Origin of the sequence: Aquabacterium sp. (assembly GCF_030652515.1) — a bacterium.
Taxonomy (GTDB): domain Bacteria; phylum Pseudomonadota; class Gammaproteobacteria; order Burkholderiales; family Burkholderiaceae_C; genus Aquabacterium.
In genome coordinates, this window is the sequence record NZ_JAUSAR010000217.1 from 1 (window position 1) to 101,669 (window position 101,669).

Consider the following 101,669-nt stretch of genomic DNA (forward strand, 5'->3'; position numbering starts at 1 on the left):
CTTTGGCATCGTCCACCAGGTCAACCTGGAATACCTGGCGCGCGGCATTCACAAAACCAAGGATGGCGTGGCCTACCCCGACACCCTGGTCGGCACCGACAGCCACACCACCATGATCAACGGCATTGGCGTGGTCGGTTGGGGCGTGGGCGGCATTGAGGCCGAGGCCGGCATGCTGGGCCAGCCCGTGTACTTCCTGACGCCCGACGTCGTCGGCTTCGAGCTGACCGGCCAACTGCGCGAAGGCGTGACCGCCACCGCCCTGGTGCTGACCGTGACCGAACTCCTGCGCAAGGCCAAGGTCGTGGGCAAGTTCGTCGAGTTCTTCGGCGCGGGCACCCCCACCCTGGCCCTGCCCGACCGGGCCACCATTGCCAACATGGCCCCGGAGTACGGCGCCACCATGGGCTTCTTCCCGGTCGATGAGAAAACCATCGACTACTTCAAGGGCACCGGCCGCACCAAAGCCGAGATCGAAGCGTTCGAGGCGTATTTCAAGGCGCAGAAGCTGTTCGGCATCCCCCAGGCTGGAGAGATCGACTACTCCAGCGTCGTCCAACTGGACCTGGGCACCGTCACACCCTCGCTGTCCGGCCCCAAGCGCCCGCAAGACCGGATCGAGCTGGGCAATGTGAAAAGCCAGTTCATCAACCTCTACAGCAAGAGCGCGGCGGACAACGGGTTCAACCAGCCCGCCGACAAGCTGAACCACCGCTACAGCCTGGGTGGCAGCGAACTGGCCCCGCCTGCCACGCCCACGCCCGCTGGCGCGCCACGCCAGGTGGCCGAGATGGAGGCCAACCGACCAACCTTGGAATCGGCCCAGGGCAAGCCGGTCAAGAACGTCGATGTCGTCAGCATCGGCAATGGCGACGTGCTGATCGCGGCCATCACTTCCTGCACCAACACCTCCAACCCCAGCGTGTTGCTGGCCGCTGGCTTGTTGGCCAAGAAGGCGGTCGAGGCCGGATTGAAGGTCAAGCCGCACGTCAAGACCTCGCTGGCGCCCGGCTCACGCATCGTCACCGAGTACCTGGAGAAAGCGGGCCTGCTGCCCTACCTTGAAAAGCTGGGCTTCACCCTGGCCGCCTACGGCTGCACCACCTGCATCGGCAACGCGGGCGACCTCACGCCAGAGATCAACGAAGTCATCACCAAAAACGACCTGGTGTGCGCCGCCGTGCTGTCGGGCAACCGCAATTTCGAGGCCCGCATCCACCCCAACCTGAAGGCCAACTTCCTGGCTTCGCCGCCGCTGGTGGTGGCTTATGCCATCGCGGGCAACGTCACCAAGGATTTGATGACCGAGCCGGTGGGCCAGGGCAAAGGTGGCAAAGACATCTACCTGGGCGACATCTGGCCCAGCAGCGACGAGATCTACAAGCTGCTCAAATACGCGCTCAACGGCAAGGCTTACCGCGAGAACTACGACAAGGTCACCAGCGACCCGGGCAAGCTCTGGAACAAGATCAACGGCGTCAAGGGCAATGTGTACTCTTGGCCCCAGAGCACCTACATCGCCGAGCCGCCCTTCTTCAAGGACTTCACGCAGGAACCCGTCTTTTCGGCCCCCGGCGTGACCGGGGCCCGCGTCATGGCCCTGTTCGGCGACTCGATCACCACCGACCACATCTCGCCCGCTGGCTCGTTCAAGGAAACCACGCCCGCTGGCCAATACCTGCTGGCCCACGGCGTGCAGAAGGCCGACTTCAACAGCTATGGCTCACGCCGCGGCAACCACGAAGTGATGATGCGCGGCACCTTCGCCAACGTGCGCATCAAGAACCTGATGCTGCCGCCCAAGCTTGACGGCTCGCGCGAAGAAGGCGGCTACACCCTGTACCAACTGGAGGGCGAAGACAAAGGCACCAAGCTGCCCATCTACGACGCGGCCATGAAGTACCAGGCTGCCAAAGTGCCCACCATCATCCTGGCAGGCGAAGAGTACGGCACTGGCTCCAGCCGCGACTGGGCGGCCAAGGGCACGCAATTGCTGGGCATCAAGGCCGTGGTGGCACGCAGCTTCGAGCGCATCCACCGCTCCAACCTGGTCGGCATGGGCGTGCTGCCCCTGCAGTTCAAGGGCACCGACACCTGGGAAACACTGGGCCTGAAGGGCGACGAGACCATCGACGTGCAACTGGGTGATGAGATCAAGCCGCAGGCCGATGCCAAGCTGATCATCCGCCGACTGGATGGCAGCATGCACGAGGTCGTCGTGACCCTGCGCATCGACACGCCGATCGAGGTGGACTACTACCAGCACGGCGGCATCCTGCCTTTCGTGTTGAGGCAGTTGCTGGCGGCCTGACCGAGCTGAATCAAAGGCTCAAGGCCGCTGATCCAACAGGGCAGCGGCCTTTTTCTCGTCAAAACCGACCAACTTCACCTTCCCATCCTGCTCGATCACCGGCCGCTTGATCACACTGGCTTGCGCCAACATCAGGGCCTTGGCCGTGGCCGCGTCCACCACGCCAGCCTTGGTCGCGTCGTCCAGCTTGCGCCAGGTGGTGCCCTGCCGGTTGACCAGCACCTCCCAACCCACCGCCTTGATCCAGGCATCCAGCCGGTCTGCTGGCACGCCCTGCTTCTTGTAATCGTGGAAGACGTAGGCCACGCCCTGCTCATCCAGCCAGGTGCGGGCCTTCTTGACGGTGTTGCAATTGGGAATGCCAAAAACCAAGGTGTTCATGTTCGGGAGGCGCAGCGCGCTTGCAAGACAAAACCGCACTGTGGCACAACGTCCCTTCACCCATCAGAAAAAGCCCAGTTTGTTGGGGTCGTAGCTGACCAGCAGGTTCTTCGTCTGCTGATAGTGGTCCAGCATGACCTTGTGGGTCTCGCGACCAATGCCCGATTCCTTGTAGCCGCCAAAGGCAGCGTGGGCCGGGTAGGCGTGATAGCAGTTGGTCCACACGCGGCCAGCCTGGATGTGGCGGCCAAACTGGTAAGCCCGGTTGCCATTGCGGGTCCACACACCGGCGCCCAGGCCATAAGGCGTGTCATTGGCAATTTGCAAAGCTTCAGCTTCGGTCTTGAAGGTCGTCACCGCCAGCACGGGGCCAAAGATTTCTTCCTGGAAGATGCGCATCTTGTTGTGGCCCTTGAACAAGGTTGGCTGGATGTAATAGCCGCCCGCCAGGGCGCCACCAAGCTTAGCCGCGCCGCCACCGATCAACACCTCGGCCCCCTCTTCCTTGCCCACCGCCATGTAGGACATGATCTTGTCCATCTGCATGCTGGAGGCTTGTGCGCCCATCATCGAGTCGGTGTCCAGGGGATCGCCTTGCTTGATGGCGGCCACGCGCTTGAGCACACGCGCCATGAACTTGTCGTAGATCGACTCCTGGATCAGCGCACGCGAGGGGCAGGTGCAGACCTCCCCCTGGTTGAAAGCGAACAGCACCATGCCTTCGATGGCCTTGTCCAGGAAAGCATCATCGGCATCCATCACGTCTTCAAAGAAGATGTTGGGGCTCTTGCCCCCCAGCTCCAGCGTGGCGGGAATCAGGTTGGTGGCCGCCGCTTGCGCAATGACACGCCCCGTGGCGGTCGAGCCGGTGAAGGCGATCTTGGCGATGCGCTTGCTCGATGCCAGGGGCATGCCCGCCTCGCGCCCCATGCCGTTGACGATGTTGAGCACACCGGGCGGCAACAGGTCGGCGATCATCTCGGCCAGCACCAGGATGCTGATGGGGGTCGATTCAGCGGGCTTGAGCACCACGCAGTTGCCTGCGCCCAAGGCGGGTGCCAGCTTCCAGGCGGCCATCAGGATGGGAAAGTTCCAGGGGATGATCTGACCGACCACGCCCAAGGGCTCATGGAAGTGATAGGCGATGGTGTTGCCGTCAATCTCTGACAGCGAGCCCTCTTGCGCACGCAAGCAGCCTGCAAAGTAGCGGAAGTGATCGACCGTGAGCGGGATGTCGGCGTTCAGCGTTTCACGGATGGCCTTGCCGTTGTCCACGGTTTCAGCGTAAGCCAGCTTTTCCAGGTTCTGCTCGATGCGATCGGCGATCTTGAGCAGGATGTTGGCGCGCTCGCCTGCCGAGGTAGCGCCCCATTTGTCTTTGGCCGCATGCGCGGCATCCAGGGCCAGCTCGATGTCAGCGGCACCTGAGCGGGCGGCTTTCGTGAAAACCTCGCCGTTGATGGGCGAGATCACATCGAAATACTGACCTTCAACAGGTGCCACAAACTGGCCATTGATGAAGTTGTCGTACTGCTTCTTGAATATCACGGGAGCGCCAGCGGCGCCGGGTGCAGCGTAGATCATCTTGAGTCTCCTGACAGGGTCATCGAATCCCATGGGCTTGCCATGGCGTGCCACCCCTTGAGCGCACGGCGCGTGCCAATGCGGGTTCCCCCGGAGCCAGCCGCTGCGGCCATCCCACACCCACCCTGGGCAGAAGCCACCCGACCACTGTCACCTCGCAAAAACCCGTGCGTGCCAATTAAGGCCAACTGTCCCGATCTGACACAGGGTCGACCCGCGTGTGTGACAGGAGGCTGCGCGCCATACTCAAACCATGACACCGGCTCACTCCCCATCGGCCTCGGCCCTCAGTCAGGCTCGCCGCAGCTTGGCGGAGTCGGGCGAAGTGCCCCATGGCCTGGTCAACGACGCCCTGCTGCGCTCATGGTTGCGCTGCCAGCGGGCGGGCCTCAGCCCCGTCGACCACTACAACGAGCCCCCGCTGTCGGGCGTTCAGGAGCTCAAAGTTGCGCTGGCCTGCGAACACGATTTCCTGGCACACGCCCGACCGGTGATGGACTTCGTGGCCGAACAGGTGCGGGGATCGGGCAGCCTGGTGGTCTTGTCCGATGTGCGCGGTCTGCTGCTGCACAGCTTGGGCGACCTGGACTTTGTCTCGCGTGCCGACCGCGTCTCGCTGCGTCCTGGCGCGCTGTGGCTGGAGGCCGACCGAGGCACCAACGCCATTGGCACCGCCCTGGCCGAACGCCGTGCGGTGGTGATCCACGGCGCAGAACACTACCTGGAGCGCAACAGCTTCCTGACATGCGCCGCCGCCCCCGTGCGGGCCCCCAATGGCCAGCTCAAAGGCGTGCTGGACATCTCCGGCGACCACCGAGGACAACACCCGCACACCTTTGCCCTGGTGCGATCCGCCGCACGCATGATCGAAGACCGGCTCTTTCACGCACGCCACCACCGCGACCTCATCGTGCGCCTGCACCCGCAGGCCGAAGGCTTGGGCGGCATCGGAGAAGGCTTGGTGGCCCTGTCCACTGACGGCTGGATCGTGGGCGTGAACAGCCAAGCCCAGCAATGGCTGGACCTGGATGACGCCCTGATCGGGGCCTGCACCCTTGAACAGGCCACCGGCACCCGCCTGGGGCTGTGGCCTCCAAGCAAAGTGATGCAGCTGCGATTGCCCGCCGTGGGAATGTTGCACGCCCGGCTGGACAGCCACCGCCAGGAAACCGTGACGCTGCGCTACAGGGCTGAGACAGCCAGCCCCATCGCACCGGTCAGCGCCCAAACAATTCCGAGCCGCCCAGCGGCTCAGGCCATCCCTGATCTCGAGCACGCGCTCGACCCCCGCGTCAACCAGGCTTTGCAGCGAGCCCGACGCGTGCAGGCCCAAGGCATTTCGGTGCTGATCCAAGGGGAGTCGGGCACCGGCAAAGAGGTCTTTGCCCGCCACCTGCACACCGAAGGCCCACGAAGCCACAAACCCTTCGTGGCCGTGAACTGCGCCGCCCTGCCTGAAGCCCTGATCGAGGCCGAACTCTTCGGCTATGTGGGAGGTGCATTCACCGGGGCCCGTCGTGAAGGCTCGCCAGGCCGCATCCGCGAAGCCGATGGCGGCACCTTGTTCCTGGACGAAATCGGCGACATGCCCCTGCCTCTGCAAGCCCGCCTGCTGCGGGTCTTGCAAGACAAGGTGATCGTGCCTTTGGGCGGCAGCAAACCCGTGCCCGTGGACTTTGTGCTGGTCAGCGCCACCCACCGACAACTCAAAGAGGCCATCGCCGAAGGCCACTTCCGAGAAGACCTTTACTACCGCCTCAATGGCCTGAGCATCGCCCTGCCGTCCCTGCGAGATCGGCAGGATTTCAAAGCCTTGGTCAGTGAGGTGCTCACCCAGATCACCCAGGACATGGGCCGTCCCCAGGTCGAACGCATCCACCCCGGCCTGATGCAGGCCCTGGCACATCACCCTTGGCCGGGCAACATCCGGCAACTCTACAGCCTGCTGCGCACAGCTTGCGCTCTGCTTGATCCCGACGCCCATGCGCTCGACTGGTCTCACCTGCCAGATGACATGGTCGAGGAATTGCAACACCCCCCCCAGAACACGGCCCTGACTGGCCAAGCGCCCCCGGCCCGACATGGCTCGCTCGCCGAGCTCGGGACGCCCCCGGTACCTGGCCCTCTCACCCTGGCCGAACCCAATCTGCGCAAACTGTCAGCCCAAACCATCCGGCAGGTCATCGCCGCCAGCGAAGGCAACCTGTCCCTGGCCGCCCGCCAACTCGGCATCAGCCGCAACACCCTGTATCGCAAGCTCAAGCAAATCCAAGCTTGAAGGCCGCGACGCAAGAAATGCATCAAAGAGACGCGAGAACGCCAGCGCATTGGTTAGCATCTCACCCATGACGAACGCCGACCCCCAAGAACTGGCTAAATTCAGCGACCTGGCCCACCGCTGGTGGGACCCCGAAAGCGAGTTCCGCCCCCTGCACCAGATCAACCCTCTGCGGCTGGACTGGATCGACCAGCAAGCCAATATCGCCGGCAAACGCGTGGTGGATGTGGGCTGCGGCGGCGGCATCCTGGCTGAATCAATGGCCCGCCGTGGCGCCAATGTGCTGGGCATCGACCTGGCCGACCGCCCCCTGAAGGTCGCCCAGTTGCACGCCATGGAAAGCGGCGTGGCCAACCTGGACTACCGCAGCGTGTCCGCCGAAGACCTGGCCGCCGAACAGCCCGGCCAATTCGACGTGGTCACTTGCATGGAAATGCTGGAGCACGTGCCCGACCCATCGTCGGTGGTGCGGGCTTGCGCGCAGATGGCCAAGCCGGGCGGCTGGATCTTTTTTTCCACGCTCAACCGCAACCCCAAGTCCTTCCTCTTCGCCATCGTGGGCGCCGAATACCTGCTCAAGCTGCTGCCCAAGGGCACACACGAGTTCGCCCGCTTCATCCGCCCGGCCGAACTCACCCGCTGGGCGCGCGAGGCCGATTTGTCGACCACGCAGATGAAGGGCCTGGAGTACAACCCCATCACCCGCCGCTACTGGTTGTCGGGTGACACCAGCGTCAACTACATGATCGCTTGCCGTAAGCCCGCCAGCGCATGAGCAGCGGCACGTTGAACTGGACCACGCCGCCCCAGGCGGTACTGTTCGATCTGGACGGTACCCTGGCCGACACGGCGGGCGACCTGGGGGGTGCACTCAACCGCTTGCGTGTCCAGCGCGGCCTGGCACCCATGCCTTTGGATTTGCTCCGTCCGCATGCTTCTGCTGGCGCGCGCGGCCTCATCGGCGTCGGCTTGGACATCCACCCCGGCCATGCCGAATACGACGATCTGCGGCTGGCCTTTCTGGACGCCTACACACAATGCCTGAGCGACACCACCGTGTTGTTCGACGGCGTGGCTGAGCTGCTGGATCAGTTGGAACAGGCGGGCCTGAAATGGGGCGTGGTCACCAACAAGCCCCACCGCTTCACCATCCCGGTGATGCAGGGGCTGGGCCTGGAAAACCGGAGCTTGACCACCATCAGCGGCGACAGCACGGCCCACGCCAAGCCTCACCCCCTGCCCTTGCTGACCGCCTGCGAACAGATCGAATCAGACCCGGCGGCCACGCTGTATGTCGGCGATGACCTTCGCGACATCCAAGCCGCCCAAGCCGCGGGCATGCCAAGTGCGGCCGCAGCCTGGGGTTACCTGGGCCACAGCCACGACATCCGCGACTGGGGTGCCAGCGTGATCACCGAGCGGCCACTGGATTTGCTGGCCGTGCTCGGTTTGAATCACCGCTGAGCGAGTGGGCCTTTAAGCCGACCGGCCGTAGTTGTCCTGGAAGCGGACGATGTCGTCCTCACCCAGGTAACTGCCAGACTGCACTTCGATGATCTCCAAAGGGATCGTGCCGGGATTGACCAGGCGGTGCACCGTCCCCAGGGGGATGTAGGTCGACTGGTTCTCGGACAGCATCAAGACCTTGTCGCCATTGGTGACCTCGGCCGTGCCGCTCACCACGATCCAGTGCTCGGCGCGGTGGTGGTGCATCTGCAAGCTCAGGCTGGCCTTGGGCTTGACCATGATGCGCTTGACCTGGAAGCGCGGCCCGAAATCGATCGAGTCGTACCAGCCCCACGGCCGGTGCACACGACGGTGCACGGTGCCTTCGCTGCGCTCCTGAACCGCCAGCGCATTGACGATCTGTTTCACATCCTGGCTGCAACTGCGGTCAGCCACCAGCACGGCATCGGGTGTCTCCACCACGACGATGTTGTCCAGGCCCACCGTGGCCACCAGGCGGCTGGTGGCATGGACCAAAGTATTGCGGCTGTTGTGCAGCAGGGCATCGCCCTGGCTCGCATTGCCTTGGGCATCCTGAGGGCTGACCTGCCAGACGGCATCCCAGGCACCCAGGTCGGACCAACCCGCGTCCAGCGGCACCATGCGCACCACGAAACCACTGGCTGGCTTGCCAGGGCACTGCTCCATCACCGCATAGTCGACCGACTCGGACGGCACTTGCGCAAACTCGGCCTTGCCAGGACGCACAAAACTGGCATCGGTGGTGCGCACATCGAAGGACTTGCGCGTGGCCTGGAGGATGTCCGGGCGGAAATGCTCCAGCGCGGCCAACCAGCGTGAGGCGCGCATCACGAACATGCCGCTGTTCCAGAAGTAGCCGCCCTCGGCCAGGTAGCCTTTGGCGGTCTCCAGATTGGGTTTTTCAACGAAAGCGACCACGCCGCGCGCGCCATCGGCCTGCGCTTGCTCGGTGCGGATGTAGCCGAAACCGGTTTCGGGGCGATCGGGCGTGATGCCCAGGATCACGATGTCGCCCTTGGCGGCACAGCGCACCGCTGTTTGCAGCGCCTTGGTGTAAGCCGCCTCGTCGGTCACGGTCTGATCGGCGGGCGTCACCACCAGGATCGGGTCGTCCCCCTGCGCCACGGCCTGCAAAGCGGCCAGCGCCACCGCAGGGGCGGTGTTGCGGCCCACGGGCTCCAACAGCAAAGAAGAAGGCTCACCCTTGAGTTCACGCAACTGGTCCAGCACGAGGAAGCGGTGCTCCTCATTGCCCACCACGCAGGGCTTGCCGACCTCGATGTCGTCAGCACCCAATGACTGCAAACGCAGGTGCGCTTGCTGGAACAGGCTTTGATTGCCTTGCAGTACCAGGAACTGCTTGGGGTACAAGGCACGAGACAGCGGCCAAAGGCGGGTGCCCGAGCCACCGGCCATGATCACGGGAAGCAAATTGAGTTTCATACGAATTTATTCAGCAAATTTCAGGCCTGTTATCCAGCAAAGCCCTGGGGGTTGTTGAACTGCCAGCGCCAGGAATCCGCACACATGTCGTCCAGACCGCGCTGAGCCTTCCAACCCATGGTGTTGAGTGCATGCGCCGGGTCAGCGTAGCAGGCATCGATGTCACCGGGGCGTCGCGGGGCGAAAACCACCGGAATATCGCGTCCAGAAGCTTTGCCATACGCCTGCGCCAACTCCAGCACGCTGTAGCCCTGGCCCGTTCCGAGGTTCACCGTCAGGGAGCGGTTCTGCTCGGCCAGGTAGCGCAGCGCAGCCACATGCCCATCGGCCAGATCGCAGACGTGGATGTAATCGCGCACGCCGGTGCCGTCAGGGGTGTCGTAGTCATTGCCATAGACATTGAGGTGCTCGCGCTTGCCCGCCGCCACTTGTGCCACGTAAGGCATCAGGTTGTTGGGAATGCCGCGCGGGTCTTCGCCAATCTGGCCACTCTCATGCGCCCCCACGGGGTTGAAATAGCGCAGGTAAGCCACGTGCCAACTGCTGTCGCAACGCTCCAGCTCGCGCAGGATTTCTTCGCCCATCAGCTTGGTCTGACCATAGGGATTGGTCACCCGCAAAGCGGCATCCTCCGTGATTGGCAACTGGTCAGGCTTGCCGTACACCGTGGCCGACGAACTGAACACCAGCTTGAACACACCATGGCGTTTCATGGCCTGGCTCACAGACAGCAGGCCGCCCAGGTTGTTCTCGAAGTAATCCAGGGGCTTTTCAACCGATTCACCCACGGCCTTCAATGCCGCGAAATGCACCACCGCCGAAATGCCGCCAAACTCGGATTGGCCCAAGGCAAAACACCGGTCCAGCACTGCCGCATCCCGAACATCACCCTCGACAAACCGAGGCTTGACCTTTCCAAGGTGTTCCAGCCGTTGCAGCACTTTGGGCGAGCTGTTGACGAAGTTATCGACCCCGACCACGTCAAACCCGGCGCTTTGCAGCGCCAACCACGTGTGGGAGCCGATGTAGCCGGTGGCGCCGGTCAGGAGGATGCAAGGCATGGGTCAACTCTCAGTCAATGGTGAAACTGGCGTTGCAACTGAACTGGCGGCCATCATGGCCCACGCGTTGCGTGTTGGTGGACACCTGGGGATTGCTTTCAGCCGACTGCTTGTATTGCTGGATCGTGCAGCCCACGGCGATGGCGCGAGAGAAGTTGTAGTCGGAGGACAGCGATACTACGGTGTAGTCGCTTGAGGTCTTGCCAGACGGACCAAACGTAGCAACCGTGCGGGACGTGGTCACGTCATACCGGTCCCATCCCAAGCCAGCCGTGAATCCCAGCTTCGCCGTGGGCGCCCACCGCATCCGGCCGTCCACCGAAGTGGTGACGCTGTTGATGGTGGTATCAATATTCCGACCGATCATCTGTTCATAATCACCCAAGTTATTGCGCAAGCCTGTACCACTGCCATCGTTGTTAGTACTGCGCGCTGCCGACAAAGAATACGTCGTCAACCCTGTCGGTTTGTAATCCCAATTCAGGCGCCCAGTAAACCCCTTGAAATCCGCATTCGAGTCTGATTTGTATTTATTCTTGGCATAGCTCAAAATCGCATCCAAACGACTGAAGCCCGTCACCTGCCAATTGGTTGTAAAGTCAAGGCTTCGTTGCTTGATTTCTTCAGGCACGCCCGCGATAATGTTATTAGGATATTTACTGCTGGCCGTAGACACCCCCACGCCAAAACTCAGCAAATCACTGGTGTTGTAAACCAACCGAAGCCCACCAGAATTTTGCTCCCGGTTCTGGTATTCATATGATGCCAGCGAGTAGGAATTGCGCGCCATGCCCAGTGAGCCCAACAGCGACCAGCGGCCCGCCACGCCGTATTGCACATTCGCGCCGACATTGTGCGAGGTCGCTATGTTCTTTGCCAAGCGATTACTCAAGGAATTGTTTTCAACCGAGTTCAACCTTTCACTGGTGGAGCCATTGAGCGCCACAGCCCAATTGGAGGCGATGCCAGACGTGAACCCCGCACTCAGGTCATAATTATTATTATCCTGATTCTTGAAGTTTTTATGCTTGTCAATGCCAAAACGGCCAGAAATCTCGTAGTTTTGGCGGCCGTAACTTTTATCCAAACCCAGGGTAACCGCGGTGCTTGAAACAACTTCGGCCTGATCTTCGGTATTTCTCGCGTAATTGGTGTCATAAGTCACCGTTTCGCTCAACTTCAACGAAAAAGGCGTGTCATCGTCTCCTGCGGCATGGCCTGGCAAGTGGCAGAAGGCCAGCAAAGCAGCCGCAGACACCGAACTCAGCGTGGATTGATTCATTTTTAGTTTCACGGCCAACCTCTTTCAGTAAGCGTTGCGGTCAAAGATCATCAGACGGATGGTGCGGATGATGATTTGCAAATCCAGCCCCAACGACCAGTTCCGCAAATACTCCAGGTCAAACTCCACCCGCGCCTGCATCTTGTCAATGGTTTCGGTTTCACCGCGGTAACCGTTCACCTGCGCCCAACCCGTGATGCCAGGACGCACCTTGTGGCGCACCATGTAAGCCTTGATCAAGCGGCGGTACTCTTCGTTGTGCGCCACGGCATGGGGGCGTGGACCCACGATGCTCATGCGCCCCTGCAAAACATTGATGAACTGCGGCAATTCGTCAAGCGAGGTTCTGCGGATGAAGGCGCCAAAAGGCGTGATGCGGGAATCGCCCTTGGTGGCCTGCTTGACCACCGTGCCGTTGTCCTGCGAACGCATGGACCGGAATTTGTAGACGATGATTTCCTCGCCATCCAGGCCATTGCGCTTTTGCCTGAAGATGGCCGGCCCGGGCGAACTCAGCTTCACCCCGATGGCCAAGCCCAGCAAGATGGGCGAGATCAACACCACGATGATGCTGCCCAGGATGATGTCGGACACCCGCTTGACCAGTTCGTTGGTCCCGGTGAAGGGGGTTTCGCAAATGCCCACCACCGGCACGCCATTCATGTCTTGCAGACGGCCCTGGATGATGCTGATCCCGAACACGTCGGGCACGAAGTACAGCGATGCCGTCGTGCCCTGCACTGCTTCCAGCAATTCCACAATGCGGGGCTGGGAGCCCAGCGGCAAGGTGATGTAGACCTCGTGAATGCTGTGGGCGTAGACGTAATTGGCCACGTCACGCAGGCCGCCAAGGCGCATGCTGACGGCCTCGGACAGCACACGACTGTCGGTGCGGTCGTCAAAATAGCCGACGAACTCGGTGCCTTGGTCAAGATTGCTTTGCAGGGCGCGGGCGACCTTGCCGCCCAGGGGCCCCGCCCCCACCACGATGGCGCGCCGACGGGCATTGGGCTGAGAGGCTCGGTGCTTGAGGATGGCTTTGCCAATCAGCACCGCGATCCATTGCAGCACCGGCGTGACCAACGCCCACGACAGCATCACCGTGAAGTCGAAAAACATCAGGCTGTTGGTGGCATACCCGCAAAGCCACAGGATCAGCAACATGGACACCCACGAACTGGCAATGTCCACGCCGGCTTCAAGGCGGGAATCGTTGAAGCGATTGCGCCCCGGGAAGGTCAGCGCGAACACAAGCAAGCACAGCGCCATCGATGCACGCAGGACTGGCTCGTCGTAGTACGCCATGGTGCCCAGCAGAGAAACCACCGTGATCAGCGGTTCCAGGAATGCTGCGATGAAAGACGTGACCGACTGCGGTGCGTTGAAAAACGTTCGGTTGTAGTTGCGGTTATTGAACATGTGCACCAGGGGCAGACCCCAAGGCCCCGGAAATCGTTGAACTCTGCCCACGTATGGTCGGCGTAGACAGCCCATGACCACAGCTGGCCCAGGGTCGGGCGCCATGCATAAAGTCTGCCAACGATTGTGGCTCAAAAAACATGACAAATGGAACGGTGCGCACCCCAATTGGTAGCCGTCCGTTTCAACTGTCGGCCCACACCTACAATTAGTTCATGGCAATTAACCCCCTCTCCTGGATTGGCCCGCTGGCATTGCCGCGGCTTGCACTGCTGCTCAACCACGTGGTGGCCAGCGAACCTGTGGCCATGGCCAAGCTCAAGGCGCACGTGGGCCGCACGGTGGACATCCGCTGGACTTCCTCGTTCGTGCCGCCTTTTGCAGCGTGGCTGGCACCGGGCAGCACCAGCGCCGATTGGGCGCCCCAGCCCGTGCGGCTGACCATCACCCCGGCCGGCCTGTTTGAGGTGGCCGCCGCCGATGGCGCAGCCAACCCTCCGGTGGGTCTGACGCTGACCGTCCACCTGACCGCCCCCTGGACCATGGCGCGGCGAGCGCTGCAAGGCGAGCGCCCCGAGGTCAGCATCGACGGTGATGCTGCACTGGCTGAAACGGCATCCTGGCTGATGAAAAATCTGCGCTGGGACATCGAGGATGACCTGGCCCGCTGGTTGGGCAACACCCCCAGCCAGGTGCTGCGCTCCGTGGGCGAGAGCTTGAAAGAGGCCATGCTGCGCTGGCGCCCCGATGCGGGCCGTCGCCGACCGGGCTTCCACGATGCCAAGCGCTGACAGGCCGCAGGAACCCTGATGCGCGCCCTGTTCATTGGCTTGATCTTTTTGCGGTACGGACTGGATGCGCTGGCGCTGGACAGCCTGCGCCGCCCGAGTCTGCGCCTGCTGTCCCGCATCATCTCGACGGGCCGTCGCCTGCACGCACCGCGCGGCGAGCGTTTGCGCCAGGCCCTGGAGCACCTGGGGCCCGTGTTCGTGAAGTTCGGTCAGATGCTGTCCACGCGCCGCGATCTGCTGCCCCCTGATGTGGCCGACGAACTTGCCAAGCTGCAGGATCGTGTCCCCCCCTTCCCGGGCGAAGAATCGATGAAGCTGGTGGAAAAAGCGCTGGGCAAGCCCATTGCCGCCATCTTCAAGCAGTTCGACACCGAACCAGTGGCCAGTGCCTCCATCGCACAAGTGCACTTTGCCGTGCTGCACGACGGGCGCGAGGTGGCCGTCAAGGTGCTGCGCCCCCGCATGCTGCGCGTGATCGACGATGACCTGGCCTTGATGCGCAAGCTGGCCGGCTGGGTGGAGTTTTTGTGGGCCGATGGCCGTCGACTCAAGCCGCGATTGGTGGTGGCCGAGTTCGACAAATACCTGCACGATGAGCTGGACCTGGTGCGCGAGGCCGCCAACGCCGCGCAACTGCGCCGCAACATGAAGAACCTGGACCTGGTCCTGGTGCCCGAGATGATCTGGGACTACTGCACCGCCACCGTGATGGTGATGGAGCGGATGAAGGGCGTGCCGATCAGCCACCTGGCCCGCCTGCGCGATGCGGGCGTCGACATCAAGAAACTGGCGCGCGATGGCGTCACCATTTTCTTCACCCAGGTGTTCCGCGATGGCTTCTTCCACGCCGACATGCACCCGGGCAACATCCAGGTCAGCCTGGCGCCTGAAACCTTTGGGCGCTACATCGCGCTCGATTTCGGCATCATCGGCACGCTCACCGAGGTCGACAAAGAGTACCTGTCGCAGAACTTCATCGCCTTCTTCCGCCGCGACTACAAACGCGTGGCCGAACTGCACATCGAAAGTGGTTGGGTGCCGCCGAACACCCGGGTTGACGAGCTGGAAGGCGCGGTGCGAACCGTGTGCGAGCCTTACTTCGACCGGCCTTTGAAGGATCTTTCGCTGGGATTGGTCTTGTTGCGTCTGTTTCAAATCTCCCGGCGCTTCAATGTGGAGATCCAGCCACAACTGGTGCTGCTGCAGAAGACTTTGCTCAATGTGGAAGGCTTGGGGCGGCAACTCGACCCCGACCTGGACCTGTGGAGCACCGCCAAGCCTTTCCTGGAGCGCTGGATGAATGAGCAAGTGGGCTGGCGCGGCCTGCTGGAACGGCTGAAGCAGGAAGCCCCCCGGTATGCCAAGCTGCTGCCCGAGTTGCCCCGCCTGGTGCACCAGAACCTGGAGCGAGGTGATGTTGGATTGCGGCGCGACCTGGCCGCCATTCTGAAAGAACAACGCAAGACCAACCGGACCATGACGGCCGCCCTGTGGGTGGGCATGGGCTTCGTGATGGGGCTGCTGGTGGCGCAACTCTTGCTGAAGCTGCACCTGGCCGGCATGATTTAGGCGAGCAAGGCCTTACACTGCGCGCCGATCCTTCGGCCCGACGTGAAAGGTTTTTGGCGACATGAACACCACTTTGCTCTGGTTTGTGATCCTGTACCTGGTGGGAACCATGGGCATCGGGGTCTACGCCGGTACACGCATCAAGAACACGACCGACTTTGCCGTGGCGGGCCGCAGCCTGCCCTTGGCCATGGTGATCACCACCACCTTCGCGACCTGGTTTGGCGCCGAAACGGTGATGGGCATCCCCGCCAAGTTCGCGGAAGGGGGCTTGAACGCGGTGATCGAAGACCCCTTTGGCGCCTCCATGTGCCTGGTGCTGGTGGGCGCCTTCTTCGCCACCAAACTCTACAAGATGAAGCTGCTGACCATCGGCGACTTCTACCGCGCCCGTTTTGGCGAAGGCGTGGAAATCTTCTGCTCGATCGCCATCATCCTGAGCTACCTGGGCTGGGTGGCCGCGCAGATCACAGCGCTGGGCCTGGTGTTTTCAGTGCTGTCGGGCGGCGAAATCGAACCTTGGGTGGGCATGGTCCTCGGCACCAGCCTGGTGCTGGTCTATGTGCTGATCGGCGGCATGCTGGCCGTGGCCTGGACCGACTTCATCCAGATGATCGTGCTGGTCGTGGGCCTGTCGGTGATCGCGGTGATGGCCAGCGAGCAAGCCGGTGGCGCGGACAAGGTCTTTGCGCTGGCCGAAGCCAAAGACTGGTTCAAGATCCTGCCGGAGCCCACCAGCACGGGCTGGATTGCGTTCATCGCCGCGGCCATCACCATGATGTTTGGCTCCATCCCGCAACAAGACGTTTTCCAGCGCGTGATGTCGGCCAAAGACAGCAAGACCGCCAGCCGAGGTGCCGTGATTGGTGGCTTCAGCTATCTGGCGTTTGCCTTTGTGCCGATGTTCATCGTGGCCGCGTCCATGATCATCATGCCGGCCGAGTCGCAGGCCCTGCTGGCCAATGATCCGCAAAAAGTGCTGCCTACCCTGATCCTGACGCACATGCCCCTGGTGGCGCAGATCTTCTTCTTTGGCGCCCTGGTGTCGGCCATCAAGTCGACCTCTTCGGCCACCCTGCTGGCGCCTTCGACCAGCTTCGTGGAAAACATCCTCAAGAACATCAAGCCCGGCATGAGCGACAAGCAGGTGCTGCTGGCCCTGCGGATCACGATTTTCGTGTTCACCGCGCTGGTGCTGGCCTACGCCATCGCCATGGAAGGCACCCCGATCTATGACCTGGTGTCATCGGCTTACCAGGTGCCTTTGGTGGCGGCGTTCATCCCCCTGACGATGGGCCTGTACTGGTCGCGCGCCACCACACAAGGCGCGGTGCTGTCCATCGCCCTGGGCATTGGGGTGTGGGGGGCTTTCCTGCTTCACGCGCCCTGGGGCGAAGCGTTTCCCGGCCAGTTGGCGGGATTGATCGCGGCGTTCGTGGGCATGGTGATGGGGTCATTGACGCCGCAGTTCATCACGGACCACCGCCACCGAAAGCACCACCAAGCATGAACGGGGCACGTAGAATACTGGTCTTACTGGAAAACCCGAGGGTTTGAGATGCCGATTTACGCCTACCGCTGTGAGTCTTGCGGTCATGCCAAAGACGTTTTGCAAAAAATGTCCGATCCCGTCCTGTCCACCTGCCCGGCCTGCGGGGCCGAAAGCTTCAAGAAGCAACTGACGGCAGCGGGCTTTCAATTGAAGGGTTCGGGCTGGTACGTGACCGATTTCCGTGGTGGTGCCAGCACAGGCGCCGCCCCGGAATCGAAAGACAAAGGCCCAGCCGCCAGCGCCGACTCAGCTGCGGCCGCCCCAGCGGCAGCGGCGACACCGGCCCCCGCCAGCACCACGCCATCATCGGGCGGCAGCTCGCCAGCCGGCACGGCCTGAACCACGGCTCACCCCTGGTCGCACCCACTGCGATCCCCCGGCCTTTGCGGCCTCTTCTTGAAACGCCTTTGTGAAGAAATACATCCTGACCGGCCTGCTCGTGTGGTTGCCCTTGACCATCACCATCTGGGTGATGATGCAGGTGCTGGGCGTGCTGGATGGCGTCTTCGCCGGCTTGATCGTCGCCGCGCAAACGGTGCTGCCGGAAAGCCTGCGCCCCGGGCTGGAATCCCTGCGGCACGTTCCCGGCCTGAGCGCCATCGTGATGGTGTCGGTGCTGTTGCTGACCGGCCTGGCCGTCACCAATTTCGCCGGCCAGTGGATCCTTGACCAATCCAACCGGGTGTTTTCCAACATCCCGATCGTCAAATCCATCTACACCTCGGTCAAGCAGGTGTCCGATACGCTGTTATCCAGCAGCGGCCAGGCGTTTCGCCATGCGGTGCTGGTGCAATACCCCCGTGCCGGGTCATGGACCATCGGCTTCGTCACGGGCAAGCCCAGTGGCGAAGTGGCCGCACACCTTAGCGATGACCACCTCACCCTCTACGTGCCCACCACCCCCAACCCCACCTCCGGCTTCATGCTGATCGTGCCGCGCAGCGACGTGATCGAACTGCAGATGTCGGTGGACGAAGCCCTGAAGTACATCATTTCCATGGGCGTGGTGGCCCCGCCGACTCACGCGGCTGCCCCTCACCACGTCAACCAGGCCCGCACGGGCTGAGAACCTCAATCCTGAGGGACAATCGAGGGTTCCGGGCGGACGCTTTTTTTCAAAGCGTCGCCAGCCCCACGACGATCACGATATTCGGAGAACAACGATGCGAACCACTTACTGCGGACTGGTCAGCGAAGCGCTGATGGGCCAGACCGTGACGCTGATGGGCTGGGCCCACCGTCGCCGCGACCACGGCGGCGTGATCTTCATTGACCTGCGCGACCGAGAAGGCCTGGTCCAGGTCGTCTGCGACCCCGACCGCGTCGACACCTTCAAGGTGGCCGAAGGCGTGCGCAACGAGTTCTGCCTGAAGCTGACCGGCCTGGTGCGCGCCCGCCCTGCTGGTACCGAGAACACCGCCCTGACCAGCGGCAAGATCGAGATCCTGGCCCACACGCTGGAAGTGCTGAACCCCAGCGTGACGCCGCCCTTCCCGCTGGACGACGAGAACCTGTCCGAGACCACGCGCCTGACGCACCGCGTGCTGGACCTGCGCCGCCCCTACATGCAGAAGAACCTGCGCCTGCGCTACCGCGTGGCCATGGAAGCGCGCAAGTTCCTGGACGAACACGGCTTCATCGACATCGAAACGCCGATGCTGACCAAGTCCACGCCCGAAGGCGCGCGCGACTACCTCGTGCCCTCGCGCGTGAACGACGGCCAGTTCTTCGCCCTCCCCCAGTCGCCCCAGTTGTTCAAGCAGTTGCTGATGGTGGCGGGTTTCGACCGCTACTACCAGATCACCAAGTGCTTCCGCGACGAAGACCTGCGCGCTGACCGCCAACCTGAATTCACCCAGATCGACATCGAGACGTCCTTCCTGGGCGAGCAAGAGATCCGCGACATGTTCGAGGGCATGATCCGCCACGTCTTCAAGACGGCGCTGGACGTGGACCTGGGCGACTACCCGGTCATGAAGTACGCCGATGCGATGCACCTGTACGGCTCGGACAAGCCCGACCTGCGCGTCAAACTGGAGTTCACCGAGCTGACCGACATCATGGCCTCGGTCGATTTCAAGGTGTTCTCGACGCCCGCCACGACCAAGGGTGGCCGGGTGGCCGCACTGCGTGTGCCCGGCGGCGGCGGCATGTCGCGCGGCGAGATCGACGCCTACACCGAGTTCGTCAAGATCTACGGCGCCAAGGGCCTGGCTTGGATCAAGGTCAACGAGGTCGAGAAAGGCCGTGACGGCCTTCAGTCGCCCATCGTCAAGAACATCCACGACGAAGCGCTGAACGAAATCCTCAAGCGCACCGGCGCCCAAAACGGCGATCTGATCTTCTTCGGCGCCGACAAGGCCAAGGTGGTCAACGATGGCCTGGGCGCCCTGCGCGTCAAGATTGGCCACAGCGATTTCGGCAAGAAATCCGGCCTGTTCGAGAACAAGTGGGCCCCGCTGTGGGTGGTCGACTTCCCGATGTTCGAGCACGATGAAGAAGGCGACCGCTGGAACGCGGTGCACCACCCCTTCACGGCGCCCAAGGATGGCCATGAAAACCTCATGGACACCGACCCCGAGAAGTGCATCGCCAAGGCCTATGACATGGTCTTGAACGGCTGGGAACTGGGTGGCGGCTCGATCCGCATCCACCGCGCCGAAGTGCAGAGCAAGGTGTTCAGCGCCTTGAAGATCGGGCCGGAAGAAGCGCAACTGAAGTTCGGCTTCCTGCTGGACGCCTTGCAGTACGGCGCGCCACCACACGGTGGCCTGGCCTTCGGCCTGGACCGCCTGGTCACGCTGATGACCGGCGCCGAGTCGATCCGCGACGTGATCGCCTTCCCCAAGACGCAACGCGCCCAGTGCTTGCTGACGCACGCGCCGAGCCCGGTCGATGAAAAGCAGCTGAAAGAGCTGCACATCCGCTTGCGCAACCCGCAGGCTGGCACGGCCACGGCCTGACCTCACTAAGAGGGATCGCCCCCAGGCGACATCCTCAGTACACTGCGCGGGCCGCCCTTGTGGGTGGCCCTTTTTTTGTCCATTTTTTGAACACTCACGGAGTCGGCCATGTCGCCAGCAAGCACACCTCATCGCACCCTGATCGCGGCTTCGGCCCTGATCGTTGGCCTGGGCATGGCGGGCTGTGGCGAGCAAACCACCCAGCAGGCCAAAACCGAGTTGGGCCAGGGCGGCTCGGTGGTGGCGGGCTCCGCCGGGCCCAAAGGCGCCCAAGGCTCGGACAGTGGCTTGGTCACGTGCAACGCACCCGTGGCCACGCTGGCGCTGGCCGAGAACCCCAATGGCTACACCATGACCTCGCACTATCAGTTGCCAGCCTCGCCCGTGCCGCTGCTCAAGCTGATCGCGCAGCAAAGCGGTTGCTTCCGCGTGGTGGACCGCGCAGCCGGCCTGCGCAGCACCATCCAGGAGAACGAGCTGAAGGAAGCGGGCATCGTGCGCGCCAACAGCACCGTGGCCAAAGGCAAGGGCTTTGAGGCTCAATACACGCTGGTGCCCAGCCTGACTTTCAGTGAGCAAGACGCTGGCCGAGGCATCAGTGGCATCATCGCGGCCATTCCGGTGTTGCGTGACATCGCCGGGCTGGCGGGCCTGGTGGACCAGGTCAAGATCAAGGAAGCGCAGGTGGCCTTGCTGCTGACCGACAACGAGACCACGGAGCAACTGGCGGCCTCCACAGGCTCGGTCAAGGTCACCGACCTGGGCGTGGGCGGTTTCGTGGCGGGCAAGCTGGGTGGGGCCGGTGGTCTGGGCTGGAGCAACTCCAACGAAGGCAAGGTGATTGCTGCGGCGTTTTTCGATGCGCACAACAAGCTGGTCAGCCAGGTGCGGGAGCTTCAGGCCAAGCCATTGCCACCATCCGTGGCCGTGCTGGGCAAACCGTGAGCGTGGGCTCTCCAGCGAACGCCAAGGCTCGCCCGCCCAAGATCCCACTGTCGGTGCTGGTGGTGATCCACACGCCCGAGCTGGACGTGCTGGTGATCGAGCGGGCCCAGCAACCGGGTTTCTGGCAGAGCGTGACCGGGTCGAAAGACCTTGAGAACGAGCCCTGGGACGTCACGGCCGCGCGGGAAGTGGCCGAAGAAACCGGCATCGTCATCGGCAGCCATGCCGTGCCGCTGGACGCCTTGCAGGATTGGGCCATCGAGAACATCTACGAGATTTATCCGGTCTGGCGGCACCGCTACGCCCCGGGCGTGACCCACAACACCGAACGGGTTTTTGGCCTGTGCGTGCCACGCGACACCCCCATCACCCTGGCGCCGCGCGAGCACACCGCCTGGGCCTGGCTGCCCTGGCAAGAAGCGGCCGACCGGTGCTTTTCGCCCTCGAACGCCGAGGCGATTTTGCAACTCCCTCGATTTAGCGGGAAAGCCGGCCCTTCAACCGTCTGAACGACGGGGCCAGTTGCGGCTATGGTGTGGGGGTGAACACTTTCGTTCGCGCCGCTGTTGGAATGATCCGCCGTGCTGAACCCACTCCAGTCTTCACTGTTGCCGCCTTCAACGCAGTCGTCCACGCACCTGCGGGTGGCCACCTACAACATCCACAAGGGCGTGCGGGGCATGGGCCCCACCAAGCGCCTGGAAATCCACAACCTGGGCCTGGCCGTCGAGGCCTTTGACGCCGACATCGTCTGCCTTCAGGAGGTGCGCCATTTCCACAAGGCCGAGGCCAAGCGCTTTTCGCGCACCGATTACGGGCCCATGTGCTGGCCGCAACAGCCCCAAGCCGATTTTCTGGCGCCCGAAGGCTATGAGGTGGCCTACCGCACCAACGCCACCACCAAGGATGGCGAGCATGGCAACGCCCTGCTGAGCCGCTGGCCCATGGGCAACATCGGCCACCATGATGTGTCGGACCACCGCTTCGAACAGCGCGGCCTGCTGCACGTGCCAGTGTTCTGGCGCGGCATCGAGATCCACGTGATCGTGGTGCACCTGGGCCTGATCCACGCCAGCCGTGTGCGGCAGGCCGAGCACCTGGCTGCCCTGGTGATCAGGGATTTGCCGCCCGATGCGCTGGTGGTGGTGGCGGGCGACTTCAACGACTGGAACGAAAAGCTCGACCCGGTGTTGCAGGCTGCCAAGCTCAAGCGCGCGGGTTTGCCCAAGGCCCCGAACACGCCCACCTTCCCCTCGCGCATCCCGGTGCTGGCTTTGGACCGGGTCTACACACGGGGTTTGACCTGCCAGTCGGTGATGGTGCCGCGTGGTGGCGCCTGGCCGCGCATGTCAGACCACCTGCCCCTGGTCGTTGAACTGGACATCGACAACGCCTGATGAACCCCTTGCCCGAACAGAACTCGGCGCATGCCTTGCGTGGCCTGGCCTGGTATGGCCAGCGCAAGCCCATGTTCACCGGGGGCAACCAGGTCACCTTGCTGAAGGGCGCAGCAGAACAGTTCCCGGCCTTGTGCGCCAGCATCAACACGGCCAAACGGTCGGTGTGGATGGCCACCTACATGGTGTCACCGATCGGGCAAAGCCAGTCGGTGCTTCAAGCCTTGATGAAGGCGGCTCAGCGGGGCATTGACGTGCACTTCGTGGTGGATGGCGTGGGCTCGCGCGATGCCCCGGGCTCGCTGTGGCGAGACTTGGAAGAAGCGGGCATCAAGCTGGTGGTGTATCGGCCCGTGCGTGGCTTGCTGAACTTGCTGGATTCATCGCAATGGCGGCGCATGCACATGAAGCTGTGTGTGATCGACGACAAGGAAGGCTTCGTGGGGGGCATCAACCTGATCGATGACCGATACGATCTGGCGCTGGGTTGGTCCTCCAACCCACGGCTGGACTATGCTTTGCAGGTGAAGGGCCCCGCCGTGATGCCCATGGCGCACACGGTCAAGGCCATGTGGACACGGGCCGCCGTGGGCCGGGATTGGCGCGATGACATCGTTCACTGGATGGCGGATCACCGCAGCATGAAACGGCTGCGTGCCTTGTGGGAAAAGGCCCGGCTGCGGCTGCCACCCAGAGCGCAGCGGCACCTGTCGGCTGCCTCGGCCACCAACCTGCCCATGCGCTGCGCTTTTGTGTTGCGCGACAACCTGCTGCAGCGGCGCACCATCGAGCGCGCGGCCTTGCAAGCGATCCAGCATGCGCGCACACGGGTGGACATCGTCACGCCTTATTTCTACCCCGCCCGGGCCTTGCGACATGCGCTGCGCAACGCCGCCAAGCGCGGGGTGGTGGTCAGGCTGTTGCTGCAGGGCAAGGCGGACTACAAGATCGCGGCGATCGCGGCCCAGGTGCTGTACCACGACCTGCAGTTGCATGGGGTCCGCATTTTTGAGTACCAGCCCGCGCTGCTGCACGCCAAGGTGCTGTGCGTGGACGACGAATGGGCCACGATTGGTTCGTCCAACCTCGATCCTTTGTCGCTGGTGTTGAACCTGGAGGCCAACCTGATCGTGCGTGACCGGGGCTTTGTGCGCACGCTGTCGACCGCCTTGTTGCACGATTTTGAACAAAGCGTGGAGATCCCGGCGCCACTGGTTCGGCAGCGCAGTTGGGTGACGAGGGTACGGCGTTCAACGATCGCCTGGATGGCCAAGACTTACCTGCGACTGGCGGGGGTCACCGGGCGGTATTGAAGAAACGGGAGTGCCTGGATCAAGGCAAACGCCACAAGGCCCCGTAAGGCGGCGAGGCAGGCCACTGAGCAGCCTGCTGCGGTGGCTGTTGAGGATGGTCGTGGACCCAACGCCGCGCCAGCATCCAGCCTGCGTGCCCGACCACCACGGTGTGTTGGCCAATGGGTGACCAGGCCGCCGCCCTGGTCAGCAAGGACTGCAAGGCTTCGCCATCCCCCGGCGCATGGATTGCGAAAGCCTCACACCATTGATCGATGTGCTCTTGTGGGATGTCTCGCCAGGGCAATCCATCCCAGGTGCCGAAGTCCAGTTCCATCAGGGCGGGATCCCGCACATGGGTCCAGCCCCAGCGCCGCAGATAGCGGCCCACCAAGGCGCAACGCTGCAGGGGCGAGGTGTGCACGACCTGTGCCAAGCCGTGTCGGCGCGCTACCTTCTGGATGCGCCGGGCCAGTCGCTTGGCGCGGCGGGCGGGCACGACCACATCGGTGCGGCCGATGCAGCGGCCCACCACCTTCTCAGGTTTGGGATGGCGCCAGGCCCACACAGTGCCTGGCTTTGCCTGATCACTCATGAGAGGCAGGAGGCCACGGCGGCCCCATGATTGACCGCCGCCAACCACGCGAGCAAAGCCGCAACTTCGCTGAACTGCTGTGCGGCACCCAGCGTGTCGCCGGTGTAGCCGCCCAGGCGCTGTCGATACCAGCGGGTGCACACCAGGGCCACCACACCGCAGGCCAGACCGGCCGACAACATGGCAGGCAGGAGGACCGCGAAGGGATCCTTGAAAGGCGAAACGAAGACCAGGCCCACGGTGGCCAGCAGCACCCAGCACCAGGCCACCACCACTGCACCGGAGCGCACACTCAGGGCCAGCGGCTTGGCCTTGGCATGCTCGATGTCACCCGCGTAGGGCAGCCAGCGCATCAAGGTCACGGCCACGGCACGCGAGGCGGCGTGGGCCCAGATCAAGGCCAAGGCCGGCCACCACAGGCCATGCTGGGCCAGGCCGCTCAAGGTGGCGGCCTTCAGTCCGAGCATCAGGACCAGGCTGATGGCGCCGTAGGCCCCGATGCGCGAATCCTTCATGATCATCAGGGCTTTGTCGCGGCTGACGGTGCCGCCCAAGGCATCGCAGGTGTCGCTCAGACCATCTTCGTGAAAACCACCGGTCAGCCACACCGTGGCTGCCATGCTCAACACCACCGCGACGGTGGGTGGCCAAACTTGCACCGCCAAGCCCCAGACCAGCGCGCCAAATGCGCCGATGCCCAAGCCCACCAGGGGCAGGTGGCGCGCGCATTCATTCAGCCATGTCGCCTCGAAGCCCACCCAGCGCGGCACGGGCACGCGGGTGAGGAACTGCACGGCCACGAGCAGCAGCCGCAGTTCATGCACGAGGCGCGGGCCAATCATCAGGCGCCCTGCCCTGGGCTGATGTCGCCATCGGCGGTGCTGACCCCGGCCGACTCAAAGCTGGCCATCTCGGCCAGGATGCGGCAGCTGGATTCCAAAAGCGGCCAAGCCAAAGCCGCCCCGGAACCCTCGCCCAAACGCAGGCCCAGGTTGAGCAGAGGTTGGGCCTTCAGGTGGGACAGCATTCGAGCATGGCCTTGTTCATCGGACTGATGAGCGAACACGCAGCGTTGCAGGACCAGTGGTTGCAGCGCCTGCGCCACCAGGACCGCGCTGCTGGCGATGAAGCCATCGACCACGATGACCCGGTTCTGCGCGGCAGCTTCCAGCACGGCCCCGGCCATCATGGCGATTTCGAAACCACCCATCGCGGCGAGTGCTTGCAGAGGCTCGATGGCTTGTTCGTGGCGAGCCAGCACCTGGCGCAGCACAGCCAGCTTGCGCTGCACGCCAGCGTCGTCCAGGCCGGTGCCACGCCCCACGCATTGCTCGATGGGCAGGCCGGTCAGACGCGCCATCAGCAAGGCCGCGCTGGAGGTGTTGCCGATGCCCATCTCGCCCAGCAGCACGGCGTTGCCCGGCAAGCTGCGCACGACCTCGGCACCTTGGTCCAGCGCGGCCTGGCATTGGGCGGGCGTCATCGCGGGGCCTTGGCTGGCGTCCGCCGTGCCGGGGGCGATCTTGCGCAGTTGCAGGCCAGGGCGTGGCGCGAGATCATGGGCCACGCCCGCGTCCACCACGGTCAAAGCCAGGCCATGCTGGCGGGCCAGTACGCTGACCGCAGCACCACCGGCGAGGAAGTTTTCCACCATCTGCCAGGTCACATCACTGGGAAACAGGGAGATGCCTTGTGCGGTCAGGCCATGATCGCCCGCAAAGACCACCATCTGAGGCTGCGTCAGCTGCGGTGCTTCCGTGCCCAGGATCAAACCCAGTTGCAGGGCCAGGGTTTCCAGGCGTCCCAGTGATCCCAGGGGTTTGGTCTTGTGGTCCAACAGGTGCTGCAGGCGCAGGGCACGGGCAGGACTGTGCAGGTCGGTGATGGCGTTCAACTTGGTCATGATTGGGGTGCTCCCGTGTCGAAGCCCAGGGCTTGTGGGGTGGTGCCCGCGCAGCGGGCAATGGCGTCAAAGATGTGGACCAGGCCGCGCTCGATGGCGGCCGGTCCGGGTGACAGGATGTCGGAGGAAGGGATGTCCTGCATCATGGCGTTCAGGGCTGGGAAGCCTTCGCGGGCCAGGACTTTCTCGGGCTCGAAACGCTGGCCACACCAGGCGCCCATGATGAGCTGCGGCTCGGCGGCCAGGACCTGCTCGGGCGTCACGGCGCGCTCACGCGATGGAAAGCGTTGGGCGGTGTCGGCGAACACGTCGATGCCGCCGGCCAATTGGATGATTTCGCTGATCCAGGCGATGCCACAGATCAGGGGCGAGTGCCATTCTTCAAAGTAAACGCGGGGCTTGAAGGGCAGATGCTGGGCGGCTTGGGCCACCTTGGCCTGGATGGCTTCCAGTTCGCTCACCAGTTGCGCTGCCGCTCCGGTGCTCTGCACGACCTCGCCCAGTTGGCGGACCATGTCGGACACACCGGCCAGGTTGCGGTGGTTGAACCACAAGACTTCCACACCCGCCTCTGCACAAGCGTCCAGCAGGGGGCGCTGCACTTCGGAAAAGCCGATCACCAGGTCGGGCTTGACGTCGAGGATGCGTTCCAGCTTGCCGGTCTTGAAGCCGCTGATCTTGGGCTTGTCTTCTCGGGCCTGGGGTGGGTAGACGGTGAAGCCCGAGATGCCGACGATGCGGTCTTGCGCGCCCAGGCGGTAGAGCACATCGACCGATTCGGTCGACAGGCAGGCGATGCGTTGGGGGCCTTGCAATGTTGTGTTCATGCGGTGGGCGCGTTGAGGAGGTTCAGAAGTGTGCCGGGCGAGAAGTGCTGGTCGATGAAGTCGGCCAGGCCGTCGAACACCGCGTCCAGCGATGGGGCCTCGATGCCGAACAGGGCGCGCATGGCGGTGGGTGATTCGAACAGGCCGTGAAGGTAGAGGCCCATCACATTGCCTTGCTGCCAACCCAGGGAGTCGCCTTGGTCGTTGTGAAGGATTTCCAACAACCCGGCTTGGGCAGATCGCGCGGCGGTGCGACCGTGGTGAATCTCGTAGCCTTGGACATGGGTGCCGCTCAGGCTAGACCACGCGCCTGTTGTGGGGCCAAAAGCCGCCTGGGTCTCCAGCAACAGCTTGTCGCGTTCGAAGGTGGTCACCAAGGGCAGCAGGTTCAGGCCCGGGGTTGAGGTCAAGGCGTCGACGCTTGCGGAGTCTGATTCAACGCCCTCGGCATCGATCAAGGTCTGGCCCAGCATCTGCAAGCCACCACACACGCCCAGCACGGCACCGCCAGCGGCCGCATGGCGCTGAATCGCCGCGTCCAGGCCCTGGCTTCGCAACCAGGCCAGGTCGGAGGTCGTGTGCTTGGACCCGGGCAAGATCACCCAATCGGCGCCCTCCAGATCGGCGGGATGCCGCGCCCAGACCAGGCGCACGCCGGGTGCTGACCGCAATGGCTGGAATTCGTCGAGATTGCTGATGCGCGGATAGGCCACGATGGCGATGCGCTTGAGGGCCTGGGACGTGCCAGGGCCAGTGGCGCTGTCATCGAACACACCATCTTCTTCGGGCAGGCCGTGGCCACGCCACATGGGCAGGACGGCCACGGTGGGCACGCCCGTCAGGGCCTGTAGCTGCTCGGGGCCCGGGGCCAGCAAGGCAGCGTCCCCCCTGAAGCGGTTCAGGACATAGCCGCGAATCAGGGCGCGTTCATGCTCGGGCAACAGCTGGTGGGTGCCAAAGAGGTGGGCAAAGGCCCCGCCCCGGTCAATGTCGGTGATCAGCAGGCAAGCGGCTTGTGCTGCCAAGGCGGTGCGCATGTTGACGTAGTCGCTGTGGTGCAGGTTGATCTCGGCGGGCGAGCCCGCGCCTTCGATCACGACCACGTCGTTTTCGGCCATCAAGGCCAGCAGGGCATCGCGCGCGAAGGGCCACAGCTGCTCGCTGCGCTGGCGCCAGGGCACCTGGTGCAGGTCGGGGCGCACCTCGCCCAGCACCACCACCTGGCTGGCGGTGTCGCGCTCAGGCTTGAGCAGGACCGGGTTCATGCGCACTTCCGGACGGGTGCGAGCGGCCAGGGCCTGGAAGTATTGCGCGCTGCCGATCTCACCCAGGCGGCCGTTCAAGCCGGGCACCACGCGGGCGTTGTTGCTCATGTTCTGGGCTTTGAAAGGGGCCACCTTCAAGCCCTGGTGGGCGTACCAACGGCACAGCGCCGTGGTCAACCAGCTTTTGCCAGCGCCACTGGTGGTGCCCAGCACCATCACGGCTTTGGCGCTCATCGGGCGATCTCCATCTGGGCCAATGCCTGGAACAAGGCTTGTTGCGCGTGGGGCGCTTGCGCACTTAAGCGCACCCAGCCTGGCAGGCCAAAGCTGGTGGCATCCCTGAGCTTGATGCCGTGGCTTCGCAGCGAGTTGACGGGTTGCGACGGCCGGGCCAGCATGAAGGGCACCACCGACGGCAGGCAATGCCAGCCCAGGCGGGTGAGGGCCGTTTGCTGGGCCGACATCCACAGCGCGAGCATCTCGCGTGACCGGGCCAGCCAGGCTTGCGTGCCGGGCTGATGCCAGGCCTGCAGCATGGCCACGCCTTCGGCGGACAAGACCCAGCTGGGGGCCAAAGCCTGGACGCTCACCCCATCAATCCTCACATCATCCACAGGGGCGATCACATACCCGGCGCGCACGCCTGTGAGGCCCAGCGCCTTGTTGGGTGAGCACAGTTGCCAGCACTGATGGGCCAGGGTGGTCGGCACGGGATCCTGTCCCAGCAAGCGCAAGGGCTCGTAGGCGCGGTCCAGCACCAGGATCACGTCACCTTGATGACGGATATCGGCCAGCGCGGCCCAGAACGACGGCGGCAGGCTTTGACCGGTGGGGTTACAGGGCTCGCACAACCAGACCAACGATGGGCCCAGCTGCCCGGTCAATGCACTGAGCAAGGCCTCGCCACTGGCATAGCCTTGCACGTCCATGCCCAAGGCCAGCGCGGCGGCTCGGTAGTCGCCGTAGCCGGGTTGCGGCACCCACACCTGGCGCACACCGCGCAGTGATGCGGCCAGGGTCAATCGGCGAATGGCCTCGCTGCTGCCCGCCGTGGGCAACACGCGTGCAGGCTGGATGCCCAGCACCTGAGCCAGGCCTTCGCGCAAAGCCCGGTAATCGGGATCAGGGTAGTGCTGGCGATTCGCCGCCTGGATAGCGCGCATGACCTCATCGGGCGCGCCCAGCGGATTCGCATTGCTGGAAAAGTCATGCGTGATGGGCGGGCCGCTGTCAGGGCCGCCATGTTCGTTCAAGGGCAAAATCATCAATGCACTCCCAATGCCCAAGGGGCCGACACCACGATCAACATGGCACTCAAGGCCGCCCCCCACCACACCGCCCGTTGCGCCAGGGCCAAGGCTTGCGCGGTGTGTCGCGACTCGGGCAACTGAGCGGACTCGTTCAACGCATACACCCCAGGCTTGCTCAAGCGCACCGTCAACAACAGCGCCATGACACCCATGGGCCAGCCGCCATTGGGCGATGGCGTGGCGCGGGCCTGCCTTGCGATTTCCGACCAGGCAGGCATGGCACCCGCCGACAAGCACAGCAGCCCAGCCGTGACGCGAGCGGGTATCCACGACAGCACATCATCCGCGCGGGCCGCCCATTTGCCCGCCCATTCGTAGCGGCCGCGATAACCCCACATCGCGTCGGCGGTGTTGGCAAAACGGTAGAGCGCCGCAGCGCCCAGGCCTCCCACGGCAAACCACAACAACGGCGCCACCAGGGAGTCGTTCAGGTTCTCGGCCAGCGACTCGATGGCGCTTTCACGCACGGCCACCTCGTCAAGCTGGCTCACGTCGCGACTGACCAGGCGTTGCAGTTGTGTTCGCCCGGCTTCCAGTGACTCGCCCAAGGCTCGCTCCACCGAGGACACCTCATCGCGCAGCATGCGCCAAGCCAACAGCGGCTTGAGCAGCACGCCCAGCAAGACCACCTGGACATACCAAGGACACGCTGACAGCCCCCTCTGCGCGCACCAGGCCAGCATCACCACCAGCAGGCCGCCCACCCACCAGGCCAGCGCACCGCCGAAGAAAGCAAGCCCGGGACGCCAGGCACTCAGGCGCGGCCCCAGCCACCCCAGGTAACGCCCCATCGCGACCACCGGGTGCGCCCACGCCGGCGGCTCTCCCCAACGTCGGTCGATCAGCAGCGCCACGGTCATGGCCAACAGGGTCACCCAGGGCAACATCGCTTCTGCTTCAGTCTTCGATGCCGCGTTGCGCGGGCACGCCGGCCTTGTAGTGGTGCTTGACTGCGGCCATCTCGGTCACGGTGTCCGCGATGTCGATCAGTTCTTGCGGGCATCCACGGCCCGTCAACATCACGTGCACATGGCTGGGGCGATCACGCAGGGCCGCGAGCACGGGCTCCAGCGGGATCCAGCCGTAGCGCAAGGGGTACATGATCTCGTCCAACACCACCAGGAAATGCTCGCCCGCCTGGATGGTGGCGTTGGCGCGCTCCCAGCCATCGCGGGCCAGTTGGGCCGAATGCTCCAGGTCGCGGCTCTTCCAGCTGAAGCCATCGCCCAGGCCTTCGATTGGCACGCCCAGTTGTTCGAACACGCGGTGCTCGCCAAAGCGGGCACTGGGCACTTTCATGAACTGGTAGATCTTGACGGCCTTGCCACGGCCATGGGCGCGCAGTGCCAGGCCAAAGGCCGAGGTGCTTTTGCCCTTGCCATCGCCGGTGTTGACCAGCAGCAGGCCACGGCGCTCGCCATCGGGTTTTTCAACCTGGCGGTCTACGGGGGGGGATTCGATTTCCATGAGGGTTTCTCCAATCTTGGATGCAAGGATCAGGTGGCAACCACGGGCCGCCGCAGCGCTTGCCACGACGCGCCGCCCACCACCAGCAAAGTCATCAACACAGCGGCCAGGGCACGTGACAACTCGCGGCCAAGGTCCAGCTCAGGTGGGGGATTGTCAGGCTGACGCTCCAACAACACGCCTTGAAGGCTGGGGGTGGGTGTCGGCTCGACAGCTTGGGTCTCTGGCTTGTGGGGTGGCGGTTGGGCGGAACGAGGTGCTTCCGGCTGAGTGGGCTCGTTCAGCTGCCGCGCCACCCAATGGCGCACTGCACCCATCTCACCTGGCAAAGGCGCCTCGCGGGTCAGGTCTTTGTACAACTGGGCCACTTGCTGCTGCGTGGCCGCATCGGGTAGCCAATAGCCCATGCGCTGGGCCTGCACCAGTCGTTCCAACGATTGTGCATAGGCCTGAGGGTGCGTGCGCAACCACTGCGGCAGCCCCAGCTTGTGCTTGTCCTGCACCAGCACTTCGTAGAAGTTTTGCCAGTGGTCAGGGCGCACGGTGTCGGGCGCAGTCACCTGCCAGCCCCAGGCAAACTGCAGCGCCTTGAGCACTTGCAACGTACCTGAATAGCCCTCGGCTTTTTGAGCCTCCAGCCAACCGGGGTGCAAGTAACGCGACTGCATTTCCAACGCAATGCTGGTGGCGGCCGATTGGGTTTGGACCTCGCTGGCATCTTGCAACTGGTTCACGTAGAGCCCCAAGGCCTCGGTCTTGCCAGCACTGCGCGCCGCTGCCGCCAAACCGCCCAGGTATTGAAAGGGATCATCGGAGGTGACCATGGCGTACAGGTGTGAAGTGCGTGACAGCACTGCCGCCTGCGTGTGCCTCAAATGCGAGCCCAATGCCTTGGCGGCCACGCCCTCGGGCAAGCCCTCCAGCGCCTGTCCATCGACATAAGGCTGGCTCATGCGTTTCAGGAACATCTCGCCCAGGCGGCTGTCATCGCGCTGAACGCCTTCGGATTGCACAGCTTCCGACAGACCGGTGCCGTAGTCTCCACTCACGTTGCCGAACACACGAGCCCGGGCCAGCACTTGCGCCTGCGCGCGCGGCACGCCTTCCTTGAGCAACTCGGCCGCGACCACGGCGGTGTTGCTGGACACGGCATTGACCGGCTCTGCCGTGGACGCCGCCGCCACCGCCTGGTCCACCAAGGCCATCAAGGCCGGGAACTGGTCGCGGTACGAACCGGTGATGCTGAGCAGCACGTCCACACGTGGACGCTGCAAGGTAGACGCTGGGATGACGCGCACACCCGTGGGGCGACCTGAGTCATCCCACACCGGCTCAACCCCCAAGGCCACCAGGGCCTGTGCTTCCATGATGCCCTGGTGGCGCAAGGTCTCGCCCGCCCACAGCGACAAAGCCAGGCGGGTGGGCGTTTGTCCGCCATGCTCGGCACGCCAGGTTTTGAGCCAATCGTTGAACAAGCCCTTGGCCACCTCATGAGCCTGCCGCGTGGGCAAGCGGCTCGGGTCCAGGCCAGTCAAGTTGCGGCCGGTGGGCAGGCTGTCGGGGTTGCGGATGGGGTCGCCGCCATAGGCCGCGGTGATGAAGCGCCCGGACAAGGCCGTGAGCAAACCGGGCATCTCACCCTCGGTGGACAGCAGGGCCTCCAGAGCCTGGGCCCGCTCGGCCAGCTTGAACAAGGCGGCCGAATCAATGGGCTGGCGTGCTGCTCGGTTGGGCACCGGGCCACTGGGCAAGGCGGGCCGCAAGTCCAGCATGCTGGCCCTCTTCGCATCAAGCAAGGCTACGTCCAGCCAACGCGAGGGACGTGCCGTTGCGACGGCCTCGTGGTTGATCAAAAAGGCTTCGTCGATGTCTTCGCCCAATGCATCAATCAAAGGTTTGCGCAAGGCCTGCAAGATGGTCTGATGACGTTGCGCAGCCTCGGGCACGCGGCCGAACGTCGCCAAGCCCTTTGGCTGCGAGCTTTGCGCCAAGGCGTCCAAGTAGGGGTGCAACAACTCCAGGAAGCCGGAAAAATCGGCCGCGATGCGTTCGGCCGTCCAGCCCAGGTCGCGGTGCAACTGGTGCTCGACAAAGTTGCCGACCAATTGGCGCTCCAAAGCTTGCTTGGTGGGTCCAGCGTCCACGGTCTCCCACTCGTGCATCAACTCGTGCATGTGCGCCATCTTGGCCTCGAAGCCTGCTGGCGAGAACACTGGCGTCTTGTGGCTGACCAGCACCGCACGACCCCGCCTCTTGGCCGTCAGGGCCTCACCCAGGTTGTCAACGATGTAGGGGTAGACCACCGGCACATCGCCCAGCGGCAGCAAGGCATCGTCAAAGACGTCAAGGCTGCGCGCTTTGCCCGGGGCCCACTCCTGCGTGCCGTGGGTGCCGAAGTGGATCAAGGCATCGGCCTGCCGCGCCCACAAGTACACCGCCAGATAGTGGTGGGACAAGGGCGTCTTGCTGCGGTGCATGAAGGGGTTCTGGCCCAGGTGCAAAGTTTCTTCACGCGGTGGCTGCGGCAGCACCGACAACTGCCCCACCTGCATGCGAGGGATCACAAAGACCCGTTGGCCTTGGTAAGAGACCACATAACGGCTGCTGCCTGGCGCGCCCCATTGCGCTTCGATGCGCCGACGCACCTTGGCGGGCAGCGTGGCCCACCAGGCTTCGTAGTCTTTCAAAGGCAAGGCGGCGGCCTGGTTGCTGGCCAGCAAGGCCTGCAGGTCAGAGCCGGGATAGTAGGCGGCCAGCATGGGCTTGAGGCCATCGATCCATTGCGCCTCAGGCACGGCATGGGTGGCGTAACCCGCCTGGGCCAGGCTTCCAGAGACCTGCTCCAGGCTGCGCGGCACATTCAGGAACGACGCCCCGAAATTGCTGCCCCCTGGCGGGTAGTTGTAGACCATGGCCACCAGGCGCTTGTCGGGCGCAGGCTTGATCTGCAGGGTGATCAGGCGGCGTGCCTTGGCCACCACGGCCTGGGCCTGGCGTTCGATCAGCTCGGGTCGTCGGCCTTGGTCAGCGTGGGCCACCACCATGATGGGGTCCATGGCGCCCGCGCCTTCCGGCTGGGCCAGGTAGAAAGGCACATCGCTTTGCGACAGGCCGCCCTCGTCCTGCTCCCAGGCAGCCGTGTCGGCAGAACGGTAGGGCTGGGTCAACAACACGGGCGCGCCCCAGCGCGCAAACAGCGGCTGCAAGGCAGCGCTTTGCGGCAACAGCTGGTGGATGACGACGACCTGCGCGTGCAGACGGCGATCTGGCCCATTCTGACCAGGCACCTCCAACAGGCCGGACAGACCAGACGCGTCCACCTGCTGGCCAAAAGCCGCGTAAGCAAACATGCCTTGTTTGGCGAACATCCGCAGCCAGGCGTCGATCCACTGGGTGGCGCCATTCACGAAGTGATAGCGGTGGACCAGCAACACCACCGCAGGTCGGCCCCGCAACACACCTTGCGCCTGCTGCCATTGCGACAAGGCCTGTGCATCCGCGAACAAACCGGGTGCATCCGGGTGGTACAGGCCACGACTGGGCCAGGCCTGGGGGGCTGGCAACTCAGGCGCCGGCAAGCCCTTGATCAGGGCCTGGGAGAGGGTCAGGGCATGCTCGGTGTTGCGCTCGCCACCGGCTTGCAAGTAAGCCGCGATGCGGTTGGCACCGGCCTCTGGCGTCACCCACACCAGGTTGCGGGCTTTCAACAAAGGCTGGTTCAGCAAACGCTCCAACCGAGTTTGCGCCGTGATGTGGGGCGCATCGACCCACACCATCGCCGACTCTTTCAAGGCGGACTCCAGTGCAGCAGACTCGGCCACCGCGAGTGTGCTGCTGCCCCGCAAGGGGTATTCCAGGTGCTGCACGCTCAGGCCCTGCTGGCGAGCCAGGCGCTCGATCATGGCGGTGCGCGGTGCGGGTGTGACATCCGTGGTCAACCACAGCACCACGGGCGATGCCGCCTGTGCGCTCACGCACCAGCCCAACACCAGCCAGGCCATCAGCCACCGCACACCCGACATGATCACACTCACCGAGCCCCCTGCCCTGCGTTGGCACCTTGCGGTGCGGAGGCGCCAGACTCGGGCACGTACACGATGTTGCCGTCCTTGAGCTTGTAGGCCACGCCAGCGCGCTGGCCTTCACCCGCGCCCGCGCTGCCCGCGCCCTTGAACTTGATCTCCTTGCCGTTCTCGCGCACCACCACCTCCATGTTGGGCTGGCCCGGGTTGCGGATGATGGTGACGTTGTCTTGCGCATTGCTCTGGCTTTGCGCGGCCACCGCCGTCAACAAGGCCACCACCAGCACCAGGAAGACGTCGACCAGGTTGACGGCCGACAGCATCGGGTCGTCGTCGTCCTCGGCCATCACGTGGATGTGCTTGAAGCTCATGCCGCCACCTCGCGTGCCTTGCGCACGTTCAGCAATTCGGCCAGCAACCAGCGACGGCGCACCGAGTACACGGTCAGGCCGATGGACGCGGCCGCCAAGGCCAGCACCACACCGGCGAACGCGCCGCTGAACACCGACAGGGCCTGCTGACCCTGGCCCGCGGCCACGCTTTGAAGGGCCGGGCCCAAGGGAATCATCGTGGCAATCAGGCCCAGCATCGGGCTCAGGCGGCTGAGCAAACGCACCGGTTCGATCTGCCGAACCACGGACAGCTCCAGCTCTTCCATCGACAGGTCGGGCGTGACGCGCAAGGCCGTGTAGCGCGGATTGCGCCAACGCTGCCAGGCCTCCATCATGGTCATGCCGCCAGTCCACAAGGCGTAGACGAAGCCCAGGGCCACCAGCGTGAGCACAGGCCACAGCAGCGATTGCGCCACCTGAGTAAAACCAGTTTCAATCATCATGTGGGGGCTCCAGGAGCAAACAGGGCGGAGACGGCCGCCGGATTGGAAGGAAAGTACAAATGCAGGAATGAGGCGTGCAGGCGGCCAGCGCGGTAGACGCCTTCGGCCTTGCCCAACTGGCGTTGGGGCAGCGTCGACGCCACCGGGCTCATCGGGCTGTCCATGCTGGCGTGGTGGAAGGTGTGGCCACGCATCGCCCCCTCAGGCAAGCTCACGCCGTGCATGCCCAGGTTGACGAAGCGCTTTTGCAGCACCGCTTTGCCGGGCATCAAGCCCAGCATCGGCGCCGTTTGCCCCTGCACATCGCTCAGCGAATCCAGCAGGTACAGCATGCCGCCGCACTCGGCCACCAAGGGCTTGCCTTGCGCATGGTGGGCCTGGATGGCGGCCTTCATGGCGCTGTTGTGCGCCAACTGGTTCAAGTGCAACTCGGGGTAGCCACCGGGCAGGTACACGCTGTCGGCCTCGGGCAAGGCGGCGTCGTTCAAGGGCGAGAAAAAAATCAACTCAGCGCCCAGATCGCGCAAGGTGTCCAGGTTGGCCGGGTACAGGAAAGAGAACGCAGCATCTCGCGCCACGGCGATGCGCACCCCTTGCAGCCTGCGCGCATGGACCACAGCCTGATCAGGCTCTGGCGGCTCAAAACTCACGGGCAAGGGCAAGGTTAGTGACAAGCGCCCCAGTGCCTGCGCGGCCTGGTCAATTCGTTGCTCCAGATCCGCGATCTCCTCAGCCTGAACCAGGCCCAGGTGCCGTGATGGCATGCCATAGGCTTCGTTGCGCGGCAGTGCGCCAAACCAGGCCATGCCCTCGGGCAGGCTTTCACGCAACATCTGCGCGTGCGACTCGCTGCCCACCCGGTTGGCCAACACACCGGCCATCGTCAAATCCGGGCGGTAGGTTGCCAGGCCCAGCGCGATGGCGCCAAAGGTCTGAGCCATGGCCGAACCATCGATGACGGCCAGCACCGGCAAGCCGAAACGCATGGCCAAGCCAGCACTGGAAGCTTCGCCATCGTGCAGGCCCATCACGCCTTCCACCAGGATCAGGTCAGACTCGCACGCCGCCCGGTAGAGCATCTCGCGGCAATGCGCCTCGCCACCCATCCACAGGTCCAGCTGGTACACGGGCTGGCCGCTGGCGCGCTCCAAAATCATCGGGTCCAGAAAATCAGGCCCGGTCTTGAAGACACGCACGCGCAAGCCTTGCTGGCGGTGCCAACGGGCCAAGGCCGCCGTGGCCGTGGTTTTGCCCTGGCCCGAAGCCGGGGCGCTGATCAACACGGCAGGGCATTGCACAGAAGACTTCCTCATGCGGTGTAAGGCATGGCCAACCATTGCCCCTCCACGTTGAACAACTTGAGCCGGTGGTCGAACACCTCTTGCAGCGCGGCATGTGCCAACGAAGAATCGACCGGCCCATGGTGTCGCACCTGTCCCTTGGCCATCACCACCAGGTCGTCGGCCTGCAAGGCCATGTTCAGCTCGTGCAACACGCTGACCACGGTCACGCCTTGCTTCACCAGCTCGCGCACGATGCAGAGCCAATCGGCCTGATGCGGTGGATCCAGGTGGGCCAAAGGCTCGTCCATCAACACGATGGGCGCCTGCACGGCCAGGGCCCGCGCCAGCAACACGCGCTGGCGCTCGCCGCCCGACAGGTGGGCCAGTGTGCGTTCCTTCCACGCCCAGCAATGGGTTTGCGTCATGGCCAGTTGCACAGCGGCATGGTCGGCCTGGCTGGCAGGCGCCAACCAGGCTTGGTGCGGCAGTCGGCCCAGCATGACCACGTCGAGCGCGCTCAGGTCATCGGCACCAGCTTCACTCTGTCCCAACCAGGCCAGGGCCCGGGCGCGCTCCTTGGCGGGCCATTCGTTCAAGGGACGGCCTTGCAAGCCGATCTGACCATCGCACAGCTGCAGGCCTGCCAGGGTGCGCAACAGCGTGGACTTGCCTGCGCCATTGGGCCCGACGATGGCCGTCCAGCGGCCGGCTGGCAGCTTCAAGGAAATGGGGTGCAGCACCAGTTGCTTTGACAAGCGCACGGCCTGGATGTCCGCGCTCAGGGCGGTGGCGTGGTGAGGTGTGTTCATGTCATCCACCCCGGTTCATGCGCCACAGCAAATAGCCGCCACCCAGCACGGCGGTGAGCACGCCCACCGGCAGTTCTTGCGGCGCCCACACCCAACGGGCGACGATGTCTGCGCCCAGCAGCAGCACGCCGCCAAACAAGGCCGACAGCACCAGCACGGGCCCATTGGTGGCATTGACCCGGCTGCGCACCAGGTGCGGCGCCACCAGGCCCACAAATGAAATCAACCCAGCCTGCGCCACGGCCGCGCCGGTGGCCAGGGCCATGGCCGCGATCAACAACATGCGCACCCCCGCCAGCCGCACGCCCAGGCTGACGGCGGCCGAGTCGCCCAAGGTCAAAGCATCGAGCGCTCGGCTGCAGCCAAAGGCCACCAGCACACTCACCACCAAGGTGCTGGCCAGGATCGTCACGCTGTTCCAGCCCAGAAAACCCGTCGTGCCCATCATGAAGGCCTGCATGGCCCGCATGATGTCGGGCACCATGAGCATGGTCAGCGCGCTCAAGGCACCCAGCACCACGCCCACGACCACGCCGGCCAGCAAGAGGCGCAAGGTGTGCTGCACACCTCGCGCCAGGATCAAGGTCAGCGAGACGGCCCCCACCGCGCCCGCGAAAGCCGCCCCGGTCAGACCCAGGCGCAAGCTCCACGCCGACGCCACGGGCGACACGCCCAGCAAAGCCAACAGCACGGCCACGCCCAGGGCCGCACCAGATGAACTGCCCAACAGGTAAGGATCGGCCAAGGGATTGCGGAACAGACCCTGCGCGATCGCCCCGCCCAAGCCCAGCAAGGCACCCGCCAACCAAGCACCAGCACAACGCGGCGCGCGGATGTCCCACACGATCTGCATCGCGGTGGGATCACCCCAAGGCGGCGACCAGCCCGTGCTGCCCACCGCCAGCCCCAAGACCAGCAAACCCAGCGTGATGGACACTAGCAAGAGCAACAAAGTGATCGGCCTCACCGCGCAACTCCCGAAGCAGCAGCAGCGGCGGTGACCGCGTCGCGTAGGCAACGCGCCATGATTTGCGCCGCCTCGCCCATGCGTGGACCGGGGCGCGACAAGACATCGCCTTGCTCGGAGGTGAAGGCGCACACGCGCTTGTCACGCACCGCGCGGATGCGGTCCCAACCCGGACGCGCGCCCACAGCCGCCGAATGGCGCTGCGAAATCATGATCACATGGGGATCGGCCCGCACCACGTACTCGGGGTTCAGTTTGGGAAACGGCCCAAGGCTGGTGGGCACGATGTTTCTGGCGCCCAGGCGGGTCAAGGTTTCGCCAATGAAAGACGACTCGCCAGCGGCATAGGGCGCGCTGTCCACTTCGTAATAGACGCTCAGGCCACGCGAGCTGGCGGGCACCATCTTCGCCGCCGCGTCCACCTGGGCCTCCAGCCGTTGCCACAAACGCAAGCCGCCATCGGCACTGCCCAGGATTTGAGCCACCTTGGTCGCCACGCGCTGCACGTCCTTGTAGGTGCGGGGCTCCAGGGCCACCACCTTGATGCCCAGGGATTCCAGCCGATCGGTCACGCGCGATGACAAGGCCAGCAGCACCACATCAGGTTTGAGCGAGGCGATCAACTCGATGTTGGCATCGTCCAGGCCCCCGGTCTTGGGCAGGCTGCGCACCGAGGCCGGATGGTTGGAGTAGCGGTCCGTGCCCACCAGCCGCGAGCAGCCACCCAGCTCGCACACCGTCTCGGTCAGCGAAGGCAGCAAGGTCACGATGCGGGCAGGTGACGCATCCAGACGCACGGTCACCCCGCGGTCGTCGACCAGGGTCACGCCAGGCGCGGCATGGGCAAGCTGCATCGCCATCAAGGCGGGCAAGGCCCAACACCAGATCATCTTCATGTTCATGTCATTCCTCGTGCGGGGTCACGGGCCTCGTCCAGGCCTGCCCTGCCACCATCAAAGTCACCTGCCCGCAACGCTGCGCCACCGCCTGGTTGAGCCAGCCCAATTCATCAACAAAGGCCCGCACCTCGCGCGACATGGGCACGATGCCCCAGCCGACCTCGTTGGTCACGAACACCACGGGCGATGGCAAATCAGACAGCACCGCCAACAGCGCTTCGCGCTCGGCGCGCCATGCAGTCAGATCGGCCTCGCCTTCAGCGGGCATCAACCAGTTGGTCAACCACAAGGTCAGGCAGTCGACCAGCAGCAAACGCCCGGGCGCCGCCTGGGCATGCAAGGCCTCGGCCAGCCGCAAGGGTGACTCCACCGTGGCCATGCCCGCTGGCCGCTCCTGCTGATGGCGCCGGATGCGTTCGCGCATCTCGTCGTCAAAAGCCAGCGCCGTGGCCACCACCGTCACGTTGTTTGCGTCCGATTGCCGCAGCCAGGCCTGCGCCAGCCGTTCGGCCTGACGCGACTTGCCGCTGCGTTGGCCGCCAACGATGAGGTGGTGCTTCGACATCACAACTCCGGTGTCCAGCGCAGGCCAATGATGGCCGTGCGAGGTGTGGTTCCATAGGTCTGCGCGTTCTCGTACTTCTTGTCGCCCACGTTGTCGATGCGTGCGAGCACGCGCCATCGGGCGTTGATTCGGTACAAAGCGTCCACATTCACCACGGTGTAGCCTCCCAGGGGTTTGGTGTTGGCTGCATCGTCAAAACGCTTGCCCACCGACAACAACTGCGCACCCAGGGTCCATTGATTCAAGTCGGTGTCCAGCCGCAGTGATGCATGACGGCGTGCGCGGCGTTGAAGATCGGCATCGTTGATCGCGTTCTTGGAAGCGTCGAAATCGACTGCCCCTGACAAGCGCACCGGCCCCAACGGTACAGCCCCATTCACACTGACCCCCTGCAGGTGGGCCAAGGCCGTGTTCTTGTAGCAGTAGGCCGGATCTTGCACACAGGTTCTGGTGCTCCCGGGAGGCCCCGTGATCAGGTCAGTCACCCAGTTGTTGTAGACCGTCAAACCCAATTGGGCCCCGTCCTTTTGATACCGTACCCCAAACTCGGCATTGCGCGAGGATTCCGGCTTGAGTGTCAGGTTGCCGTATTTGCTGAAACGTTGGTACAAGGTCGGCCCCCGATAGCCCGTGCCCCACGATGCATGAACGTTCCAATGATCTGCAAAATCCTGGCCCGCCGCCACGGAGCCCGTGCTGTGTGTTCCAAACTCGCTGTCCCAATCCGTGCGCGCATTGAGCTGGATGGCCGTGCCATGAGCACGCCACGCGTAGCCCAGCCCCAGGCCATCGTCACTGCGCTGGCCTTCGCCAGAGGTGCCCGACAACACCACATCGCTGTTCTTCAAAGTGTCCTCGCGGCGCTCCAGCAAAGCGGTCACCGAATGACTGCCCCACTTGAATGCGTTCAGCCACGATGCCGTCTCCACATGGGTTTGCGTGAGATAGCTGACCAATGGCGTGGCATACCGGTCCGCCGACTGGGCCACCGCGACCTGGCTTGACCAGCTGTCCAGCCACTGCGCACTCCATTGCAGCTTCAGGTCATGCAAATCGCGCACGCCATAGTCGTCGCGCGTCACCACCGTGGAGTCATAACGGCTGACCAGATGCTGCTGGGACGCGATCGCTTCGATCCGGTGAGCCGCCAATGGCGTGAACCCCAAGCGCAGGCTGGCACCTTCCGTGGTGTAGCCATCGCGGTCAGCAGCCCGAGTGCCGGGCCTGGCATTGCTCCTTGCGCTGAAGCCATCGCTGCGCTCCCTGAACGCCGACACCGCATAGTCAAACAGGCCTGCGGACCCGCTCAAGCCAGTATCGGCCTTCAAGAAGCCCCACTCGCCCACCGCCACACCCACGTCGAGCGCAGCGGGCCCTTTGCCCTTCTTCGTGAAGATCTGGACCACGCCCGAGATCGCATCCGAGCCGTACAAAGCGCTGACCGGTCCCCGCACGATTTCGACGCGCTCGATCTGCGACAGATTCAACATCTGCCAGGAAGCGCCCCCGCTGGCGTTCTGCGTGTCGATTCGAACGCCATCGATCAGCACCGCGATGTGCCGCGTTTCACCGCCGCGCAGGTAGACATTGCCATCCGCGCCCGGCCCACCATTGCGAGCGACCTGGAAGCCAGGGACCTGGCTCAGCAAATCCACCATGGTGCCTGCGGCCTGCCGCTCGATGTCGCCCCTTGAGATCACCGTGACGTCAGCCAAGACTTGGGACAAAGGCACCGGCGTGCGCGTCGCCGTGACAACCAGAGGCTCCAGTGCAACCTTGCCCACCGATTGGGCCCAAGCCGAAAACTCGACGCAAAGCAAGGCTGCGCCGACCAACAAAGGTTTGGAAATTCCCATGATGCCGCCCCTCAAAACTGGCGAGCCAGCGTCAGTTTGAAGGCCCGGCCGGGTTCGGGATACAGCCCACCGGTGGCGCACTTATAGGCATAGTTGTAGCTATCCTGATCAGCCAGGTTGGTGCCTGACACCGCCACGGTCCATGTCTTGTCAGACCAGGCATAGCGCGCGTCCAGCAAGGCCGATTCCGGTATCTTGCGGTCACATTGATTGGCCACGTCATCGCCAAAGCGCATCGAACCCAGGTACTGAATACCGGCGTCAATCGTCTGACGCTCGCTGATCCGATAGGCCAGCCGCACCGTGGCAGTCTGGGGCGCCACCAGCACCTGCTCCCTTCCAGCATTGGGTCCAGAGCGGTACTTGGCAGACAGCCTCTGCCAGCTCAAACGCCACTCCAAGGCCGAAGACATGCTCCAACGCCCTTCCACCTCGACCCCTTGGCGGCGCGTCGGATCCACGTTCTCATTGAAGAAGGTGAAAGGCACAAACATGATCTCGTCCACGTTGTCCTGCCGGAAATAGCGCGCAGAGAAAGCATTCGCCCCTGCAGACCACCGCAGCCCCAATTCCTGGTCGCGCCCACGTTGTGGCCGCAATGGCTGGCCGCCAGGGGTGCTGCCGTTCTCGTCGAAATTGGGCAGACGGTAGGACTGCGCCCAGCGGCCATAAACCGCCCAGTCCTTGGCCAACTCCTGGCTCACCCCAAGCTCAGCCGCCTTGAGCGAATCTCGGCGGTCATACGCGGTGGAGTCAGCGCGCTGTTTCTTGTTCACCCGCTCGGTGCGCCATCCAAAGGCCAGCCGAGTCAGGGTGTCAAACGCCCAATCGCTGTGGGCAAAAAAAGCTTTGTTCGATTGCCACCCGTGGTCATCCCAACCCGGGCTGTGCGCGTCCAAGGTCCAGCGTTGCAGGTCAAATCCCACGATCGTGTTGGTGGTCAAGCCCGACCACTTCACCTCGTGGCTGAGCTTGGGCGTGGCCTGTTGACTCAACACCGACCGTTCATAGGTGGCGCCTGAATAGGTGGAATCGGTATCGCGTGAACGCGAACTCAAGTCCAGTTGCGCGGTCCAGGCCTTGAACCTGAACTCGGTGTGGCTGCTCAAACGGGTTTCATCCGTCCCGCCAAAGTCGCTGGGTTTGCCCGCCTGGCGTGGGTTGCTCCGCCATTGTGCAAACGTCAAGGTTCCCGGCAATTGGGCAAACTGGCTCTCTTGCTGCACCCTCAATCGCTGCGACCAGGCCTCGGTCGTCCACTGCAGCCCAAAGCCGCGCACATCCTGCTCGAAACGATTGCGGTCACGGTAGCCGTCCGAGCGGATGCTCTTGGCAGCGCCGTCCACCACCAGAATGCCGGACTGGTGCGCTGCGCTGGCCACCACCTCCTTGCCCCGAAAACTCGCCACCGAGCCTTCCAACCGCGCGCGGTTCCCTGCCGACGCCTGACGTTTCCGAATCACGTTGATGACCCCACCCGTCGCGCCCTCTCCCCACATGACGCTGGCACCACCGCGCACGATTTCAATGCGGTCAATCTCGTCAACAGGGATCGAGGACAGCCTTGCTGTCACCAGTTCGTTCTCGCTGACCCGGATGCCATCCACCATGACCACAGTGTTGGCGCTGGCGGTGTCGCCGTACCCCCGCAAGTCCAGGGTGTACTCGCGGCCCCCCGCCAAATCGGTTTTGCCAGGCACGCCCCCCAAGCGGCGAATGGCTTCATTGGCATCAGACACGCCCGAGCGGGCAATCTGCTCCGAGGTGATCACAGAGGCGCCAATGGGCGCCGATTTCAGCAACTGTGGCATCCGGCTCGCGGACACGAACACCGTCTGCAGTTCAGGCAACGCCGGCACTTCGGCAGCGTGAACCTCAGCACCTGGCAGCAAAACCCAAGACACCGCGACGGCCACGGCCGAACGCACCCCAGGTGCCAGGCGCACCGAATTCAAAGACAACATGATGGATACAACAGATAAAGGCTCGCGCCAGCGTCCCCGCAGGCAATGAGCGACATGGTGCAAAGCACCCCTTGTTGGCCGGTATCCGGGCTAGGCGGTACAACCCATGCAGCCTTCCCAGACGCGTGAGCATCCAGTGGCAAGAGAGCACGGGCCGAAGATCTGGAAAATGAACCGGATCTCGACCGCCGACCGTTGCGGGGGCAGCGCAGGTGGGGCACGGCATGTGTGAATGCCTGAACCGTCCTGCTTCCCGTTTAACTGCACCAGGGAGAACCCTGGCACGAGCACCAACATGGCGATTGTAAGGGAGCCGGGAAGCCAGCCTACAATGGCCGCCATGTCACGAATCGATGATCTCACCGAGCGCGTTGAGCGGTTGCTGCTGCGTCACGAAGAGCTTCAGCGCACCCACGACCTGTTGCAACAGCAACTGGACGTGACCACGCACGAGCGTGATTCGCTCAAGGCCCGGCTGGCCGCCGCCCGCGCCCGCATCGATGCCCTGATCGACAAGCTTCCTGCGTCGTCGCCAGCCGACGCCTCCTCGACCCACACGCCCGACGCATGAAACAAATCGAAGTCTCGATCATGGGCCAGAGCTACTTGCTGGGCTGCCCCGAAGGCGGTGAAGCGCGCCTGAAAGAAGCCGTCTCGCACGTGGACCGCGAAATGTGCGCCATCCGTGACAGTGGCAAGCTCAAGGCACGCGAGCGCATCGCCGTGTTGTCTGCCCTGAACCTGGCTTACGAGCTGACCGAACGGCCTGCTGCGGCCGCGCCTGTTGTGGCGCCATCGGCTGACTCGGCCGACGTGCCCTCGCCTGAACATGTGGACAAGCTCATCGCCCGCATCGACCAGGTGCTGGGCCAAGATGGTCACCTGATTTAAACCCCTTCGCAACGGGGTATTTCCACACCCGCCGAGGCGCGGCGCAAGTAGAATGAAATCGTTCGTTGCGTTCGTGGAAGCTTTTAATTCCTTGAACCGATGCTCTTAGAGCCAGGGCTTGGAACATTGCCCAGCGGGTGTGATCGTCTCGCGTCAGATGAACCCGAAGCTGTGCTGACCTCGCCCACCTGAATCCCCTGGGTTCAGGAACGCGGCAACCAGTGCGCAACGAACACCTTTATGTGTGGACGCTCATGTGTGGACGAATTGGATGCTGGCCAAGGCCACACGGTTCCCACCGGTGTCTCGGGCACTGGCCATGGCGCGATCGGCGCTGCGCATCATCTCTTCGACCGAGCCCGCCGTGTGCGGAAAGCTCGCCACCCCCATGCTCACCGAAAACGGAATCTGCTGGCCATTGTGCGGCACGATATGCCCCGCGCATTGACGGCGCAGTTGCTCCATCCTGGAATGGGCCGTGGCCAAGCCCACGCCTGACAACAGCACCACGAAGCGATCACCACCCAGGCGGCACGGGGAGTCCATGGCGCGGGTGTTGGCGCGCAGCAAGCGGCCCAAGGCTTCGACCACGCGCTCGCCACCTTCAGGGCCGTGCAGGCGCAGGATCTCTTCCAGCCCGTCGATCGACACCGAGACCAGCGCGAACTCGCGTTGCTCGCGGCTGGACAGATCGGCCTCGCGGCGCAGTTGCTCTTCAAAGTGGGCGCGGTGGTACAGGCCGGAGGCGCTGTCGCGCACCTGGTTGTCCTGCATGTCGCGGCGCAGATCGTCGTTGGCTTTTTGCTGGGCTTCCAGCTGTTCCAGCGCGGAATGCAATTGGGTTTCGCGGCGCTTTTGTTCGGTCACGTCTTTCCAGACGGACAGCAGCTTGTGTGCACCTTCTTGCGCGGGCGCTTGCCGCCAAACGGTGAAGTCACGCCGCTCGCCAGAGCGCTCCAGGCGGTGCTCGGTCAGAAAGCCTTGCGTCAAAGACAGCGCCTGTTGATCGGCCGCACGCAAGGCCACGGCCTGCACGGCATCGAAAAGATCCGCGTCCTGCGCGCCCACCACCGTGGTGCGTGGGCCAGCCAGCAAACTGGAAGCGGCCTCGTTGGCCCACTCGTAACGTCCACTGGCCACATCCTTGATCAGCAAGGCCACCCCCAATTGGTCAAGGGCATGCACCAGGGCGTCTGACAACACGCCTCCGGACAGTGTCTCCACAGCGTTTGAATCGGCCATAACGTTGTTTGGTGTGGTCATGAGTTCTTGGAACAACCCGGTGCATTCGAGCGTGCATCGGGCCGAAGGCCTTCAAGGCCAAATCTTGGCTTAAATTAACGCGGCTGGCTGCCCTTCAAACATGGGATGTGAGCCACCTTTACAGTACTTGTGTGCGCTTTACCACGGTGCATTGACCTCAATTCCCCCCTCTTGGTGCCAGTCATGACCCAGCTCACTGTTTTAGGTTGCGGCCTGATGGGCGCGCCGACGACGCGCCGCCTGCTCGCCGCCGGATTTTCGGTCACTGTTTGGAACCGCACGCGGGCCAAGGCCGATGCCCTTCAGTCCGCAGGGGCACTGGTGGCCGACTCGCCAGCACAAGCCGTGGCGCAGGCCGACATCGTGATCGCCATGCTGGAGCACGGCCAGGTGGTGGAAGAAGTCCTGTTTGGCCTGGCCGCGGACAGCGCCGTGGCAGGGCTGAAACCCGGCACCTTGGTGATCGACATGAGCTCCATCCTGCCCGAGCAGGCCCGGGATCATGCCCAACGCCTGGCCTTGGTGGGCGCGGCCAGCCTGGACGCCCCGGTTTCGGGGGGCACGGTCGGCGCCGAGGCGGGCACCCTGGCCATCATGGCTGGTGGCCTGGCCGAAGACTTCGAGCGCGCCCGGCCGGTGTTCGCGGCACTGGGGCGACCCGTGCATGTGGGGCCGACGGGCAGCGGGCAATTGGCCAAGCTGGCCAACCAGATGATCGTGGGCATCACCTTGGGCGCGGTGGCCGAGGCCCTGCTGCTGGCCGAGCGCGGCGGCGCCGATCCCGCCCGGGTGCGAGAGGCCCTGCGCGGTGGTTTTGCCGAAAGCCGGATCCTGGAAGTGCATGGCCAGCGCATGGTCGATCGTGATTTCGCCAAACGCGGCTCGCTGGCCATCCAGCTCAAGGATTTGAACAACGCACTTCACACCGCCACCGGGATGGATTTTGACGCGCCCATCACGCAGCGGCTGGCAGCGCTGTACTTTGACGCGGCCAGCCATGGCTTCGACCAGTTGGACCAATCAGGGGTGTTCTGCGAGTTGCAGCGCCGACAAAAGCCACCTACACTGATTTTGAAGGGCCGGTAGCTCAGTTGGGAGAGCGCTGCGTTCGCAATGCAGAGGTCGTCAGTTCGATCCTGATTCGGTCCACCAGATCGCTAGGATTCATGCGGGGTTGCGGGCAGTTAGCAGAAAAACCCACCATCAAACCCACCGTTGTGAAAACGCTTGGTTTTGAGTTTAGGTAGTTAGAAAAAAACCGACTGCAGGGAGGCAGGATGGCTAGAGACAGCAGCATTACGCTGACGCATCTGTACGGAATAGCCGGTGTTGTGGCCGGCGCAATCAGCATCTATTACCTGATAAGCCCCGAGTCAACCTGGCGCGAATACGCATTGGTTGCCTCTGGTTGGTTAGCCGCTTTCAGCTTTGCAGTTCTGCTCACAAAAGCGCACGCCGAAGCCAGAAGTGATAGCCAGCAGATTGGCCAATTAACCAAGCAAGTTGAACATTTACAGCAAAACCTCGAACGTCAAATTCAAGGCCTTCAGGCAGAGCTAGAACGACGCTCAGCAACCTCCGACTACTTGGCAGGTCTTCTGACTGGGCGCAGCGCCACACCAAGAGCCGCGATTCGAGAAAAACCAGGAGAGGACCCGATCCATGATTAAAGACCTGTCATTCGAAAAGTACTGCTACTTTCCCACCCTACGTACAAGGCACGCAGAACTAAAAGGGCTAGGCGAATTAGATGCGGCTCGCAAATCTAGAATCCTTCCCCTCCTCACCCTTGGTAAATGGCCGCAAGCTACTGACTTTCTTCGCGCTGCGGACAAAGTCAAAGAGGCCATGGGCGACCTTCCATATTTCTTGGATCTAACCGCAGATGGCCGTCATCTGGTAGACCACTTAAAAGCGTTGCGCGACCCTTCGGGGTACTTTTCTCAATGGAGGGCATTTGTCTCAGCCTATCCGTATGCCATACCAGTTGTACAGCTACCTAGCGATGCTCGAAGCAGGGACATCATCCGTCAGGCAGTGGAGATCGAACGTTCAGTGGGCAAAGTGGCTTTTCGCATAAGGGACTTCGCAAAAGACACTCCACTCGTGGTCAGCGCCCTTAGCGCGATGGACGATGCGAGAAACGCTCTTGTTTTCATTGATTGCGGATACATAAGGGCAGCCATTGCTGCCTACGTCGCCGCTACCATCACAACCATCAATCAACTACGTGCGGAATTTCCTGAAGCATTTATCACCGCACTGTCCACAAGTTTCCCATCATCAACGAAGCCCTTTGCCGATAGCTCCCAACTTAGAGGCTCTATAAACATCCTTGAGCGCGACCTGCATGAAAGGATCGGGGGGCACTCTGTGGCGGCATATGGCGACCACGGCTCTGTCCACTCTGTTGTCTATGATGACGCGCCGATCATGCGATGGGCTGCACGTATCGATTACCCAAGGGAGTTCGATTGGTACTTTGAACGCCGGCCAAAAGATCAATCGGCCGAAGGCTATATATCGGCCGCTAAGGAGATCGTCAAAGTTGATCCCGACATCGGCAGCAGGAAAATTTGGGGCGAACAAATGATTGTTGATGCAGCGAACGGCATCCCACATGCCAAGGCTCCCGCCTCGTGGATTGCCGTTAGAGTCAACATCCATCTGGCACGACAACTTGAGCTATCCGAAAGCCTATCGCAGGGCGACTCGAATGATACCGATGATGATGATTTTTAAGGGAGTACCAAACGAGGTATTGCCTTGGTGGCGCCTAGAGCTTCACCATAGCGCACTAGCTCCGCCAATCGGCGCTGCTGTCGATCAATGCTCTGGACAGTAGATAAGCGCAAACTCTGCCGCTTATCTTGGATAGCCTGAATCCTCAGCTCTCGACGTTTCAAATAGTCCAGCACGTATGCCCTGGCAACACGTGTCGGCATAGCTTGAAGTGCCTTTACTATTTCCGGCCTACCGCCCGTCACTTTGACCTTCTGAAGCTTAGCCAGAGCTCGCAGTTCATCAACAGGCAAGAAGCTCATCCAACTGGCATTGTCCGGCACCGTTCTGACCTTAGCCTTACGAACAACCGTGATTGCACCATCGTCTGAAATCGACCAAATTCCAACGTCACCGGGACACTGCGCTTGGGCACCACGAAGATGCTTGACTGCGCAAACAACTGTCACCTGTTCGAAGAAACGAAGGTAAGACTCTAGTTGCCCATCGAGACGCTCCAAAGAGTCGCGACTGCTTTTTATTTCAAAGGCACTCAGCTTCCCATTAGCCATGATCAAGTCTGCCCGCCTAGCAAAGCTATCGACGAACATTTCAGCAATGAATGCCGCCCCCTGCCCCGAAGGCGAGGAAGACAACTTGGCAATCAAAGCCCTACGGATGTCCGATTCAGTCATGGCTGATCTCGCATGGAGCACTCGCTAAGGACGGCAACATGACAGCTAAAAAACCTGCAAGTCTAGCCTCTCTTGGCGCTTCGAAGCTCTTAATCAACAAGTGCATTTTGCCACCGGCAATAGCTTACGCCGAAGCGAGGAAATCGACTTATGCCTAGCTTCTTTTGCGAACGCACTGCGGAGTACGCATTGGTGCCAGCATTGCAAAGCCACCTCCAATCGGTGTTCAAATTTGCCACTCCAATTTTCTTTTGGAAGACGAGGGAAGGCAACAGGGTTTCTGAGAACCAACATCTCCACGGCCATGTTCACCTTCTGGCGGTTTTTGCTCGACGCCCGAAGCTGCAAAGTGATACGGGGAAGGTTTACGGAAAAATCAACCAAGACTTGGTGACATACGCTGAGAAATCAAGTCTTGCTGGTGTGCCCGCCATCGCGGGCTTTCCTGTGGTGGAATCATTGTTTGATTTGCATTCCCAGGCATCCATGCTTTGGTTCTCCCTTCATGGTCTTCCTCGAAAAGACATCGAGTTCAGCGTAGCTTTGCAGGCCCGGCCACACCTAACAGAAGATCTAGACGGCGCACTTTTGCAGCCGCTAGAGTTAACGGACATCGCTGCGAACATCACAAGGTCACGCGTCTTTTCTTGGCAAGATGCAATGACTCAGCTGTCCGAACTACGAATAGATCAAGCAGATGGATATAGGTCCCGCGTCAACTGGTTTGGCAGCAGCTACAAGCCTGTTTACTTTCTCGTTTCACCACATATGCGATAGATCGACCCACATCATGACAAGCAAGCTTCCATCCGTCATCGCAAGCCTCAGCATCCACAAGATCGATTCCGGCCTGTACGATTTCACGGTCTCTTGCAGCGGCCAGCCCTTGTACGAGGATGCCGGTTTCTCATCGGTTACTGAGGCCATTGTGGCAGCCATTCAGCAAGAAGGGCCCATCCGAGGATTTGAACTGTCCTACGGGTCAATCGTGATCGGCACATATCTCTGCGAAGAGCTAAAAGCCGACGCAGCAGGAATCGCTGACCATGCCATGGAGCGGCGCGCCGTGCTTAGGGAAAACTGAAAGGGCAGCTGAGTGAATGATCCCGTCAACTGGCAAGCTATTGCAATCGAGTACAGGCGCCGCCTTCACACCGTTTGCTTTCTGACAGCTTTTGCACTGTTTGCAGCGCTTGGCTTTGGGTGCGCGAAGGTTGTGGAATGGATGCATGTGGACGCCGTCACAATGGAGACCATCGCTATGTTTGCCTGGCTTCCCATGGGCGCTATCGCTTGGTACTGCAAAGGTCGCCTTGAAGACTGGGCAGATCGAGGGCTCCCAAATCTATAGAACATCTGAAGCGGTTGGCTATGCCCATGAATCCATTGGCCAACTAACCTCGTGAGCGCGAGCATCAACCTCAAGCGGTGCTTCGTCGTAGCCGAAGCTGTCGATCTCTGCGAGGTACCGAGGCATGAACCCTTCGATTCCACCCAATGCCTCGTATTGATGAACATGGCGAAGTTCATGTGAGACCAGGCGAGAATCCCCTTCTCCGTGAACGATCATGATGCTGTGACCCAGCGTTAGCCCTGCCCTGCCTTCAAACAGCTTTTCCTCAAGGATCATCTGTCGCAGTGCCAACTGCTTGACCGGGACTGGAAGCTGATCCACGTACAGAAGCCGCACAAGCTCGGGGTTTTTCACACCCACCTGGCGTGCCAGTGCAAGGCCCCGCTCGGTTAGAGGCTTCCCGCTTCTTGCTACGTATAGTGCTTGGGCCTTTGCCCAACCAATGGCCTCAAGCACCAACTGCGGCAGTAACCCCTGAAGATTCATGCACAACTCCGCGAAAACTGAATGCTAGCTGCTGGCAAGGCGCCTCGCGCGCGCGGAACGCTCCATGTCGGCAGCAAGATGGATTGCGTGATCAAGGACATCCGCGGCAAGGCCCAGGCCTTGGTAGCTTTCAAACGTCGATTCAGGGTGCTTAGGCACGTCTCCGTTCAACGACAATCCTAGCAACCTGCCAGCTGATATCGTCTCGCATGATTACCACTCGCACTATTGGACCACTGCACTTCGAAGACCTTGACCCAAAGAGGTTCGAAGACCTCGTACGACAGCTTGCGTACGAGTTCAAGCCCTGGCGGCGACTTGAGGCCACGGGACGCTCCGGCAGCGACAATGGATTTGACGCACGAGGCTACGAAATCGTAGCCAGGAGGGATCAGCTCTTGGCTTCGGCGGAGGAAGACGAGACAGTCGAGGAGCGATCGACCCTCAACGAAGGCATTGATGACAGGCTCTGGCTCATCCAATGCAAGCGTGAGCGGGCCATTGGGCCGAAGGCTTTGGTCAAGTACTTGGACGACACCGTGCTCGGCCCGGATGAGAAGCTCCACGGACTTGTGTTTACAGCGGCCTGTGATTTTTCCAAGAAGGCCCGCGACGACTTCGCCAAGAAGTGTCGCGAGATGGAGTTGGAGGAGTGGCACCTCTGGGGCAAAGCTGAGCTCGAGGACCGGCTCTTCCGCCCCGAGAACGACCACCTCTTATTCGCCTACTTCGGCTTTTCGCTGACCATCCGCCAGCGCTCACAACGAGCCGACCTGCGGGCCCGGTTGGTTATGAAGAGGAAGGCGAACCGCATACTGAGAGACCACGCCCACGCCTCGTTATTGCTGCGCTCGCCTGATGCCACGGAGTACCCGTACACGGGCGACCTCGCTGATTTCAAGAAGAACCCGCCGTGGATGGTGCAACCGTACCGGGGCATGTCCCACGAGGGGCTTAAGTTCTGTGTGCAACGCTACTTCGCATACCTCTCTGACGACGGCAAATCGTGGGACGCCGCAATGGTTGTGAACGACGCAAGAGGACATACACACGAAGACCCTTGGTTGGGCGAAGACCGGAACGGCGAGACGCGGCAGACTATCTACGAGTTCTGGAGCACGATTCCGGAAGTGAATCGAGCTTGGCTCGAAGTTGTCGGACTGGTTCCGTTCGACGATATCGTGGACATTGATGACCTCGGCGACGAGTACGTGCAAGTCCCTCACATTTACGCTCAGTTTGTCACTGGAAGGCGTGGGCCTTTCAAGAGCTTCATCGCCGAGGTCGAAACCATCAGTCGATGGGAGCCGCGCTCCTTTAACCCTGGTGAGATGACGGACGGTCGTATCGAGTACTTCCCCGTTGAGTTGCGCAAACTTAACGACGGCAGTGAATGAACACTGGCCCGATGTGTGGGTGCGTTCAGGCGCCTCGTTTCGCCATGCTGTCGAAACCTCCCCAGCCCCGGGAAGGCGGTCGCCTAAAAACCGCGCGAGGTTTCCTCCCAGGGGGCGTCCGCTACCATTAGCTTGATTCACAGGGGAGGCGTTGATGACGGATGCTACAAGTGCGGTGTTAGCACAATGGGAAGGAGACTTATTGGGGCGCAAGGCCTCAGCCGATTTCCTTCATAGACTTGTACTGCAAAAGATGACGAGTAAAGGGGGCGAGGTTGCACAGTCAGCAGCACTTTGCTTTGCTTTGGATTCTGCTTGGGGCACAGGGAAGACCTTCTTCCTCAAACATTGGGCTGAAGACCTACGCAACTGCGACCATCCAGTAATTGAATTCGACGCTTGGCAAAACGACCTTGCAGAAGAACCGCTTGTAGGCTTTCTCGCCGAGCTTCGAAATGGCCTTGATCCATGGGTCCAGAAGGTTCCAGTGGCGAAGAAGGCTAGAGCGGAAGCAAAGAAGAAGTTCGGCGAATTGCTGCAGCGCGGGCGCAAGGCAATTCTTCCTGCCGCTGGCATCGCTGTGAAAAGCTATCTGTCAAGCAAGATCGACCTGGATGGAGTGGTTGGTGCGTTTAAGTCTGGCGGTCTTGATCAACCCGAAATGGACATAGAGGCTGCAAAAGATGCTGTTGGAAAGGGTCTGGATCGATTATTTGAGCAGGCCTTGGATTCGCATGATGAGACAAAGCAAGCTGTCAAGGATTTCAAAGGCTCATTGGACACTTTGCTACATCATCTAGAAGCACACGCGGAAGCTTCACTTCCCTTATTCATTTTGATTGACGAACTTGACCGATGCAGGCCCGACTATGCAGTAAGACTGCTTGAAGGCATAAAGCATCTGTTTGACGCTCCCGGCGTTTGCTTCGTTGTGTCCACCAATCTTCCGCAGATGGCGGAATCAGTCCGTGCTGTTTATGGCAACGGGTTCGATGGGTATCAATACCTAAAGCGGTTCTTCGCGTTCGAGTATCAGTTGCCGAAGCCCTCACGATCCGCCTATTGTGAAGCGCTGGCACGAGAGTACCCAGCGCTCAGCGCGAGAAGCATCGCCACCGGACTACCTTCGCCCCTTACAGCCAGTCAAAACCGAATGGAGATCGTAGCTACACACCTTGACGTCATAGGGTCAGCCTTCGGTCTGTCCTTACGTTCGTTGAGGCAAGTCGCATTTATAGCTGAAGCGGCCGTGGCAGGGATTGACACGGCGAGAAAGGTTTTCCTTCTTCACTTGCTAATGCTTGCTGCTGTGCTGCATCGATCCCCGAAGGTATTCACTCAGATCACGCAATCCAAAGTCGTACGGGACAAGTACAAACCTCTTCTAGACGAGGCGGGATTCGAAAACCTGATACTTGAGTTTCAGACTGCGCGGCAAGGATACTTAGAGCGCGAAAAGGTTTCAATCTCATCGGCGTTTACGCTATACCACGAGTGGTCATTTGAGGACCTTAAGACGCTAAGGGGAGTTGGAGTCAACAACTCCGCAAATTCGCGGAGCTACCCAAGCACCCTTCTCACTGAAATAGTGGAAGAAATGCCCAATCCACATAGCCCGGAGGCTACCTACCTCCCATCAATTCGCATCTATCCTGACTTGCTACGTGCCGCCGGTTACCTATCTTCTTGACCGAGGCAAAAGCCCTTCGAGCTCGGGCCAATTCGGTATCCAAAACCTGCGGTGCTGTGAAGACCGTTTTCTAGGAACCCAACGCCTAGGGGTTACGGCGGTCATAGCCCTGCTTGACGTAGTAGCGCCGCTTGGCCTCGTACATGTGCTGGTCGGCCCGGTGCACCAAAGCCTCCATGCGCTCGCCGTCCACACTGGTCGCCGAACCAATGGCCAGGCTGATCTGTGTGCTGCCCGCGTTGAACTGGTTGTTCAGTGCCAGCAACTCGTGGATCTGCTCGACCCGTTTTTCGCACCCACGCGCATCAGTGTTGGGCAGCAGCACCGCAAACTCGTCCCCACCAATGCGTGACGCCGTGCAAGGCCGATCGACCGCCTTGCGCAGGATCTCGCCCACGCGGCGCAGCAGGGCGTCGCCGCCCGCATGACCCAGCTCGTCGTTGACGCCCTTGAGGTTGTTCAGGTCCACCACCACCACGCTGACCGGCCAGGGGCCGTGGCGCTCCAGCCGGTTGATCTCATCGGTGAAGAAGGAGCGGTTGCGCAGGCCGGTCAAGGCATCGTGCATGCCCAGGTACTCCAGGTAGGCCTCGGCCTTCTTGCGCGCGCTGATGTCGGTCAGGGACACCAGCACCTTGTCCCAACGCTCCTCATGGCCGGGCAACACCGAGAACTGCAGGTACACGTGCACCTTCTCGCCGTCCAGCGCGTAGTTCACCACCTCGCGTTGCTGGAACAGCTTCCCACTCCACAGATCGACCAGTTGCTCGGCAAAATGCGGGCGCATGTCGTCGCGGAAGACCTTGTCGGTCTGCGCCAGCAAAGACACCTTGTCGGCCGCGCGGAACATGTGCACAGTCTGCTGGTTGATGTCCAGCACCCGGATCTCTTGCAGGCAGCGGGTGACGAACTCGGGGTGAACATCCAGGAAGACCCGAAAGTCGGCAATGCCCTGGCCACGGACCTCTTCAATCAACTGCTTGATGCCCGTGAAGTCTTCCAGCCACAAAGATACCGGCGAATGTTCAAACAAGCCTTTGGCTTCCAGCTCGCTGGTCCGCAAGGCGCGCTCGGTTCGCGAACGCTCGGTGGTGTCCTCGATCGCCAGCAGCACGCGTGACCATGTGTCTTCGTGGCCTGGCAAGATGTTGGCCTTCAGCGAAATCGACAGGCGCTCGCCGTGCAAGGTGTAGTTCACGGTCTGGCTGGAAAACTGGGTGCGGCCCGCCCACAACTGCGCCAGCTCTTCAATGTGCTGCTCGAACATGTCGTCGCGGAACACCTGGTGCAAGCTGGACGACAGCTCGTCAAGATCACGTGCGCCATAGAGCGACAAGGTGCGCTGGTTCACCCGCAGGATGCGCAGGCACTTGGAGCAATCGGCCACGCGCTCAGGGTATTGGTGCAAAAAGGCGCGCAGGTCGGTCACCCCCTCCTCGCGCCATTGCGTGAACAGCGTTTTCAAAGCGCTGTAGTCCTCCAGCCAAAGCGACACCGGTGCCAGCTCAAACATGTCGGCATAGAGATCGTCCATCGAGGGGTCTTTCCAGAGGGCTCAGTCAGGGTGACCAATACGGTAGCAGATGCAAGGCAGGCATGATGGCGTTTTTTCGCTTCTTTGCGCTGCCCTCATGACCTCCAGCTTCATGCGCACGGCCCTGGTACTGGGCCTGCTGACCGCCATTGGGCCCTTCGCCATCGACATGTACCTGCCCGCCTTGCCAGCCATCGGGCAAAGCCTGCACGCGGACACGGGCGAGGTGCAGTGGAGCCTGATGGCCTTCTTCCTGTCGCTGGGCTTGTGCCAACTGATCTACGGGCCTTGGTCGGACATGGTCGGGCGCAAGACGCCGCTGTACGTGGGGCTGGTGCTGTTCGCGGTGACCAGCGTGGCCTGCGGCCTGGCACAAGACATCCACACTTTGACGGTGTGGCGCTTCATCCAGGGCATCGGCGCCTGTGCCACCATGGCCATCCCGCGCGCCATCGTGCGCGACCTGCACACGGGCGCCGATGCCGCCCGGTTGATGTCACTGCTCATGCTGGTGTTCAGTGTGTCACCCGTGCTGGCGCCCTTGGCGGGCAGCATCGCCATCGAACTGGCCAGCTGGCGCGCCGTGTTCTGGGCAGTCACGGTGGCGGCTGTGCTGGGCCTGGTGCTCACGGCCACCATGCTCCCGGAAACCCGCCCAGCGGCCGACCGCATCGGCAGCAACCTGGCCAGCGCCTGGGCGGGCTACGTCACCTTGATGAAAGACCGGCACTTTCTGGGGCTGACCTTCATTGGTGGCTTTGGCATGGCCAGCTTTTTTGTCTACCTGGCCAACTCATCGTTCGTGCTGATCCAGGGTTATGGGCTGACGCCGACGGTGTACAGCTTCTTCTTTTCGATCAATGCCGTGGCCTTCATCGGCACGGCGCAGCTCACCGGCTGGCTCACCAAGCGGTTTGGTTTGCAGGGCGTCGTCAAGGTGGCGGCCATGGGCTATGTGCTGCCCTTGATCGCGCTGGTGGTGGTATTCGCGATGGGCGTGCAGCGGCTGGACGTGCTGGCCATCCTGCTGTTCATCGGCTATGGCTTCCTGGGCCTGATCATCCCCACCACCTCGGTACTGGCGCTGGACAACCATGGTGAGATCGCGGGCACCGCGTCGGCCTTGCTGGGCACATTGCAAATGGTGACCGCTGCGGTGGTGGTGGCGCTCATGGGGCTGTTCATGGATGGCTCGGCGCTGGCCATGGTGTCGGGCATCGCGGCCTGCGCACTGATCACCTGGGCCTTGACCTTCATGACCCTGCGCTCGCAGGGGCGCACTGAACCTGAACGGTCTACCTGAACACACTCAACGCCTCAACCAGGCGTGCCGCCTGCTCTTTCAGGCCTTCAGATGCAGCAGCACTCTGCTCCACCAACGCCGCATTCTGCTGGGTGATCTGGTCCAGGTGGCTCACCGCCTGGCCCACCTGGGTGATGCCGCTGCTCTGTTCACGGGTCGCTGAGCTGATCTCCGCGATCAGGTCGGACACGCGCTGAACCTGGGTCACCACCTCGTCCATGGTCCTGCCCGCGTCGTCCACTTGCTTGGAGCCCGACTCCACTTTCTCGACGCTGGCGTTGATCAGGTTTTTGATCTCCTTGGCGGCTTCCGCGCTGCGCTGAGCCAGGCTGCGCACCTCGCCCGCCACCACCGCAAAACCACGCCCTTGCTCGCCCGCCCGCGCGGCCTCCACCGCCGCGTTCAAGGCCAGGATGTTGGTCTGGAAGGCGATGCCGTCGATGACCCCGATGATGTCGGCAATCTTTTTGGAGCTGTGGGTGATCTCGTTCATGGTGTGCACCACGTCAGACACAGCCTTGCCGCCTTTGCCCGCCGCCACGCTGGCGGTGCCGGACAACTCATTGGCCTGCGTGGCCGTGTCGGCACTGCTCTTCACCGTGGCCGTCATCTGCGTCATGGTCGATGCCGTTTGCTGAACGCTGGAGGCGGCAGCCTCGGTGCGTGAAGCCAGGTCATTGTTGCCTTGTGCGATTTCGTTGATGGCCGTCTGCACATTGACCACCTGCTCGCTGACATCGTCGATCAACCAGCGGAACATCAAACCCAGTTGGCTGATGGTGCGCAAAGTCATGCCGACCTCATCGACACGGTTCATGTGGACAGCGTTCTGCGTTTCGCCCGAGGCCACACGCAAGGCCTGCTGGCACATCTGCTCCACCGGCGTGGAGACCTGCGCCTGCAGCCACCAGGCCGCCAGCAAGGACAACACCGTCATGACACCGGCGAAACCCGCCACGGCCAGCCCGCCCAAGCCCAAAGCCCAAGCGCCGATCACGCTGGCAGGCAGCATGGCCAACAAGGGCAAGCGAATGCGCCAGCGAACCGGCATGGTCTGCAACAGCGAGGTCCAGCCCATCAGGCCGGTGCGCACCACCAGCCCCTTGTGGAACTGGCGCCCCTCGGTCTGGCCATCCTGGAATTTTTTATACAGAGTTTGCGCTGCGTCAATTTCTTCGCGAGAAGCCTTGGTGCGCACCGACATGTAGCCCGTGGGTCGACCCTGGCGGACCACAGGCATGGCGCTGGCGCGCACCCAATAGTGATCGCCAGTTTTGCGGCGATTTTTCACGATTCCCGTCCACGGCTCGCCTGCTTTGAGCGTGGCCCACATGTCGGCGAACGCCTCCTTGGGCATGTCAGGGTGTCGGACCACATTGTGGGCTTGCCCCTGCAGCTCTTCGCGGCTGTAGCCGCTGATCGCCACGAACGCCGCGTTGGCGTAGGTGATGTGGCTTTGCGTGTCTGTCGTCGACATCAAAGTCGCATCAGCGGGGAAATCAAACTCTTGTTGGGTGACAGGCTGGTTGTTGCGCATAGGGTCGGGACAGTGATCGAGAAGAGAAAGCCCTCTGTTATCGGCAGAAAAACCGCCGACTTCACCTCGCCATTTCGGTCAGATTCGGGTGTTCAGCCGCCCGCGCGCTTGACCGTCCAGCCCTGCTTCTGCAGAAAAACCATGACCGTGTCGACGTGGTCGCCCTGCACTTCCACCACGCCATCCTTGACCGTGCCACCACAGCCGCAGGCTGCTTTGAGCTGCTTGCCCAACTGGTGGAGCGCCACCTCGTCCAGCGGCACGCCCTTGACCAGGGTCACGCCTTTGCCCTTTCGGCCTTTGGTTTCGCGCGACACGCGCACGATGCCATCGGACGGCGGCAGGTTCGCCTTTTTGCCGCACACGCATTGCGCCACGGCCTGGCGGCACTCGGGGCAGGTGCGGCCCAGTTCGGTGGAGTAAACCAGCCCACCGCTGGATTTTTGAGATTTCATGGCCTTGAGGCAAGGGGCTGTCACAAGGTTGACACGATACAGCGATACCGTCCACGCCATGAGCCCGACCGATGATGACCTGATCCGCCGAATCCACCGCGACCTGCAAGACAGCTACGACGAAGAGTTGGAACTTGAACTGGACGACGGCGATGACGCCGAGAAGGAAACCCGCAAGCAGTACTTCAACGAACTGTTCCGCCTGCAGGGCGAGCTCGTCAAGCTGCAGGACTGGGTCGTCAGCTCCGGCCACAAGGTCGTGATCCTGTTCGAAGGCCGTGATGCCGCAGGCAAAGGTGGCGTGATCAAGCGCATCACGCAACGCCTGAACCCGCGCGTGGCCCGCGTGGCCGCCCTGCCCGCGCCCAATGACCGCGAACGCACACAGTGGTACTTCCAGCGCTACGCCTCGCACTTGCCCGCTGCGGGCGAGATGGTGCTGTTCGACCGCAGCTGGTACAACCGCGCCGGTGTCGAACGCGTGATGGGCTTTTGCACCGACGACCAGTACGAAGAGTTTTTCCGCTCAGCACCCGAGTTCGAACGCATGCTGGTGCGCTCGGGCATCCAGCTGATCAAATACTGGTTCTCGATCTCGGACGAAGAGCAGCAACTGCGCTTCATGGGCCGCATCCACGACCCGCTCAAGCAATGGAAGCTCAGCCCGATGGACCTGGAGTCGCGCCGCCGCTGGGAGGACTACACCCGGGCCAAGGAAGTCATGCTGGAGCGCACCCACATCGCCGAGGCGCCGTGGTGGGTGGTGCAGGCCGACGACAAGAAGAAGGCCCGCCTGAACTGCATCCACCATCTACTGCAGCAGATGCCGTACCGTGAAATCGAGCGCCCCGCCATCGTGCTGCCACCGCGTGAACGCCACCAGGACTACGCCCGCCAGCCGGTGCCGCCCGACATCGTCGTGCCTGAAATCTACTGAAGCCGCCCAGGCTTGACCCTCGGGGCAGACAGGCGCAAAGTGATGGGTGTCTTGGCAATGAGGACCCATCATGAAAACCTTCATGCTTGAACCGCGCATGCTGACCATGGGCGGTGTGTTCTATCCCACGGGCTATGTCTTCGCCATGTTCCCCAACCTGGAGGATGCCGACAAGGTCGGTGAAGCCTTGCAGGGGGCAGGCTTTCACAGCGACGACATCATGCTGCTGAAGCCCGAAGCCATCCTGGACCAGGTCAGCCCCACCGCACCTGCCGTCGCTGGCCCCATGCCTTCGGTCGGCAGTGAAGCGGCCACCGTGCGCCAGTACACCCAGCTGGCGCGCCAGGGGCATTGCGCGCTGTTGGTTCACGCGGCGTCTGAACGCAGCACCCAGCGCCTGATGGAGGTCGTGCACACGGTGCCCTTTTCAATGGCCGAGAAGTACCACTTCCTGGCCATGGAGCGGCTGCACTGAGGCAGGCACCGGCGGGCGGTGCAGGTCAGCCCGCTGATAAGGATGCTGCCGCTGAGACAGCGCCAAGGCCACCTTGATGACCGTTTGGTGCGTGTTGAAAGGCAGGCTGACAAAAGGCATGGCCGCCAACCAGGCGGCAGCAGTCAGCCATGCCCACCTTGGGATGCGCAGATGGGCCGGGGCCCTGAACCCCATGGCGCAGGCGCTGGCCAGGCATCCCAACCCAAAGCCCAACACCGATTCAGACACGGAGTGCGCGTGGGTCGTGACGCGCGACACCGCGATCAATGCGGCCAGGCCCAAGCCCATGGCCGCGCCCCACCAGGCGGTCGAGGCCTGGCGCCGCCGGGCAAAGGCGTGCCCCAGCACCGGGTAGACGGCGGCTGACACCATGGCGTGCCCCGAAAACCCCGTGAAATCCAGCGCGGCGATGCCCCAGCCCCAACCCATGAAAGCGATCTTGGAGGCCGAGGTCACCACGATGGCCAGGCCCAAGGCCAACGCCCAGGAGCGCACCACGCGGTGGGCATCAAACGCCATGAACACCAGCACCAAGGCCATGGCGATGGGCAAGACGATGGGCGACTCGCCCAGGCGTGAAATCCAGATCCAGAAGGTATAGCTGCTCAACATGTGCACCATTGCCGCGTGAATGGATGTGAGCACCGTGGGCAGCTTTGGTTCCCATCCCCGCGTGATAAAGTGCTCGGGTCATTGGGGAGTAGCCGCCCTGTTTCCCTCAGGGGCATGCGTCAACACACTTGGTCTTTCGGCCATGGCGCTTGCAGCTTCATGCCTGGCAAGACCTTTGACCACATCGCCTCCGCTCGGGCCGGGGATGCGTGTGGTCATCGGTATTCGTTTTGCCGGCCCTGGAGAACCTCATGCAAGCTTTCCTCGTGTCCGCCGGTGTCGTGGCCCTGGCCGAAATCGGTGACAAAACCCAACTCCTGTCATTGCTGCTGGCCGCCAAGTTCAAGCGGCCGGTGCCCATCATCCTGGGCATCTTTGTGGCCACCCTGCTGAACCATGGCATGGCCGGCCTGGTGGGCGGCTGGGTGTCCGAGCACATCGGCCCTGATGTGCTGCGTTGGGTACTGGGCGTGTCCTTCCTGGCCATGGCGGTCTGGACATTGATCCCCGACAAGCTGGACGACGGTGAATCCACCTCACTGCAGCGATTTGGCGTGTTTGGCACCACCGTGCTGGCCTTCTTCCTGGCCGAGATGGGCGACAAGACCCAAGTGGCCACGGTGGCCCTGGCGGCCCGCTACAACGACTTGATCTCGGTGGTCATCGGCACCACCATCGGCATGATGCTGGCCAATGTGCCCGCCGTGCTGCTGGGCGACATCGTGGTCAAGAAGGTGTCAATGCGGCTGGTGCATGGCATCGCCGCCTTGATGTTCGCGGTCTTGGGCTTACTGGCCTTGCTGGACGTGGGCAGCTTCTTCTGAGCCCACGCAGGTGATGCTGCGGCACCACTCGATGTCGCGCAGTGGCGTGCGCACTTCGGCCTGATCGATGCGCAGGTCAAACGGCGCCTGCAAACCCACCAGGTTGAAATCGGCACGGTTCAGGACATCGGCCTGCAGCTTGGTGTGAACCGGCACCGACAAGTGCATGGTGGTGCGCACCGGCACCTTGATGGGATCGCTCACCTGGCCGGTCACCCTCACATTCAAGGCCAACGGCAGTTGCACCTTGATCGGCACCGTCAGGTGCACCGGCACCTTGAAGGTGACCGGCACCATGACGTTCATGGCGGGCAGCCACGACACCACCGGGATCTTCATCTCCACCTCGGTCGACACGGGGATGTCCTGGTCAAAACTGACGCTGGTGTCCACCGGCACGGTGGTGTTGATGACGGCCTGGGCGCTCAGCTTGTTCAACAACTGCACGCTGACCAACTGATCGATGGGCACGGCCACCTTGGACTGGGTGTCCAGCCGCAGGAACAAAGGCGTGTGCACCTCAGCCCGCGCGGGCATGCCCGTGGGCAGGCGCAAGGTGACCGTTTGATCGCGCAGGGCCACGACCGACTGCCAATGCTCGCGAACGTGCCAGGCTGCAGCGGCCAGCAGGGCCACCCAGATCAGCGCAGCGCTGGTCATCACCAAAGCCACATCGCGCCGACGCACCGGTCGGTGCCAGCCGCGCCGCGCAGGCAACGCCGTCGTCGTCAAGGTTGGCGCTCCGGCCGACGCTCAAGCTGCACGGCCTCCAGCGGCAGCTTGATGTCCATGTGGGTCAGGCCAGCCTTCACGTTCTGGCTCGGGAAGCTCAAAGTGGCGTTCACCGGCGCGGTCACGGGCAGGCTGAAGGACTCGCGGATGGGCACCACCGTGTCCATCACCGTGTCGATGCGGGCACTCAGGGGCTCGGCCAGGCGGATCAGCGCGGGCGTGTTCAGGGACACCGGCACTTGTTTGCGCACGGGGATCACCAGGCTGATCGGCACGTCGGCCTTGAGCGGCACTTTGCCCTGGATCGGCAAGGTGACGGCAAACCCCAGGATGCGCGTCTTGACCTTGGTGTCCAGATCAATCACCTGATCCACGTGCAAGGTGTGCTCGATGGGCACGTCGAAGTTGATCGGGACCGAGGTTTCCACGCTGACGGTGAGCGGAATGGCATCGGTGATCGGGATGCTGAGCGTTTCGCGAACGGGCACCTTCAAGCGCAGGCTCTGGTCAATGCGCACCTCGATCTTGTTGCTGACCGAGGCCCGCACCGCCAACTCGGACGGCATGCTGATGCTGGCGACCTGATCGCGCAACACCAGGTGGGCGGCCAGGTTTTGCCAAGCCCAGTGGGCCCCGAAACCGGCCACGGCCGTCATCACGAGCAGCAAAACCAGGGTGCTCAGGAGCAGCGTGCGCCAAGTGAGGGGTGAGGACGGAGGCTCGTGCATATGCACCCCACTCTACCGCACACCCGCGTGGTCAGATGCTCACATGAACCACATGAGGTCTGGGCAAGCACCGGATCTGCACGGTGGCACGCAGCGCGCCCGCCGCCAGAACGACCTGGTAATCCGACGAAAACCCGCCTTCGGCGACGAGGGCTTTGATCGTCCACGGCCCCACGCTCAGGCGTGACAACAGTCGCGTGGCCCCGTCCCGGGCTGGCGAGACGATGGCTCGGCCCTCGGCCGCCTGGATCAACAGCGCCTCGATGTCCTGGGGCGCAGGCTTGCGGTGCGAAACCAGGCGGTGGTGAGCGCCCGGGGCATGGCCGCCCAGGTCCAGCGCCTTGGCGGCCACACTGGCGGTTGCATGGGTGTCTTGCGGATTGCTCATCATTGCACCTTGAATTTGAACTTGCCATCCTTGCCCGCGCTGACCTTGATCCTGCTAATGGCCTGGCCCTCGGCCATGCGCGCCAGCACGCTGTCGGCGATCTCGGGCAGCAAGGTGCCATTCAGGATGTGGTCGACCGCGCGGGCACCCGTGTCCACCTCGGTGCAGCGGGCCAGCACTGCCTCCATCAAGGCTTCGTCGTAATCCAGCACGGCCTGGTGATTGGCGGCCACGCGCTGCGCGATGCGGTCCAGCTTGAGCCGGATCACGTTGAGCAGCACGTCATCGCTCAAGGGGTAGTAAGGAACCACCTTGGTGCGGCCAATGAATGCCGGCTTGAAAGCCTTGTACAGGGTGGGCCGCAGCGCCTCGGCCAGGGCCTCGGCATCGGGCAACTCGTCTGACGCCTTCATCACCGTGCCACCAGCCGCTTCGTCGTGCTTGAAGCAGGCCTGCATGATGCCCTGCGAGCCCACGTTGGAGGTCAGGATGATGACCGTGTTGCGGAAGTCGATCTCACGCCCCTCGGCATCGTCCATCAGGCCCTTGTCAAACACCTGGAAGAACATTTCCAGCACATCGGGGTGCGCCTTCTCCAACTCGTCCAGCAGTACGACGCTGTAGGGCTTGCGGCGCACGGCTTCGGTCAGCACGCCGCCCTCGCCGTAACCCACGTAGCCCGGGGGCGAGCCCTTCAGGCCGCTGACGCTGTGCGCCTCCTGGTACTCGCTCATGTTGATGGTGATGAGGTTGCGCTCACCGCCATACAGGATGTCGGCCAGGGCCAGCGCGGTTTCGGTCTTGCCCACGCCGCTGGGGCCCACGAACAGGAACACGCCCTTGGGCTTGTTGGGATCTTCCAGGCCGGCACGGGCGGTGCGCACGCGCTGGGCGATGGCGGCCAGGGCGTGGTCTTGGCCAATCACTCGCTCTTGCAAGGTGGTGTGCAACAAGCGCACGGTCTTGATCTCGTCCTTGACCATCTTGCCCAGCGGGATGCCGGTCCAGGCCGCCACGATCTCGGCGACCACGTGGCCATCAACCTGCATGGGCACCAGTGGCGCCTCGCCTTGCAAGGCGGCCAGTTCAGCCTGCTTGAGCGACAAGAGTTCGTGTTCAGGGCTGGCGTGGGTGATGGCAGCTTTCTTGCGCCCCTTGGTGGCCGCTTTGGCGCTGTCGTCCTGAGCCAATTCGACAGCGTCGGGTTCGATGTGGCTGGCGCGGGTTTCCAGCTTGGCACGCAGATCTCGGATGTCGTTGACCAGTTGCTGCTCGAAGGTCCAACGCGCTTCGTCGGCGGCCAGCACGGCCTGGGTGGCCACGCGCTCTGCCTGCAACTCGTCCAGGCGGGCACCATGGTGGCTGGCGCCGCTGGCCACCTCGCGCTTCAAGGCACCGGATTCGGCGTCCAGGCGCTCCAGGCGTTTGCGGGCGTCTTCGATGCGGGCTGGCGTGGCGCTTTGACCGAGCGCCACCTTGGCACAGGCCGTGTCCAGCACGCTGATGGCCTTGTCGGGCAACTGGCGACCACTGATGTAGCGGGCGGACAGGCGCACCGCCTCCAGGATGGCCTCGTCGAACAAGCGCACGCCAAAATGCTTCTCCATCAAGGGTGCCATGCCACGCAGCATGGCGCAGGCCAGCTCTTCGCTGGGCTCTTCCACCTTGACGACCTGAAAGCGCCGGGCCAGGGCCGCGTCCTTTTCAAAGTACTTTTTGTACTCGCCCCAGGTCGTGGCGGCGATGGTGCGCAGCTCGCCCCGGGCCAGCGCAGGCTTGAGCAGGTTGGCCGCGTCGTTCTGGCCGGCTTGCCCCCCCGCGCCAATCATGGTGTGGGCCTCGTCGATGAACAGGATGATGGGATGGGGGCTCTTCTTGACCTCGTCGATCACATTCTTGAGGCGGTTCTCGAACTCGCCTTTCACCGAAGCACCGGCTTGCAGCAGGCCCATGTCCAGCACGTGGATGGCCACGCCTTGCAGTGATGTGGGCACGTCGCCCAGCGCCACTCGCAGCGCCAGTCCCTCCACCACAGCCGTCTTGCCCACACCCGCCTCGCCGGTCAGGATGGGGTTGTTCTGCCGACGGCGCATCAGGATGTCGATGGCTTGGCGGATCTCGGCATCGCGGCCAATCACCGGATCAACCTTGCCGTCCAGCGCGCGTTGCGTGAGGTTGGTCGTGAACTGGTCCAGTGCCGGGGTCTTGCCGGCCAGGGTGTCGCCCGCTTGAGCATCATCGCCCTCGGTGGGCGCGCGGTCCGCATGCATGGCTCTCGCGGCCTCTTGTGAACCCTGAGTCACCTCGGCCAGTTTGTGCTTGAGCTCATCGAGCTTGAACTGGGCAAACAGCTTGGACCCACGGTAGGCCAACTGGCTGAGCGAGGGCTCGGTGAGCAAAGCCAGCAGCAGGTGACCACTGCGGATGCCCAAGGCCTGCGATTCCAGCGAGGCGATCAACCAACCGTGTTCGAGCAGCACGGGCAAGTGGTTGGAGAACACGGGCGTGCGGCTGTTGCCGGTTTTGAAACCGCCCAACTCGGATTCCAGGTCGCGCTGCAATTCAGTGGTCGAAACACCAAAGCGGCGGCACAGCACCACCAGATCGCTTTGGGGCTGCTCCAGCAGGGCCAGGAACAGGTGCTCCAGGTCCACCTCGTAGTGACCCCGCCCCATGCACAGGCTGGCGGCCCGCTCGGCCGCGCGGCGGGTGGTGTCATTGAGTTTGGAGATCAGGGTCTTGAGGTTCTGGCTCATGGTGATGACAGCGCTCGGTGAATGTTATTTTGATGACGTGAAGTCAGGCCGCCGCGTGGATGTCGTAACGCACATCGGCGCGGTCTTCGTTGGCGGGCCGTGTTTGCAGGAAGGTGTCCCAGCCCAGGCGCGCTTCGGTGGGGGCGCGATGGGAGTCCAGCGAACTGCCCCGGACCTCGTCCTGGCGCAGGCGCAGATTGACCTCGAATTCCAGGCTCACCCCGTTCAACAGGGTCAGCAACTCGCGCAAGGCCAAGGCACCCGGCGCACCGGGCAGGAAGCGCCTGAACCGAACATGGTCCAGCGGGCCCAGCACGATGCGCATGCGCAGGTCGCGCTGCCACACCCGCTCGCCCAGCATGGCCGACTGGCCCAAGCCGCCATTGCCAGATCGACCCAGGCAGTGGCGCCCGGCTTCGGGCAAGGTGTACCAACGGCCCACGAACTGTTCCAGCGCCACCGGCACGTCCAGGTAGCCTTGCAGCACCTGCTGCAGTTGGCGCGCCGACAGGGTGCGCTGCTGCAGGGTGCCCGAGTAAAAAGCCAGCGCCTCGTCGGCCACGCCCGTTCGCTCAGCGTCCAGGCGACCGCGCAACGACTTCTGTCCGATACCCGCCAAGGCCAGCGCCATGGGCAGAAAGCGCTGGCGCCGATCGCCTTCGTACTGGATGTGCAGGCGGTGCTTCTTCCAGGCCTGGTAGAACAGCATCACCGCGCGGTGGCTGAACACGTCCATGAAGGCGCGCGCGGCATGGTCCTTCTGATACAGCTCGCGCTGGGCCAGGGACTCGGTGTAGAACAGCGGCAAGGTGCCGGTGACGCCCAGCAGGCCCATGAAGGCGGGCGTCAGGTCGATGCGTTCGACATCTGCAGGACCTTCGGGATGCTCGGCCACGCTGACATCGGCGTGCCGGTGCACCAGCAGCGATTCGATCTCGCTGGCAGGAAAGGCCAGCGAGATCGAATTGCGGAAGTTCAGCTTGGCCAAACCTTCGGGCGTGACCAGCCAGCGCTCCAGCAGGCGCACCGCCTGGAAGAAGCCAAACCGCTGCGGTTCGCGCAGCAGTTGCTCGATCACACCAGCGGTTTGTCGCCGTTGCGGGGCGGGCATGTCAGCACCTCTTCCTGTGTGCGCGCCGACACGATGGTCAACTGCGTGAAACTGTTGACGTGAACGTACAGGCCAAAGAAATGGTCCATCACCGAAGCCAGCAGGCCCAGGCCGGTGCCCACGAAGCTGTCTTCGTCCACGGTCAGGCGCACCTGGGTGCCGCGCACGAAGGTCGCGAAAGGCTCACCCGGCAACCAGGCTGTGGTCGGGCGAAACTCGACTGCGACCAAGCCGTCCACCTGCCGACGGTTGGAAGCGCTGCGCGGCAGGTCGTAAAGGCGCAGCATTTCCTTCAGGGCATCGATGCCACCTGAGGACAAGGACAAATGGTTCAAGGACAGGTGCGAGATCAGGCGCCACAAAGTGCCACGTCCGCGTTCAAAGCGTTGGCTCGCCGTGGGCTTGCGCAACATCCTGATCTCGCGGGCCAGGCTGCCGCCCTCCAGGGTCAGGTCACCACCCGGCGCACCAAAGGCCAACAAGCTGGGCAGATCGCGGTTGGTCGCCGTGACAGTCAGGGACAAGGTTTCGGTCTGCGGCAGCGCGGGCTCGAAATCCACGTCGACGATGGAGATCTCGGTTTCGTAACCCGGGCTTTGCTCGGCCAGGTCGTCATCCCGCCGGGCATGCCAATAGCGACCCGGGGCCCGGCCATCGCCTTGCAGCTTGGATCGTTGCCTGCGCAAGGCCGCCAGATTGGGCGCCGAGGCACTGAGGTCGGCATCGTCAAACGGCAGCAGATCGTCGTGCTTCAATGAAAAGAAGGGCCGAAACTCATCAACCGACTCGCCATGCGGCGTTTGCAGCACGCGGTAGACCCGGTCGATGGAATAGACCTCATGGCCAAATGCGCGGCGGCTGTCGGGCAAGACCGGGTAGCTCGACGCGGTGTGGGTGATGCGGATCGGATCGGCCGGCTGGCTGAACAGGTTGACCACGGGCGTGCAACCCAGCACGAAACTGCGCGCCTGGATGGTTTCCAGCAAGCGCGACTCGTCCGAATCGGTGCGGATGCCCGACATGAGGAGGTGCAGGGTCAATGCCCGCAAACTGCGCGACTCACCATCGCCACCGTCTGCGGGTGCATGGCGCAAGTTGCGAGGCACGGGCACCGTCAGGTCGATGAAGTTGAACTTGTCGGGGAAGGCGAAGTACTCGGTCAACAGGCGGTAGGCCGCGTGCGATCGGGCATCGAAATCAATCAGCGCTTCATCGTCGGCAAAGCCCGCCAACTGGGGCATGGCTTTGTCGATTCCGATGGACGCGGCCGACAGCCAAGGCTGGTGCGGCGCCACCTGGGTCATCACGCCCACCACCTTCTGGCACAGCGCCTCACGCAAGACGCTGACCTGCGAAGATTCGCCATCCAGGTACACGCGCAAAGGCTGGTCGGCCAGGACACCCCATGAGGCCTGGGGTGACAACAGCTCCAGGGTGATGGACAGCACCGACGTCGCGCCGGTGGGCAGGCGCGTGCCTTCGGGCGCCAACACTGAATTGCGGAACGCAGCGTTGGCAATGCGCACCGGCCGCAGCGTGACCGATTGGGTTGTGCGGAACTTGCAGGCCACGCCCTTGACAGGGCGAGAATTGAGCATCGTGCCGCGAGCCACCTCGGCGGCCTTGCTCATCTGGCCCGCAGCAGCCCCCAGATCGAACTGGGCGATTGAGCATGCGGGAAAAGGCCGAAGGTAGTGCGGGTACAGCACCTCCAGCATGGACTCGGTGAACAGCGGAAAATCGTCGTCCAGTCGCTTGTGAACGCGCGCCGCCAACAAGGCGAAGGACTCGATCATCCGCTCGACATGAGGGTCCTGAGACACATCATTGGCCAGTTGCAAGCGTCCCGCGATCTTGGGATAGCGCTCGGCAAAGCTCATCGACGATTGCCGCAGCAAGGCCAGCTCGCGTTCGTAGTGAGGCAGCAGATTTTCCATGGCTAAGCGTTGCGTCCGCGAGAAACTTGATAGCGTTGACTGACCGGCTGCAAGACGGCGTCGAAGCTGACGATCTCATTGGCTTCATGGGCAATCAACAAGGCCTGAATGGCAAAGTGCAAACGCTGTCCGGGCCCAGCCGTGCTGTTCACTTGCACCACCGGGTTTTGCAGGCGCGGCTCATGCACCAGCAAGGCTGAGCGGATGTCTTCGCAGATCAAGGCGCGGTCACCCTGGTTGGCCAGCGACAGCGAAACAAAATCCTTCAACCCAAAAGACAGCAAGGACTGCTGGCAATTCGTGAAACCGCCCAACATGCCTTCGGGCAGGCCACAACGCGAGTTCAACAGCGATTCGACATCGCGCGCCACGCTGTCCTTGAGTTGATCGATCGATGTGTGCCCCCGTTCGTCACGGTGGTCATCGGTCAATTTCTCCAGCAGATTCAGTCCAAACAAAGTCATCATGAAAAAAGCGGCGGCACGAGGCCGCCGCTTGTCCGTTCAGTCGATCAAGCGAAGGTCGACGTGTTGGTGGCCAGGTTCCAGGCACCAGTGCCGGTGACCGAACCTTGGCTGCCGTCCAGCTTGGACGCCGAGTAAGCCCAATCCACGGCCGAATACTTCAGGCCGAAGGTTTCCTTGGGGATGCCTTCTTCCGAGACCGTGGGGGCCACAGACGAGATCAGCACGTTCTTCAACTTGATGACCAGGTACTTGACGCGGTCGTTCTTGGTGCCGCTGTTGAACGAACCCGTCTGGCCGCTGGAGCGGTAGAACGTGATTTCGACTTCAGGGGTGACCAGGCCTTGCGAGGCGGCTTGCCACAGCTTGGGGCTGGACGAATCGATGTCCTTGACGAACACCATCTCGTCGTGCTCGCAACGCTCGGAGGTGTGGCCACCAGCGGTCGAAGCCGAAGCCGACTTGGGTTGGCGGATCAGGTGGGCCCAGGAGTCCACTTCGATCGTGGGCTTGGCGTTCTGGCCAGTCGCGGCATTGCTGCCGTGAACGGAGTCACGCACGTCGCCCTTGATGGCCGAGTTCTTGAACTCGATGTAAATGTCTTTCATTATTTTTCCTTCCGTGATGTTTTTAAAGAAATGGATGCGCCTTAGGCCCCGCTGGGCAGTTCTGCAACCAGGCGCAGCGACACCGACAACTCATCCAGCTGGAAATGCGGGCGCACGAAAGCGACCGCACGGTACACCCCAGGTCGTCCGGGGACTTCCTGCACCTCGATGGATGCCTCCCTGAGGGGGTATTTGGCTTTGGCTTCTTGCGACGCACTGTCGTCGGCCAAAACATACTGAGCAATCCAAGCATTGAGGAAGCTCTCGACATTGCCCGCCGAGGCAAAGCTGCCGATCTTGTCGCGCATCATCGCCTTGAGGTAGTGCGCGATGCGGCATACCGAGAAGATGTACTGCAGTTGCGATGCCAAGGTGGCGTTGGCCGTGGCGGCAGGGTTGTCATACTTCTTGTGCTTTTGCACCGATTGCGCACCAAAGAAGGCGGCGTAGTCGGTGTTCTTGCAATGGACCAGGGGGATGAAGCCCAGGTCGCTGAGCTCTTTCTCGCGGCGGTCGGTGATCGAGATTTCGGTGGGGCACTTCAAGGCCACTTCGCCATCGTCGGTCTTGAAGGTGTGGGTGGGCAGGTCTTCGACCAGGCCGCCACCCTCCACGCCACGGATGGCCGCGCACCAGCCGTACATTTCGAACGCCGAAGTCAAGCGGGCACCAAAGGCGTAGGCGGCATTCACCCACAGGTACTTGCTGTGGTCGGTGCCGTCGATGTCTTCGACAAAGTTGAAGCCTTCGGTGGTGTTGCCATCCTTGGGGTCAAAAGGCAGACGGCCCAGGAAGCGCGGCAAGGTCAAAGCCACATAGCGTGAATCTTCCGACTCGCGGAAGGACTTCCACTTGGCGTATTCCACGGTGTCGAACACCTTGGCCATGTCGCGTGGCTTGCCCAGGTCGGTGAAGGTGTCCAGACCCATCAGCTCGGGCGAGGCCGCCGAGATGAATGGCGCATGAGCGGCGGCCGCCACATGCGACATCTGGTCCAAGAAGTACATGTCTTCAGCGCCGCGGCCCGCTTCGAAGTCGCCGATCAGGGCCGCGAAAGGGGCGCCACCAAAGGTTCCGAACTCTTCTTCGTAGACCTTCTTGAACAAAGCTGACTGGTCGAAGTCGATGGCGGTTTTGAAGTCTTTGACGAGCTCTTTCTTGGTGGCATTGAACACCTTGATCTTGAGCTTCTCGCCGGTGGAGGTCTGCTTGCACAGGTAGTGCAGGCCGGTCCACGAGGACTCCAGTTTCTGGAACTCGGCGGCGTGCATCACTTCGCTAAGCTGGTCGGAAATCAGGCGGTCAATCTCGGCGATGCGGGCGTCCAGCGTGGCCGACAGGTTGTCGGAGACCACCACCGTGCCTTGCAGCACTTCCTTGACCAACTCGCCAATGATGTCCTTGGCGCGGGCGTGCTCGGTGTCGGTCTTGGCGACCTTGCTTTTGGCGACGATGTCGTCCAGCAGGCTGAAGGCGTCGGCGGCCACGGGCTGGCCATTGGATTGCAGTTGTGCGCTCATGGTGTCACTCCTCGGCTTGGTGTGTTTCTGCGCCCAGCTGCTTGAGCTGTTCGGTGTTGCTCAGGACATCGCCCAGGACGTCTTCCAGCTTTTCGTTGCCGGCCATCTTGTTGCGCAAATCGGAAAGCTTGGTGCGGGCTTCCAGCAATTTGCGCAGGGGCTCGACCTGCTCGACCACCGACTCCGGGCGGAAGTCGTCGATCTTCTTGAAATCGAGGTTGACGGCGAACTCGCCGCCATCAGCGCTGAGCTTGTTCTTGACGCGGTAGCTGGCGCGGGGCGCCATGCCCGACAGCACTTCGTCGAAGTTGTCCAGGTCCACGTTGACGAACTTGCGGTCTTTCAAGCGGACGACCGGCTTGTCAGGATCAGGCTGGCCGGTGAAATCACCCATCACGCCCATCACAAAAGGCAATTCCTTTTGCTCGATCGCATCGCCGATCTCGACGTCATACGTCAATTGAACACGTGGGGGGCGAACACGCTCCAGACGCTTTTGAACACTGTCGTTTTTGGCCATGACAAAACTCCTCTCTGTGGAAACTGATTACTTCAAAGCACCAAAGGGGTTGTTGCGCCCTCCGGCCGCCGGCGGCGCGGCATTGAGCGCGCTCACCGGATTGGTGGCTGGGGTTCTGGCTGCAGAGGCCACCACCGGTGCGGGAGCGGTGGCCACGGGACGAAGGGGCGAGGTCACACGGCGCTTGGCACGCACAGGCTTGACCTCAGGCCCGGAAGCCGCCGCGATTGGCGGCACGAGGATGGGCTCACCCAAGGCCTCGCGGATCAGCTTGGCCACGCTTTCGGCTTCTGTGCGTGCTGAGCCATTGACTTCATTGGCCTTGCGCAATTGCTCCAGCGCCTGGGCGCTGACACGCAAGCCGCTGACGGCCAGGATGCTTTTGGCGGTGAGGTCGGTGGTATCGCGCTGCAAGGTCTCTTGCGCCGCCGTGATGGCCTGGCCATACTGGCGCGCATCGAAATAAATCTGGGCTTTGCGCAGCCAGGGCGTCTTGCTGGCCGGATCGACCTTGATGGCCGTGTCCAACTCCACCAAAGCGTCTTCGGTCTTGCCCAGCTTCTGGGCTTTGTCGGCGGCATCAAGGCGCTCGGTCAGCTTCTCGGCGGTGGCGGCACTGGCCGCAGCAGCATCACCTTGTTTGGGCGCAATGCTGCAAGCCGTCAAGGCGCAAAGAAGAGAAGCCATCACCGCGCTCAACAGGCCGCGGCGCACATGGGTATACAGCAATTTGGGAACTCCCTGAACAGTTTATGTTGACCTCGGCATCACGCTCTCGCTGTGGCCGACAGGTCGAATTAAAGCCGAAAACATCTGGCCGACTTCTCCCCCTTTGGGGTGCGTTACAGACTCTTGCATTCGGTTGCAACTGGTCTACCCCCTTGATGGGGGATGCCTCCAAATCAGGGCATCGGCGTTCTTACACTAGCGGCATGAACACAGGGATGGAGACACGGTTGGGCGCGCTGTTGAGCGCATGGATGCTGATGGGCCTATGCGCCTGCACATCAACGCCACCCGTCAAAGTGCCCCCCACCGAACTTGAGCGGCTGAGCATGCCGAAAGAGGCGCCCAGTGGCTCGGTGATGGAAACGATTGGCGGCTACAAGGACAAGGCGCTGGAGGCGATTGGCTTGAAGAAGCCCGAGTTGCCGCCAGTGCCCGAAGTGCAGTTGCCGAACCGCAAGATCACTTGGCGCATTCATGCCAGCGATTCACTCAACGTCGCACCGTCCGGCGAATCAGTGGCACTGCTCACGCGCATCTACAAGCTGCGCAGCCCCAACGCTTTCCTGCAAGCACCCTACGAGGTGTTTGGCGATCCCGCCAAAGAGAAAGCACACATGGGCGATGACGTGATCGAAACGCGTGATGTCCAGATGATCCCGGGCCAGCACGATGAGGTGCTCGACAAGGTCGCCCGCGAAGTCCGCTACGTCGGCATCGTCGCCTTGTTTCGCAAGCCGTCCCCCCAACGCTGGCGCCATGCCTTTCGCAGCGAATCCGCCGAGAAGAGCGGCCTGTCCATCGGGCTGCACGCCTGTGCCATGAGTGTGCAAGTGGGCGAGCCCATCGGCCAGCCCTTGAACCTGGCGCGCTCTGTGGCCGTGCCCTGCCCTTAAAAAAACATTCAGCGAGCCAACCTTGATCCAGTCACCCAAGATCCTTTGGGGCGAAGGCTTGTTCCTTCGCCCGCAGCACTTCCAGCAACAAGACGCTTATCACGAATGGCGCCTGTCGCAGATGTCGCGCCTGTTGCACCCTTATGCCTGGGGTGTGCGCCACATCAAGGTCGATCCCGATGCCTTGCAGACCGGCCTGTTGCGGGTGCTTGAGCTTCAAGTGGTGTTCCCCGATGGCGAGTTGTTCAACGCACCCGCCGAAGACGAGTTGCCACCGCCCGTGGCCCTGGATTCACTTCAGGCCTCGAACGTGAATGGCGCCAGCGGCCAGGAGCTGGTGTTCCACCTGGCCCTGGCGCCTGTGCGCAGCAGCGGCACCAACTTCGCCACCTCACGCGAAGAGGCGGACACCGCCGTGCGCTACTACCGCAGCCACACGCAAGCGGCCGATGCCTACACCGATGCCGTGACCGCCGAGGTCACCGTGCTGCGCAAGTCCGCCAAGCTGCTGTCGGACAGCGAGCCCCGCGCGCATCTGGTGTCCCTGCCCTTGCTACGCATCAAGCGCACCGCCACCGGCAGCTTCGAGCACGATGGGCGCTTCATCCCACCGAGCCTGAATGTGCAAGCCTCAGCCGCACTGGTGCTGCACCTGCGTCGTTTGCTGGACGTCTTGCAAGCCAAGGTCGATGCCCTCTATGGCCTGCACCGCGAGCCCAGCAAGAACATCATCGAGTTCAGGTCGGGCGACGTCGCTTCATTCTGGTTGCTGCACACAGCCAGCTCGGCCTTCGCGGGCCTGTCGCACCTGGCCAGGCACCCCGGCCTGCACCCCGAGCGGCTGTTCGAGAAGCTGCTGGAGTTGGCGGGCGCCTTGCTGACCTTCTCCAAAACCTTCACCCTGGCCGACCTGCCCGCCTACGATCATCAGAACTCGGGCCCCGCCTTCGTTCGCCTGGACCACATCGTGCGCGAGTTGCTGGAGACGGTTATCTCGACCCGCTACTTCTCGATCGCCTTGACCGAGCATCAGCCGTCGTTCCACCTGGGTCGCCTGGACTCCGAGCAGATCAAGCCGAGTACGCAGCTCTATTTGGGCGTGTCGGCCAGCATGTCGCCCTCGGAGTTGGTGGATGTGGTGCCCATGCGTTTCAAGCTTGGCGCGCCCGAAGACGTCGACAAGTTGGTCCTGTCGGCCATGCCCGGGGTCAAGCTGGTGCACGCGCCTCAGGTGCCCGCGGCCATACCCGTCCGGCCTGGCTGTTATTACTTCACGCTGGAGCCTCGCGGATCGCTCTACGAACGCATGCTGCAAGCGCAGGCCCTCACGGTCTATGCACCGTCAGGCCTGAATGAACTCAAGCTGGAACTCATCGCGGTCAACCCGTGATGCAGCCCATGACTGCCCACAAGGTGATTTGATGTCCACCGCCACCATCCCCCCAACGAGCGCCGTTCGCGCCAAGGAAGCCAGCAGCCTGCTGGACCTGATGTACGACGGCTTCTACCTGCTGTTCCTGCTCAAGGCCAAGCACGCCCCCCTTGAGGCCGAGGTGTTTCGCGAGCGGGTCAAGCAGTTCCTGACCGCTTTTGAGCGGGGAGCCACCCGCATGCACGCCTCGTCTGAAGACATCTACGCTTGCAAGTACGCGTTCTGCGCCACGGTGGATGAGGCCATGCTGATGTCTTCGTTCAAAGCGCGCGAATCCTGGCAGCGGCTGCCTTTGCAACTGCAGTTCTTCGGCGAGCAACTGGCGGGCGAGCAATTCTTCACCAAGCTGGAGGACCTGCGCTCGCAAGGCGTGGCGCGCGTGAGCACGCTGGAAGTCTTCCACATGTGCCTGCTGCTGGGCTTTCAAGGCAAGTACCTGATCGAAGGCACCGAGAAGCTGGGCTATTTGACCTCACGCCTGGGTGATGAGATCTCGCGCCTGAAAGGCAAACGCGCGGCCTTTGCGCCCAGTTGGGCTGCACCCGACCAGGTGTCGCACCAGCTCAAGCATGAGGTGCCGCTGTGGGTCATCGCCTCGGTGTTCGGATTGCTGTCCTTGCTGGCCTTCGTGGGCTTGCGCTGGAACCTGAATCACTTCACGCAGCAGTCATTGGCTGAGCACCATGACATCGTGCAACTGGCACCGCAGGTGGCCAACATCACCATCACGCTGCCTTGAGGCAACCGATCCAGGCAAACGTTAGCCTTTGGCACCGCGCTTGCCAGCCAGTTCGCGCAATTGCGTCAGGCGCTCACCAATCTTGATCTCCAGGCCGCGGGGCACAGGCTGGTAGAACTCCTGCGGCGTCATGCCGTCAGGGAAATAGTTTTCACCAGCGGCCACGGCATCAGGCTCGTCGTGGGCATAGCGGTAGTCCTGACCAAAGCCCAGGTTCTTCATCAGCTTGGTCGGCGCATTGCGCAGGTGCAGCGGCACGGGGCGCGTCGTGTCCTGCTTGACCCAGGCACGCACCGCTTTGTAGGCCTTGTAGGCCGCATTGCTCTTGGGGGCCATGGCCAGGTAGATCACACATTGGGCCAAGGTCAGCTCACCTTCCGGCGTGCCGAGGCGTTCATACGTATCGGCCGCATCCAGAGCCATGCGCAGCGCGCGCGGGTCGGCCAGGCCAATGTCTTCGCTGGCCATGCGGATCAGGCGCCGTGTGATGTAGCGTGGATCGACACCGCCATCGACCATGCGCACGAACCAATACAAGGCCGCATCGGGGTCTGAGCCACGCACGGACTTGTGCAGGGCGGAGATCGTGTCGTAGAACTGATCGCCCCCCTTGTCGTACCGACGCAGTTGTTCGCCCAGGGATTTTTCAAGCGCGGCCTCATCGATGAGCGGACGCCCCTTGAGCATGCCAGTCAAGGTCTCGTAGGTGTTGAGCAAGCGCCGGGCATCGCCGTCTGCATAGGCAATCAAGCGCGTGGAAGCCTCTGGCGTCAGGGCCGCCCCTTGCAAGGCTTCTTGCCCACGCGCCAGCAATTGCGCCATGGCTTCATCGTCCATGGACCGCAAGACATGCACCGTGGCCCGCGACAGCAAGGCCGCGTTGACCTCGAACGAGGGATTTTCGGTGGTGGCGCCAATGAAGGTGAACAGGCCCGACTCCACGTGCGGCAGGAAGGCATCCTGCTGGGCCTTGTTGAAGCGGTGCACTTCGTCCACGAAAACGATGGTGCGCAGGCCATTGCGCTGGGCCAGCAGTGCCTTGTCCACCGCTTCGCGGATGTCCTTGACGCCGCCCAGCACGGCCGAAATGCTGAGGAATTGGGCGTCAAAAGCCTGGGCCATCAGGCGCGCCAGGGTGGTCTTGCCCACACCGGGCGGACCCCACAAAATCATGGAGTGGGGCTGGCCAGACTCAAAAGCGACTCGCAAAGGTTGGCCCGCGCCCAGCAGGTGATCCTGCCCCACCACCTCATCCAGGGTCTTGGGCCGCAGGCGTTCGGCGAGGGGCGCGGCCAAAGCCGCCTTGCTCGCCGCCGCATCGCGAGACATCTCCGGGGGATCCAATGGCAAAGACAGGCTTTCTTGCATGGAAGCATTGTCGCCGCAGCCAGCCATGGCCCTTGCATTGAGGGGTGTTCAAGCATTGATCTGCGATCATGACTAGACAAGCCGCCCAGCCAATGACATAATGCGGGTTGACCCGATAACTGCTCGCCTGGTTTTCCAGACAAAACAGAAACCCGAGTTTTCGTTCATCCCCTCTGACCTTTTCAAGCCGAGTTGCACCGTCGGGTGCCAACTGATAGTCGTGTCTTGAGTCTCGGTTGGCGGCGATGCCGTCGCTTTCCAAACCGGCTCACCGTGACGCCTTGCGCTTTGGCTTTTCAGCCATCCGCCCTGTCACGCGATTCGGACACGAATCCACAGCGACCTCACCTGTTCCAGGTTGACCAACCCTTCCGTTGGCACCTGGTCGCAGCGCTTTTGCCTTCTGGTTGCGCCGGAAGCGGCAGCGCTTTGTCCTGGCTTGAAAGAATAATCATGAATCAAGAATTTAATCCCTCCACCGAGCCGTCGAAGATCGACGCCTTGGCCCGCGAACTCGACGTGGCCACCGACGACGTCGGCGCTGAAGAAGACACCGCGGTCGACACCTCCGGTGGCGTGCGTTTTTCGGACCTGGGTCTGGACGCTGTCCTGATCAAGGCCCTGACCGACTCCGGCTACACCCAGCCCACCACGGTCCAGATCCAATCGATCCCCGTGGCCATGAACGGCGCCGACATCAAGGTTGCCGCCAGCACCGGCAGCGGCAAGACCGCCGCTTTCATGCTGCCCGCCCTGCAACGCCTCATCAGCGCCCGCAACGATGGCAAGCGCCGTGAAAAGGGCACCGTCCATGGTCCCCGCATCCTGGTGCTGGCTCCCACCCGTGAACTGGCCATGCAAGTGGCCAAGGCCGCTTCGACCTATGGTCGCCACATGCAAGGTCTGCGCGTTGCCACCGTCGTCGGTGGTGTGCCTTACGCCGCCCAGCTCAAGGCCCTGCGTGGCCCGTTGGATGTGCTGATCGCCACCCCTGGCCGTTTGATCGACCACCTGGGCACCGGCGTCTGCGTGCTGTCCAACCTGGAAGTGCTGGTCCTGGACGAAGCCGACCGCATGCTGGACATGGGCTTCATCGAAGACATCGAGCACATCGCTTCGCAAACGCCCGCCGATCGTCAGACCCTGATGTTCAGCGCGACCTTCGCCGGTCACGTGGGCAAGCTGGCTGCGCGCCTGACCCGTCCTGATGCCCAAAGCATCGACGTGGCTTCGCACACCGACAGCCACGACAACATCGAACAACGTCTGCACTATGCCGACCACTTCGCGCACAAGAACGACCTGCTGGACAGCCTGCTGACCCAGCGTGACGTTGACCAAGCCGTGATCTTCACCAGCACCCAGCGCGACGCCGACATCTTGGCCGACCGTTTGGCCGACATGGGCCATGAAGTTGCTGCCCTGCACGGCGGCATGCCCCAAGGCCGCCGCACCCGCGTGCTGCAAGCCTTGCGTCAGCGTCAATTGAAGATCCTGGTTGCCACCGATGTGGCCGCCCGCGGCATCGACGTGCCCACGATCACCCACGTGATCAACTACGGCATGCCCATGAAGCCAGAAGATTACGTTCACCGCATTGGCCGCACGGGCCGTGCTGGTCGCAGTGGCCTGGCCGTGACGATCGCCGAACGCCGTGACATCCCCATGTTGCGCCGCATTGAGCGTTACACCACGCAGAACATCCCCGTGGCGACCATCGCCGGCCTGGAACCCAAGGCGCCCTCGCCTTCCAACGGCCCGATGCGCCATGGCAAGCCCATGCCTGGTCAACGTGGCCCCCGTGAAGGTGGCTTTGGTGGTGGTGGCCGTTCGTACGGCGCCCCGCGTGAAGGCGGCTTCGGCGGCGGTCAGCGCGAAGGTGGTTTCGGCGGCGGCAATGGCGGCGGTTATCAGAACCGTGGCCCGCGTCGTGATGGCCCTGCTGAAGGTGGCTACAACAGCCGCCCCAGCTTTGGCAATGATCAACCGCGTGGCGATTTCCGCCCTGCCGGTGGTGACGACCGTCCTGCGTTTGGTGGCGGCCCCCGTGGCGACAGCAAGCCTTCGTTCGGTGGCAAGCCCTCTTTCGGCGCCAACAAGCCTTCGTTTGGCGGCAAGCCTTCTTTCGGCGGCCCCAAGCCCTCGTTCGGTGGCAAGCCTTCCTTCGGCGGCCCGAAGCGCCAAGGTGGCGGCTTCAAGCGCGAAGACTGATTGATCAATCAGTCAGACTGGATTGGCCTCAGGGCTGGTCCAGCACATCCGCCCCTGCCGGGGGCGTGAACTGAAAGCGGGTGGCTGGCAAAGCCACCCGTGATTCAAACTGGGCAAAATCCAGCCTTGATCGTTGGCCAAAGCCGTCTTCGATCACCAGCGCGGCCAACACGCCCGCTTTGAACCCGACCCGCACCGAACGGAACTGTCCGTCCTTGTCGCGGGGCACCGCTTCCACCCATTCCAGATTTGAATCCGCGCCTGCTGCGGATGGCTTCGGCACATCCTTCAGCGTGAAGTCCTTGTCCAGCGACGCACCTGACAGCAGCGCCGCGGGCGAAGCGCCCAGCGCATTGCTCATGGGCCTCACGGTGACCTGGTTGAGGTCGGCATCCCACAGCCACACCTTTTGCCCATCGCCCACGATCAATTGTTCGGTGGGTGTGCTGTAGGCAAAGCGAAAGCGGTTGGGCCTTTGGAACTCGAGGCTGCCAGCGGACTTGCGGGTCTTCTTGCCATCGGGCGAGGTCACCAGCTGGGTGAAGTTGCCCCGGCCTGTGTTCACGTCCTTCACGAAGGCGCGCAGCGTGGCCACGCCATCGGCGTGCGCCGTGTTCGCCAAAGAGGCGCTCAGCGCCAAGGCCAATGCCCCGGGCTTCCAGGTGAATCTGTTTCGCATCGTCGGTGTCATTGAATTTGTCGCTTTCAGGCGTCCCAGGGGGCGGCGGTTGCGCCACCATCGCCAGTGCGGTTGGGCACCAGCAGTTCACGGTTGCCATTGGTGGCCATGTTGGACACCAGGCCGGATTTCTCCATCTGCTCCAGCAAACGGGCGGCCCGGTTGTAGCCAATCCGCAGGTGGCGCTGCACCAGCGAGATCGAAGCCTTGCGGTGCTGAAGCACGATGGCCACGGCCTGGTCGTACATGGGGTCGGATTCTGAGTCGCCACCAGCAGGCACACCATCGCTGCCAGCATCCCCATCCAGCACGCCGCCTTCCAGGATGCCTTCGATGTAGTTGGGCTCGCCCTGCGACTTCAGGTATTCAACGACACGGTGAACTTCATCGTCGCTGACAAAAGCGCCGTGCACGCGCACCGGCAGGCCGCTGCCCGAAGACAGGTACAGCATGTCGCCCTGCCCCAGCAAGGCTTCGGCGCCCATCTGGTCGAGGATGGTGCGACTGTCAATCTTGCTGCTGACCTGGAAAGAAATGCGCGTGGGAATGTTCGCCTTGATCAGACCCGTGATCACGTCCACGCTGGGGCGCTGCGTGGCCAAAATCAAATGCACGCCCGAAGCACGGGCCTTCTGCGCCAGCCGCGCGATCAGCTCTTCGATCTTCTTGCCCACCACCATCATCAGGTCGGCCAATTCGTCGATGATGATGACGATGAAAGGCATGCGCTCTTGCGGCTCGGGCGACTCTGGTGTCAGGCTGAACGGGTTGGGCAGGAACTCGCCACGCGAGGCAGCCTCGTCGATCTTCTTGTTGTACCCAGCCAGGTTGCGCACGCCCATCTTGCTCATGAGCTTGTAGCGGCGCTCCATCTCGCCCACCGCCCAATTCAGCGCGTTGGACGCCTGCTTCATGTCGGTCACGACTGGGCACAGCAGGTGCGGGATGCCTTCGTAGACGCTCATTTCCAGCATCTTCGGGTCGATCAGGATCAGGCGCACATCGCGCGCCTCGGCCTTGTAAAGCAGGCTCAAGATCGTGGCGTTGATGCCCACCGACTTACCGGAACCAGTGGTGCCCGCCACCAGGCAGTGCGGCATCTTGGTCAGGTCGGCCACCACGGGCGCGCCGATGATGTCCTTGCCCAAACCCACGGTGAGCATGGATTGCGCATCGTTGTAGACCTGCGAGCCCAGGATCTCGGCCAAGCGGATCATCTGGCGCTTGGCGTTGGGCAGCTCCAGCGCCATCAGGTTCTTGCCGGGAATCGTTTCAACCACACGAATCGAGACCAGCGACAGCGAGCGCGCCAAGTCCTTGGCCAGGTTGACGATCTGCGAGCCCTTCACGCCCGTGGCCGGTTCGATCTCGTAGCGGGTGATGACCGGGCCGGGCGAAGCCGCGACCACGCGCACTTCCACGCCGAAGTCCTTGAGCTTCTTCTCGATCATCCGGGACGTCATCTCCAGCGTCTCGGGCGTGACGGTTTCCATGCGGCCCTGCGCCGCATCCAGCAACGCGATCTGCGGCAGCTTGGTGTCGGCCATGTCGGAGAAGAGCGGCTTTTGCTGCTCTTTGATGATGCGGTCGGACTTGGGCACCTCGACCATCGGCTTTTCAATCACCAAGGGGATGGGCTCAAAGGGCTGTTCGTGGCGGATCTCTTCGGCCACGCGTTCGCGCTCAATGGTGGCTTTTTCGCCGATACGCAAATCCACGGCTTCTTCGCGCTTGGCCTCGCGGCGTTCGCGCAAGCGGTCGAACAAACCGCCGATGCGCTCGGCGATGTCCAGCCACGAGAAACGCAGCGCCAGCGACAACCCGGCGATCAGCAAGGCGATCCAGACCACGCCCGAGCCATTGAAGCCCAGCCATTTATGGCTGAACAGGCCCAAGCTCATGCCCAGGATGCCACCGGCGTGCTCGCCAGCCAAAGTGGCCTCGTGCCGGTAAAGTCGGGACCACTCGAGCGCGCAACTGGCCGACATCAGCAGGACAACGCCCAGCCAGAACAACCAGCGCGAGCGAGGCACGGCATCGGTCGCCTGCGAGGCCAGCGGCACCGCGCCAGAAGGAATGAGGGAAACAGCAGTGTCACGGCGCAACCATCGCGCCAGCGCACTGAGCCAGACCCGCGCACCCACAATCAACCCCCACCAGGCCGATTGGCCGAACAGGAACAAGGCAACATCAGAGGCATAAGCGCCCAGGTGCCCGCCCCAATTGGCGGCCTCCTGGTTCAAGCCGGAGGTGGTGAAAGCGGCATCGAGCCGACTGTGGCTGGCCAGAGACAGCAAGGCCAGCACCAGCAGCACGCCGCCGATCAGCAAGCCCGCCTGGAAGCGGAAAGTGTTTTCAAGCGGGGGGCCGGGTGGCTCGGGCGCCACCACAACCGGGCTGCGGTGCAGTCGCCCAGTCACGCGCGGGGACGCGGAGGCGTCCGGACGCCGGTCGGATTTGGCGTCCGCAGACGCCTCATGGCGGAGTGAGCCCAACGGAAAAGTCATGCCCGCATTGTGCGGGCATTTTCAAAGCGATGAAGCCGGTGGAATGGGCGTCAGGCCGTGGCGACCAGGCGCTCCTTGAGCACCACGCTGCCGGTGTCCTGGGTTTCGATCAGGCCACGCTCTTCCAGGTCCTTCATGACGCGGCTGACCATTTCGCGCGAAGCACCCACGTGTTTGGCCAGATCCTGGCGCGACACCTTGCCGCGGATCACCCTGGCGCCATCGTCATCGTCGGCCATGTCCAGGAGGGCGCGGGCCACACGGCCGTAGACGTCCAGCAGGGCCAGGGACTCGATCTGGCGGTCGGCATTGCGCAGGCGTTGCACCAAGCCGCGCAAAATTGCGTAGGACAAGCTGGAGTTTTCGGGCAAGCAGCGGGCAAAATCTGCACGTCCCAGCACCAGCACATCGGTCTGCACTTCGGCGCGGACCGTGGCCGAATGCGGATCGTTGTCGATCAGGCTCATCTCACCCAGGTAGTCGCCTGCTTCGAGCACCGCCAGGATGACTTCACGGCCGCGCTCGTCCGAGGCCACCACGCGGGCGCGGCCCGTCAGGAGGATGAACAAGGAATTGGTCTTGCGACCCCGCTCGACGATGAGCTCGCCACGGCGATAGCGGCGTTTGACGACGCCCTCTGCGATGGCCTCGGCCTGTGCTGCCGTGAGCATCGAGAACAGCGGTACGCGCCGGATCAGATCGAGATTGGACAGCATGGCCATGGAAAGCTCCTCATTGGATGAATTCGAGGTGAAACATTCACCTTATCTGGTGTGAGACAAATCACCAGTCCCTACAATTTTCGGCAGGACTCCAGGAATTTGTAGGCACTTTATCGATTGCAAACCCTAAGCCAAGCCCAAATATGAGGCTGGAAACCCGCACAGTTTGAACACCACAAGGAAAAACGATGTCCACCGCCCAACATAGCAACGTCCTGATCCTGGGATCGGGCCCCGCTGGCTACAGCGCCGCCATTTACGCCGCGCGCGCCAATTTGCACCCCACCCTGGTCACGGGCATGGCCCAGGGCGGACAACTCATGACCACCACCGAAGTCGACAACTGGCCAGCCGACGTCCATGGCGTGCAAGGCCCGGAACTGATGCAGCGCTTTCAGGAGCACGCCGAGCGCTTTCACACCAAGATGCTGTACGACCACATCAACGAGGTCGACCTGTCCAAGCGCCCCTTCACGCTCAAAGGCGACTCCGGCACCTACACCACCAAAGCCTTGATCATTGCCACTGGCGCCTCGGCCCAGTACCTGGGGCTGCCCTCTGAAGAAGCCTTCATGGGCCGCGGCGTGAGTGGCTGCGCCACCTGCGATGGCTTCTTTTACCGAGATGCCGTGGTTTGCGTGGTCGGTGGCGGCAACACCGCCGTTGAAGAGGCCCTATACCTGTCGAACATTGCCTCCAAGGTACACCTGATACACCGCCGCGACAAGTTCCGCGCCGAGGCCATCCTGATCGACAAGGTTTATGAGAAGGTGGCGGCCGGCAAGATCGAGCTGCACCTGTTCAAGACCCTGGACGAAGTGCTGGGTGACCAGAGTGGCGTAACAGGCGTGCGCCTGAAAAGCACCCTGGACGAAAGCACCACCGAGCTGGAGCTCAAGGGCTGCTTCATCGCCATCGGCCACAAGCCCAACACCGACATCTTCAAGGGCCAGCTGGAGATGAAAGACGGCTACATCCTGACCAAGGGTGGCAGCAACGGCATGGCCACCATGACCAGCATTCCGGGCGTTTTTGCGGCTGGCGACGTGCAGGATCACATCTACCGCCAGGCCATCACCAGCGCCGGAACGGGGTGCATGGCGGCCCTGGATGCGCAGCGCTTCCTGGAGCAAGAGGGCGCTTGATGCACTTTGATTGGCAAGCCTCGAGTTTTTGGTTATAATCTCAGTCTTTGCAAAATTCGTCCCGGTGTTCGGTGCTTTGACTCCATGAGTTTTCATGGGTTGGGCGCTGTCACCGGAAGGGTGATGACCCAAGGGTTCAGTTTTTGGATCCTTGTTCTGATCACTGCTTCGTCACACAAAGCGCAGCGGCAACAAGCGCAATCACAGCGAACGGAGAAGCGTCATGGCACGCGTCTGTCAAGTCACGGGTAAGGGCCCGATGGTGGGAAACAATGTTTCTCACGCGAACAACAAAACCAAGCGTCGTTTTCTGCCTAACCTGCAGTACCGTCGTTTCTGGGTCGAGAGCGAAAACCGTTGGGTGCGCCTGCGCATCAGCACATCGGCTTTGCGCTTGATCGACAAAGTGGGCATCGACCAGGTCCTGACGGATCTGCGTGCCCGTGGCCAACTGTGATCCGGGAGCTGAATCATGGCATCTAAAGGCGGACGCGAAAAGATCAAGCTGGAATCCACTGCGGGTACCGGCCACTTTTACACCACGACCAAGAACAAGAAGACCACGCCCAACAAGCTGGAATTCATGAAGTTCGACCCTAAGGCTCGCAAGCATGTGGCCTACAAGGAAATCAAGCTAAAGTAATTCAGACTGGTTTTCTTGTCGCAAAAACCCGCTCGGCGCAAGCTCAGCGGGTTTTTTCATGGTCGACTGATGTCGGATGGATGGATGAGTGGATTGCCCAAGAAAAAGCCCCGCAGTGCGGGGCTTTGAACATGTGCGGGGCAAAAGCCCCTGGGCACGACGCTGCGTGATGGGTATCAGGCGTGCGCAGCGCGCAGCTTGCGGGAGAAGTCTTCCAGGGCGGCGACGCCACTGGCTTCGGCGCGCTGGCACCAGCCCTGCAGATCGACCACCAATTGCTCGGCAGACACATTGGTGCGCGTCCACAGGGCACGCAACTCTTCACGCATCACGATCAGCTTGTCCAGCTTGGGATGGGCCTCGCGGGCTTGTGAAATCTCGTTGCGCAGCCCCTGCGGTACCTTGTCGTCATCGCGGTGCAGCCAGTGGCGAACGCGCTGCAGCTTGTCGGCTGCAGCTTCCTGCCCACCGGCCTTCAGCCTGGCCAACTCGGCCGAGCACGCAGCGCTGACCTCACGGGCATACCCGGCCATCAGCTCGTAACGGTGGGCCACGATGGCCTCCAGCGTCTTGGCGTCGGCCACCGGACGGATGTCGCCCAGCATCAAGCGCGGCGCGGTCTTGCGGACCTTGGCCAGGCGCATCACTTCCAGGGCCCGGATGTAGCCCCAGCCAATGTCGAACTCGTAGGGCTTGACCGACAGCTTGGCTGAAGTCGGGTAGGTGTGGTGGTTGTTGTGAAGCTCTTCGCCACCAATGATGATGCCCCAGGGCGAAATGTTGGTGGACGCGTCGGGCGCCTCGAAATTGCGGTAACCCCACCAGTGGCCCAGGCCATTGATGATGCCGGCGGCCGTCACGGGGATCCACAGCATTTGCACAGCCCAGACGGTGATGCCGATGGCGCCGAACAGGAACAGGTCGAGCAGCAGCATCAGGATGACGCCCCAATTGGCTTTGCCGGTGTAGACGACCTTTTCCACCCAGTCGTTGGGCGTGTTGTGGCCGTATTTTTTCAGGGTTTCCTGATTTTCAGCTTCGGCGGCATACAACTCACGGCCACGCAGCAGCACGGTTTTGATGCCGTGGGCGACCGGGCTGTGGGGGTCTTCTTCGGTTTCGCACTTGGCGTGGTGCTTGCGGTGAATGGCCACCCATTCTTTCGTGACGATGCTGGTGGTCAGCCACAGCCAGAAACGGAAGAAATGAGAAGGAATGGGATGCAAATCCAGAGAGCGGTGCGCTTGCGAACGATGCAGGAAGATCGTGACAGAAGCGATGGTGATGTGCGTCAATACCAGCGTGGCAAGCAACACTTGCCACCAGCTGGCGTTCAGAACACCTTGTATCGACCATTGCACGAGCGTGTCGTGGACCGCACCCATGGACAGAAAATCAAACATTCAAAAACCTTTCGAGCGGAACCAGCCATTGTAGGTGGCTCACGGTAGATGGGTGCGCCCTCGTGTCAAAACAATAGGGGTTGCGGCGCCCACGAAGCAGCGTGACAACCCTTTGTGCGAACCCGAGCCTTGCGGCTTTTTCCACACCTGCCCAGTTTGTTTCCAAGGCTGGGGGCTGTAGGCCCGGAAAAACTGGCGCCGAAACGCTCAATTCCGCTCAAGACAGTCAGCAATTTGCGTGCTGAGCAGTTCCGCCAGGGCGCGGCGATCGGCATGGTCCACCGCCTGCAGGGGCATCACCGTCACCTGCACGGTCAATTGCCGGGCGGTGATCACGCCCCACAGTGATTGCCACAAAGTGGTGTCGCCCACGAAAGCGGCGGCGGGACTGATGTCGTGCGCCTCGTCGCTGTAGCGCAGAGCCAGGGGCTGCACCGGTTCTTTGGCATCGATCGCCGATTGCAGCATGTTGGCGTGGAAATGCAGGAGTTGGTGGCCATCGCCAGTGGTGCCTTCCGGAAAAACCGCCACGGTGTAGCCCTCGCGCAGGGCATCGGACATCAAACCCAGCACGCGCATGGCGTCGCGGCGGCGCTCGCGCTGCAGGTACAAAGTACCGGCGGCGGTCACCATGTAACCGACCACCGGCCACGCGGCCACTTCGGCTTTGGAAACAAAGCGTGAAGGCACGACCGAGTTGATCGCCACGATGTCCAGCCAGGACACGTGGTTGGACACCACCAGCTTGGCGCCGGGGCGAGGGTGCCCCTTCACGACCAGGGTGACGCCCAGCACCTTGAGCAACTGCTGCGACCAATGGCGCACCGCCTCGTCACGCTCGGTGGCCGGGCGATCGACATAGGCGATGCGGGCCAGCCACAAGCCTCGCACGATGTGCACGACGATGTTGAACAGGCGCCAGGGTCCGAGCACCCAGGTTGACCAGGCGCGGCTCATGGGCGATGCCATCGCCAGGGCTTTGTCAGAAGACGACACGGTTCAAGCGGCCACTTCGTGGGCCACCTGCCCGGCCACCAAGGTCAGGCGGACGCGGCCCGGTAGGTCGGTGCCCGACACCTCGAAGGCAAAGGGGGTGTGCTTGCCCTGGCTGGTCAAGGTGCCCGGCTCAGCCTGCCAGCGCACGGCCGGATCGAAGATGCAGACATCGGCCACGCCGCCCTGCACCAGTCGCCCAGCGCTGGATGACAGCGAGCCGAGCGCATCGCCCAGCACTTTGACAGGTCCACAAGTGACGGCCGACAAGGCCTGGCGCAAGCGGGCTGGGTTGGCGGGCTGTTCGTGGTCAGCGCCGGCCCATTTCAGGGCCAGGCTCAAGAGCAACTCCAGGCCCGTAGCGCCGGGTTCTGCCTCGCCAAAAGGCAGGGTCTTTTCGTCTTCGCTGACCGGGGTGTGGTCGGACACCAGGGCGTCCAGCGTGCCGTCGGCCAGACCGGCCTGCAGGGCGTCGCGGTCACGGCCTTGGCGCAAAGGCGGGTTCAGGCGCATGGCGGGGTTGAAGTAACCGATGTCCACGTCGGTCAGCAGCAGGGAATTGATGCTGACATCGGCGGTGATGGGCAGGTTCTGGGCCTTGGCCTGGCGGATCAGATCGACACCCGCCGCGCTGGAAATGCGGCACAGGTGCACGCGGGCGCCAGTGGCGCGCACCAGTTCGATGATGGTGTGCAGGGCGATGGTTTCGGCGCTGACTGGCACGCCGGACAGGCCCAGGCGGGTAGCGACCGGGCCGCTGGCGGCCACGCCCTTGCCCAGCCAGGCATCTTGCGGACGCAACCAGACGGTGTAGCCAAAGGTGGCAGCGTATTGCAGGGCGCGTTGCAGCACCTGGGTGTCGCGGATGGGCACCTCGGCCTGCGAGTAGCCCACGCAGCCTGCTTCGTGCAGCTCGGCCATCTCGGTGAGGTTTTCGCCCTTCAGGCCTCGGGTTAGCGCACCCAGGGGGAAGAGTCGGCAGCGGCTGAGTTTGCGGGCGCGAAACTTGAGCATCTCGACCAGGCCGGGTTCGTCCAGCGTGGGATCGGTGTCGGGCAGGCAGACCACACTGGTCACCCCACCGGCGGCGGCGGCGGCCAGTTCGGATTCGAGCATGCCTTCGTGTTCGTGGCCGGGTTCGCGCAGGCGCACGGCCAGATCAACCAGGCCGGGGGCGACGATCAGGCCGGTGGCGTCGATGGTTCGGTCGGGCGCGAAATCAGCCTTGGCGTCGCCAATGGCGGTGATGCGGCCGCCGGTGATGGCCAAGTCACCGATCTGATCGAGGCCGGAGGCAGGGTCGACCAGGCGGCCGTTCTTGATGAGGATTTTCATGTCGGGTTCAAGCCTCGTTGCCGGCAATGATGGACATCACGGCCATGCGCACGGCGATGCCGAAGGTGACCTGGGGCAGGATGACGCTTTGCTTGCCATCGGCCACGGCAGAGTCAATCTCGACGCCACGGTTGATGGGGCCAGGGTGCATGACGATGGCATCGGGCTTGGCGTGGGCCAGCTTTTCTTCGGTCAGGCCGAACTCTTTGAAGAACTCGCCCGCGCTGGGCAGCATGCCGCCAGACATGCGTTCGTTCTGCAGGCGGAGCATGATGATGACGTCGGCGTCCTTGATGCCTTCGACCATGTCGTGGCAGACGCGCACGCCCATGTCGCGCAGGTCGCCGGGCACCAGGGTGCGGGGGCCAACCACGCGCACTTCGGGCACGCCCAAGGTGGTCAGCGCATGGATGTTGGAGCGGGCCACGCGCGAATGCACGATGTCGCCCACGATGGCCACGGTCAGGTTGCTGAAATCCTTCTTGTAGTGCCGGATGGTGAACATGTCCAGCAAGGCCTGCGTGGGGTGCGCATGGCGGCCATCACCGGCGTTGACCACGTGCACGTGCGGGGCCACGTGCTGGGCGATCAGGTAAGGCGCGCCCGATTCGGCGTGGCGCACCACGAACATGTCGGCGTGCATCGCGCTCAGGTTGGCGATGGTGTCGAGCAGGCTTTCACCTTTCGATGCAGACGAGCGCGCGATGTCGAGGTTGATCACGTCGGCGCTCAGGCGCTTGGCGGCGATCTCGAAGGTGGTGCGCGTGCGCGTGCTGTTCTCGAAAAACAGGTTGAACACGCTCTTGCCGCGCAGCAGCGGCACCTTCTTGACCTCGCGGTCGTTGACGCTCAGGAACGTCTCGGCGGTGTCCAGGATCTTGTGGATCACGGCCTTGGGCAGGCCTTCGGTGGACAACAGATGGATCAGCTCGCCGTGGCCGTTGAGCTGGGGATTGCGGTGGCGCTTGGTGGTCGTCATTCGACCCTCTCGAAATGGAACTGGAAACGACCGTCGTCGGCGCGGACCAGGGACACGCGCTGGTCCGCCGGCAAGGTGATGCGGGCGGCAGACAAGGCGGGCTCAATCGGCAGCTCGCGCCCGCCACGGTCGACCAGCACCGCCAGGGTGACACTGGCCGGGCGGCCGAAATCGAACATCTCGTTGATGACGGCGCGGATGGTGCGCCCGGTGTAGAGCACGTCGTCGATCAGCAGGATGTGGCGGCTTTCGACGGAAAACGGCAGGTGCGTGGCGTCGGTGGTGGCGGCCATGCCGCGCGAGCCGAAATCGTCACGGTGCAGGGCTGACGAGATAACGCCGTGGGGCTCGGTGCGGCCCAGATCCTGGCTCAGGCGCTCGGCCAACCAGGCGCCGCCCGACCAGATGCCCACGAGGGCCGTGTCCGCCGAAACGATGCGGCGAACGCCAGACAGCAAGTTGGCGTAAAGCGCCTCGGCGTCCAGGTGCAGGGTGTGTTGCTGATCGCTCACTCAGGCCCCTTTGAAAGGTCGGAAGGTTCAGGATGTTCGTTGAAAAACTGCTGAAGCAGGATGGCGGCGGAAGCGGCGTCCAGGTCGCGGGCACCATCAGCATGAGCCTCGGTGGTGGAATAGCGCTCGTCCACCTCGTGCACGGGCAGCTTGAAGCGGCCTTGCAACTGGCGGGCAAAGCGGCGCGCGCGCAGGGTATTTTCGTGCTCGGCGCCATCGGGGTGGAAAGGCACGCCCACCACCAGGGCATTCGGTTGCCACTCGTCGATCAGGCTGCCGATCTGGGCGAAACGGGCATCGCCATCGGCCGCGATGGTGCGAAGGGGCTGGGCCTGGCGCAGCAAGGTGTTGCCGCTGGCCACGCCCACGCGCTTGAGGCCGTAGTCGAAGGCCAGGTAGCTTTGAACGGCCACGCTCATCCGTGTCCGGCCTCGGAGGTCAACATGCTGCGGTCAATGCCCAGCAGGGACAGGGCGCGGTCGTAGCGTTCCTCGACCGGGGTGTCAAAGATGACGGCGGGCTCGGCGGTGACGTTGAGCCAGCCATTGCGGCCTAGCTCGTCCTCCAATTGCCCAGCACCCCAGCCCGAGTAGCCCAGGGTGATGAAGACCCGGCTGGGCCCGGCGCCGTTTGACAGGGCCTCGAGCACGTCGCGCGAAGTGGTCATTTCCAGGCCGCCGGGGATCTTCAAGGTGGAGCTGTAGTGCCCCCCTTCCGCGTCGAGGCTGTCGTGCAGGACAAAGCCGCGCTCGGTTTGCACCGGGCCGCCGAAGTAGACTGGCCGGGACGCCAAGTCCTCGCGGTCCAGGCTCAGGTCCACTTTTTCAAAGAGATTTCGCAGATTGATGTCGATGGGACGGTTGATGACGAGGCCCAAAGCCCCGTTTTCAGTGTGTTCACAGAGGTAGACAACCGCGCCCGCAAAGTTGCCATCGGTCATACCGGGCATGGCAATGAGGAACTGGTTGCTCAGATCGATAGAGGGTGCGCCTTCAGACATGCCATGATTTTAGACCCCACATGACCACTCAGTTTGATTCCGCCCTTGTCTGGTTCCGCCGCGACCTGCGCAGCACCGACCACGCCGCCCTGCACTACGCCCTGAAACAGGCCAGGCGCGTGTGGTGCGTGTTCGTTTTTGACACCGACATCCTGGACCCCCTGCCCCGCGCAGACCGCCGGGTGGTCTTCATCCGTGACAGCCTGGTCGAGCTGGACGAGGCCCTGCGCCAACTGGCCAGCGCGCGGGAAGCCCCCCACGCTCAAGACGCGGGTTTGATCGTTTTGCACGGCAGCGCACTCACGGAAATCCCCCGCCTGGCCCAGCAACTGGGCGTTCAGGCCGTGTTCGCCAACCACGACGACGAGCCCGCCGCCCTGGCGCGCGACGCCAAAGTGCGCGGCAAGTTGAGCGACGTGGGCGCGGCACTCTTCACGTCCAAAGACCACGTGATTTTCGAGCGCAACGAGATCCTGACCGGCAACGACACACCCTATGGCGTCTTCACGCCCTACAAAAACAACTGGCTGAAGAAGATTGACGAGTTTTACGTCAAGGCTTACCCGGGGGCCAGCCATGCGCAGCACTTGGCGGCCATTCCGGCCCATGTCGGCATGAAAGCGGCCAATGGAGCGCGCCTGCCCAGCCTGGGTGAACTTGGCTTCGAAGCCACCGAGGCCCTGAAAGTGCCCGCCGGCATGAGTGGCGCCCAAGCGCTGCTGGATGATTTCCTGGATCGCATGGACCACTACCGCGACACGCGTGACTTCCCCGGCGTGAAAGGGCCCAGCTACCTGTCCACCCACCTGCGCTTTGGCACGGTGTCGATCCGCCTGCTGGCCAAGCTGGCCTGGGACCGCAGCAAGGCCGGCTCTGTCGGCGCGCAAACCTGGTTGTCCGAGCTGATCTGGCGCGATTTTTACCACCAGGTCATGCACCACCACCCCCATGTGATCGGGCACAGCTTCAAACGCGAATACGACAAGATCAAGTGGATGAGCGGTGCCAAGGCCGAAGCGCGTTTTGCCGCCTGGTGCGGGGGGCGCACCGGATACCCCCTGGTGGACGCCGCCATGCGCCAGATCAACCAGACCGGCTACATGCACAACCGCCTGCGCATGGTGGTGGCCAGCTTTTTGATCAAGGATCTGGGCATCGACTGGCGCTGGGGCGAACGCTACTTTGCCGAGAAACTGCTGGATTTCGACCTGGCCGCCAACAACGGTGGCTGGCAATGGGCCGCCTCCACGGGCTGCGATGCGCAACCCTATTTCCGCATCTTCAACCCCATCAGCCAAAGCCAGAAATTCGATGCAGCCGGCAAGTTCATCCGCCGCTACGTGCCCGAGCTGGCCCACCTGAGCGACAAAGCCATCCACGCCCCCTGGCAAGGTGACCTGGGCGATGCGGTGGACTACCCACCGCCCATCGTTCAGCACGACGAGGCCCGGGCAGAAACCCTGGAACGTTACGCGGTGGTCAAAAGCGGCGAGAAGCCACGCTGAACCGGGCGCTCAGAACAACTCGATCTTGCCGACCTTGTCGCCTTCGGTGGTGATGATGCCCTGGCTGACCAGGTTCTCGAAACACAAGGTTTGATTGCGGCCCTGGCGCTTGGCCTGGTAGACGGCCTGGTCCGCGCGTGAGAAAGCGGCGCTGGGCGTGTCGTGCGGGTGAACGCCAGTGAAGCCCAGGCTGACCGTGACCTGCCCCACTTGCGGAAAAGCATAGGCCTGCATGTTCTGGCGGAAGCGCTCGAACACACGGAAGGCGTGCTTCTCGGTACCGCCACGCAACAGCACCACGAACTCCTCGCCGCCAAAGCGGAACAGGCGGTCGTAGTGGCGAAAGGTCTGGCGCATGATCCGCGCCACCAGCACCAGCACTTCATCGCCGATCAAATGGCCGAAGCCGTCGTTGACCAGCTTGAAGTGGTCGATGTCGATCACGCCGAGCCAGAAGGTGTCCATCTGCGAACCACGGCGCTCGGCTTCGCTTTCGGCCTCCTCGGTGCTCAATTGCACCGGCATCGAGGCCTTCAGGAACGTGGCGTCAAAAGTCTGGCGGTTGAGCAAACCGGTGAGGGAATCACGCTGACTGGATTCCAGCAAGTTCTGGAAATTGCCAAACACGCGCAGCAAGGTCTGCATGGAGCGCAGGTCGCGCAAGGGCAAGGCCTGGGCCGAGCGCACTTCCAGCACGCCGGATTGGCCCAACTCGGCGTGCAAGGTCAGCACCGTCAACCAGGTGGCATCGTCCGCCGAGGGGCCGTCCTCGGCTTCATTCAAGGCGCGCTGGACCAGCATGCGCGAGACCAAGGCTTCTTCCCGGGCAGGAAAGTCCTCCAGGAAAGGCATGGTGTCGGGGTCCAACCAGGGCGGATCGCTGACGGTCAAGCGACCACGCCGCGCCAGGCCGGAACAAGACCAGTGCTGGTCCGTGCCTTCCTGGCCGAGAACACGGTAAACACCCACGCTGGAGGCATTCAGCAACTCGAGGACGCTTTGGGCCAGCGACACATCCAACAGCTCACGATCGCGCTGGGCGGTCAGGTGAGCCAGTTGATCGATCGCACTGGTGTCGGTGTCCACAAACTCAGGCAGCGCCACTCACACCTGCCGCCTCTCGCTGCAAGGCGTAGCGGGCCACCAGGGCCAGCAGTTCTTCTTCACCGTAAGGCTTGCCCAGGTAATGGTTGGCGCCCAGCTGCGTGGCGTAATCGCGGTGCTTCTGGGCAATGCGCGAAGAAATCATCACCACCGGCAGTTGCTTCCAGCGGTCGTTGCCACGGATGTTGCGCACCAGGTCGAAGCCATCCATGCGCGGCATCTCGATGTCGGACAACACCACCACGGGGACTTCTTCGGCCAGACGCTCCAACGCGTCCATGCCATCCTTGGCCAGCACGACACGGTAGCCTTCACGCGTCAGCAGGCGCTGCGTGACGCGGCGCACGGTCAGAGAATCGTCGACCACCAGAACCAGTGGCGGCAAGGCTTCTACAGCCACCGCCTCAGCCTGCTGTGCTTCGGTTTCTTCGCCGTTGGCCACCGCGTGCAAAGCGGCCTTGGTGTAGGCCTGGGCCACATCGCCATAGACCGTGGCCAAGGCCACCGGGTTGTAGATCAGCGAGACGGCACCCGAGGCCAGCAAGGTCATGCCCGCCAAGCCCGGCAGGCGCGACAGCTGCGGCCCCAGGTTCTTGACGACCACTTCATGGTTGCCCAGCACTTCGTCCACGTGCATGGCGATGCGCTGCTGCGCCGAGCGCACCACGATCACTGGCAGCGAACGGCCTTCGGCCACACCACGCGGGCTGTTCTGCAGCAAGGCGCCCAGCCAGTAGAAGGGCAGGACCAGGTCGGCGAACTGGTAGGTGCCGAACTCGTAGGCCTGCTCCACCTCGGCGGGTTTGGCGCGGCGCACCATTTCGATCAAGTGGGTGGGCACGGCCACGGTCACATCACCGCAACGCAGCATCACCACCTTGGTGACCGCCGTGGTCAAAGGCAGGACCAGCTTGAAGCTGGTGCCCTGGCCTGCCGCCGTGGAGGTTTCGATGCGACCGCCCATGGCGTTCACTTCGGAGCGCACCACGTCCATGCCGATGCCGCGACCGGCCAACTCGGTGACCGTGTCGGCCGTCGAGAAGCCGGGCGTGAAAATCATCTGGGCCAATTCGCCGGGCGGCACGTCCGCGTCAGGCTGGATCAGGCCCATGGCCACGGCCTTCTGGCGGATGCGGTCCAGGTTCAGGCCAGCGCCGTCATCACGGAATTCGAGCGAGACTTCATTGCCTTCCTGGCGCAGGGACACGATCACCAAGCCCGCCGGGTCTTTGCCCGCGGCCTGGCGCACGGCCGGGACCTCGATGCCGTGGGTGATGCAATTGCGCAGCAAGTGCTCGAAAGCGCCGGTCATCCGCTCCAGCACGCCCCGGTCGACTTCGGTGGCGCCGCCCACGATGTCCAGCTTGACCTGCTTGCCGGTTTCCTTGGCGGCTTGGCGCACCACGCGGTACAGGCGGTCAGACAGGCCTTCGAACTCGACCATGCGCGTGCGCAACAGGTCGTCCTGCAAGTCGCGCGTCAAACGGGCTTGCGCGGCCAATTGGTCTTCGGCGACTTCGAGCGTGCGGTTCAGGGAGCGCTGCACCGTGGCCACGTCGTTCACCGACTCGGCCATCATGCGGGTCAATTCCTGGAAGCGCGTGTAGCGGTCGAACTCCAGAGGATCGAAGTTCTGGCTGGCGGCACGGGCGGCTTCCAGGCGGGTGTTGAGCTGCGTGTCGGCTTGCAGTTCGATGTCGCGCAGTTGCTGCCGCAGCCGGCCCAAGTTGTCGGTGAGGTCGGTGAGCGAGCCACGAATCTGGCCCACTTGCGAGGCGATCCGGGTGCGGGCAATGCTGACCTCGCCAGCGTGGTTCACCAAACGGTCCAGCAGTTGCGGGCGCACGCGCACCACGGCTTGCACGGCGGCCTGCGTGTTGTCGCGCTTGGGCGCCACGGTCAGGCGGCGGCCGTTGTTGGCCAGGGTGGTCCAGTCGATCACCGCGGGAAGCGCCGCGGCGGCGCCAGTCACGTCTGCGGTGGCAGCCTCGACCGGCATCGGCAGGTCACCGGGCGCCAGTGGGCTCACAACATCCGCAGGCAGCGACTCGACCACACGCGACACCGTTTCGACCGGCTCGGCCGGTGGCAGTGGCTTGCTGACCTCGGCGTTGTAAGTCTGCGCATCACGCTGAGACAGGGCTTCGAACTCTTCAACCAGCGCATCAACGCGGGCTTCCAGGGGCTCGACGTCGTCACGGGTGATCGTGTCCAGGCCGATCAGGTGCTCGATGGTGGTTTCAAGGCGGTGGGCCAACTCGCCCAGGCGCATGGCCCCGGCCAGGCGCGCGCCACCCTTGAAGGTGTGCAGCGTGCGCATGCACGCGGCGGGCGCGGCGGGGTGCGTGGGCTGCTCCAGCCACTCGCGCATCTGGCTGGCCAGCTGGGGCAGCAACTCCTGCGCTTCTTCTTCGAAAATCGGGAAGAGGTCGGGATCCACGGCGTCGTGGGCTTCCAGGTCGTCGCGGTCGTCCAGGCCGGTGATGCTGTCGGCCTTGCGCATGACGGGCGCCGCAGCGGCGGGCAACACCTCGGGCAGCGAATCCAGCGACTTGATCTCGGCCTGGCCCAAAGGGCTGGGTTGGGTCGGGACCACTTCGTCGTGCGAAGACTGGTCAAACGACGAATCAGGCACCGCCGATTCATCGACCGAATGCACCAGGCGCAGGTGCCCATGGCTGCGGTTCTCTTCCGAACCAGGCTGGCCTTCCTCGCCCTCGCCGGTGTCGAGTTCGCCCAGCAGGCTGCGCGCTTCCAGGCGGCGCGAGGCGGTGTGGTCGTACACCTCCAGGCGGCGCATCAGGTCGTCGTTCGGGGTCTTGAGGAAACCGGCAGCGAACTGGTGCAAAAGATGGCGGATGTCGTCGGCCGCTTCGTTGAACAAGGCGGCCACCTCGGGCTCGCCGCGGCCCAAAGCATGGGCGCGCATCAGGCTGTGCTCCAGCAGACGCGCCAGTTGCGACAACTCGGCATAGCCCACGGTGGCGGAGTTGCCCGCCAGCGAGTGCGCCAGGGCAATCGCGTCTTCCGAGACCGGGTGGTGCAACTCCAGCGCCCATTCGCTGAGCGAGGTGCACAGGCGGCGAGACTGCTCGTCGGCCTCGTTCAGGTAGATGTTGAACAGCGGAATGCTGATGCGCAGCGGGCCGATGACCTTGACCTGCTCGTCGGATTCGGCCGGGGGTTCTTCAGTCTTGGCGGGCTCTTCCGGCGCGGCGGCTTCTGCTTCTTCCAGCACGATGGGCTCGTCAACCGGATCAGCGGCAGCATCGTCGGCGAACACGCTAGGCTCGGACTCGAGGTACAGCGGTTGCGAATTTTCAAACACCTCGGGCACTTGCACCTGCAGGGCCTCGTCGGACACAAGGTCGAGCACGATGGCGGGTTCGGGCTCCGCAGGCAAGGCATCTTCGTCCAGCCGCAAATCGGGTTCGGTGAGTTCGGTCGCTTCCACCGATACGGCAGTGGCATCCTCTTCGGGCGGCAACTCCAGGGTCAGCAAATCGCCGTCAATGCTGGGGAGGTGCGATTCGCTGAACGCCGATGGCTGGGTGACGGGCTCGTCTTCAAGCGCGGTTGACGGCTCCTGCTCGCCCCCCAGATCGACCAGGGGCAAGGTCAGATCGGACAAGTCGTCTTCAGCCGGTGCCGAGGATTCTTCGGCCGCGAAGGACTGGACGTCCGTGGCTGCGAAGGTGGAGCCCCCACCGATGGGCACGCGACGCCCTTCCAGGCGCAAGGTGTCGGCAGCGCGAACCAGGTCGGCACTGTGCCAACCCTGGGCTTGGCGCGCCTCGATGGCCTTGGTCCAACCGGCCATGTACTCCAGCGCTTCGGCGGTGAAGCCCAGCAAGTCGGGGCTGGCTGGCGCTTGCGACGCCATCCAGGTGTTGAACAGTTGCTCGCAGGCCCAGCCCGCTTCGCCATAGTCGTTCAGGCCGACCATGCGCGAACTGCCCTTCAGGGTGTGGAAGCCACGGCGCACGCTGGTGAGCAAGGTGACGTCGTCCGGGTTGGCGATCAAGCCTTCGGTGGCCTCCTGGGCGCTGGCGATGACTTCATTGGCTTCTTCCAGGAAGATGCCGCGCATCTCGTCGTCTTCTTCCAGGCCGGTGGGCTCAGCGGGCACCACAGGCGTGGGCATCAAGGGCGTGTGGCCGCTGTCGGTGAAGGTTTCACCGACGGGCAGGTCCAGGCCCACGGGCTCGGACACCGACTGCGCGAAATCGGCCATGACCTGGGCCACCTGTTCGCGGGCCAGCGCCTGAGCGTCTTCATCGTCGGAGGCCTGCGCCGTGGCCAAGGCTGCTTGCGCGGAAGCCACCGTGTCGGCCAGGGCCGGCTGATCCTGCACCATGGGTGTGTCGGCCAGTTTCTGCAATTCGTCCGAGACATCGCTCAAGGACACTTCATCGCGGGTGACCGACTCGACCACGGCTTCAGCCGCGGTTTGCACTTCGTCGCGCTCGGCCTTTTGGGCGGCGGCTTCGACCGGGTCGGGCAAGGCCACCGGGATCGGTGCCGAGCGCTCGCGGCCCATGAGGGGCGACAGCACGCCGGTGTCCGCGTCGTACTTGAACAGCGCCTTGACCAAGTTGGGCTGCACATTCAGCATGTCGATCAGGAAGCCCAACGCACCCAGGTTGCTGGCCAGGCGGTCGAACACCCCCGCGTCACCGGCTTCCTGCACATTGGTGTCGGGCTGCAGCAGGTGGTCAACGTCTTCGCGCATGCGCACGGTGGCGTGCCCCGCCATGTCCAGGCCCAGTACCGCCAGCACGCCGCGCATGGCCTGCAGTTGTGTGGGCACGTTGACCAGCGACGCAGGCTGGGTGGGGTCGCGGAAGAACTGGTCGATGTTCTTTTCGGCTTCGCTCAAGTTGCTGCGCAACTCCTGCACCACGCTGCCAATGGTCTGGCGGTCGGAGACGCGGCGGTAGAGGTCTTCCATCCACGATTCCAGCGGCTGCGCTGGCTGGCCCAGGCGGACCGCATCGATGCGGGCGGCCAAGCGGTGGATGCGGTCTTTCTGATCGGCGTGATCGAACTCGCCGTCTTCCAGTGAGGCTTCCTGGTACAGCAGGCTGGTGGCCACTTCCATGGCCAGGCTGGGCTCGGGCGACTGGCCCGACTGCACGGTCTGGTTCACAGCCTGCGACAGCGCCTCGGCCAGCACCTCGCCATCGGGGTACAGCCGCTTGAGGGACTCGCTCACCAGGGCGAACTGCTCGTTCAGGCCCCCAAGGCGCAGCAACTCACCAGCCGCGACCGCCGACCAGCCATCCTTGGCACCGGCCACGCGTTTGACGGCCTGCGCCACCCAGGCAGGGTCGTAACGGCCGAGGCTGGATTCCAGGAGATTGACCGGCGCATGTTGGTCCAGGCCGAAGGTGCGGCGCACGTTCGACAGCACCGAATCAGGCTTGGCGTTCGAGCCCGACGCCTGCGCGCAGAAGAACAACAGTTCTTGGGCCAGGCGATCCGAAGGCGTTTCCTTGCCCTGCACCAGCACACGCAGTTGCTTGAGCAGCGAGGACAGCACCCGCTTGGCGTGCACGGTCAGCGGCACGTGGTCGCCCGCGAGGGCTTCCAGGAAGCCACTGGCCAACATCCAGGTTGCCGATTCGCGGTGCGCATGGCGTTGCGACGAGCCGCTGGCCAGCGAAGCGCACAGATCGGCCAAGGCCACCGCGTCACGCGGCTGGTTGCGGCGCAGCAGCGCCAGCAAACCGGATTCGAAATCATCCACCGTGGCTTCGTCTGCAGCACGTGGCATGGCCGATTCAGGCGGGGCCAACGGCGCTTCCAGCGCCACCTTGGGCCAGTCCTGGCTCCACAGATCAGTGGGGCGCGGCAGGGTCGTGCCGGCCAGGGCCATCAGGGCTTCGTATTGGGGAAACAGCGCCAGTGCAGGCACATTCTTGCCGTTCAACCGGCGCCCGATGTAGTCCATCAGGGCAAAGGAGCCGCGCTCCACCGCCTGCACAGCGGCTTCCGTCAGGGAAGCAGGCCGGTTGATGAACTTCTGGACCACGGCCTCACTGGCGCGCAGCAAAGTGGCCCCAGCAGGCAAGCCCGCCAACTCCAGCGCACCCACACCCTGGTGGATTTGCTGGCGCGCCTGGCGCAGCACGGCCGGGTCGCGCGCGTCCATGTCGGACTCTGACGAACTGGCGTCCTTGAGGCCACGGTGCAGCGCCTTGTGCGCGGCATCCAGCGATTTGCGGAGTTCTTCCTGAACCCACGCCAGGGCGCTGAGATCGTCTGACATCGGGGCTGCTTGCATGCTGTCCATGGGGTCGACTCTCGAGTCTTAAGCGATCTTGAACCGGGACACCGACTGTTGAAGTTCGTCGGCGGTCTTGGACAGCTCGCGCACGAGCTGGGTCGTTGATCGGGTACCTTCACCGGTCTGCTCGGTCACCGCAAAAATGTGCTGGATGTTCGAGACGACCACGTTCGCAGATTCTGCTTCACGCAAGGCTTGT

The 101,669-nt window shown here is 62.9% G+C and carries 90 protein-coding genes, 1 tRNA gene and 2 riboswitches; of the genes, 36 read left to right on the plus strand and 55 right to left on the minus strand.

All coding sequences use genetic code 11. From position 1 onward, the window contains the following. A partial coding sequence (locus tag Q7V20_RS23435; RefSeq protein ID WP_304796492.1) for an aconitate hydratase occupies nt 1–2,311 on the plus strand: 2,311 nt, incomplete at its 5' end. Nucleotides 2,312–2,329: 18 nt separating this feature from the next. Here the strand turns inward: Q7V20_RS23435 and Q7V20_RS23440 are convergent. Next, nucleotides 2,330–2,692 (minus strand): ArsC family reductase, encoded by a 363-nt coding sequence (locus Q7V20_RS23440; protein WP_304796495.1) that lies wholly within the window; start codon nt 2,690–2,692, stop codon nt 2,330–2,332. Nucleotides 2,693–2,755: 63 nt separating this feature from the next. Beyond that, a complete protein-coding gene (locus Q7V20_RS23445) occupies nt 2,756–4,276 on the minus strand; it encodes an aldehyde dehydrogenase family protein (RefSeq protein WP_304796498.1) in 1,521 nt (506 codons plus the stop codon). 253 nt (nt 4,277–4,529) lie between these two features. Here Q7V20_RS23445 and Q7V20_RS23450 point away from each other — a divergent pair, with 253 nt between their 5' ends. The 3 genes from Q7V20_RS23450 (at nt 4,530) to Q7V20_RS23460 (ending at nt 8,018) form a co-directional block, all read left to right on the plus strand. Next, complete coding sequence (locus tag Q7V20_RS23450) at nt 4,530–6,554, plus strand: sigma-54-dependent Fis family transcriptional regulator (protein ID WP_304796501.1); 2,025 nt, start codon at nt 4,530–4,532, stop codon at nt 6,552–6,554. Nucleotides 6,555–6,621: 67 nt separating this feature from the next. Continuing rightward, nucleotides 6,622–7,329 (plus strand): bifunctional 2-polyprenyl-6-hydroxyphenol methylase/3-demethylubiquinol 3-O-methyltransferase UbiG, encoded by a 708-nt coding sequence (gene ubiG, locus Q7V20_RS23455; protein ID WP_304796504.1) that lies wholly within the window; start codon nt 6,622–6,624, stop codon nt 7,327–7,329. Next, a complete protein-coding gene (locus tag Q7V20_RS23460; RefSeq protein WP_304796507.1) occupies nt 7,326–8,018 on the plus strand; it encodes an HAD-IA family hydrolase in 693 nt (230 codons plus the stop codon). Before ubiG ends, Q7V20_RS23460 begins: the two co-directional genes overlap by 4 nt. A gap of 12 nt (nt 8,019–8,030) precedes the next feature. Here Q7V20_RS23460 and Q7V20_RS23465 read toward each other — a convergent pair whose 3' ends face one another. The 4 genes from Q7V20_RS23465 to Q7V20_RS23480 are packed head-to-tail and all read right to left on the minus strand — an operon-like array spanning nt 8,031 to nt 13,247. Continuing rightward, nucleotides 8,031–9,485, minus strand: coding sequence for a mannose-1-phosphate guanylyltransferase/mannose-6-phosphate isomerase (locus Q7V20_RS23465; RefSeq protein ID WP_304796509.1), 1,455 nt, complete (start codon nt 9,483–9,485; stop codon nt 8,031–8,033). Between the two features lie 29 nt (nt 9,486–9,514). Continuing rightward, entirely contained in the window at nt 9,515–10,546 is a 1,032-nt protein-coding gene (gene galE / locus Q7V20_RS23470) for a UDP-glucose 4-epimerase GalE (RefSeq protein WP_304796512.1), read from the minus strand. 10 nt (nt 10,547–10,556) lie between these two features. After that, nucleotides 10,557–11,840, minus strand: coding sequence for a hypothetical protein (locus tag Q7V20_RS23475; RefSeq protein ID WP_304796513.1), 1,284 nt, complete (start codon nt 11,838–11,840; stop codon nt 10,557–10,559). A 12-nt stretch (nt 11,841–11,852) separates the two neighbouring features. Continuing rightward, a complete protein-coding gene (locus tag Q7V20_RS23480; protein WP_304796516.1) occupies nt 11,853–13,247 on the minus strand; it encodes an undecaprenyl-phosphate glucose phosphotransferase in 1,395 nt (464 codons plus the stop codon). Between the two features lie 215 nt (nt 13,248–13,462). On the opposite strand from Q7V20_RS23480, the gene Q7V20_RS23485 reads away from it, so the two are divergent. The 10 genes from Q7V20_RS23485 to clsB all read left to right on the plus strand — a co-directional run bounded on the left by Q7V20_RS23485 (nt 13,463) and on the right by clsB (nt 23,777). Next, nucleotides 13,463–14,038 (plus strand): hypothetical protein, encoded by a 576-nt coding sequence (locus Q7V20_RS23485; protein WP_304796518.1) that lies wholly within the window; start codon nt 13,463–13,465, stop codon nt 14,036–14,038. Between the two features lie 18 nt (nt 14,039–14,056). Then, nucleotides 14,057–15,607, plus strand: coding sequence for a ubiquinone biosynthesis regulatory protein kinase UbiB (ubiB, locus tag Q7V20_RS23490; protein WP_304796522.1), 1,551 nt, complete (start codon nt 14,057–14,059; stop codon nt 15,605–15,607). Between the two features lie 61 nt (nt 15,608–15,668). Beyond that, on the plus strand, nt 15,669–17,117 hold the full coding sequence (locus tag Q7V20_RS23495) for a sodium:solute symporter family protein (RefSeq protein WP_304796525.1): 1,449 nt from the start codon (nt 15,669–15,671) through the stop codon (nt 17,115–17,117). A gap of 48 nt (nt 17,118–17,165) precedes the next feature. Continuing rightward, a complete protein-coding gene (locus Q7V20_RS23500; RefSeq protein ID WP_304796527.1) occupies nt 17,166–17,498 on the plus strand; it encodes an FmdB family zinc ribbon protein in 333 nt (110 codons plus the stop codon). Between the two features lie 70 nt (nt 17,499–17,568). Further along, nucleotides 17,569–18,225 carry a DUF502 domain-containing protein gene (locus Q7V20_RS23505; protein WP_304796529.1) on the plus strand — a complete coding sequence of 219 codons (657 nt, stop codon included), beginning with the start codon at nt 17,569–17,571 and terminating at the stop codon, nt 18,223–18,225. A 97-nt stretch (nt 18,226–18,322) separates the two neighbouring features. Beyond that, nucleotides 18,323–20,122 (plus strand): aspartate--tRNA ligase, encoded by a 1,800-nt coding sequence (gene aspS / locus Q7V20_RS23510; protein ID WP_304796531.1) that lies wholly within the window; start codon nt 18,323–18,325, stop codon nt 20,120–20,122. Between the two features lie 108 nt (nt 20,123–20,230). Beyond that, complete coding sequence (locus Q7V20_RS23515; RefSeq protein WP_304796534.1) at nt 20,231–21,067, plus strand: CsgG/HfaB family protein; 837 nt, start codon at nt 20,231–20,233, stop codon at nt 21,065–21,067. Beyond that, entirely contained in the window at nt 21,064–21,576 is a 513-nt protein-coding gene (nudB, locus tag Q7V20_RS23520) for a dihydroneopterin triphosphate diphosphatase (protein ID WP_304796537.1), read from the plus strand. The genes Q7V20_RS23515 and nudB overlap by 4 nt, the downstream gene beginning before the upstream one ends. A 75-nt stretch (nt 21,577–21,651) precedes the next feature. Continuing rightward, nucleotides 21,652–22,464 carry an endonuclease/exonuclease/phosphatase family protein gene (locus Q7V20_RS23525; protein WP_304796726.1) on the plus strand — a complete coding sequence of 271 codons (813 nt, stop codon included), beginning with the start codon at nt 21,652–21,654 and terminating at the stop codon, nt 22,462–22,464. Next, nucleotides 22,464–23,777 (plus strand): cardiolipin synthase ClsB, encoded by a 1,314-nt coding sequence (clsB, locus tag Q7V20_RS23530; protein ID WP_304796540.1) that lies wholly within the window; start codon nt 22,464–22,466, stop codon nt 23,775–23,777. Before Q7V20_RS23525 ends, clsB begins: the two co-directional genes overlap by 1 nt. Nucleotides 23,778–23,796: 19 nt before the next feature. Here clsB and Q7V20_RS23535 read toward each other — a convergent pair whose 3' ends face one another. The 18 genes from Q7V20_RS23535 to Q7V20_RS23620 are packed head-to-tail and all read right to left on the minus strand — an operon-like array spanning nt 23,797 to nt 44,323. Beyond that, nucleotides 23,797–24,351, minus strand: coding sequence for a histidine phosphatase family protein (locus Q7V20_RS23535; protein WP_304796542.1), 555 nt, complete (start codon nt 24,349–24,351; stop codon nt 23,797–23,799). Continuing rightward, entirely contained in the window at nt 24,348–25,193 is an 846-nt protein-coding gene (gene cobS, locus Q7V20_RS23540; RefSeq protein ID WP_304796544.1) for an adenosylcobinamide-GDP ribazoletransferase, read from the minus strand. The genes Q7V20_RS23535 and cobS overlap by 4 nt, the downstream gene beginning before the upstream one ends. Further along, nucleotides 25,193–26,254, minus strand: a complete 1,062-nt coding sequence (cobT, locus tag Q7V20_RS23545) for a nicotinate-nucleotide--dimethylbenzimidazole phosphoribosyltransferase (protein WP_304796547.1) — start codon at nt 26,252–26,254, stop codon at nt 25,193–25,195. The genes cobS and cobT overlap by 1 nt, the downstream gene beginning before the upstream one ends. Continuing rightward, nucleotides 26,251–27,081, minus strand: a complete 831-nt coding sequence (locus Q7V20_RS23550; protein WP_304796550.1) for an ABC transporter substrate-binding protein — start codon at nt 27,079–27,081, stop codon at nt 26,251–26,253. Before Q7V20_RS23550 ends, cobT begins: the two co-directional genes overlap by 4 nt. Then, nucleotides 27,078–28,580, minus strand: coding sequence for a cobyric acid synthase (locus Q7V20_RS23555; RefSeq protein WP_304796553.1), 1,503 nt, complete (start codon nt 28,578–28,580; stop codon nt 27,078–27,080). Before Q7V20_RS23555 ends, Q7V20_RS23550 begins: the two co-directional genes overlap by 4 nt. Beyond that, nucleotides 28,577–29,611, minus strand: a complete 1,035-nt coding sequence (locus Q7V20_RS23560) for a histidinol-phosphate transaminase (protein WP_304796556.1) — start codon at nt 29,609–29,611, stop codon at nt 28,577–28,579. The genes Q7V20_RS23555 and Q7V20_RS23560 overlap by 4 nt, the downstream gene beginning before the upstream one ends. Next, complete coding sequence (gene cbiB, locus Q7V20_RS23565; RefSeq protein WP_304796558.1) at nt 29,611–30,543, minus strand: adenosylcobinamide-phosphate synthase CbiB; 933 nt, start codon at nt 30,541–30,543, stop codon at nt 29,611–29,613. The genes Q7V20_RS23560 and cbiB overlap by 1 nt, the downstream gene beginning before the upstream one ends. Nucleotides 30,544–30,553: 10 nt before the next feature. Next, the gene (gene cobO / locus Q7V20_RS23570; RefSeq protein WP_304796561.1) at nt 30,554–31,123 is read right to left on the minus strand and encodes a cob(I)yrinic acid a,c-diamide adenosyltransferase; all 570 of its coding nucleotides are present in this window, start codon (nt 31,121–31,123) and stop codon (nt 30,554–30,556) included. Between the two features lie 29 nt (nt 31,124–31,152). Continuing rightward, a complete protein-coding gene (gene cobN, locus Q7V20_RS23575) occupies nt 31,153–35,157 on the minus strand; it encodes a cobaltochelatase subunit CobN (RefSeq protein WP_304796564.1) in 4,005 nt (1,334 codons plus the stop codon). After that, nucleotides 35,154–35,516, minus strand: coding sequence for a DUF2149 domain-containing protein (locus Q7V20_RS23580; protein WP_304796566.1), 363 nt, complete (start codon nt 35,514–35,516; stop codon nt 35,154–35,156). The genes cobN and Q7V20_RS23580 overlap by 4 nt, the downstream gene beginning before the upstream one ends. Next, nucleotides 35,513–35,980, minus strand: coding sequence for a hypothetical protein (locus Q7V20_RS23585; RefSeq protein ID WP_304796569.1), 468 nt, complete (start codon nt 35,978–35,980; stop codon nt 35,513–35,515). Before Q7V20_RS23585 ends, Q7V20_RS23580 begins: the two co-directional genes overlap by 4 nt. Beyond that, the gene (locus Q7V20_RS23590) at nt 35,977–37,293 is read right to left on the minus strand and encodes a cobyrinate a,c-diamide synthase (RefSeq protein WP_304796571.1); all 1,317 of its coding nucleotides are present in this window, start codon (nt 37,291–37,293) and stop codon (nt 35,977–35,979) included. Before Q7V20_RS23590 ends, Q7V20_RS23585 begins: the two co-directional genes overlap by 4 nt. Continuing rightward, complete coding sequence (locus tag Q7V20_RS23595; RefSeq protein WP_304796574.1) at nt 37,290–38,072, minus strand: ABC transporter ATP-binding protein; 783 nt, start codon at nt 38,070–38,072, stop codon at nt 37,290–37,292. The genes Q7V20_RS23590 and Q7V20_RS23595 overlap by 4 nt, the downstream gene beginning before the upstream one ends. A 1-nt stretch (nt 38,073) precedes the next feature. Further along, the gene (locus tag Q7V20_RS23600) at nt 38,074–39,024 is read right to left on the minus strand and encodes an iron ABC transporter permease (RefSeq protein WP_304796728.1); all 951 of its coding nucleotides are present in this window, start codon (nt 39,022–39,024) and stop codon (nt 38,074–38,076) included. A gap of 11 nt (nt 39,025–39,035) precedes the next feature. Continuing rightward, nucleotides 39,036–39,935, minus strand: a complete 900-nt coding sequence (locus Q7V20_RS23605; RefSeq protein WP_370652558.1) for an ABC transporter substrate-binding protein — start codon at nt 39,933–39,935, stop codon at nt 39,036–39,038. A gap of 7 nt (nt 39,936–39,942) precedes the next feature. Next, a complete protein-coding gene (cobU, locus tag Q7V20_RS23610; RefSeq protein WP_304796579.1) occupies nt 39,943–40,503 on the minus strand; it encodes a bifunctional adenosylcobinamide kinase/adenosylcobinamide-phosphate guanylyltransferase in 561 nt (186 codons plus the stop codon). Beyond that, complete coding sequence (locus Q7V20_RS23615; RefSeq protein WP_304796582.1) at nt 40,503–42,359, minus strand: TonB-dependent receptor domain-containing protein; 1,857 nt, start codon at nt 42,357–42,359, stop codon at nt 40,503–40,505. The genes cobU and Q7V20_RS23615 overlap by 1 nt, the downstream gene beginning before the upstream one ends. A gap of 11 nt (nt 42,360–42,370) precedes the next feature. Next, nucleotides 42,371–44,323, minus strand: a complete 1,953-nt coding sequence (locus tag Q7V20_RS23620; protein ID WP_304796585.1) for a TonB-dependent receptor — start codon at nt 44,321–44,323, stop codon at nt 42,371–42,373. Nucleotides 44,324–44,381: 58 nt separating this feature from the next. Next, nucleotides 44,382–44,633, minus strand: a riboswitch (cobalamin riboswitch). 21 nt (nt 44,634–44,654) lie between these two features. Here Q7V20_RS23620 and Q7V20_RS23625 point away from each other — a divergent pair. Together Q7V20_RS23625 and Q7V20_RS23630 are read left to right on the plus strand one after the other, a co-directional pair. Next, nucleotides 44,655–44,894 (plus strand): DUF904 domain-containing protein, encoded by a 240-nt coding sequence (locus Q7V20_RS23625; RefSeq protein ID WP_304796587.1) that lies wholly within the window; start codon nt 44,655–44,657, stop codon nt 44,892–44,894. Next, nucleotides 44,891–45,214, plus strand: a complete 324-nt coding sequence (locus Q7V20_RS23630; RefSeq protein WP_304796590.1) for a cell division protein ZapA — start codon at nt 44,891–44,893, stop codon at nt 45,212–45,214. The genes Q7V20_RS23625 and Q7V20_RS23630 overlap by 4 nt, the downstream gene beginning before the upstream one ends. Before the next feature lie 252 nt (nt 45,215–45,466). On the opposite strand, the gene Q7V20_RS23635 is transcribed toward Q7V20_RS23630, so the two are convergent. Next, nucleotides 45,467–46,456: a sensor domain-containing diguanylate cyclase gene (locus Q7V20_RS23635; RefSeq protein WP_304796591.1), complete on the minus strand. Its 990-nt coding sequence runs from the start codon at nt 46,454–46,456 to the stop codon at nt 45,467–45,469. A 204-nt stretch (nt 46,457–46,660) separates the two neighbouring features. Between Q7V20_RS23635 and Q7V20_RS23640 the strand changes: the two genes are divergently transcribed. From Q7V20_RS23640 to Q7V20_RS23655, 4 genes are all read left to right on the plus strand, one after another. After that, nucleotides 46,661–47,563: an NAD(P)-dependent oxidoreductase gene (locus tag Q7V20_RS23640; RefSeq protein WP_304796594.1), complete on the plus strand. Its 903-nt coding sequence runs from the start codon at nt 46,661–46,663 to the stop codon at nt 47,561–47,563. Beyond that, nucleotides 47,554–47,629, plus strand: a tRNA-Ala gene (locus Q7V20_RS23645). Before Q7V20_RS23640 ends, Q7V20_RS23645 begins: the two co-directional genes overlap by 10 nt. 125 nt (nt 47,630–47,754) lie before the next feature. Further along, complete coding sequence (locus tag Q7V20_RS23650) at nt 47,755–48,147, plus strand: hypothetical protein (protein ID WP_304796597.1); 393 nt, start codon at nt 47,755–47,757, stop codon at nt 48,145–48,147. Next, nucleotides 48,140–49,219: a beta family protein gene (locus Q7V20_RS23655; protein WP_304796600.1), complete on the plus strand. Its 1,080-nt coding sequence runs from the start codon at nt 48,140–48,142 to the stop codon at nt 49,217–49,219. Before Q7V20_RS23650 ends, Q7V20_RS23655 begins: the two co-directional genes overlap by 8 nt. Here Q7V20_RS23655 and Q7V20_RS23660 read toward each other — a convergent pair. Beyond that, nucleotides 49,216–49,893: a sce7726 family protein gene (locus tag Q7V20_RS23660; RefSeq protein ID WP_304796603.1), complete on the minus strand. Its 678-nt coding sequence runs from the start codon at nt 49,891–49,893 to the stop codon at nt 49,216–49,218. The two genes, Q7V20_RS23655 and Q7V20_RS23660, sit on opposite strands and share 4 nt — an antisense overlap. A gap of 150 nt (nt 49,894–50,043) precedes the next feature. On the opposite strand from Q7V20_RS23660, the gene Q7V20_RS23665 reads away from it, so the two are divergent. Both Q7V20_RS23665 and Q7V20_RS23670 read left to right on the plus strand, forming a co-directional pair. Further along, on the plus strand, nt 50,044–50,670 hold the full coding sequence (locus Q7V20_RS23665; protein ID WP_304796606.1) for a hypothetical protein: 627 nt from the start codon (nt 50,044–50,046) through the stop codon (nt 50,668–50,670). Nucleotides 50,671–50,683: 13 nt separating this feature from the next. Continuing rightward, entirely contained in the window at nt 50,684–50,977 is a 294-nt protein-coding gene (locus Q7V20_RS23670; protein WP_304796609.1) for a hypothetical protein, read from the plus strand. Between the two features lie 285 nt (nt 50,978–51,262). Here the strand turns inward: Q7V20_RS23670 and Q7V20_RS23675 are convergent, their stop codons facing one another. Then, a complete protein-coding gene (locus tag Q7V20_RS23675) occupies nt 51,263–51,733 on the minus strand; it encodes a hypothetical protein (protein WP_304796611.1) in 471 nt (156 codons plus the stop codon). 209 nt (nt 51,734–51,942) lie between these two features. Between Q7V20_RS23675 and Q7V20_RS23680 the strand changes: the two genes are divergently transcribed. Both Q7V20_RS23680 and Q7V20_RS23685 read left to right on the plus strand, forming a co-directional pair. Beyond that, nucleotides 51,943–53,130: a restriction endonuclease gene (locus Q7V20_RS23680; protein WP_304796614.1), complete on the plus strand. Its 1,188-nt coding sequence runs from the start codon at nt 51,943–51,945 to the stop codon at nt 53,128–53,130. Between the two features lie 154 nt (nt 53,131–53,284). After that, nucleotides 53,285–54,820, plus strand: coding sequence for a P-loop NTPase fold protein (locus Q7V20_RS23685; protein WP_304796617.1), 1,536 nt, complete (start codon nt 53,285–53,287; stop codon nt 54,818–54,820). Between the two features lie 85 nt (nt 54,821–54,905). Here the strand turns inward: Q7V20_RS23685 and Q7V20_RS23690 are convergent, their stop codons facing one another. Beyond that, on the minus strand, nt 54,906–56,354 hold the full coding sequence (locus tag Q7V20_RS23690; protein WP_304796620.1) for a GGDEF domain-containing protein: 1,449 nt from the start codon (nt 56,352–56,354) through the stop codon (nt 54,906–54,908). Nucleotides 56,355–56,451: 97 nt separating this feature from the next. On the opposite strand from Q7V20_RS23690, the gene Q7V20_RS23695 reads away from it, so the two are divergent. Further along, a complete protein-coding gene (locus Q7V20_RS23695; RefSeq protein ID WP_304796623.1) occupies nt 56,452–57,657 on the plus strand; it encodes a multidrug effflux MFS transporter in 1,206 nt (401 codons plus the stop codon). Here the strand turns inward: Q7V20_RS23695 and Q7V20_RS23700 are convergent. Both Q7V20_RS23700 and Q7V20_RS23705 read right to left on the minus strand, forming a co-directional pair. Then, a complete protein-coding gene (locus tag Q7V20_RS23700; RefSeq protein ID WP_304796626.1) occupies nt 57,650–59,194 on the minus strand; it encodes a methyl-accepting chemotaxis protein in 1,545 nt (514 codons plus the stop codon). The two genes, Q7V20_RS23695 and Q7V20_RS23700, sit on opposite strands and share 8 nt — an antisense overlap. A 92-nt stretch (nt 59,195–59,286) precedes the next feature. Then, nucleotides 59,287–59,649, minus strand: a complete 363-nt coding sequence (locus Q7V20_RS23705) for a translation initiation factor Sui1 (RefSeq protein ID WP_304796629.1) — start codon at nt 59,647–59,649, stop codon at nt 59,287–59,289. Between the two features lie 58 nt (nt 59,650–59,707). Between Q7V20_RS23705 and ppk2 the strand changes: the two genes are divergently transcribed. After that, nucleotides 59,708–60,586 (plus strand): polyphosphate kinase 2, encoded by an 879-nt coding sequence (gene ppk2, locus Q7V20_RS23710; protein ID WP_304796632.1) that lies wholly within the window; start codon nt 59,708–59,710, stop codon nt 60,584–60,586. A gap of 70 nt (nt 60,587–60,656) precedes the next feature. Next, nucleotides 60,657–61,061 (plus strand): hypothetical protein, encoded by a 405-nt coding sequence (locus tag Q7V20_RS23715; protein ID WP_304796635.1) that lies wholly within the window; start codon nt 60,657–60,659, stop codon nt 61,059–61,061. Here Q7V20_RS23715 and Q7V20_RS23720 read toward each other — a convergent pair. Further along, a complete protein-coding gene (locus Q7V20_RS23720; RefSeq protein ID WP_304796637.1) occupies nt 61,014–61,694 on the minus strand; it encodes a phosphatase PAP2 family protein in 681 nt (226 codons plus the stop codon). The genes Q7V20_RS23715 and Q7V20_RS23720 overlap by 48 nt on opposite strands. 71 nt (nt 61,695–61,765) lie before the next feature. Then, a riboswitch (yybP-ykoY riboswitch) is annotated at nt 61,766–61,944 on the plus strand. A 1-nt stretch (nt 61,945) separates the two neighbouring features. Between Q7V20_RS23720 and Q7V20_RS23725 the strand changes: the two genes are divergently transcribed. Further along, nucleotides 61,946–62,518 carry a TMEM165/GDT1 family protein gene (locus Q7V20_RS23725; RefSeq protein ID WP_304796640.1) on the plus strand — a complete coding sequence of 191 codons (573 nt, stop codon included), beginning with the start codon at nt 61,946–61,948 and terminating at the stop codon, nt 62,516–62,518. On the opposite strand, the gene Q7V20_RS23730 is transcribed toward Q7V20_RS23725, so the two are convergent. Genes Q7V20_RS23730 through Q7V20_RS23780 form a run of 11 tightly spaced genes read right to left on the minus strand, consistent with a single transcriptional unit; the run spans nt 62,483 to nt 73,969 of the window. Continuing rightward, nucleotides 62,483–63,250: a hypothetical protein gene (locus Q7V20_RS23730; protein WP_304796643.1), complete on the minus strand. Its 768-nt coding sequence runs from the start codon at nt 63,248–63,250 to the stop codon at nt 62,483–62,485. The two genes, Q7V20_RS23725 and Q7V20_RS23730, sit on opposite strands and share 36 nt — an antisense overlap. After that, complete coding sequence (locus Q7V20_RS23735; protein WP_304796645.1) at nt 63,247–63,978, minus strand: hypothetical protein; 732 nt, start codon at nt 63,976–63,978, stop codon at nt 63,247–63,249. Before Q7V20_RS23735 ends, Q7V20_RS23730 begins: the two co-directional genes overlap by 4 nt. A gap of 31 nt (nt 63,979–64,009) precedes the next feature. Further along, the gene (locus Q7V20_RS23740; RefSeq protein ID WP_304796648.1) at nt 64,010–64,366 is read right to left on the minus strand and encodes a hypothetical protein; all 357 of its coding nucleotides are present in this window, start codon (nt 64,364–64,366) and stop codon (nt 64,010–64,012) included. After that, a complete protein-coding gene (gene tssH, locus Q7V20_RS23745; protein ID WP_304796650.1) occupies nt 64,366–67,122 on the minus strand; it encodes a type VI secretion system ATPase TssH in 2,757 nt (918 codons plus the stop codon). Before tssH ends, Q7V20_RS23740 begins: the two co-directional genes overlap by 1 nt. 43 nt (nt 67,123–67,165) lie before the next feature. Next, nucleotides 67,166–68,233 (minus strand): type VI secretion system baseplate subunit TssG, encoded by a 1,068-nt coding sequence (gene tssG / locus Q7V20_RS23750; protein ID WP_304796653.1) that lies wholly within the window; start codon nt 68,231–68,233, stop codon nt 67,166–67,168. Continuing rightward, nucleotides 68,197–70,170 carry a type VI secretion system baseplate subunit TssF gene (tssF, locus tag Q7V20_RS23755; protein ID WP_304796655.1) on the minus strand — a complete coding sequence of 658 codons (1,974 nt, stop codon included), beginning with the start codon at nt 70,168–70,170 and terminating at the stop codon, nt 68,197–68,199. Before tssF ends, tssG begins: the two co-directional genes overlap by 37 nt. Nucleotides 70,171–70,172: 2 nt before the next feature. Then, complete coding sequence (tssE, locus tag Q7V20_RS23760; protein ID WP_304796658.1) at nt 70,173–70,637, minus strand: type VI secretion system baseplate subunit TssE; 465 nt, start codon at nt 70,635–70,637, stop codon at nt 70,173–70,175. 44 nt (nt 70,638–70,681) lie between these two features. Continuing rightward, entirely contained in the window at nt 70,682–71,242 is a 561-nt protein-coding gene (locus tag Q7V20_RS23765; RefSeq protein WP_230181987.1) for a type VI secretion system tube protein Hcp, read from the minus strand. A 41-nt stretch (nt 71,243–71,283) separates the two neighbouring features. Continuing rightward, on the minus strand, nt 71,284–72,762 hold the full coding sequence (tssC, locus tag Q7V20_RS23770; protein ID WP_230181986.1) for a type VI secretion system contractile sheath large subunit: 1,479 nt from the start codon (nt 72,760–72,762) through the stop codon (nt 71,284–71,286). Nucleotides 72,763–72,766: 4 nt separating this feature from the next. Further along, entirely contained in the window at nt 72,767–73,282 is a 516-nt protein-coding gene (gene tssB / locus Q7V20_RS23775) for a type VI secretion system contractile sheath small subunit (protein ID WP_304796663.1), read from the minus strand. Nucleotides 73,283–73,309: 27 nt separating this feature from the next. Beyond that, complete coding sequence (locus Q7V20_RS23780; RefSeq protein ID WP_304796666.1) at nt 73,310–73,969, minus strand: lipopolysaccharide assembly protein LapB; 660 nt, start codon at nt 73,967–73,969, stop codon at nt 73,310–73,312. A gap of 257 nt (nt 73,970–74,226) precedes the next feature. On the opposite strand from Q7V20_RS23780, the gene tssJ reads away from it, so the two are divergent. From tssJ to icmH, 3 genes are read left to right on the plus strand one after another with little or no spacing between them, the layout of a single operon-like run. After that, nucleotides 74,227–74,904, plus strand: a complete 678-nt coding sequence (tssJ, locus tag Q7V20_RS23785) for a type VI secretion system lipoprotein TssJ (protein WP_304796669.1) — start codon at nt 74,227–74,229, stop codon at nt 74,902–74,904. A gap of 22 nt (nt 74,905–74,926) precedes the next feature. Continuing rightward, the gene (gene tssK / locus Q7V20_RS23790; protein ID WP_304796672.1) at nt 74,927–76,294 is read left to right on the plus strand and encodes a type VI secretion system baseplate subunit TssK; all 1,368 of its coding nucleotides are present in this window, start codon (nt 74,927–74,929) and stop codon (nt 76,292–76,294) included. Nucleotides 76,295–76,325: 31 nt separating this feature from the next. Next, nucleotides 76,326–77,075, plus strand: a complete 750-nt coding sequence (icmH, locus tag Q7V20_RS23795) for a type IVB secretion system protein IcmH/DotU (RefSeq protein WP_304796675.1) — start codon at nt 76,326–76,328, stop codon at nt 77,073–77,075. Nucleotides 77,076–77,096: 21 nt separating this feature from the next. Here icmH and Q7V20_RS23800 read toward each other — a convergent pair whose 3' ends face one another. After that, entirely contained in the window at nt 77,097–78,404 is a 1,308-nt protein-coding gene (locus tag Q7V20_RS23800; protein WP_304796678.1) for a replication-associated recombination protein A, read from the minus strand. A gap of 492 nt (nt 78,405–78,896) precedes the next feature. On the opposite strand from Q7V20_RS23800, the gene Q7V20_RS23805 reads away from it, so the two are divergent. Further along, the gene (locus Q7V20_RS23805; protein ID WP_304796680.1) at nt 78,897–80,654 is read left to right on the plus strand and encodes a DEAD/DEAH box helicase; all 1,758 of its coding nucleotides are present in this window, start codon (nt 78,897–78,899) and stop codon (nt 80,652–80,654) included. Nucleotides 80,655–80,682: 28 nt separating this feature from the next. Here Q7V20_RS23805 and lolA read toward each other — a convergent pair whose 3' ends face one another. From lolA to Q7V20_RS23820, 3 genes are read right to left on the minus strand one after another with little or no spacing between them, the layout of a single operon-like run. Then, complete coding sequence (gene lolA / locus Q7V20_RS23810; protein ID WP_304796683.1) at nt 80,683–81,333, minus strand: outer membrane lipoprotein chaperone LolA; 651 nt, start codon at nt 81,331–81,333, stop codon at nt 80,683–80,685. A 26-nt stretch (nt 81,334–81,359) separates the two neighbouring features. Further along, nucleotides 81,360–83,840: a DNA translocase FtsK gene (locus Q7V20_RS23815; RefSeq protein WP_304796686.1), complete on the minus strand. Its 2,481-nt coding sequence runs from the start codon at nt 83,838–83,840 to the stop codon at nt 81,360–81,362. 50 nt (nt 83,841–83,890) lie between these two features. Beyond that, nucleotides 83,891–84,562 carry a Crp/Fnr family transcriptional regulator gene (locus tag Q7V20_RS23820; protein ID WP_304796690.1) on the minus strand — a complete coding sequence of 224 codons (672 nt, stop codon included), beginning with the start codon at nt 84,560–84,562 and terminating at the stop codon, nt 83,891–83,893. A gap of 188 nt (nt 84,563–84,750) precedes the next feature. Between Q7V20_RS23820 and trxB the strand changes: the two genes are divergently transcribed. From trxB to rpmG, 3 genes are all read left to right on the plus strand, one after another. Next, entirely contained in the window at nt 84,751–85,707 is a 957-nt protein-coding gene (gene trxB, locus Q7V20_RS23825; RefSeq protein WP_304796693.1) for a thioredoxin-disulfide reductase, read from the plus strand. A 223-nt stretch (nt 85,708–85,930) separates the two neighbouring features. Beyond that, complete coding sequence (gene rpmB, locus Q7V20_RS23830; RefSeq protein ID WP_230181975.1) at nt 85,931–86,164, plus strand: 50S ribosomal protein L28; 234 nt, start codon at nt 85,931–85,933, stop codon at nt 86,162–86,164. Between the two features lie 15 nt (nt 86,165–86,179). Continuing rightward, a complete protein-coding gene (gene rpmG / locus Q7V20_RS23835; protein ID WP_230181974.1) occupies nt 86,180–86,350 on the plus strand; it encodes a 50S ribosomal protein L33 in 171 nt (56 codons plus the stop codon). Between the two features lie 176 nt (nt 86,351–86,526). Here rpmG and Q7V20_RS23840 read toward each other — a convergent pair whose 3' ends face one another. The 7 genes from Q7V20_RS23840 to Q7V20_RS23870 form a co-directional block, all read right to left on the minus strand. Beyond that, nucleotides 86,527–87,753: a fatty acid desaturase gene (locus Q7V20_RS23840; RefSeq protein ID WP_304796698.1), complete on the minus strand. Its 1,227-nt coding sequence runs from the start codon at nt 87,751–87,753 to the stop codon at nt 86,527–86,529. Between the two features lie 207 nt (nt 87,754–87,960). Next, nucleotides 87,961–88,710, minus strand: coding sequence for a 1-acyl-sn-glycerol-3-phosphate acyltransferase (locus tag Q7V20_RS23845; RefSeq protein ID WP_304796701.1), 750 nt, complete (start codon nt 88,708–88,710; stop codon nt 87,961–87,963). Between the two features lie 42 nt (nt 88,711–88,752). Continuing rightward, nucleotides 88,753–90,081 carry a dihydroorotase gene (locus tag Q7V20_RS23850; protein ID WP_304796704.1) on the minus strand — a complete coding sequence of 443 codons (1,329 nt, stop codon included), beginning with the start codon at nt 90,079–90,081 and terminating at the stop codon, nt 88,753–88,755. A gap of 7 nt (nt 90,082–90,088) precedes the next feature. Next, a complete protein-coding gene (locus Q7V20_RS23855; protein WP_304796707.1) occupies nt 90,089–91,060 on the minus strand; it encodes an aspartate carbamoyltransferase catalytic subunit in 972 nt (323 codons plus the stop codon). Next, nucleotides 91,057–91,572: a bifunctional pyr operon transcriptional regulator/uracil phosphoribosyltransferase PyrR gene (pyrR, locus tag Q7V20_RS23860; protein WP_304796710.1), complete on the minus strand. Its 516-nt coding sequence runs from the start codon at nt 91,570–91,572 to the stop codon at nt 91,057–91,059. Before pyrR ends, Q7V20_RS23855 begins: the two co-directional genes overlap by 4 nt. Further along, nucleotides 91,569–91,991: a Holliday junction resolvase RuvX gene (ruvX, locus tag Q7V20_RS23865; RefSeq protein WP_304796713.1), complete on the minus strand. Its 423-nt coding sequence runs from the start codon at nt 91,989–91,991 to the stop codon at nt 91,569–91,571. The genes pyrR and ruvX overlap by 4 nt, the downstream gene beginning before the upstream one ends. Further along, the gene (locus Q7V20_RS23870; RefSeq protein ID WP_304796716.1) at nt 91,988–92,572 is read right to left on the minus strand and encodes a YqgE/AlgH family protein; all 585 of its coding nucleotides are present in this window, start codon (nt 92,570–92,572) and stop codon (nt 91,988–91,990) included. Before Q7V20_RS23870 ends, ruvX begins: the two co-directional genes overlap by 4 nt. A gap of 20 nt (nt 92,573–92,592) precedes the next feature. On the opposite strand from Q7V20_RS23870, the gene Q7V20_RS23875 reads away from it, so the two are divergent. Further along, nucleotides 92,593–94,077 (plus strand): deoxyribodipyrimidine photo-lyase, encoded by a 1,485-nt coding sequence (locus tag Q7V20_RS23875; protein ID WP_304796719.1) that lies wholly within the window; start codon nt 92,593–92,595, stop codon nt 94,075–94,077. Nucleotides 94,078–94,086: 9 nt separating this feature from the next. On the opposite strand, the gene Q7V20_RS23880 is transcribed toward Q7V20_RS23875, so the two are convergent. Then, nucleotides 94,087–95,181 carry a GGDEF domain-containing protein gene (locus tag Q7V20_RS23880; protein ID WP_304796722.1) on the minus strand — a complete coding sequence of 365 codons (1,095 nt, stop codon included), beginning with the start codon at nt 95,179–95,181 and terminating at the stop codon, nt 94,087–94,089. Next, nucleotides 95,168–101,452, minus strand: coding sequence for an Hpt domain-containing protein (locus tag Q7V20_RS23885; protein ID WP_304796724.1), 6,285 nt, complete (start codon nt 101,450–101,452; stop codon nt 95,168–95,170). The genes Q7V20_RS23880 and Q7V20_RS23885 overlap by 14 nt, the downstream gene beginning before the upstream one ends. Nucleotides 101,453–101,669: the final 217 nt, after the last annotated feature.

What these genes read in the sequence shown, in the direction of transcription:
- lolA (WP_304796683.1), bottom strand. Translation starts at nt 81,333, where the DNA reads ATGCGAAACAGATTCACCTGGAAGCCCGGGGCATTGGCCTTGGCGCTG.
- Q7V20_RS23805 (WP_304796680.1), top strand. Translation starts at nt 78,897, where the DNA reads ATGAATCAAGAATTTAATCCCTCCACCGAGCCGTCGAAGATCGACGCC.
- Q7V20_RS23875 (WP_304796719.1), top strand. Translation starts at nt 92,593, where the DNA reads ATGACCACTCAGTTTGATTCCGCCCTTGTCTGGTTCCGCCGCGACCTG.
- Q7V20_RS23670 (WP_304796609.1), top strand. Translation starts at nt 50,684, where the DNA reads ATGACAAGCAAGCTTCCATCCGTCATCGCAAGCCTCAGCATCCACAAG.
- aspS (WP_304796531.1), top strand. Translation starts at nt 18,323, where the DNA reads ATGCGAACCACTTACTGCGGACTGGTCAGCGAAGCGCTGATGGGCCAG.
- Q7V20_RS23735 (WP_304796645.1), bottom strand. Translation starts at nt 63,978, where the DNA reads ATGCACGAGCCTCCGTCCTCACCCCTCACTTGGCGCACGCTGCTCCTG.
- Q7V20_RS23550 (WP_304796550.1), bottom strand. Translation starts at nt 27,081, where the DNA reads ATGAACACAACATTGCAAGGCCCCCAACGCATCGCCTGCCTGTCGACC.
- Q7V20_RS23705 (WP_304796629.1), bottom strand. Translation starts at nt 59,649, where the DNA reads ATGAAATCTCAAAAATCCAGCGGTGGGCTGGTTTACTCCACCGAACTG.
- cobO (WP_304796561.1), bottom strand. Translation starts at nt 31,123, where the DNA reads ATGGAAATCGAATCCCCCCCCGTAGACCGCCAGGTTGAAAAACCCGAT.
- Q7V20_RS23650 (WP_304796597.1), top strand. Translation starts at nt 47,755, where the DNA reads ATGGCTAGAGACAGCAGCATTACGCTGACGCATCTGTACGGAATAGCC.
- Q7V20_RS23885 (WP_304796724.1), bottom strand. Translation starts at nt 101,452, where the DNA reads ATGTCAGACGATCTCAGCGCCCTGGCGTGGGTTCAGGAAGAACTCCGC.
- Q7V20_RS23445 (WP_304796498.1), bottom strand. Translation starts at nt 4,276, where the DNA reads ATGATCTACGCTGCACCCGGCGCCGCTGGCGCTCCCGTGATATTCAAG.
- Q7V20_RS23555 (WP_304796553.1), bottom strand. Translation starts at nt 28,580, where the DNA reads ATGAGCGCCAAAGCCGTGATGGTGCTGGGCACCACCAGTGGCGCTGGC.
- Q7V20_RS23585 (WP_304796569.1), bottom strand. Translation starts at nt 35,980, where the DNA reads ATGATGATTGAAACTGGTTTTACTCAGGTGGCGCAATCGCTGCTGTGG.
- Q7V20_RS23535 (WP_304796542.1), bottom strand. Translation starts at nt 24,351, where the DNA reads ATGAGTGATCAGGCAAAGCCAGGCACTGTGTGGGCCTGGCGCCATCCC.
- Q7V20_RS23595 (WP_304796574.1), bottom strand. Translation starts at nt 38,072, where the DNA reads ATGAACACACCTCACCACGCCACCGCCCTGAGCGCGGACATCCAGGCC.
- cobT (WP_304796547.1), bottom strand. Translation starts at nt 26,254, where the DNA reads ATGACCAAGTTGAACGCCATCACCGACCTGCACAGTCCTGCCCGTGCC.
- Q7V20_RS23815 (WP_304796686.1), bottom strand. Translation starts at nt 83,840, where the DNA reads ATGACTTTTCCGTTGGGCTCACTCCGCCATGAGGCGTCTGCGGACGCC.
- Q7V20_RS23850 (WP_304796704.1), bottom strand. Translation starts at nt 90,081, where the DNA reads ATGAAAATCCTCATCAAGAACGGCCGCCTGGTCGACCCTGCCTCCGGC.
- tssG (WP_304796653.1), bottom strand. Translation starts at nt 68,233, where the DNA reads ATGCCCGCCCCGCAACGGCGACAAACCGCTGGTGTGATCGAGCAACTG.
- Q7V20_RS23655 (WP_304796600.1), top strand. Translation starts at nt 48,140, where the DNA reads ATGATTAAAGACCTGTCATTCGAAAAGTACTGCTACTTTCCCACCCTA.
- Q7V20_RS23700 (WP_304796626.1), bottom strand. Translation starts at nt 59,194, where the DNA reads ATGCGCAACAACCAGCCTGTCACCCAACAAGAGTTTGATTTCCCCGCT.
- Q7V20_RS23660 (WP_304796603.1), bottom strand. Translation starts at nt 49,893, where the DNA reads ATGACTGAATCGGACATCCGTAGGGCTTTGATTGCCAAGTTGTCTTCC.
- Q7V20_RS23495 (WP_304796525.1), top strand. Translation starts at nt 15,669, where the DNA reads ATGAACACCACTTTGCTCTGGTTTGTGATCCTGTACCTGGTGGGAACC.
- Q7V20_RS23450 (WP_304796501.1), top strand. Translation starts at nt 4,530, where the DNA reads ATGACACCGGCTCACTCCCCATCGGCCTCGGCCCTCAGTCAGGCTCGC.
- Q7V20_RS23870 (WP_304796716.1), bottom strand. Translation starts at nt 92,572, where the DNA reads ATGTCTGAAGGCGCACCCTCTATCGATCTGAGCAACCAGTTCCTCATT.
- Q7V20_RS23725 (WP_304796640.1), top strand. Translation starts at nt 61,946, where the DNA reads ATGCAAGCTTTCCTCGTGTCCGCCGGTGTCGTGGCCCTGGCCGAAATC.
- Q7V20_RS23500 (WP_304796527.1), top strand. Translation starts at nt 17,166, where the DNA reads ATGCCGATTTACGCCTACCGCTGTGAGTCTTGCGGTCATGCCAAAGAC.
- Q7V20_RS23840 (WP_304796698.1), bottom strand. Translation starts at nt 87,753, where the DNA reads ATGTTTGATTTTCTGTCCATGGGTGCGGTCCACGACACGCTCGTGCAA.
- Q7V20_RS23640 (WP_304796594.1), top strand. Translation starts at nt 46,661, where the DNA reads ATGACCCAGCTCACTGTTTTAGGTTGCGGCCTGATGGGCGCGCCGACG.
- Q7V20_RS23800 (WP_304796678.1), bottom strand. Translation starts at nt 78,404, where the DNA reads ATGTCTCGCGATGCGGCGGCGAGCAAGGCGGCTTTGGCCGCGCCCCTC.
- Q7V20_RS23620 (WP_304796585.1), bottom strand. Translation starts at nt 44,323, where the DNA reads ATGTTGTCTTTGAATTCGGTGCGCCTGGCACCTGGGGTGCGTTCGGCC.
- tssC (WP_230181986.1), bottom strand. Translation starts at nt 72,762, where the DNA reads ATGAGCGCACAACTGCAATCCAATGGCCAGCCCGTGGCCGCCGACGCC.
- Q7V20_RS23560 (WP_304796556.1), bottom strand. Translation starts at nt 29,611, where the DNA reads ATGATTTTGCCCTTGAACGAACATGGCGGCCCTGACAGCGGCCCGCCC.
- cobS (WP_304796544.1), bottom strand. Translation starts at nt 25,193, where the DNA reads ATGATTGGCCCGCGCCTCGTGCATGAACTGCGGCTGCTGCTCGTGGCC.
- Q7V20_RS23675 (WP_304796611.1), bottom strand. Translation starts at nt 51,733, where the DNA reads ATGAATCTTCAGGGGTTACTGCCGCAGTTGGTGCTTGAGGCCATTGGT.
- Q7V20_RS23665 (WP_304796606.1), top strand. Translation starts at nt 50,044, where the DNA reads ATGCCTAGCTTCTTTTGCGAACGCACTGCGGAGTACGCATTGGTGCCA.
- tssH (WP_304796650.1), bottom strand. Translation starts at nt 67,122, where the DNA reads ATGAGCCAGAACCTCAAGACCCTGATCTCCAAACTCAATGACACCACC.
- cobU (WP_304796579.1), bottom strand. Translation starts at nt 40,503, where the DNA reads ATGTCGAAGCACCACCTCATCGTTGGCGGCCAACGCAGCGGCAAGTCG.
- ppk2 (WP_304796632.1), top strand. Translation starts at nt 59,708, where the DNA reads ATGAGCCCGACCGATGATGACCTGATCCGCCGAATCCACCGCGACCTG.
- Q7V20_RS23765 (WP_230181987.1), bottom strand. Translation starts at nt 71,242, where the DNA reads ATGAAAGACATTTACATCGAGTTCAAGAACTCGGCCATCAAGGGCGAC.
- Q7V20_RS23845 (WP_304796701.1), bottom strand. Translation starts at nt 88,710, where the DNA reads ATGAGCCGCGCCTGGTCAACCTGGGTGCTCGGACCCTGGCGCCTGTTC.
- Q7V20_RS23695 (WP_304796623.1), top strand. Translation starts at nt 56,452, where the DNA reads ATGACCTCCAGCTTCATGCGCACGGCCCTGGTACTGGGCCTGCTGACC.
- ruvX (WP_304796713.1), bottom strand. Translation starts at nt 91,991, where the DNA reads ATGAGCGTGGCCGTTCAAAGCTACCTGGCCTTCGACTACGGCCTCAAG.
- tssJ (WP_304796669.1), top strand. Translation starts at nt 74,227, where the DNA reads ATGGAGACACGGTTGGGCGCGCTGTTGAGCGCATGGATGCTGATGGGC.
- Q7V20_RS23715 (WP_304796635.1), top strand. Translation starts at nt 60,657, where the DNA reads ATGAAAACCTTCATGCTTGAACCGCGCATGCTGACCATGGGCGGTGTG.
- Q7V20_RS23720 (WP_304796637.1), bottom strand. Translation starts at nt 61,694, where the DNA reads ATGTTGAGCAGCTATACCTTCTGGATCTGGATTTCACGCCTGGGCGAG.
- Q7V20_RS23485 (WP_304796518.1), top strand. Translation starts at nt 13,463, where the DNA reads ATGGCAATTAACCCCCTCTCCTGGATTGGCCCGCTGGCATTGCCGCGG.
- Q7V20_RS23690 (WP_304796620.1), bottom strand. Translation starts at nt 56,354, where the DNA reads ATGGACGATCTCTATGCCGACATGTTTGAGCTGGCACCGGTGTCGCTT.
- rpmB (WP_230181975.1), top strand. Translation starts at nt 85,931, where the DNA reads ATGGCACGCGTCTGTCAAGTCACGGGTAAGGGCCCGATGGTGGGAAAC.
- Q7V20_RS23480 (WP_304796516.1), bottom strand. Translation starts at nt 13,247, where the DNA reads ATGTTCAATAACCGCAACTACAACCGAACGTTTTTCAACGCACCGCAG.
- Q7V20_RS23515 (WP_304796534.1), top strand. Translation starts at nt 20,231, where the DNA reads ATGTCGCCAGCAAGCACACCTCATCGCACCCTGATCGCGGCTTCGGCC.
- tssF (WP_304796655.1), bottom strand. Translation starts at nt 70,170, where the DNA reads ATGGAAAATCTGCTGCCTCACTACGAACGCGAGCTGGCCTTGCTGCGG.
- Q7V20_RS23740 (WP_304796648.1), bottom strand. Translation starts at nt 64,366, where the DNA reads ATGAGCAATCCGCAAGACACCCATGCAACCGCCAGTGTGGCCGCCAAG.
- ubiG (WP_304796504.1), top strand. Translation starts at nt 6,622, where the DNA reads ATGACGAACGCCGACCCCCAAGAACTGGCTAAATTCAGCGACCTGGCC.
- icmH (WP_304796675.1), top strand. Translation starts at nt 76,326, where the DNA reads ATGTCCACCGCCACCATCCCCCCAACGAGCGCCGTTCGCGCCAAGGAA.
- Q7V20_RS23580 (WP_304796566.1), bottom strand. Translation starts at nt 35,516, where the DNA reads ATGAGCTTCAAGCACATCCACGTGATGGCCGAGGACGACGACGACCCG.
- Q7V20_RS23855 (WP_304796707.1), bottom strand. Translation starts at nt 91,060, where the DNA reads ATGACGACCACCAAGCGCCACCGCAATCCCCAGCTCAACGGCCACGGC.
- Q7V20_RS23625 (WP_304796587.1), top strand. Translation starts at nt 44,655, where the DNA reads ATGGCCGCCATGTCACGAATCGATGATCTCACCGAGCGCGTTGAGCGG.
- Q7V20_RS23630 (WP_304796590.1), top strand. Translation starts at nt 44,891, where the DNA reads ATGAAACAAATCGAAGTCTCGATCATGGGCCAGAGCTACTTGCTGGGC.
- tssB (WP_304796663.1), bottom strand. Translation starts at nt 73,282, where the DNA reads ATGGCCAAAAACGACAGTGTTCAAAAGCGTCTGGAGCGTGTTCGCCCC.
- galE (WP_304796512.1), bottom strand. Translation starts at nt 10,546, where the DNA reads ATGCCTTGCATCCTCCTGACCGGCGCCACCGGCTACATCGGCTCCCAC.
- Q7V20_RS23820 (WP_304796690.1), bottom strand. Translation starts at nt 84,562, where the DNA reads ATGGCCATGCTGTCCAATCTCGATCTGATCCGGCGCGTACCGCTGTTC.
- clsB (WP_304796540.1), top strand. Translation starts at nt 22,464, where the DNA reads ATGAACCCCTTGCCCGAACAGAACTCGGCGCATGCCTTGCGTGGCCTG.
- Q7V20_RS23780 (WP_304796666.1), bottom strand. Translation starts at nt 73,969, where the DNA reads ATGGCTTCTCTTCTTTGCGCCTTGACGGCTTGCAGCATTGCGCCCAAA.
- Q7V20_RS23635 (WP_304796591.1), bottom strand. Translation starts at nt 46,456, where the DNA reads ATGGCCGATTCAAACGCTGTGGAGACACTGTCCGGAGGCGTGTTGTCA.
- cbiB (WP_304796558.1), bottom strand. Translation starts at nt 30,543, where the DNA reads ATGTTGCCCTGGGTGACCCTGTTGGCCATGACCGTGGCGCTGCTGATC.
- Q7V20_RS23465 (WP_304796509.1), bottom strand. Translation starts at nt 9,485, where the DNA reads ATGAAACTCAATTTGCTTCCCGTGATCATGGCCGGTGGCTCGGGCACC.
- tssE (WP_304796658.1), bottom strand. Translation starts at nt 70,637, where the DNA reads ATGATGACTTTGTTTGGACTGAATCTGCTGGAGAAATTGACCGATGAC.
- Q7V20_RS23440 (WP_304796495.1), bottom strand. Translation starts at nt 2,692, where the DNA reads ATGAACACCTTGGTTTTTGGCATTCCCAATTGCAACACCGTCAAGAAG.
- rpmG (WP_230181974.1), top strand. Translation starts at nt 86,180, where the DNA reads ATGGCATCTAAAGGCGGACGCGAAAAGATCAAGCTGGAATCCACTGCG.
- trxB (WP_304796693.1), top strand. Translation starts at nt 84,751, where the DNA reads ATGTCCACCGCCCAACATAGCAACGTCCTGATCCTGGGATCGGGCCCC.
- Q7V20_RS23685 (WP_304796617.1), top strand. Translation starts at nt 53,285, where the DNA reads ATGACGGATGCTACAAGTGCGGTGTTAGCACAATGGGAAGGAGACTTA.
- ubiB (WP_304796522.1), top strand. Translation starts at nt 14,057, where the DNA reads ATGCGCGCCCTGTTCATTGGCTTGATCTTTTTGCGGTACGGACTGGAT.
- Q7V20_RS23460 (WP_304796507.1), top strand. Translation starts at nt 7,326, where the DNA reads ATGAGCAGCGGCACGTTGAACTGGACCACGCCGCCCCAGGCGGTACTG.
- Q7V20_RS23615 (WP_304796582.1), bottom strand. Translation starts at nt 42,359, where the DNA reads ATGGGAATTTCCAAACCTTTGTTGGTCGGCGCAGCCTTGCTTTGCGTC.
- Q7V20_RS23605 (WP_370652558.1), bottom strand. Translation starts at nt 39,935, where the DNA reads ATGAAGATGATCTGGTGTTGGGCCTTGCCCGCCTTGATGGCGATGCAG.
- Q7V20_RS23680 (WP_304796614.1), top strand. Translation starts at nt 51,943, where the DNA reads ATGATTACCACTCGCACTATTGGACCACTGCACTTCGAAGACCTTGAC.
- Q7V20_RS23590 (WP_304796571.1), bottom strand. Translation starts at nt 37,293, where the DNA reads ATGAGGAAGTCTTCTGTGCAATGCCCTGCCGTGTTGATCAGCGCCCCG.